Source organism: Sorangium sp. So ce145 (genome assembly GCF_051525985.1).
In the GTDB taxonomy this organism is placed as follows: domain Bacteria; phylum Myxococcota_A; class Polyangia; order Polyangiales; family Polyangiaceae; genus Sorangium; species Sorangium cellulosum_B.
Window position 1 is genome coordinate 9,915,084 of record NZ_CP150315.1, and the last position, 113,999, is coordinate 10,029,082.

Annotated in this window: 92 protein-coding genes and 1 pseudogene (2 of these 93 cut by a window edge); 51 read left to right on the forward strand and 42 right to left on the reverse strand. The window is 71.0% G+C overall.

What is annotated here, in order from left to right; all coding sequences use genetic code 11:
- The 5 genes from WMF34_RS36670 to WMF34_RS36690 all read right to left on the reverse strand — a co-directional run.
- Nucleotides 1-471 carry the 5' portion of a sigma-70 family RNA polymerase sigma factor gene (locus tag WMF34_RS36670; protein ID WP_012239829.1) on the reverse strand. The gene continues 330 nt to the left of window position 1, outside the view, so only the first 471 of its 801 coding nucleotides appear in the window; it begins with the start codon at nucleotides 469-471; its stop codon lies beyond the left edge, outside the window.
- Nucleotides 472-584: 113 nt separating this feature from the next.
- A complete protein-coding gene (locus WMF34_RS36675) occupies nucleotides 585-1,733 on the reverse strand; it encodes a S1C family serine protease (RefSeq protein ID WP_012239830.1) in 1,149 nt (382 codons plus the stop codon).
- The gene (locus WMF34_RS36680; protein WP_012239831.1) at nucleotides 1,730-2,032 is read right to left on the reverse strand and encodes a DUF1844 domain-containing protein; all 303 of its coding nucleotides are present in this window, start codon (nucleotides 2,030-2,032) and stop codon (nucleotides 1,730-1,732) included. Before WMF34_RS36680 ends, WMF34_RS36675 begins: the two co-directional genes overlap by 4 nt.
- Nucleotides 2,029-2,259, reverse strand: a complete 231-nt coding sequence (locus WMF34_RS36685; RefSeq protein ID WP_012239832.1) for a hypothetical protein — start codon at nucleotides 2,257-2,259, stop codon at nucleotides 2,029-2,031. The genes WMF34_RS36680 and WMF34_RS36685 overlap by 4 nt, the downstream gene beginning before the upstream one ends.
- A gap of 40 nt (nucleotides 2,260-2,299) precedes the next feature.
- Entirely contained in the window at nucleotides 2,300-2,971 is a 672-nt protein-coding gene (locus tag WMF34_RS36690; protein WP_231864444.1) for an FKBP-type peptidyl-prolyl cis-trans isomerase, read from the reverse strand.
- Nucleotides 2,972-2,987: 16 nt separating this feature from the next.
- Between WMF34_RS36690 and WMF34_RS36695 the strand changes: the two genes are divergently transcribed.
- From WMF34_RS36695 to WMF34_RS36710, 4 genes are read left to right on the forward strand one after another with little or no spacing between them, the layout of a single operon-like run.
- On the forward strand, nucleotides 2,988-4,442 hold the full coding sequence (locus WMF34_RS36695; RefSeq protein WP_437990734.1) for an efflux RND transporter periplasmic adaptor subunit: 1,455 nt from the start codon (nucleotides 2,988-2,990) through the stop codon (nucleotides 4,440-4,442).
- Nucleotides 4,443-4,448: 6 nt separating this feature from the next.
- The gene (locus WMF34_RS36700) at nucleotides 4,449-5,246 is read left to right on the forward strand and encodes an ABC transporter ATP-binding protein (RefSeq protein WP_044969915.1); all 798 of its coding nucleotides are present in this window, start codon (nucleotides 4,449-4,451) and stop codon (nucleotides 5,244-5,246) included.
- On the forward strand, nucleotides 5,243-6,463 hold the full coding sequence (locus tag WMF34_RS36705) for an ABC transporter permease (RefSeq protein ID WP_437990735.1): 1,221 nt from the start codon (nucleotides 5,243-5,245) through the stop codon (nucleotides 6,461-6,463). The genes WMF34_RS36700 and WMF34_RS36705 overlap by 4 nt, the downstream gene beginning before the upstream one ends.
- Nucleotides 6,460-7,692, forward strand: a complete 1,233-nt coding sequence (locus tag WMF34_RS36710; RefSeq protein WP_012239837.1) for an ABC transporter permease — start codon at nucleotides 6,460-6,462, stop codon at nucleotides 7,690-7,692. The genes WMF34_RS36705 and WMF34_RS36710 overlap by 4 nt, the downstream gene beginning before the upstream one ends.
- Nucleotides 7,693-7,777: 85 nt before the next feature.
- On the opposite strand, the gene WMF34_RS36715 is transcribed toward WMF34_RS36710, so the two are convergent.
- From WMF34_RS36715 to WMF34_RS36725, 3 genes are all read right to left on the reverse strand, one after another.
- On the reverse strand, nucleotides 7,778-9,829 hold the full coding sequence (locus tag WMF34_RS36715; protein WP_437990736.1) for a S1 RNA-binding domain-containing protein: 2,052 nt from the start codon (nucleotides 9,827-9,829) through the stop codon (nucleotides 7,778-7,780).
- A gap of 127 nt (nucleotides 9,830-9,956) precedes the next feature.
- Nucleotides 9,957-11,057: an Mrp/NBP35 family ATP-binding protein gene (locus WMF34_RS36720; RefSeq protein WP_012239839.1), complete on the reverse strand. Its 1,101-nt coding sequence runs from the start codon at nucleotides 11,055-11,057 to the stop codon at nucleotides 9,957-9,959.
- A gap of 126 nt (nucleotides 11,058-11,183) precedes the next feature.
- Nucleotides 11,184-12,422: a hypothetical protein gene (locus WMF34_RS36725; protein ID WP_157907168.1), complete on the reverse strand. Its 1,239-nt coding sequence runs from the start codon at nucleotides 12,420-12,422 to the stop codon at nucleotides 11,184-11,186.
- 236 nt (nucleotides 12,423-12,658) lie between these two features.
- Here WMF34_RS36725 and WMF34_RS36730 point away from each other — a divergent pair, with 236 nt between their 5' ends.
- From WMF34_RS36730 to WMF34_RS36740, 3 genes are all read left to right on the forward strand, one after another.
- Nucleotides 12,659-13,354: a TlpA disulfide reductase family protein gene (locus WMF34_RS36730; protein ID WP_231864446.1), complete on the forward strand. Its 696-nt coding sequence runs from the start codon at nucleotides 12,659-12,661 to the stop codon at nucleotides 13,352-13,354.
- Between the two features lie 145 nt (nucleotides 13,355-13,499).
- Nucleotides 13,500-14,024 (forward strand): TlpA disulfide reductase family protein, encoded by a 525-nt coding sequence (locus tag WMF34_RS36735; protein WP_157907169.1) that lies wholly within the window; start codon nucleotides 13,500-13,502, stop codon nucleotides 14,022-14,024.
- Nucleotides 14,025-14,112: 88 nt separating this feature from the next.
- Nucleotides 14,113-16,125, forward strand: coding sequence for a hypothetical protein (locus WMF34_RS36740; protein WP_437990737.1), 2,013 nt, complete (start codon nucleotides 14,113-14,115; stop codon nucleotides 16,123-16,125).
- A 36-nt stretch (nucleotides 16,126-16,161) separates the two neighbouring features.
- On the opposite strand, the gene WMF34_RS36745 is transcribed toward WMF34_RS36740, so the two are convergent.
- Nucleotides 16,162-17,484 carry a hypothetical protein gene (locus WMF34_RS36745; protein WP_437990738.1) on the reverse strand — a complete coding sequence of 441 codons (1,323 nt, stop codon included), beginning with the start codon at nucleotides 17,482-17,484 and terminating at the stop codon, nucleotides 16,162-16,164.
- Nucleotides 17,485-17,579: 95 nt separating this feature from the next.
- Between WMF34_RS36745 and WMF34_RS36750 the strand changes: the two genes are divergently transcribed.
- Complete coding sequence (locus tag WMF34_RS36750) at nucleotides 17,580-18,569, forward strand: diacylglycerol kinase family protein (RefSeq protein WP_012239845.1); 990 nt, start codon at nucleotides 17,580-17,582, stop codon at nucleotides 18,567-18,569.
- A gap of 208 nt (nucleotides 18,570-18,777) precedes the next feature.
- Nucleotides 18,778-19,662: an acyl-CoA desaturase gene (locus WMF34_RS36755; protein ID WP_044966691.1), complete on the forward strand. Its 885-nt coding sequence runs from the start codon at nucleotides 18,778-18,780 to the stop codon at nucleotides 19,660-19,662.
- Between the two features lie 291 nt (nucleotides 19,663-19,953).
- On the opposite strand, the gene WMF34_RS36760 is transcribed toward WMF34_RS36755, so the two are convergent.
- On the reverse strand, nucleotides 19,954-21,639 hold the full coding sequence (locus WMF34_RS36760; protein WP_012239847.1) for a CTP synthase: 1,686 nt from the start codon (nucleotides 21,637-21,639) through the stop codon (nucleotides 19,954-19,956).
- A 475-nt stretch (nucleotides 21,640-22,114) separates the two neighbouring features.
- Here WMF34_RS36760 and WMF34_RS36765 point away from each other — a divergent pair, with 475 nt between their 5' ends.
- Nucleotides 22,115-22,999: a fumarylacetoacetate hydrolase family protein gene (locus WMF34_RS36765; RefSeq protein ID WP_437990739.1), complete on the forward strand. Its 885-nt coding sequence runs from the start codon at nucleotides 22,115-22,117 to the stop codon at nucleotides 22,997-22,999.
- Nucleotides 23,000-23,036: 37 nt separating this feature from the next.
- Here WMF34_RS36765 and WMF34_RS36770 read toward each other — a convergent pair whose 3' ends face one another.
- Both WMF34_RS36770 and WMF34_RS36775 read right to left on the reverse strand, forming a co-directional pair.
- Nucleotides 23,037-23,519 carry a hypothetical protein gene (locus WMF34_RS36770; RefSeq protein ID WP_437990740.1) on the reverse strand — a complete coding sequence of 161 codons (483 nt, stop codon included), beginning with the start codon at nucleotides 23,517-23,519 and terminating at the stop codon, nucleotides 23,037-23,039.
- The gene (locus WMF34_RS36775) at nucleotides 23,516-24,049 is read right to left on the reverse strand and encodes a hypothetical protein (protein ID WP_157907170.1); all 534 of its coding nucleotides are present in this window, start codon (nucleotides 24,047-24,049) and stop codon (nucleotides 23,516-23,518) included. The genes WMF34_RS36770 and WMF34_RS36775 overlap by 4 nt, the downstream gene beginning before the upstream one ends.
- A gap of 177 nt (nucleotides 24,050-24,226) precedes the next feature.
- Here WMF34_RS36775 and dacB point away from each other — a divergent pair, with 177 nt between their 5' ends.
- A complete protein-coding gene (gene dacB / locus WMF34_RS36780) occupies nucleotides 24,227-25,801 on the forward strand; it encodes a D-alanyl-D-alanine carboxypeptidase/D-alanyl-D-alanine endopeptidase (RefSeq protein ID WP_437990741.1) in 1,575 nt (524 codons plus the stop codon).
- A gap of 163 nt (nucleotides 25,802-25,964) precedes the next feature.
- On the opposite strand, the gene WMF34_RS36785 is transcribed toward dacB, so the two are convergent.
- From WMF34_RS36785 to WMF34_RS36800, 4 genes are all read right to left on the reverse strand, one after another.
- Nucleotides 25,965-27,833: a sigma-70 family RNA polymerase sigma factor gene (locus tag WMF34_RS36785; protein ID WP_437990742.1), complete on the reverse strand. Its 1,869-nt coding sequence runs from the start codon at nucleotides 27,831-27,833 to the stop codon at nucleotides 25,965-25,967.
- Nucleotides 27,834-28,869: 1,036 nt separating this feature from the next.
- Nucleotides 28,870-29,229, reverse strand: a complete 360-nt coding sequence (rplT, locus tag WMF34_RS36790; RefSeq protein WP_012239853.1) for a 50S ribosomal protein L20 — start codon at nucleotides 29,227-29,229, stop codon at nucleotides 28,870-28,872.
- A 26-nt stretch (nucleotides 29,230-29,255) separates the two neighbouring features.
- Nucleotides 29,256-29,453, reverse strand: a complete 198-nt coding sequence (gene rpmI / locus WMF34_RS36795) for a 50S ribosomal protein L35 (protein ID WP_012239854.1) — start codon at nucleotides 29,451-29,453, stop codon at nucleotides 29,256-29,258.
- 205 nt (nucleotides 29,454-29,658) lie between these two features.
- On the reverse strand, nucleotides 29,659-33,462 hold the full coding sequence (locus WMF34_RS36800; RefSeq protein WP_437990743.1) for a DUF3857 domain-containing protein: 3,804 nt from the start codon (nucleotides 33,460-33,462) through the stop codon (nucleotides 29,659-29,661).
- 749 nt (nucleotides 33,463-34,211) lie between these two features.
- Here WMF34_RS36800 and WMF34_RS36805 point away from each other — a divergent pair.
- The 6 genes from WMF34_RS36805 (at nucleotide 34,212) to rimI (ending at nucleotide 39,440) form a co-directional block, all read left to right on the forward strand.
- Nucleotides 34,212-34,694 (forward strand): roadblock/LC7 domain-containing protein, encoded by a 483-nt coding sequence (locus WMF34_RS36805; protein WP_012239856.1) that lies wholly within the window; start codon nucleotides 34,212-34,214, stop codon nucleotides 34,692-34,694.
- An 11-nt stretch (nucleotides 34,695-34,705) separates the two neighbouring features.
- Nucleotides 34,706-35,296 (forward strand): GTP-binding protein, encoded by a 591-nt coding sequence (locus WMF34_RS36810; protein WP_012239857.1) that lies wholly within the window; start codon nucleotides 34,706-34,708, stop codon nucleotides 35,294-35,296.
- 384 nt (nucleotides 35,297-35,680) lie between these two features.
- Nucleotides 35,681-36,268, forward strand: a complete 588-nt coding sequence (locus tag WMF34_RS36815; protein ID WP_437990744.1) for a hypothetical protein — start codon at nucleotides 35,681-35,683, stop codon at nucleotides 36,266-36,268.
- Nucleotides 36,269-36,367: 99 nt separating this feature from the next.
- Nucleotides 36,368-37,648, forward strand: a complete 1,281-nt coding sequence (gene alr / locus WMF34_RS36820; protein ID WP_231864449.1) for an alanine racemase — start codon at nucleotides 36,368-36,370, stop codon at nucleotides 37,646-37,648.
- A gap of 62 nt (nucleotides 37,649-37,710) precedes the next feature.
- Nucleotides 37,711-38,919: a vWA domain-containing protein gene (locus WMF34_RS36825; protein ID WP_437990745.1), complete on the forward strand. Its 1,209-nt coding sequence runs from the start codon at nucleotides 37,711-37,713 to the stop codon at nucleotides 38,917-38,919.
- Entirely contained in the window at nucleotides 38,916-39,440 is a 525-nt protein-coding gene (gene rimI, locus WMF34_RS36830; RefSeq protein WP_437990746.1) for a ribosomal protein S18-alanine N-acetyltransferase, read from the forward strand. Before WMF34_RS36825 ends, rimI begins: the two co-directional genes overlap by 4 nt.
- 15 nt (nucleotides 39,441-39,455) lie before the next feature.
- Here rimI and tssM read toward each other — a convergent pair whose 3' ends face one another.
- Complete coding sequence (gene tssM, locus WMF34_RS36835) at nucleotides 39,456-42,368, reverse strand: type VI secretion system membrane subunit TssM (RefSeq protein WP_437990747.1); 2,913 nt, start codon at nucleotides 42,366-42,368, stop codon at nucleotides 39,456-39,458.
- A 93-nt stretch (nucleotides 42,369-42,461) separates the two neighbouring features.
- Nucleotides 42,462-43,163 carry a hypothetical protein gene (locus tag WMF34_RS36840; protein ID WP_437990748.1) on the reverse strand — a complete coding sequence of 234 codons (702 nt, stop codon included), beginning with the start codon at nucleotides 43,161-43,163 and terminating at the stop codon, nucleotides 42,462-42,464.
- Nucleotides 43,164-43,536: 373 nt separating this feature from the next.
- On the opposite strand from WMF34_RS36840, the gene WMF34_RS36845 reads away from it, so the two are divergent.
- On the forward strand, nucleotides 43,537-44,274 hold the full coding sequence (locus tag WMF34_RS36845; protein WP_012239864.1) for a metallophosphoesterase family protein: 738 nt from the start codon (nucleotides 43,537-43,539) through the stop codon (nucleotides 44,272-44,274).
- Nucleotides 44,275-44,430: 156 nt separating this feature from the next.
- Here the strand turns inward: WMF34_RS36845 and WMF34_RS36850 are convergent, their stop codons facing one another.
- Both WMF34_RS36850 and rpoZ read right to left on the reverse strand, forming a co-directional pair.
- Nucleotides 44,431-45,309, reverse strand: coding sequence for a class I SAM-dependent methyltransferase (locus WMF34_RS36850; protein ID WP_157907172.1), 879 nt, complete (start codon nucleotides 45,307-45,309; stop codon nucleotides 44,431-44,433).
- 117 nt (nucleotides 45,310-45,426) lie between these two features.
- The gene (gene rpoZ / locus WMF34_RS36855) at nucleotides 45,427-45,669 is read right to left on the reverse strand and encodes a DNA-directed RNA polymerase subunit omega (protein ID WP_044966694.1); all 243 of its coding nucleotides are present in this window, start codon (nucleotides 45,667-45,669) and stop codon (nucleotides 45,427-45,429) included.
- Nucleotides 45,670-45,912: 243 nt separating this feature from the next.
- On the opposite strand from rpoZ, the gene pyrH reads away from it, so the two are divergent.
- The 3 genes from pyrH to WMF34_RS36870 all read left to right on the forward strand — a co-directional run bounded on the left by pyrH (nucleotide 45,913) and on the right by WMF34_RS36870 (nucleotide 49,090).
- Nucleotides 45,913-46,674, forward strand: a complete 762-nt coding sequence (pyrH, locus tag WMF34_RS36860) for a UMP kinase (protein ID WP_080599110.1) — start codon at nucleotides 45,913-45,915, stop codon at nucleotides 46,672-46,674.
- Nucleotides 46,675-46,806: 132 nt separating this feature from the next.
- Nucleotides 46,807-47,868, forward strand: a complete 1,062-nt coding sequence (locus WMF34_RS36865; RefSeq protein ID WP_437990749.1) for a peptidylprolyl isomerase — start codon at nucleotides 46,807-46,809, stop codon at nucleotides 47,866-47,868.
- Nucleotides 47,855-49,090, forward strand: a complete 1,236-nt coding sequence (locus WMF34_RS36870) for a KamA family radical SAM protein (protein WP_012239869.1) — start codon at nucleotides 47,855-47,857, stop codon at nucleotides 49,088-49,090. Before WMF34_RS36865 ends, WMF34_RS36870 begins: the two co-directional genes overlap by 14 nt.
- A 9-nt stretch (nucleotides 49,091-49,099) precedes the next feature.
- Here WMF34_RS36870 and WMF34_RS36875 read toward each other — a convergent pair whose 3' ends face one another.
- On the reverse strand, nucleotides 49,100-51,760 hold the full coding sequence (locus WMF34_RS36875) for a protein kinase domain-containing protein (RefSeq protein ID WP_437990750.1): 2,661 nt from the start codon (nucleotides 51,758-51,760) through the stop codon (nucleotides 49,100-49,102).
- A gap of 751 nt (nucleotides 51,761-52,511) precedes the next feature.
- Between WMF34_RS36875 and WMF34_RS36880 the strand changes: the two are divergent.
- The 8 genes and pseudogenes from WMF34_RS36880 to nusB all read left to right on the forward strand — a co-directional run.
- Nucleotides 52,512-53,191 (forward strand): annotated as a pseudogene (locus WMF34_RS36880) (carboxyl transferase domain-containing protein); the annotation flags it as partial.
- A gap of 318 nt (nucleotides 53,192-53,509) precedes the next feature.
- Nucleotides 53,510-54,055, forward strand: coding sequence for a hypothetical protein (locus tag WMF34_RS36885; protein ID WP_437990751.1), 546 nt, complete (start codon nucleotides 53,510-53,512; stop codon nucleotides 54,053-54,055).
- 541 nt (nucleotides 54,056-54,596) lie between these two features.
- Entirely contained in the window at nucleotides 54,597-57,290 is a 2,694-nt protein-coding gene (locus tag WMF34_RS36890) for an Rne/Rng family ribonuclease (RefSeq protein WP_437990752.1), read from the forward strand.
- Between the two features lie 6 nt (nucleotides 57,291-57,296).
- Complete coding sequence (locus WMF34_RS36895; protein WP_012239873.1) at nucleotides 57,297-57,659, forward strand: PilZ domain-containing protein; 363 nt, start codon at nucleotides 57,297-57,299, stop codon at nucleotides 57,657-57,659.
- Between the two features lie 17 nt (nucleotides 57,660-57,676).
- Nucleotides 57,677-58,420 (forward strand): riboflavin synthase, encoded by a 744-nt coding sequence (locus WMF34_RS36900; RefSeq protein WP_012239874.1) that lies wholly within the window; start codon nucleotides 57,677-57,679, stop codon nucleotides 58,418-58,420.
- 58 nt (nucleotides 58,421-58,478) lie between these two features.
- Nucleotides 58,479-59,648: a 3,4-dihydroxy-2-butanone-4-phosphate synthase gene (ribB, locus tag WMF34_RS36905; RefSeq protein ID WP_437990753.1), complete on the forward strand. Its 1,170-nt coding sequence runs from the start codon at nucleotides 58,479-58,481 to the stop codon at nucleotides 59,646-59,648.
- A gap of 96 nt (nucleotides 59,649-59,744) precedes the next feature.
- Nucleotides 59,745-60,254 carry a 6,7-dimethyl-8-ribityllumazine synthase gene (gene ribH / locus WMF34_RS36910; RefSeq protein ID WP_044966696.1) on the forward strand — a complete coding sequence of 170 codons (510 nt, stop codon included), beginning with the start codon at nucleotides 59,745-59,747 and terminating at the stop codon, nucleotides 60,252-60,254.
- Between the two features lie 16 nt (nucleotides 60,255-60,270).
- Nucleotides 60,271-60,693: a transcription antitermination factor NusB gene (gene nusB, locus WMF34_RS36915; RefSeq protein WP_012239877.1), complete on the forward strand. Its 423-nt coding sequence runs from the start codon at nucleotides 60,271-60,273 to the stop codon at nucleotides 60,691-60,693.
- Nucleotides 60,694-60,730: 37 nt separating this feature from the next.
- Here nusB and WMF34_RS36920 read toward each other — a convergent pair whose 3' ends face one another.
- From WMF34_RS36920 to WMF34_RS36935, 4 genes are all read right to left on the reverse strand, one after another.
- Entirely contained in the window at nucleotides 60,731-63,190 is a 2,460-nt protein-coding gene (locus WMF34_RS36920) for an endonuclease MutS2 (RefSeq protein ID WP_044966698.1), read from the reverse strand.
- Nucleotides 63,190-65,136: a sigma 54-interacting transcriptional regulator gene (locus WMF34_RS36925; protein WP_437990754.1), complete on the reverse strand. Its 1,947-nt coding sequence runs from the start codon at nucleotides 65,134-65,136 to the stop codon at nucleotides 63,190-63,192. The genes WMF34_RS36920 and WMF34_RS36925 overlap by 1 nt, the downstream gene beginning before the upstream one ends.
- A 50-nt stretch (nucleotides 65,137-65,186) precedes the next feature.
- The gene (locus tag WMF34_RS36930; RefSeq protein ID WP_437990755.1) at nucleotides 65,187-66,269 is read right to left on the reverse strand and encodes a hypothetical protein; all 1,083 of its coding nucleotides are present in this window, start codon (nucleotides 66,267-66,269) and stop codon (nucleotides 65,187-65,189) included.
- 82 nt (nucleotides 66,270-66,351) lie between these two features.
- Nucleotides 66,352-67,350, reverse strand: a complete 999-nt coding sequence (locus WMF34_RS36935; RefSeq protein ID WP_012239881.1) for an NAD(P)H-dependent glycerol-3-phosphate dehydrogenase — start codon at nucleotides 67,348-67,350, stop codon at nucleotides 66,352-66,354.
- 113 nt (nucleotides 67,351-67,463) lie between these two features.
- Here WMF34_RS36935 and WMF34_RS36940 point away from each other — a divergent pair, with 113 nt between their 5' ends.
- The 3 genes from WMF34_RS36940 (at nucleotide 67,464) to WMF34_RS36950 (ending at nucleotide 71,710) form a co-directional block, all read left to right on the forward strand.
- Complete coding sequence (locus tag WMF34_RS36940; RefSeq protein ID WP_012239882.1) at nucleotides 67,464-68,537, forward strand: hypothetical protein; 1,074 nt, start codon at nucleotides 67,464-67,466, stop codon at nucleotides 68,535-68,537.
- Nucleotides 68,538-68,790: 253 nt separating this feature from the next.
- A complete protein-coding gene (gene lepB / locus WMF34_RS36945) occupies nucleotides 68,791-70,251 on the forward strand; it encodes a signal peptidase I (protein ID WP_437990756.1) in 1,461 nt (486 codons plus the stop codon).
- 289 nt (nucleotides 70,252-70,540) lie between these two features.
- Entirely contained in the window at nucleotides 70,541-71,710 is a 1,170-nt protein-coding gene (locus tag WMF34_RS36950; protein ID WP_437990757.1) for a zinc-binding dehydrogenase, read from the forward strand.
- Nucleotides 71,711-71,715: 5 nt separating this feature from the next.
- Here WMF34_RS36950 and kbl read toward each other — a convergent pair whose 3' ends face one another.
- Nucleotides 71,716-72,906 carry a glycine C-acetyltransferase gene (kbl, locus tag WMF34_RS36955; protein ID WP_044966702.1) on the reverse strand — a complete coding sequence of 397 codons (1,191 nt, stop codon included), beginning with the start codon at nucleotides 72,904-72,906 and terminating at the stop codon, nucleotides 71,716-71,718.
- Nucleotides 72,907-73,191: 285 nt separating this feature from the next.
- Here kbl and WMF34_RS36960 point away from each other — a divergent pair, with 285 nt between their 5' ends.
- A complete protein-coding gene (locus tag WMF34_RS36960) occupies nucleotides 73,192-74,256 on the forward strand; it encodes a hypothetical protein (RefSeq protein WP_437990758.1) in 1,065 nt (354 codons plus the stop codon).
- Nucleotides 74,257-74,288: 32 nt separating this feature from the next.
- Nucleotides 74,289-75,701, forward strand: coding sequence for a DUF4331 domain-containing protein (locus tag WMF34_RS36965; protein ID WP_437990759.1), 1,413 nt, complete (start codon nucleotides 74,289-74,291; stop codon nucleotides 75,699-75,701).
- Between the two features lie 36 nt (nucleotides 75,702-75,737).
- On the opposite strand, the gene WMF34_RS36970 is transcribed toward WMF34_RS36965, so the two are convergent.
- A complete protein-coding gene (locus tag WMF34_RS36970; RefSeq protein WP_437990760.1) occupies nucleotides 75,738-76,823 on the reverse strand; it encodes a hypothetical protein in 1,086 nt (361 codons plus the stop codon).
- 178 nt (nucleotides 76,824-77,001) lie between these two features.
- Between WMF34_RS36970 and WMF34_RS36975 the strand changes: the two genes are divergently transcribed.
- Nucleotides 77,002-78,363, forward strand: a complete 1,362-nt coding sequence (locus WMF34_RS36975; RefSeq protein ID WP_437990761.1) for a tetratricopeptide repeat protein — start codon at nucleotides 77,002-77,004, stop codon at nucleotides 78,361-78,363.
- A gap of 103 nt (nucleotides 78,364-78,466) precedes the next feature.
- On the opposite strand, the gene WMF34_RS36980 is transcribed toward WMF34_RS36975, so the two are convergent.
- The gene (locus tag WMF34_RS36980; RefSeq protein ID WP_437990762.1) at nucleotides 78,467-78,925 is read right to left on the reverse strand and encodes a hypothetical protein; all 459 of its coding nucleotides are present in this window, start codon (nucleotides 78,923-78,925) and stop codon (nucleotides 78,467-78,469) included.
- Between the two features lie 14 nt (nucleotides 78,926-78,939).
- Here WMF34_RS36980 and WMF34_RS36985 point away from each other — a divergent pair, with 14 nt between their 5' ends.
- Nucleotides 78,940-80,004, forward strand: coding sequence for an endonuclease/exonuclease/phosphatase family protein (locus tag WMF34_RS36985; RefSeq protein WP_437990763.1), 1,065 nt, complete (start codon nucleotides 78,940-78,942; stop codon nucleotides 80,002-80,004).
- A 30-nt stretch (nucleotides 80,005-80,034) separates the two neighbouring features.
- Here the strand turns inward: WMF34_RS36985 and WMF34_RS36990 are convergent, their stop codons facing one another.
- From WMF34_RS36990 to WMF34_RS37000, 3 genes are all read right to left on the reverse strand, one after another.
- The gene (locus WMF34_RS36990) at nucleotides 80,035-80,748 is read right to left on the reverse strand and encodes a hypothetical protein (protein WP_437990764.1); all 714 of its coding nucleotides are present in this window, start codon (nucleotides 80,746-80,748) and stop codon (nucleotides 80,035-80,037) included.
- Between the two features lie 189 nt (nucleotides 80,749-80,937).
- Complete coding sequence (locus WMF34_RS36995) at nucleotides 80,938-81,942, reverse strand: polysaccharide deacetylase family protein (RefSeq protein ID WP_437990765.1); 1,005 nt, start codon at nucleotides 81,940-81,942, stop codon at nucleotides 80,938-80,940.
- A 1,044-nt stretch (nucleotides 81,943-82,986) separates the two neighbouring features.
- Nucleotides 82,987-83,727, reverse strand: a complete 741-nt coding sequence (locus WMF34_RS37000; RefSeq protein ID WP_012239896.1) for a ComF family protein — start codon at nucleotides 83,725-83,727, stop codon at nucleotides 82,987-82,989.
- 153 nt (nucleotides 83,728-83,880) lie between these two features.
- Here WMF34_RS37000 and WMF34_RS37005 point away from each other — a divergent pair, with 153 nt between their 5' ends.
- The 3 genes from WMF34_RS37005 (at nucleotide 83,881) to WMF34_RS37015 (ending at nucleotide 89,343) form a co-directional block, all read left to right on the forward strand.
- Nucleotides 83,881-86,820, forward strand: a complete 2,940-nt coding sequence (locus WMF34_RS37005) for a GYF domain-containing protein (protein WP_437990766.1) — start codon at nucleotides 83,881-83,883, stop codon at nucleotides 86,818-86,820.
- Nucleotides 86,811-87,659 (forward strand): hypothetical protein, encoded by an 849-nt coding sequence (locus tag WMF34_RS37010; RefSeq protein WP_012239898.1) that lies wholly within the window; start codon nucleotides 86,811-86,813, stop codon nucleotides 87,657-87,659. The genes WMF34_RS37005 and WMF34_RS37010 overlap by 10 nt, the downstream gene beginning before the upstream one ends.
- A 214-nt stretch (nucleotides 87,660-87,873) precedes the next feature.
- A complete protein-coding gene (locus tag WMF34_RS37015; RefSeq protein WP_437990767.1) occupies nucleotides 87,874-89,343 on the forward strand; it encodes an alginate export family protein in 1,470 nt (489 codons plus the stop codon).
- A gap of 148 nt (nucleotides 89,344-89,491) precedes the next feature.
- On the opposite strand, the gene ftsH is transcribed toward WMF34_RS37015, so the two are convergent.
- The 7 genes from ftsH to mnmA all read right to left on the reverse strand — a co-directional run bounded on the left by ftsH (nucleotide 89,492) and on the right by mnmA (nucleotide 98,647).
- Nucleotides 89,492-91,438, reverse strand: coding sequence for an ATP-dependent zinc metalloprotease FtsH (gene ftsH, locus WMF34_RS37020; RefSeq protein ID WP_012239900.1), 1,947 nt, complete (start codon nucleotides 91,436-91,438; stop codon nucleotides 89,492-89,494).
- Between the two features lie 163 nt (nucleotides 91,439-91,601).
- Nucleotides 91,602-92,627, reverse strand: a complete 1,026-nt coding sequence (gene tilS, locus WMF34_RS37025; RefSeq protein WP_437990768.1) for a tRNA lysidine(34) synthetase TilS — start codon at nucleotides 92,625-92,627, stop codon at nucleotides 91,602-91,604.
- Nucleotides 92,624-92,860, reverse strand: a complete 237-nt coding sequence (locus tag WMF34_RS37030) for a hypothetical protein (protein ID WP_044966709.1) — start codon at nucleotides 92,858-92,860, stop codon at nucleotides 92,624-92,626. The genes tilS and WMF34_RS37030 overlap by 4 nt, the downstream gene beginning before the upstream one ends.
- 118 nt (nucleotides 92,861-92,978) lie before the next feature.
- Entirely contained in the window at nucleotides 92,979-94,376 is a 1,398-nt protein-coding gene (locus tag WMF34_RS37035) for a class I SAM-dependent RNA methyltransferase (protein WP_012239902.1), read from the reverse strand.
- Nucleotides 94,373-96,649, reverse strand: a complete 2,277-nt coding sequence (locus tag WMF34_RS37040; RefSeq protein ID WP_012239903.1) for a serine/threonine-protein kinase — start codon at nucleotides 96,647-96,649, stop codon at nucleotides 94,373-94,375. Before WMF34_RS37040 ends, WMF34_RS37035 begins: the two co-directional genes overlap by 4 nt.
- 190 nt (nucleotides 96,650-96,839) lie before the next feature.
- Nucleotides 96,840-97,493 carry a hypothetical protein gene (locus WMF34_RS37045; RefSeq protein ID WP_012239904.1) on the reverse strand — a complete coding sequence of 218 codons (654 nt, stop codon included), beginning with the start codon at nucleotides 97,491-97,493 and terminating at the stop codon, nucleotides 96,840-96,842.
- A complete protein-coding gene (mnmA, locus tag WMF34_RS37050; protein ID WP_012239905.1) occupies nucleotides 97,490-98,647 on the reverse strand; it encodes a tRNA 2-thiouridine(34) synthase MnmA in 1,158 nt (385 codons plus the stop codon). The genes WMF34_RS37045 and mnmA overlap by 4 nt, the downstream gene beginning before the upstream one ends.
- A 181-nt stretch (nucleotides 98,648-98,828) precedes the next feature.
- Here mnmA and WMF34_RS37055 point away from each other — a divergent pair, with 181 nt between their 5' ends.
- Nucleotides 98,829-100,121, forward strand: a complete 1,293-nt coding sequence (locus tag WMF34_RS37055; protein WP_437990769.1) for a response regulator — start codon at nucleotides 98,829-98,831, stop codon at nucleotides 100,119-100,121.
- A 42-nt stretch (nucleotides 100,122-100,163) separates the two neighbouring features.
- Here WMF34_RS37055 and WMF34_RS37060 read toward each other — a convergent pair whose 3' ends face one another.
- Complete coding sequence (locus tag WMF34_RS37060; RefSeq protein ID WP_012239907.1) at nucleotides 100,164-100,772, reverse strand: CPBP family intramembrane glutamic endopeptidase; 609 nt, start codon at nucleotides 100,770-100,772, stop codon at nucleotides 100,164-100,166.
- An 8-nt stretch (nucleotides 100,773-100,780) separates the two neighbouring features.
- Between WMF34_RS37060 and WMF34_RS37065 the strand changes: the two genes are divergently transcribed.
- From WMF34_RS37065 to WMF34_RS37075, 3 genes are all read left to right on the forward strand, one after another.
- The gene (locus tag WMF34_RS37065; RefSeq protein ID WP_012239908.1) at nucleotides 100,781-101,722 is read left to right on the forward strand and encodes a zinc ribbon domain-containing protein; all 942 of its coding nucleotides are present in this window, start codon (nucleotides 100,781-100,783) and stop codon (nucleotides 101,720-101,722) included.
- A complete protein-coding gene (locus tag WMF34_RS37070) occupies nucleotides 101,700-103,001 on the forward strand; it encodes a DNA methyltransferase (RefSeq protein WP_012239909.1) in 1,302 nt (433 codons plus the stop codon). The genes WMF34_RS37065 and WMF34_RS37070 overlap by 23 nt, the downstream gene beginning before the upstream one ends.
- Before the next feature lie 188 nt (nucleotides 103,002-103,189).
- A complete protein-coding gene (locus WMF34_RS37075; protein ID WP_437990770.1) occupies nucleotides 103,190-103,531 on the forward strand; it encodes a hypothetical protein in 342 nt (113 codons plus the stop codon).
- Between the two features lie 67 nt (nucleotides 103,532-103,598).
- Here the strand turns inward: WMF34_RS37075 and WMF34_RS37080 are convergent, their stop codons facing one another.
- Nucleotides 103,599-104,888 (reverse strand): NAD(P)/FAD-dependent oxidoreductase, encoded by a 1,290-nt coding sequence (locus WMF34_RS37080; protein WP_437990771.1) that lies wholly within the window; start codon nucleotides 104,886-104,888, stop codon nucleotides 103,599-103,601.
- 81 nt (nucleotides 104,889-104,969) lie between these two features.
- On the opposite strand from WMF34_RS37080, the gene WMF34_RS37085 reads away from it, so the two are divergent.
- The 5 genes from WMF34_RS37085 to WMF34_RS37105 all read left to right on the forward strand — a co-directional run bounded on the left by WMF34_RS37085 (nucleotide 104,970) and on the right by WMF34_RS37105 (nucleotide 109,060).
- Nucleotides 104,970-105,281 (forward strand): 2Fe-2S iron-sulfur cluster-binding protein, encoded by a 312-nt coding sequence (locus WMF34_RS37085; protein WP_437990772.1) that lies wholly within the window; start codon nucleotides 104,970-104,972, stop codon nucleotides 105,279-105,281.
- 333 nt (nucleotides 105,282-105,614) lie between these two features.
- Nucleotides 105,615-107,279: an isocitrate lyase/phosphoenolpyruvate mutase family protein gene (locus tag WMF34_RS37090; protein ID WP_437990773.1), complete on the forward strand. Its 1,665-nt coding sequence runs from the start codon at nucleotides 105,615-105,617 to the stop codon at nucleotides 107,277-107,279.
- 4 nt (nucleotides 107,280-107,283) lie between these two features.
- Nucleotides 107,284-107,796, forward strand: coding sequence for a thiamine pyrophosphate-binding protein (locus WMF34_RS37095; RefSeq protein ID WP_012239914.1), 513 nt, complete (start codon nucleotides 107,284-107,286; stop codon nucleotides 107,794-107,796).
- Nucleotides 107,793-108,356 carry a thiamine pyrophosphate-dependent enzyme gene (locus WMF34_RS37100; RefSeq protein WP_012239915.1) on the forward strand — a complete coding sequence of 188 codons (564 nt, stop codon included), beginning with the start codon at nucleotides 107,793-107,795 and terminating at the stop codon, nucleotides 108,354-108,356. The genes WMF34_RS37095 and WMF34_RS37100 overlap by 4 nt, the downstream gene beginning before the upstream one ends.
- On the forward strand, nucleotides 108,353-109,060 hold the full coding sequence (locus WMF34_RS37105; protein WP_437990774.1) for an NTP transferase domain-containing protein: 708 nt from the start codon (nucleotides 108,353-108,355) through the stop codon (nucleotides 109,058-109,060). The genes WMF34_RS37100 and WMF34_RS37105 overlap by 4 nt, the downstream gene beginning before the upstream one ends.
- Before the next feature lie 57 nt (nucleotides 109,061-109,117).
- Here the strand turns inward: WMF34_RS37105 and WMF34_RS37110 are convergent, their stop codons facing one another.
- Nucleotides 109,118-110,071 (reverse strand): CDP-alcohol phosphatidyltransferase family protein, encoded by a 954-nt coding sequence (locus tag WMF34_RS37110; RefSeq protein ID WP_012239917.1) that lies wholly within the window; start codon nucleotides 110,069-110,071, stop codon nucleotides 109,118-109,120.
- A 408-nt stretch (nucleotides 110,072-110,479) separates the two neighbouring features.
- On the opposite strand from WMF34_RS37110, the gene WMF34_RS37115 reads away from it, so the two are divergent.
- Nucleotides 110,480-110,848: a PDZ domain-containing protein gene (locus WMF34_RS37115; protein WP_231864455.1), complete on the forward strand. Its 369-nt coding sequence runs from the start codon at nucleotides 110,480-110,482 to the stop codon at nucleotides 110,846-110,848.
- Nucleotides 110,849-110,866: 18 nt separating this feature from the next.
- Here the strand turns inward: WMF34_RS37115 and WMF34_RS37120 are convergent, their stop codons facing one another.
- Nucleotides 110,867-111,262, reverse strand: a complete 396-nt coding sequence (locus WMF34_RS37120; RefSeq protein WP_231864456.1) for a YbjN domain-containing protein — start codon at nucleotides 111,260-111,262, stop codon at nucleotides 110,867-110,869.
- 255 nt (nucleotides 111,263-111,517) lie between these two features.
- Between WMF34_RS37120 and metK the strand changes: the two genes are divergently transcribed.
- Together metK and WMF34_RS37130 are read left to right on the forward strand one after the other, a co-directional pair.
- Nucleotides 111,518-112,786, forward strand: coding sequence for a methionine adenosyltransferase (metK, locus tag WMF34_RS37125; protein WP_437990775.1), 1,269 nt, complete (start codon nucleotides 111,518-111,520; stop codon nucleotides 112,784-112,786).
- Between the two features lie 321 nt (nucleotides 112,787-113,107).
- Nucleotides 113,108-113,999: the 5' portion of a putative metal-binding motif-containing protein gene (locus tag WMF34_RS37130; protein WP_012239921.1), read on the forward strand. The gene runs 410 nt beyond the window's last position; only the first 892 of its 1,302 coding nucleotides appear in the window; the start codon lies at nucleotides 113,108-113,110; its stop codon lies off the right edge, out of view.

Genomic DNA, 113,999 nt, shown 5'->3' on the forward strand with positions numbered 1-113,999 from the left:
CTGGAGCTCGAGGTCGCGGCGTCCCGGCTTCCGCATGAGGTCGATCGCCAGGTTCGTGACGATCCTGTAGAGCCAGGTGAAGAACGAGGAGCCCCCCTGAAAGGAGCCGAGGCCCTTGTAGACCCGGAGGAAGGCGTCCTGCACGAGCTCGCGCGCGTCGTTCTCGTCGCGGACGAGCCCCATCGCGATCGCGAACGCCCTGCGCTGGTGCCGTTCCACGAGCGAGCGGAAAGCCGCCTGATCCCCCTTCTGCGCTCGCTCGATGAGCTCACGATCTTCCTCCGCTTCCCGCCGTCGCGCCTCGCGATTGGACGCACGGGCGGAAGCGCTATTCAGGCGCGGGTGGAGCTGCTTCGTTTCGGGGTGGTCGCCCTCCGCGGACAGGTCGTCGCCTTCCGCATCGCCCTCGCCGGGATCACCGGGAGGTGCGACCGGCTCGAGCTCGTCCGGGTGAGAAGGTGCAATGGCCACGGGGTCAGCTTACCTGAGGAGGCTGGGGGACGAGGGAGGTCACGGAGCAGGCGGCCGCGCACGGCGCGCGGTAGCCGGCGGACGTGCCGGGCGGCAGACAGCGGCCGTCCGGCTCACGGCTCATCGGCCTCGTCGCTGAGCTCGGGCAGCTCGCCCAGCGTGAGGCGGACATCGAAGACCCGCTCCAGCCGCGCGACGCGGAGCGTAACGACCTTGTTCACCCCGGCGATGCTCGCCATCCACCGGAGCTCGTTCGGGTCGGAAATCGTCTTTCCTTCGAAGCCGATGATCACATCGTCCGGCGCGATGCCTGCCCGGTCCGCGGGTCCCCCCGCCACCACGGTCTTCACCCACGCCCCCTTTCGATCGGGGCGCTTGAGCCGCCCCGCCTCGATCGAGTTGAGGACGTCGACGATCACCCCGACCTGGCTCCGCCGGATCTTGCCGTCGCGCAGCAGCATCGGAAGCAGCTGCCGGACCATGTTGATCGGGATCGCAAACCCGATGTTGTTCGCGTTGGCGCGCACGGCCGCGTTGATGCCGACCACCTCGCCCTTGAGGTTCAGGAGCGGGCCGCCGGAGTTGCCGGGGTTGATGCTCGCGTCCGTCTGGAGAAAGTTGAAGTAGCCGCTCGGGTCGAGCCCCTTCACGTCGTCCCGGGTGCGGCCCTTGGCGGAGAGGATGCCCGCCGAGACCGTGTGGGAAAGGCCGAAGGGGTTGCCGATCGCGACCACCCAGTCGCCGACCTCGGTGGTATCCGAGTCGCCCAGGGGGAGCGACGGGAGCCCCTTCTCGTCGACCTTCAGCACGGCGACGTCCGTGTGCTTGTCGCGGCCGATGACGGTCGCCTTGATGTCGCGGCCGTCGACGAAGCTCACGAGGATGTCGGTCGCCCCCTCGATCACGTGGTTGTTCGTCAGCAGGAAGCCCTCTGGATCATAGACGAAGGCGGTCCCGAGCCCCTCGGCGACCGTGCGACGGCGGCCGCCCGGCTGCTGTTGCCGCTCGACGCGCGCCTTGACCGTCGCGACCGCTGGATCGGCCCTGCGCGCGAGCGGCGCGAAGGAGCCGGGCATGCCCTCGGAGCGGACGATCGGAGGAGGAGGCGGCGCGGACGGAGGCGGCGCGATCGCCACCGGCACGGCGCCCGAGGGGACGGTGGAGCTGCTTGCGCTGGAAGAGTGGCCAGGAGAGGCCTTGCTGCACGAGGCGACCAGCGAGGCGAGGAGGACCCACAGGAGAGCCCTGGCGCCAACGGTCACGATCGTTTCGAGACCTCGAGGTAGCGCATCCGCAGATCGTAGAGCGCCTGCTCGAGCAACCTCTCCTCGTCGCCCGAGAGGTTCCCCTTCGTCTTCTCCTGGAGGAGCGACAGCAAATCGATGTCCTGATGCGCGAGGATCAGGTTCTGCTCTTCCCTGCCGTCGGGGCTGGGCGCGTCGCCGAGGTGCACGTACGCGGAGCCGATGATCGACAGCACGAAGGTCGAGAAGTCGAGCGTCGGCAGCTCCGGGGGGCTCCCTGGCGGAGGGAGCTCTTCCCGATTCTTCGCGTCGCTCACTCTGCCCCTTCGTCGTCGAGCTCGGGCTCGATCCGCGACCCCTGCGCTGACGCGCCGAGCGCCGGCTGATCGACGGCGATCCCCTCGGCGTGCTCCTCCAGGTCCGGCAAGCCCGCGAGGTGCGCCTCGATGGTCCCGGCGCTGAGCGTCCCGCTCGCCAGGAGGCGCTCGCGCACCCGGCGATCGAGCTGCAGCTCCGTCAGCTTGCCCTTCTCACCTACGGTCATGATGTGATCTCCTCGGACAACCCACCAGTTCGCGGTGGGCTTATGACGACTTCTTCGAGAGCGTCACGAGCACCCCCCCATCCCCGTGCTCGTGATGGTGGCTGTGATCGTGGTCATGGTCGTGGTCGTGACCGCAGCAGCCCTCGCCCTCGGAATCCTCGATGCGCTCCTCCAGCTCGGCCTGAGCCTGCGCGATCTCCTCCTCGCTGGCGGCGCGCACGTCCTTGACCTGAACCTGAAAGCGCACCTTCTGGCCTGCCAGGGGGTGATTCGTATCCACCCGGAAGCCCTCGGGGAGGATCTCGATGACCCGGAGCGCGATCGGCGAACCGTCCGGGCCCTGGGCGACGAACTCGTCGCCGACCTCGACAGCGCCCCCATCGGGGAAATCCGCCTTGTCCACCTCGAAGATGCCGGCGTCATCGCGCTCGCCGAACGCATCTTCCGCCTCGACGGTGATCTCGCGCTGCTCGCCGGCGCGCAGCCCTTCCAGCGCGCGCTCCAGCCCGGGCACGATCTGAGCATAGCCGTGCGTGTAGACGAGCGGCTCCGCGGTCGATGCCTCATCCACCGTCTCTCCGCTTTCGTTGAAGAGGACGTAGGACAGCGTGACGACCGTATCCGTTGCGATGGGCAGCGACTCCATGGGGCGGCGGTTGGTCTGCCACGGCGGTTCCGCGGTTTCAAGCGAGGCGCGCTCGCGCGGCAGCATGCTATGAGGACGTCCGATGGCCGACTCCATGGCTCGGGCGACCGGTCGCGACCCCCTCGACGCGTCGCCCCCTGCTGCGCAGGCCACCACGGAAACGGAGCGCCTCCGTCCCGGAGAGGCGGCGCCTGGCGAGACGCGACCGGCCTCGACCGCGCCGGCGCCCCCCGGCGGCGCGGCAGCCAGGGGCCTGCGCGAGGGCGGACCGCGTCCTCGGCGCGGAGGAGAGAGCCTGGAGCAGGAGCTCTCCCGGGTAGGCACGAAGCGCTGGCTCGCTCGCCTCGGCGTCCTCGCGACGATCGCGGCGCTCGTCGCGGGGATCGTCGTCTGGAGGATCCGGACGAGGCCCCCGCCGCCGCCGCGCTACGTCACGGGCGACATCACCACGGGCGACGTGCTCGAAGTGGTCCAGTCGACAGGGCAGGTCAAGCCGCTCACCGAGGTGCAGATCGGCGCCCAGGTCTCGGGGCGAATCACCAAGGTCTACGTGGACTTCAACAGCATCGTGAAGGCCGGCGACGTGCTGGCCGAGATCGATCCGACGCTCTTCGGGGCGCAGATCGACTCGAACCAGGCGCAGATCGCGGCGGCCAACGCGAGCGTCGTGCGCTCGGAGGCGTCGTTGGGGACCGCCAAGCAGCGGCTCGAGCGCGCGAGGAAGATGGTCGCGGAGGGGGTGGGCTCGCAGGCCGATCTGGACACGGCCCAGGGCGCCTACGACGTCGCGCTCGCCGACCTCGCGGCCTCGAAGGCGCAGGTGGCGCAGCTCAGGGCGGTGCTCCGCTCCTCCACGACGAACCTCCAGTACACGCGCATCTTCTCGCCCATCGACGGGGTCGTCATCAGCCGCGCGATCGACCCCGGGCAGACGGTGGCGGCGAGCTTCCAGGCGCCGACCCTCTTCGTGATCGCCCAGGATCTCCGCAAGATGCGCGTGCTCGCCGACATCGACGAGGCGGACGTCGGGCGGCTCCGCGAGGGCATGACGGCGGACGTGAGCGTCGATGCGTTCCCGGGCGAGACGTTCCGAGGGACGGTGAGCCAGGTGCGCTACAGCCCGTTGAGCCAGTCCGGCGTCGTGACGTACGCGGCGGTCGTCGAGGTCGACAACCCCGACGTCAAGCTCCGGCCGGGGATGACGGCGACGGTGAGCGTCCGGTCCGCCGAGGCCAAGGGGGTGCGGCGGCTGCCGAACGCGGCGCTCCGGTTCAAGCCCGCCCCGGCGCGGGACAAGGACGGCAAGGAGATCAAGGCGCCGCCCCTCGAGCCGCTCCCGCCGAAGAAGGGCCGGATCTACGTGCTGACCGACGCGACGCCCGGGGCGGAGAAGATCGAGCCGCGCGTCGTCGACGTCGGGATCACCGACGGCATCTTCACCGCGCTCGGGTCCGATCTCGGGCCGCTCAAGGTCGTCACCGACGAGAACGACGATCCGTCAGCGAGCGGCAGGGGGCGCGGCCCTCGGCTGTTCTGAGGCGTGATGCTGCCCCAGAGCCAAGACGTCGCCGCGGCGCCCCGAGACGAACCGCTCATCGAGCTCTCGAGCGTCCGCAAGGACTACACGACCGAGGCCGTCATCGTGAGGGCGCTCCGGCACGTGGATCTGACCATCCAGCACGGCGATTTCGTCGCGATCGTCGGGCAGAGCGGCTCGGGCAAGAGCACCCTGATGAACATCATCGGGTGCCTGGACCGGCCGACGCACGGCACGTACCGGCTCGACGGCCTCGACGTCACCCGGCGCAGCAACGACGCGCGCGCGATCGTCAGGAACCGCCTTATCGGGTTCGTCTTCCAGGGCTTCAACCTGCTGCCGCGCACCACGGCGCTCGAGAACGTCGAGCTGCCGCTGGTCTACCGGGGCGTCGGCGCGGCGGAGCGGCGCAAGCGGGCGCTCGACGCGCTCGGCGCGGTGGGGCTGGCCGAGCGCCTGCACCACACGCCGAACCAGCTCTCGGGCGGGCAGCAGCAGCGCGTCGCCATCGCGCGGGCGCTCGTCACCTCACCGCCGCTGCTCCTCGCCGACGAGCCCACGGGCAACCTCGACACGCGCACGAGCTACGAGGTGCTCGGGCTGCTGCAGAGGCTCAACCGGGGCGGGATCACGATCGTCCTCGTGACGCACGAGCCGGACATCGCCGCCTGCGCGAGCCGCGTGATCACGATGCGCGACGGCGAGATCCGCAGCGATCTCAGGAACGATCGCCCCGTCGACGCGGCCGCGGCGCTCGCCGCGCTGCCGCTCTCCGCGGCGGAGCGCGACGAGCTCTCGCCATGAGCGGCTACCTCGCCGCCGTCCGGATCGCGCTGCGCGCCATCGTCCGCTCGAAGCTCCGCGCCGCCCTGACGGTGCTCGGCATCCTGATCGGGGTCTCGGCCGTGGTGATCGTCGTGGCGCTCGGGACGGGCGTGCGCAACCGCGTCCTGGGCGAGATCTCGGGCATGGGGGCGAGCTCGATCTACATCTTCCCGCAGTCGACGCAGGCGTCGGGGCTGAAGCGCCGCGAGAACGCGAGGATGTCGGAGGCCGACGGGATCGCGATCCTGAAGGAGTCGACGAGCGTGGCCGCGCTGAGCCCGTTCAGCTCGACGTCGACGCAGGTCGTGGCCGGAGAGGCCAACGTCGCGACCCAGGTCATGGGCGTGACCCGGAGCTACCTCTCGATCCTCTCGTACAGCGTCGGGGTGGGCGAGGGCTGGACCGAGGCCGACGAGCAGCTCAAGGCGAAGGTCTGCCTGATCGGCGAGACCGTCCGGGAGAACCTGTTCGGCTCGGGCGAGGCCGTGGGCCGGTACATCCGGATCGGCAAGCACCCGTTCCGGGTGATCGGGGTGCTCGCGAAGAAGGGGCAATCGCCCTTCGGCGAGGACCAGGATGACCGGCTGCTCATGCCGATCGGCAGCTTCCGGTCGCGGATCTTGCCGAGCGCGCCGGGCAGGGTGCAGATGCTCGTCGCCGCCGCCACGAGCGAGCGGACCGTCGATCGCGCGGTGGAGCAGATCGACAGGATCCTCCGGCAGCGCCACGAGATCGCGCCGGACGACGAGCCGAACTTCGTGATCCGCACGCAGGCGGAGTTCCGCGCTTCCCAGGAGCGGATCCTGGACACCTTGACGATGCTCCTGTCCTCGATCGCCGCTGTGTCGCTCCTCGTCGGCGGGATCGGCGTCATGAACATCATGCTGGTCAGCGTCACCGAGCGGACGCGCGAGATCGGCATCCGCATGGCGATCGGCGCCTCCGAGGGAGACATCCTCGTCCAGTTCCTCGTCGAGGCCATCACCCTGTCGCTCATCGGGGGCGTGCTCGGGCTCGGCGCGGGGCTCGGCGTCATCAAGGCCCTCGCCGCGACGCTCGGCTGGAACATGACGTTGCCGGCCAGCGCGGTCGTCGTCGCGGTGGGGACGAGCGCGACGATCGGGATCGTCTTCGGGTTCTTCCCGGCCCGCCGCGCGGCCCGTCAGGATCCCATCGCCGCCCTGAGGCACGAATGAGCGCCACGCTCACCCGGGTGTTCTCGGCGGTCGTGATCGCGCTGCGCGCCGTCCGCCGGAACAAGCTCCGCGCCGGGCTCACGATCCTGGGGATCACGATCGGCGTCGCGGCCGTCGTCACCGTCACCGCGCTGGCGAGCGGCGCGCGCGCCAACGTCAACGCGCAGATCTCGAACCTCGGCTCCAACTCGCTCATCGTCTTCGCCCGCTCCGCCCGCGCTTCGGGCGTCCGCAGCACCGCGGGCGCCAGGCTCTCGGAGCTCGACGGCCAGGCGCTCGCGCGCGAGTCGACGAGCATCCGGCTCGTGGCGCCGTTCCTCAGGTCGAGCGCCCAGGTCATCCACGAGGGCCAGAACGCGAGCCCGACGCTCGTCGGGACGCGCCTGAACTACTTCGAGATCCGGAGCTGGAAGGTCGCGCAGGGAGAGCCGTGGAGCCCCGCCTCGGAGAACCTCTCCGAGAAGGTCGTCGTGATCGGGGCCCAGACCGCGCGCGATCTGTTCGGATCGCTCGATCCGGTCGGCCGGATGGTGCGGATCGGCCGCCAGATGTACCGCGTGCTCGGCGTGCTGGAGGAGAAGGGGGCGTCGCCCTTCGGGCAGAGCCAGGACGAGATCGTGCTGATGCCCATCACCACGATGCGATCGCACGTCATGGCCACGCGACCCGGGGAGGTTCACGCCATCTTGCTGAGCTCGACGTCGGCCGAGACGTCGGAGCGCGCCAGGCAGCAGGCCGAGGCGATCCTCCGCCAGCGGCACCGCATCGGCGAGAACGACGAGGACGACTTCGCCGTCCGGAGCCAGGCGGAGTTCCAGGCCATGCAGGACGCGATCTTCGCGGCCCTCTCGGCGCTGCTCGTCAGCATCGCGGCGGTGTCGCTCGTCGTGGGCGGCATCGGCGTCATGAACATCATGCTGGTCAGCGTCACCGAGCGCACCCGGGAGATCGGCATCCGGATGGCCATCGGCGCCCGGGAGATCGACATCCTGCTGCAGTTCCTGCTCGAGGCGCTCGTGCTCGCCACGCTGGGCGGCGTCGTCGGCAGCGCGCTCGGGTACGGCGTCATCTTCGGCTTTTCGCGCGCGTTCGGCTGGCCGATGAGGCTGGAGCCGGCCGCGCTCGCGGTCGCGCTCGGGGTGAGCACGGCGATCGGGATCGTCTTCGGGTTCTTCCCGGCGCGGCGGGCCGCGCGCATGGATCCCGTGAACGCGCTGGGGCGCGAGTAGCGCGAAGCGCGCCGGACCGCGGGCGGTGGCTGGTGGAGGAGGGAGGCGGAGGCGCCGCCGCACGGGCGGCGCGCGCCTCCCGGGATCAGCTCTTCTTCATCAGGTCGGCGAACGTGCCGAACTTGGCCTCGCGCGCGACCCCCGCGCGGTACTGCTGGTAGGCCTGCTTCTCAGCGTCCTCCTTGAGGGCGCGGATCGACAGCTTGGCCTCGCCCCGGCGCGGATCCACCTCGATGATCTTCGCGTCGAGCTGGGTCCCGATGGGGAACTCCTTCCGGAGGTCGGTGCCGCGCTGCGTACCGGTGTGGCCGGCCGGGATGAAGCCGCGAGCCGCTCGCCCCGTGGTGCCGAGCACCCGGACGACGAGCCCCCCTTCGGTCACCTGCGTGACAGCCACCTTCACCGCCTTGCCCTGCTGAACGCGCTGGCGCGGCTCGCTCTCCTCGCCCTCGGGCGGAGCAGGGTGGAGCCCGATGCGCCGGCCCGCGGCGTCGCAGGTCGCGACGACAACGTCGACATCGTCGCCGACCTTCACGACCTCGTTCGGGTGCTGGATCGGCTTCATCGAGAGGTCGGCCGTGTGGATGAGCCCATCGATGCCCGGCTCGAGCTCGATGAACGCGCCGAACGGCTGCAGGCGAGCGACCTTGCCCTTGTGGCGCGTGCCGACCGCGTACTTCTCCTTCACCGCGTCCCACGGGTCGACCGTGGCGGCCTTGCGGCTCAGCCAGAGCTTGCCCTTGTCGTCGACGCGGAGGACCTTCACGTCGATCTCCGCGCCCGGCTTGAACAGGTCGGCCAGCTTGGCGCCGCGGTCGTGGCTCGCCTCGCTCATGTGCACCAGCCCCTCGACGCCGCCGGCGTCGGGGAGCGCGACGAACACGCCCCACGCGACGACCTTGCGCACGATGCCCTTGTGCAGCGAGCCGGGCTCGATCGACGTGAGCGCCTCGGTGCGCGCCTTCCGGCTCTCCTCTTCGAGCATCTTGCGGCGGGACACGACGATGTCGCGCCCCTTCTTCGCGAACTGGGTCACGCCGAAGTCGAGCCGCTGGCCCACGAGGTAGTTGAGGTCGGCGCCGTGGCGCAGATCGACGTGCGACGCCGGCGCGAAGGCGCGGAGGCCGCCGAGATCGACCTCGAGCCCGCCCTTCACCGCCCCGGTCACGAACCCCTCGATCGACTCGCCGCTCTGGAGCGCAGCCTCGGCGCGCGCGCGCGCCTGATCGAGCTGCACCGGCGCCCTCGACAGGAGGAGCATGCCTCCGCGCACGCCGGTGCTCGCCACCGTCGCGATGAACTGATCCCCCTCGACGGGCGGCTCTTCCTCGAGGATCTCGCGACGGTCGAACAGCCCCGTCGCCTTCCCGGCGATGTCGATCCAGATGGCGTGGTCGGTGATTTTGCTGACCTTGCCGAACACTTCCTCGCCGATGCTGAAGGCCGGGCGCTCGCGCGGCGGCGGCGCGCCCTGCCCCTTGCGCCGCTTGCGCTTCTCGCCACCAGGCTGCGGCTGCCCGCCCGCCTCGTCGGCCGCCTGCTCCTCCTCGCCCTCCTCTTCTTCTGCCGCGTCGGCCGCCTCCGCGCCGCTGGCCTCGGCCGCCTCAGCCGCCTCGCCCTCGGGCTGGCCGGCCTCCTCCGCGCCCTTGCGGCGACGGCGGCGGCGGCGCTTCTTTCCAGCGCCCCCCTCGGTCTGCGCGGCCGCACCGGCCTCTCCGGCCGGCGCGGGCTTCGCGGCAGGCGCGGGCTTCGCGGCCGGCGCGGGCTTCGCGGCCGCCGGAGGGGTCCGCCTGCCGGGCGAGAACCCCGGCTTGCGGTTGCCGATATCATCCCGCGGCAGGCCTGGAACGCGGTTGCCGATGTCATCGCCCGGCTGCTCTTCCCACTCGTCGTCGGCGTCATTCGCCGGGGCGGCGCTCGCCGCCGCGGCCGGTGTCGCCTCGGACTGGGCCGAGCTCGCCTCCGACGACGCTTCTCCGCCGGGCTCGTGGCTCGCTTCGGTCGGGGGGGTGGACCCCCCTTCATGGGCTTGGGCTGCTTGCTCGGGCGCAGCGTTCGACGACTCGAGCGGGCCGCCCTGGTCGGCCGGAGCTCCCGGCGCGTCCGCCGGCGTGGTGGTATTTTCGTGGGTATTCATCCGCGCCTCGCGCGACAACGCATGCCGATGGGGGGCGAAACGTGCTCGCGTTCTCTCCAGCGGCCCCCTCGGTTGAATGGGGGAAGGGGCCGGAACCATATCGTACCCGGGACGTTTACGCGAGAGCCTACCGCATGATGGGCAGGTGCTTGTTGGTCCCCCCGCTCCGATCGATGCGGAGGCCGCCCCCGCTCGCGAGGTTGTGGGCGCTGACCTGGCCGGCCAGCCGCTCCGCCACATCCACGAAAGCGCGCGCGATCGGGCTGCTCGGGGCAGCCTGTACGACCGGCGTGCCGGCGTCGCCCCATTCCCGGATGGCCGGATCCATCGGGATCTGGCCGAGCAGCGGCGCCTCGGCGAACTCCGCGATCTTCTGCCCGCCGCCGGCCCCGAAGAGCTCGTGCCGCTTGCTGCACCCGTCGCACACGAAGTAGCTCTCGTTCTCGACCACGCCGAGCAGGGCGATCCCGACTTTCTGGGCCATCGAGACCGATTTGTACACGTCCTGGAGGGCCACCTCCTGCGGCGTTGTCACGACGATCGCGCCCGTGGTCCTCATCTTCTGGGAAATCGTCAGCGCGATGTCGCCGGTACCGGGCGGAAGATCCAGCACGAGGTAGTCGAGCTCACCCCACTCCACGTCGCGCATGAACTGGATCAGGGCGTTCTGGAGCATCGGCCCGCGCCAGACGACCGCCGATCTCGGATCTTCCAGCAGGAAGCCGATCGACATGAGCTTCACGCCGAAGCGCTCGAGCGGCAGGAATTTCTGCCCATCGGCCGACGTCGGGCGGCCCATCACGCCGAGCATGGTCGGGACGCTCGGCCCGTACATGTCCGCGTCGAGGAGGCCGACCTTGGCCCCCTCGCGGCTGAGCGCCAGGGTGAGGTTCGCGGCGACCGTGCTCTTGCCGACGCCGCCCTTGCCGCTCATCACGAGGATGATGTTCCGCACGCCCGGGGACGGGTCGTCCTGAAGGATGGTGCGCGCGGGGATGCCGACGTCCCACGCGATCCGGACGCCCTTCGCGCCGGCGCCCTTCAGAGCCGCCTCGATGTCCGCCGCGAGCCGCTGCTTGAAGTAGCTGGTCAGCTCGACGGTGAGCGAGACGGCCTCGCCCTCGACCGAGAGCTCCCGGACGCGACCGAGGTCGGTGATGGGGCGCTGGAGGTCCGGCGCGATGACCTTTGCCAGCGCGGCGAGCGCGGCGTCCTTCGTGATGGGCATGGGGCGAAGGAGTTAGGACTGCTCGGGATTCCCGTCAACCGGCGAGCGCGGCGTCGCCGCGGGCGCTCGCTCTGGCCTGGCCGGGCGCGGCGCGACACAGGCCGTTCCTGCGCCCGGCCGGCGCCGTTACCAGCAGGTGGCGACCTTGGAATCGGGGTCGCCTCGATCGAGCTGGCGCGACGGCAGGTAGCACCGCGAGTCCACGCAGTCCCCGCTCGAGTTCTGCTCGACGCACACGCACGCGCCGACGAGCCCGCTGGGCGACTTCGGGCAGACCTCAGCCGCGTTCTCCGCGGTGCACCGGATGGGGAGCGCCGCGTCCAGGCACGCCCGCTCGCCGCGCAGCGTGGTGGTGCACTCCATCGTGGAGTCCGCGTCGCCGCAATCGGTGTCGTTGCGGCACGGCTCGCAGAAGTTGCCCTTGCCGGTGCAGGCGCCGAACCGCGGGATGCACGCGCCCTCGTCGCACCGGTAGTCCAGGTCGCAGTCGGAGTCCGCGCTGCAGGACCTGGCGCACCGGCGCTCGCCGTCGATCGCGACGCAGCGCTGCTCTGCAGCGAACGAGCAGTCGAAATCGGTGCTGCACGGCGCGCACTGGGCGCGCTTGACGCAGGTGCTGCGCAGCAGGCACACCGGGCCCTCGACATAGGTGTTGCCGTCCCCGAACGTGGAAGGGTCGATGCACTCCTCGTCGGTCTCACCGCAGAAGCCGTCATCCCCCTTGTCCGTACCGCAGATCGCGTGAGGATCGCGGGACACGGCGCACTCGAAGCCGCCGGGGCAGTCCGCGTCGCTCATGCAGTGCGGCATCGTGCAGTAGGCCTCGGCGTCGCCCTGCCCCTTGCCAAGGCACTCCAGGCCGAGCGAGGTGCACTGGTCGGGAGAGCAGGCCGGGACGACGCAGGCGCTGCCGTCGCTGCTGCACTTGCCGGCGGAGCAGGCGGGGTCGTCGCCGCACCGCTCCGTGTCGCGCTCGCACTCGCCTGGGTTCCCGTTGCATTGGGTCGGGTCGCACGGCGTCTCGTCGGGGCAGCGCCCGAACTGGCCGCACTCGGTGCCGAATGGACAGGGCGCACCGAAGCCCACCATCTTCTCCTTCTGCGTGCAGACCAGGATCTCGGCCTTCGTGTCGTCCTCCGCGGCCGGCGCGCAGTCCTGGATGCCTGGAATACATTCGCGGTGGCTGCTGCACCTGAGCACGCAGCGGTTGCCGACGCAGGTGTTGCCCTCCAGGCAGAGCTCTGGCTTGCATTTGCCCTCGCAGACGCCGTCCACGATGACCCCCCCGAAGCATTTGTCCTGTGGCGTACCCGACGAGCATGCGCCGCTCGCGATGGCCGCCCCGCTCGCCAGGCAGCACAGCATCAGGAAGGCGTGGATACTACGGAGACGGGGCCGACGGGCGCTGTGAGAAGCGACAACCTGCTGCATAGGACCTCAGCGCGGGAAACACCCGCGGATCGGGGCAGGCACGGCGGGCCTGGCCGGAGATTGCGGAAACGCGCTCCCGAGCGAAGCGGCGACGCCAAGGTTGCCCTTGACGCCCCCCGTGCCGCCCAGAAGAATGAGCACTCCTACACCATACTTCAGGCGGTGGCATCATGCGAATCGACGCGGTTCTCGGTGGGATGGGCCTTTTCGTCGTGGCGGCTCTAGGGCTCGTCGGCTGCGCAGAGGATCCCATTCCTGCTCCTCCTTTTCCCGAGGGGACGGGTCAAGCTGCGAACGCGCGATATCCGGCTGGGCCGTATGGGGTGAGCCTCCACCGGGTGATCGCGAACTATCAGTTCGTCGGGTACGCCAACGCCGCCGAACACAACGACACGATGCAGCCGATTCAGCTCGCCGATTTCTACAACCCGACCGGGACGGAGGTCTTTCCGGAAGGCTCGCTTTACGGCGCGGGAGAGCCGAAGCCGAAGGTGCTGCTGATCGACGTCTCGTCCGTATGGTGCGGCCCCTGCAAAATCGAGGCAGAGTCCGTCCTGCCCGAGCTCTACAAGAAGTATCAACCCCAGGGCGGCGAGTTCCTTGTTCAGCTCGCAGACGGAAGGACCCCGGGCGAGGCGGCGGTCCCGAACGACCTGTACCGCTGGACGACCCGGTACGACGTGCAGTACCCGTCGGCGATCGACCCTTCGTACAAGCTCGGCGCGCTTTTCCAGGCCGACGCGTTCCCGGCAAACATGATCGTCAGGACGCAGGACATGACGATCATGGAGATCGTCGCTGGCGTGCCCGAGGCAAACAGCAATTTCTGGCGAACCTTTGAGAAGATCATGAACGGCGAGCTCTGAGCGAGCTTCGCCGTGGGCGCGTCGTCGAACCACCGGTCGGCGCGCGTGTAGGGAGAATTTGCCAGGGCGCCGCAGAGGGCGCCCGCGACGTTGAGCCCTCATGCCGGTCGGCCGCTCAGGCCGGCCCCTTCGCGACGGAAACCCAATGAACCGAAAAACCCGCTGCGCGCTCTCGCTGGCGTCCATTGTCCTCGGCCTCGCCGCCGCCTCGTGCGGAGCGGCCTCAGGCGGCTCATCGGCGAGCCCGGCCCCGGATTTCTCGCTCCCCGCCCTCGACGGCAAGACGGTCAGGCTCTCGGACTATGCCGGCAAGAGCGTGGTGCTCATCGACTTCTGGTCGACCACCTGCGATCCGTGCCTGGCGGAGATGCCCCACCTCGTCGAGCTCTACAAGAAGCACAGGGACAAGGGGTTCGTCGTGCTCGCCGTGTCGCTCGACGGACCGGAGTCGCGGGCGCAGGTGAGCAGCACGGTCCACGACAGGGAGATGATCTTCCCTGTGCTCCTCGACGAGGAGACGACCGTGGCCGCCAGGTACAATCCGAAGCGCGAGCTTCCGTTCTCCGTGCTCATCGGCCGAGACGGCTCGATTCTTCACAAGCGCGGCGGGTACCAGCCCGGCGACGAGGCGGCGCTCACCGAGCAGGTCGAGAAGGCGCTTGGCCTGTAGCGCCGGGGCGGCCGTCCGGCGCGCCTTCTCGGCGCGATCGACGGCTCGCCCGCTCCACGGCGGCGAGGTCCATGGTAGAGATCGGGCGGTGCGCAGCCCGCTCCGCCTCGTCCGTTCCTGCCTGACAGCGACGCTCCTCCTCGCGGCCTCGCCGGCGGCGGCGGCCGATCTCCCGAACGTCGGCGGCGAACCGATCTCGCTCGATGTCGTGAACACCGCGGCCGTCAGCTACCACTTCGACAATCGCAACGACGATCGCCGCTATCCCTCGACCCATCTCGACGACAACTACGGAGAGATCGTCGATCGGCTCGACGCCCAGCTCAACTGGTGGCGCCTGCAGCTGGGTATGCGGCTCAACGGCTCTTTCTACGTGCCCAGGCCCTCGGCGACCGACATCGATCTGCAGCGGAAGGTCCTGAACAAGGAGGTCTCGTTCAAGCTGGACGACGCCGCGCGGGAGCTCCACTCCCGCTATTTGACGACGGTCTACCCGGCGAAGCTCTGGCTCACCTACACGCAACCGGGCATCGAGGCCACGGTCGGCGACTTCTACGCACAGCTCGGGCGCGGCCTCGTCTTCAGCGTGCGGAAGATGGACGAGCTGGCCATCGACACGACCGTGAGGGGCGGCAGGCTCGTGCTCGACAAGGATTTCCAGCTATTCAGGCTGGAGGCCACCGCCTTCGCCGGGCAGATGAACCCTCTGCGCGTCGACGACGCGAGCGGCAGGCGGCTCCACGGGGACGGGTCGCCGCTCTTCTTCGCCTTCCCTGGCGCGAGCGACCTGGCCACAATCGACTTCGACAAAAGCAACCGGCCTTACAACGCAATCGAGGGGGCCCGGGCGAACTACCTGGAGGACACCGTGCTCGGCGGACGCCTGGAGGCAAGCGTGAAGGGCGTCGAGCTCGCAGCGAACGGCGCGCTGTTGCTGCGCAAGTCAACCACCGAGGAGTTCAACCGATGCATGGCCGCGGCCCAGCTCATTGAGGACATCGATGTGCGCAGGGGGCAGGGACGCCTGTGCGCCGGTGAGTTCCCGGAGTTCGTCAACAACGCCCCCGAGCGGCAGCGCAACACGATCCGCACCTTCAGCGGCTCGGTGAGCATTCCGGCCATCGCGGAGCGCGGGGACGTCTACGTCGAGGTGGCCGGTCAGCAGCTCCGCAGCGGTCGCCCCGACCGGGATGGCGAGCCGGCAAAGGACCTATCCGGTTATGCGGTTTACCTGGCAGCGAACGGGCGCGGAGGTCCGCTCGCCGTCGCCCTCGAAGGGAAGCACTACCGTCGATTCTTCCCGCTCTCGGCCAACATCGACGTCTCTCCGCTGTCGAACCCGGGGTTCAATGCGCCGGAGTTCGCAGGCGTGGCGTACAACCAGCCTCCGACGGCGGAGCCCATCTACGTCGAGCCGATCGGGAGCCCCAATGTCTGCGTGACCGGCGGTCGCGCCCGCGTCGACTACCGCTTCAACCGGAGCGCGGCGATCTATGCCTGGCTCGGCCGCTATGTGAGCTTCTCCGAGCGCAAGGCGAATGAAGGGTGCGAGACGGACGACTCTTTCAGGACCGACACCTGGGATACCGCGGCAGGCACCGAGGTCGACTTCGACGGCCGCCGCTCGCACGTGCGCGCCTGGGCTGGAGTTCGGCAATCCGATGCGGCCGACACCGGCGACGTGTTCTACAGCGAAGGCTACGTCCGGTACGACATCGTGAAGCACCTCGCCGGCGCGTTCTCCCTCCAGGCACAGGGCAACAGCCGCCGCCGTTACAGGCCAGAGAACTTCGAATCGTCCTGGGTCGAAGGGGACAACTACGTCGCGCTCCAGTGGTCCCCCCATCTCGCTGTGATCTTCGGCTACGAGTACACGAATGCGCTTGGGTGTGCGCCGGGCAAGAGCGGCGAGCTCTGCCATTACTTCAACGGGGGACTTCAGTGGAAAGCCGGGTCGAGGGAGACAGTGCTCGACCAGGTCGTCGACACGGTGCAGCTCTTCGTCGGGCAGCGGCGCGCGGGCCTGCGCTGCGTTTCGGGCGTGTGCCGGAACTTCCCTCCGTTCGAGGGGGCGCGGCTCGAGCTCGTCTCCAGGTTCTGAGCGACCGGGCCACCTCGGGCGCCGCCTCGGCAACGCTCAGAACGCCTCGAGGATGGCGCAGGCCACCGACGTCCTGACCTGGGGCTCGGCGTCGGCGAGGAGCGATGCGGCGCGCGGGATCTCGCCGAGCGCGACCAAGCCCGCCCCCGCCGCCTCGCGCACCGGGATCTCGCGGGATCGGACGTCGCGCTCCAGCAGCGGCACGACCGCGCGGATCCCTGCACGTGCGAGGACTCCCCGCGCGAGCACCGCGCGCGTCGACGTCCCCGCGGCGAGCTTCATCAGCCAAGCGACGGCCGCGGAGCGCTCGCGCGCCGTGACGTCCCGCGGCGCGGCGTCGGCGTGGCGGCTATGGACGGCGAAGACCACGGCCTCATCCGGATCGCCCTGCGCCTCGATGAGCGCAGATCGCACCGCCGGGTCCTGGAGCGGCGCGGAGAGGATGGCGTAGACGCGATCCCGGCTCTGGCTGGAGTGGATGGAGCCGATGAGGACGGAGATCGCTTCGCCGGCGCCCTCGCCTCCCGCGCGGACCAGCGCGCGCGCGGCGGCGATCGCGGGCGCGCCGCGCTGGGTGGAGATCGCCCAGCGCAGCTGCGCGCGTCCGCCGCCGTCCAGCGCGCGCGGCGTCGCCCACGCCTCGGCGATCGCCTCGCGCCCGGGTTCATCCGAGAGGGTCCAGACGTCGCGCAGCGCCAGCACGATGTCCTGACCGCCGAGCGCCCCGGCGGCGCGGATCGCGAGCGTCCGCGCGAGCGGGTAAGGATCGAGCCGCGCCGCCTCGAGCAGCGCTTCCCGATCGCTCGGGTCTGCGGCGGCGGCGGCGGCGCGAAGCGCCGAGACGCGGACCTCCTGATCTCCGTCGAGCATCCGCGAGCGGCGCACCGCGCCGTCCTCGGCTGTGACGAGCGCCCGCGCCTCCAGCGCGCGGAGCGCCGTGTCCTTGCCGGGGTATCGCCCCGCCGCCGCGTCGCTTGCGTACCGCTTCACGCTCTCCGGGTCGGTGAGCCCCGCCTCGAGGAGGATCATCGCCGCGGCGGTCGCGATCGCGTCCGAGCCCGCGGCGCGCTCGGCGAGCGCGTCCTCCAGCGCGCGCGCGCATGTCCGGAGCTCGCGCAGCCGATCGGCCCCCGATGGCGGCGTCGCGCGCGCGATCTCCCCCTGCGCGACCGCGCGGGCGATCGCTCGTGCGTCGTCGCTGTCCAGCGTGCCGCGGCGAAGCTCGTCGCTCAACGTGCGGCGCAGCTCGTCGAACCTGCCCGCCTCGGCTGCGCGTAGGGAGGCCGAGCTCGCGCAGCCGGTGACGGCTGCGAACGAGAGGAGGCCGGCGAGGATCGACCGTGAGAGCACGCGGCGCATGACGCGCCTCTTACCGCGCCGAAGTTCGCGTTCGAAGCCCCTTCGGCTCGACCACCCGGGGAATCCGTTTTATAGGGCGGTCACGCTCCGGCACCATGCGTATCGACGTCATCGTCAACACCACGGCGCGCCGGTACCGGGCGAGGCCGTCGCTCATCGACGCCATGGCGGCCGCGTGCGCTGGCGCGGCGGAGCTCCACCCGACCTCGAACATCGCGGAGCTCGCGGAGGTCTGCGAGCGGCTCGCCCAGCGAGGCACGGATCTCGTCGCGCTCTCGGGCGGCGACGGCAGCTTCATGGCCGGCGTCACGGCCCTCGCGCGCGCCTTCGGCGAGCGCTCGCTGCCGCCGCTTGTCCTGCTGCCAGGCGGCACCGTGGCGACCGTCGCGCGGAACTGGGGCATGACCGGCGATCCGGCTGCGCTCCTCGCGCGGACGGTCAGCGAGGTTCGCGGCCTCCCGAGCGGCGCGGCCATCCCGAGCGCCGTCCGCCGGCCCACCTTGCGCGTCTGTGCGACGACCCGCAGCGGCGTCGAGGAGCGCATCGGCTTCATCTTCGGCACCGGGCTCGTGGCCAGCTTCTTCGATGTCTACTACGAGCGCGGAGGCGACGGCTACGGCGCCGCCGCGCGCATCGTGGCGCGGGTGTTCGTCGAGTCCTTCTACGGCGGCGCCTACGCGCGCCGCGTCCTCGACCCGCTGCCCTGCACGATCGACGTCGAGGGGCGGCGGCTCGCCCCACGCGCCTGGTCGCTCATCTGCTCGTCTGCAGTGCGTGACCTCGGGATCCACATGCTGGTCACCTACCGGGCAGGGGAGGATCTCGATCGCCCTCACCTCGTCGCCAGCGCCCTGCCTCCTCGAGAGCTCGGGCCGCGCGCTCCGCTCGTCCTCGCGGGCCGCCGGATCGGCGGCACGGACCACTTCGACGACCTCGTCCAAGACTTCACGGTCCGGTTCGGCGCCGAGGCCAGCGCGACCTCGCTCGGGGACGGCCCCTACATCCTCGACGGCGATCCCCTTCGAGCCAGCGAGATCCGGGTCTCCGCCGGGCCAGCCATCGACGTCCTCTCCCTGCTCCCCTGAGATCGCGCGCTCGCCGACGCCCTGCGCCGATCGGTCGGCGAGCCGGCTGCTGCATCGCATGACGGAATCATGACCGGCGTCGTGAGCCCCAGTGACGGGCGTGCTCGATGCTCCATCCACCTTGGAACCCATGACGCAAGCGCCTGCATCGAGCCCTACACGGGTCGTCGTACCGAAACCTGGCCCCAGCCTCAGCCAGATCTTCAACGTGCTGGGGATCGCTGCGATCCACGTCGGCACCGTGGTCGCCATCGTCCGAGGTGCGACATGGAAGCTCGCGGCGCTCGCCGCGGCGACCTACCTCGTCCGGATGTTCGCGATCACGGCGGTCTACCACCGGTACTTCTCGCACCGTAGCTACAAGACCAGCCGCGGCCTGCAATTCCTGCTCGCGCTGCTCGGCACCACGGCGACGCAGAAGGGCCCGCTGTGGTGGGGGGGGACGCACCGCGTCCACCACAAGTACTCGGACACCGAGCGCGACGTCCACAGCCCGCTCCGCAAGGGGTTCTGGTACGCGCACATGGGTTGGTGGCTCGGCCGCGAGCACGAGGAGCTGGACCTGAAGCGCATCCCTGACTTCGCGGGTTTCCCTGAGCTCCGCTGGCTGGACCGCTACCACGCGGTCGGGCCGATCGGCATGATCGCGCTGCTCTTGGCGGTGGGCGGCTACGACGCGTTCCTGTGGGGCTATGTCGTGTCGACGTGCGCGCTCATGCACGGCACGTTCACGATCAACTCCCTCGCGCACGTGTTTGGCTCGCGGCGCTACGCGACGACCGACACGAGCCGCAACAACTTCTGGCTCGCGCTGATCACCCTCGGCGAGGGCTGGCACAACAACCACCACCACTACATGAGCAGCGCGAACCAGGGCTTCTTCTGGTGGGAGATCGACGTCAGCTTCTACATCCTGCGCGCGATGGAGAAGCTCGGCCTGATCTGGGAGCTCAGGACCGCGCCGGCGCACGTGCTGCAGCGGAACCTGATCAAGGAGGTGGGCGAGCGTTCGCCGCTCCTCGCCCCTCAGGCCACGAACGCCGAGCCCCTCGATGCCCCGCCGCTGGGCCGGCCGAGCCTCGGCGACGTCTGATCGCGCGCGGCGTTCGTCATCGATGATCTGCGGACGGAGGCTGCAGGGCCGCCTTCGCCCGCAAGAGCTCGCGACAAAACCCTCGACGACCATCGCAGCGCCGCCCGTCTCGCCGTCGATGCGGCGGCCAGAGCCCCTCGGGAGCTCTGGCATGGACCGCTAGAGCGCGGGCGCCTCTTCGGCGTGCTGCGCGCTCATCCGCGTCGTTCGGCTCGTTGCGGCGCAGCTTCGTACGCCTCACTCGCCTGCCTAGCGACTGAGCCCGTGGCGCACGAACCTGTGCACCCCGCTCTAGTTGACGGACGAGGCAGCTTGCTGGGTGTGGGCGGCGGCAGAATCGCCGGGCTTCGGCTTCTCGGCCTTGTTGCGCTCGCGTTGGCGCTCCAGACCGGCGCGCACGAAGCGCGCGAAGAGCGGGTGCGCGCCATGGGGGCGGCTCTTGAACTCGGGATGGAACTGACAGCCCACGAAGTACGGGTGCTCGCGCAGCTCGATCATCTCGACGAGGCGCTGGTCGGGCGACGTCCCGGAGAGCACGAGCCCCTTCTGCACCATCGCCTCGCGGTACTTGTTCGACACCTCGTACCGATGCCGGTGCCGCTCGCTGATGCTCGTCTGCCCGTACGCCTCCGCGGCGATCGAGCCCTTGTCCAGGACGCACGGGTACGCGCCGAGGCGCATCGTCCCGCCCTTCTCGACGACCCCCTTCTGGTCGGGCATCAGATCGATCACCGGGTCGGCCGCGTTGCGATCGAACTCCACGGAGTTGGCTCCCGTCATGCCGCAGACGTGGCGCGCGTACTCGACGACCGCGAGCTGCATGCCGAGACAGATCCCGAAGAACGGGATCTTCTCCTCGCGCGCGTAACGGATGGCTTCGATCTTCCCCTCGGTCCCGCGATCGCCGAAGCCGCCGGGCACGAGGATGGCGTCCAGGTTCGACAGCAGCTCGGCCGCGCCGCGCGCCTCGATCTGTTCGGAGTCGATGTACTCGAGCTCGACCCGCACGTCGTTGTGGAGCCCGCCGTGGACGAGCGCCTCGTGCAGCGACTTGTAGGAGTCGCGCAGGTGCACGTACTTGCCGACGACGCCGATCTTCACGATGCCGCGGGACGGCTTCTTGAATCGCTCGACGATGCGCTGCCACGGCGACAGGTCCGGCTGCCTCGCCCAGATGTTGAGCAGCTCCGTGATCTTCTCGTCGATCCCCTCGGCGTGGAGCACGAGGGGGAGCTCGTAGATGCAGTCGACGTCGACGGCCGCGATCACGCAGTCGACGGCGACGTTCGAGAAGAGGGAGATCTTCTCCTTCATGCTGCGCGGGAGCGGCCGATCGCAGCGGCAGAGGAGGATGTCCGGCTGAATGCCGATCTCGCGCATCTCCTTCACCGAGTGCTGGGTGGGCTTCGTCTTCAGCTCGCCCGCCGTCGCGATGAACGGCACCAGCGTGACGTGCACCGAGATCGCGTTCTGCGCGCCCGACTCCACCTTGAGCTGGCGGATCGCCTCGATGAACGGAAGCGACTCGATGTCACCCACGGTACCGCCGACCTCGACAATCGCGACGTCAGCCCCATCCGCAGCAGAACGGATGCGCAGCTTGATCTCGTCCGTGACGTGCGGGATCACCTGCACCGTCGCCCCGAGGTACTCGCCGCGGCGCTCCTTCGAGATGACCGCCTCGTAGACGCGGCCGGTGGTGAAGTTGTTCTGGCGGCTCATCCGGGCGAGCGTGAAGCGCTCGTAGTGCCCGAGATCGAGATCGGTCTCCGCTCCATCGTCTGTGACGAAGACCTCGCCGTGCTGGTAGGGGGACATCGTGCCGGGATCGACATTGATGTACGGGTCCAGCTTGAGGTGGGTGACCTTCAACCCACGGGACTCCATCAGCGCCCCGATCGAGGCCGCAGCCAGTCCCTTGCCGATCGACGATACGACTCCGCCTGTGACGAAGACGAATTTGGTCCGCTTGCTCATGACCCATCGCTCCGCTGCGCCGTGTGCGCGCCTGTAACCAGTCCCTCGAGCGGCGCTCCAAGGTGAGCGCCGCCAAGGGTCGGCTGTCCACGGCAAATACCTTGCCCGGCTTACAAGCCGCACGGCCCCGTCAGCAGGACCGAAGCCGGAGGAAACCCCGCGACGGGGAACCCCGTGCCGGCAACAGAACCTGACCTGCCGTACGAGCCCATCTGCAACCGGCAGGGACCCACGGCAAGCCTGCGCGACGTGATGCCGCTCTGAATCCGCCGGCATTCTAGGCCGCTCTCCCAGCGCGTCAATGCAAAGGACAATCCGATGTCCCAAGAAGGCTCGAGTCCCTCGGGATCGGACGCCGACCGCCGGCCGCAGGCGCAGGCGCTGGGGGCTCCGCCGGCCTGAGAGCGTCGGCGGACCGGGATGGTACGCTCCGCCGGCGCCCGGCGGGCCTGGTCACGCCATGAGAATCGCGCACGTGCTCCAGCTCGCGACGTCCACCCCGATCGTAGCGCTCGAACGGGACGGAGCGCTCTACGACGTCGCGGAGCTAGATCGCCACTTCGGGACGAAGCTCGCGGACATCCGCGGCGTGTCGGACTTTCACACGCGCGTGGTGGCGCTCCGTTGCGCCGGTCTTCACGCGCTGGATGATCGGCTGCTCAGCGGAGATCGTCCCGCGTCGGCGCACCTGCACCCAGCCACGATCGTGTGGCTGCCTCCCTGCGCCACCGACCGCGCGGCGTACATCCAGCTCGGCCCCTACGCGCACGGCGCCGAGCGCCCCTGGTACCGGTTCGGCAACAGCCGCGCGCTGCTTGGACACGCTGCCGAGATCCCCTTCCCCCCGCTCGAGGACGAGCCCGACTACGAGCTGAACCTCGCGGTGGTCCTCGGCGAGGATCTGCGGCGCGCCACCCCGGAGGAGGTGGAGCGCGCGATCGCCGGCTACACCGTGCTGAACGACTGGACCGCGCGCAGCCTGGAGGCGCGGTCGCTGGAGCGCGGGCTCCCACCGTCGGAGGCGAAGGACTTTGCAACGCAGCTCGGCCCGGTGCTCGTCACGCCCGACGAGCTCGGCACGGTCGAGGCGCTGCGGACCCAGGTCCGCGTCGACGCCGTGGCGCGTTCCTGTTCGCGCGTTGGCGAGTGGACCTTCTCGCTGGCGGAGTCCGTCGCGTACATCAGCAACCACGTCGAGCTGCGCGCGGGCGACGTGATCGGCGCGGGCCGCGTCCTCGGCGGGAGCGCTGCTCAGCGCGTACCGTACGGCGCCAGCGTCGAGCTGATGATCGAGCGCATCGGACGGATGACCGGCAAGCCCGTCTGCGGCCCCGCGCTGTTGCCATGGCGCCGCCGGTGAGCGGGCGTCGGCGCATCACCGCGCGGTTCTCGGTAGCTCAGAACGTGCCGACGACGCCGATGCCCATGCCGGTCGCGGTGATCACCGGGGTCGGCCGCACCGTCAGCGCCGCAGGGGTCGAAGGCTGCGCCGAGCGCGCCTCCGTGGTCATGAAGATCCCTTCGCCGACGAGACCCAGACCGGCGAGCTGCGCGAGCCCACCGATGGCGGTGAGCGCCCCGCGAACGTACAGCGTCGCTCCGCAGTCCGGATCGTCCGCGGCGCAGCCGTTCTTGGCGAGCGCGAGCCATGGACCAGCGATCGGGATCTTCAGCTCGCTCGCCCCAGGGACCTCTGGCCATGACGATGCAGCGAGGAACGCCGCGCCGTAGGCGAGCGCCGTCACGGCCACCCCGCCGACGATGACCTTCACGCGCGCCGAGGACGGCGGGTACCGCGGAGGCGCCGCCGGCTCCTCCGCGCCGGCGGAGGCAGCGGCCAACCCCAGCGCGGCGACGACGGCGATCGAGGCGAACTTCATGGCGTCTTCGTTCCGGAAGCTCCCGCGCCCGACTTCTTGGACGGCAGCTTCACGGTGTACGGGACCTCGAGCGGATCACCCTCGAACGGCAGCACGATCTCTCCGACGAAGGCGCGCTTCACGCAGGATTCGGCGGGCGTCCCTGCGAAGGGCGGCCCGACCAACACGTCGGTCACGCGTCCCTTCTGGCCGTCGAACACGACCTTGACCTCTCCCTCGCCCGTCGGCGCGTTGGGCACGACCTCGGCGCAGTTCGCCGCCTTGTCCCCTCCGCGTCGCAGGGCGATCTCCATCTGTTTCTTCTGATCGGGGTTGAGCCCGCCTCCGCTGTCCGCCGACGCGCCCGCCTCGGAGCCGGAGCTCCCCGCCTCAGCGCCGGAGCTCCCCGTCTCGGCGGGCGCGGCAACATCGGACGGTGCCTGATCGAAGTTGTAGTCTTCCCCTGCCTGCTTGGGCTTGGCGCCGGAGCATGCTGCAGCCGCGAGGATGATGAGCGGCAAGAGCGCGCGGGTCGAATGCTGCTGGGACACGGTGTCCTCCCTTCGAACAGAGCGTGAAGGAGCGTCTGCGCGCACCCTAGCAAGCTCTCCTTTCCGAGGACAACCCCGAGCGCACACGCGCGCACCGATGAGCGAAGCCGGGCTGCGACGACCGGTCGACCGGAGGAGGCGTCCGCGGTGGAGGCGGTGTAGAGGCGGAGACGTCTCATGCCTCGACATCCCCGCCGTACAGTCTCCGCGGTCGCGCTCGTGCTCTCGTCGCTCCTCGCCCGCCCCGGCGGCTCCCAGCCGCTCGACAACGGCGCCGCTCCCGCTGACCGCTCGACCCCCACGGCGAGGCCGACCCAGGGAGCCCCCGTCTCGCCGAGCGCGCCCCCAGCGCCCCTCGCGTCGCACGGACCTCGAAAAATCGACCCTGAGCGCGCTCGAGCGCAGGTCGAGACGCTCGTTACCGACGTGCGCCGCCTGGGCGGACGGGTCGGCGTGCTCGCCCTCGACGTCGCCAGCGGCGCGACGCTCGCGGCCTTCGATCAGCGCGGCCTGTACAACCCTGCATCCAACGCGAAGCTCTTCACGGCGGCCGCCGCGCTTCGCCTGCTCGGGCCGAGCTACCGCTACCTGACCGGCCTCTACGGGGACGCGTCGAACGGGACCGTCGCCGAGCTCGTGCTCCGGGGTTCGGGCGATCCCTCCCTCAGGACGCGTGATCTCTGGGAGATGGCGCGCGCCCTGAGGGCGTCCGGCGTCCGGAAGGTCGCGGCGATCGCGATCGACCAGGGCTACTTTGACACGCGCTACGTGCCTCCGGCCTTCGAACAGCAGCCGGAGGAATGGGCGGCCTTTCGCGCCCCGGTCGCGGCAGCCTCGCTGAACGCGAACGCCTTGCTCTTCACGGTGCGCCCGTCGAAGCCTGGGCAGGCTGCCTCCGTCGCGATCGATCCCCCGGGCTTCGCGGTGCTCCAGGGCACGGTGACCACCGCGAGGCGCGGCGCACCAGAGAAGCTCGGGGTCCGGCTCGAACCGAACGGCCAGCGCCTCGTCGCGCACCTCAGCGGGCACATCCCGGAGGGCGGCCGCGCGGTGAGCCTGGCGAGGCGCGTCGACGATCCCCGCCTGGTCGTAGCGTATGCGCTCAAGGAGATGCTGCTGGAGGTGGGCGTCGACGTCTCCGGCGAGCTGCGGCTCGGCGGTGAGCGCCAGAAGCGGCTCCTCGTGGCCCACCGCTCGGCGCCTCTCGGCGAGCTCCTCTCCGCCCTCGGGAAGGACAGCGACAACTTCTACGCGGAGACGATCTTCAAGACGCTCGCCGCAGAGAAGCGCGGGCGCCCCGGCACAGCCGAGGGTGCCGCGGAGGTGGTCGGCGAGACCCTCAGGGAGCTCGATGCGTTCGGACAAGACGTCGTCTTGAGGAACGGCTCGGGCTTGTTCGACGCCGCTCGCGCATCGCCGGAGGCCATCGTCCGGCTGCTGCGCGCCGCGCTTCTCGATCCGGCGCTCGGCGCAGATTTCACCGCGCAGCTCGCGATCGGCGGTGTCGACGGCACCTTGCGCAGCCGCTTCCGCGGGTGGTCGAAGGAGCGCGCCATCCGCGCCAAGACGGGAACGCTCGCCTCGGTAGTGGCCTTGTCTGGCTACATCCTCGCGCCCCCTGGTCGTCCCCCGATCGCCTTCGCCGTGCTCGCCTCCGACGTCCCAGGGAAGATCGACCCCGCACGAAGGGCCATCGACCACTTCGTCGAGTCGCTCGCCGACGAGCTCTGGAAGGACGCACGCACGCCGTGAGAGCGCGGTCCGTCTCGTGTCGGCCCGCTGGGCCGCGGTGAGCTCCGGCCCCGCTCGCCTCCGCGCGCCCCCCACGCAGCTGCGTGTTCGGGCGGCTCACGCAAAGCGGCCGCGCAGCATGACGCCGCGCGGCCGCTTCACCAACTCGTGCTGAGCTCGTCGCTCAGTAGTCGCGCATCTGCTTGCGGATCTTCCCGAGCGCCTGCTCCTGGAGCTGACGGATGCGCTCGCGCGACAGGTTGTACTTGTCGCCGATCTCCTTGAGCGTGAGCTCGTCCTCGTCGTCGAGGCCGAAGCGCCAGCGGATGATCCGCGACTCGATCGGCGTGAGCGTGGTCAGGAGACGCCGGACCTCGTCGCTCCACTTCCTGTTGGCCAGGTGATCGAACGGCGACAGCGCGTTCTCCTCCTGGAGGAAGTCGATGAACTTGCGTCCATCCTCGTCACCGACCGGACGATCGAGCGAGAAGGGCGTCTCCGCGTAGAAGTCCTTCACCTTGTCGAGCTTCTCGCGCGGAACCCCCGTCTCCTTCTCGAGCTCCTCGATGGTCGGCTCATGCCCCGTGCGCGCGATGATCGCCTGCGTCGCCCGCGCCACGCGGTTGTACGTATCGAGCATGTGGACCGGGATGCGGACAGCGCGGCCCTTGTCGGCCAAGGCGCGGCTGATCGCATGCCTGATCCACCACGATGCGTACGTCGAGAAGCGGTAGCCACGGCTGTGGTCGAAGCGCTCCACCGCCTTCATCAGGCCGATGTTGCCTTCCTGGATCAGATCGATGAGCGGCAGGCGCCCGCGGTTGTAGCGCCGCGCGATCGACACGACGAGCCGCAGGTTGGCCTTCACGAAGCGGTTCTTCGCGTCGTGCTGCGCCTGGAAGGATCGCTCGACCCGATCGAGGTAACGGCGGTAGGAGCCAGACATCGGGAGCCTCGGCCGCGTGGGGCGGGTCTCCTCGGGATCGCTCACATCGTCCTCGAAGTCGGGCTCGCGCACGAGATCGCGCGCGATGCCGAAGGCACGCGCCATCCAGAGGCGATCCGAGTCAGGCAGGCGGACAGCCGCAGCGAGCTCCTCGGAGAGCTGGGTCCACGGCTTCTCCTGCTCGGCGAGCAGCTTTCCCTTCTGCTTCTTCGCCAGGCGAACGAGCTTCTGCATCTCCGCGATCTGCGGAGCCTTCACCTCGTCCTCACCCGCCTTGGCGACATCCTCCTCGAGCGCGGTGAGGATGTACTCGGCCGCAGGCAGGTAGGAGAGCAGAGCCACCCAGTGCTCCACCTCCGTGCGCTCGACCGCCCGCGCGGTATCGAGCTCCTCGTCCGGCCCCATGACGGGGTGGAGCGCCATGTCGCGGAAATAGCGGGCGAGCATCGAGTCACCGCCCCCGTCCTCGACATCCTTCAGCTCCCGATCCTGGTTCCTCGCGCGCTCGGGCTGAGGCAGCCGATCGAGCGGCCCGAGGTCCAAATCGATGAAGTCGGCCGTCCGCTCCTCATCGAGGATCTCGGCCGGGCGGGGTCGCACAACCGTCTCCTCCGTCTGGTCGTCTTCCAGAAGGCCGAGCGCTGCGATTTCCGGCGTGGCCGTCCCACCCTGAGCGAGCGGGTCGCCCTTCACTACAGTGGCGTTGCTCTTGGTCGACCTCATGGCGGCTCCCTCCACGGTGGTAGCTCCTTGAAAGTGCGAGCGCGGCGACTGGTTGTCCCCGAAATCTTCGACCTCGGAGACCTCCAACTCGGTGGTCTGCGATGCCCCCCGCCGGGGAGCCGATGCGGTCTCGGCCCCCTGCGAGCTCTTGGATGCCGCGAGCCGCGCAGAGGCACCTACAGCAGAGGACTTGGCGTTTCTCCGCGCAGTTTCTGGACGGCGGGCGGTCGACGTGCTCATCTTGGTCTTTGTGTCGGCGTTCACTTCTAAACGGCTGACCTTGCGAGATTGAAATGTCTCGCCACCTTTTGACGGCAGGCGAGACGATTTCGTGCCAAACAGAGGGGAGGAGCTGACCGAAGGAGCCCCTGTTGAAACTGGCAACCGCTGGTGCTTTCTTTTGATTCCGGTCGAACTCTTCTCACCTGAGGCAGGTCTGCTCTTGCAGAACGATGCTCCTGCGCCAGTCCCCGGTAGCAGCCCAGCTCCAGAAGCAAAAACAGTGCCTTTTTTAGCGTGCGTTCCCGCTTCTCCTGTTTGAGAGCTCGGCCGGGGTGCGCTATGTAGAGCGGAAGGCGCTATCCATGTCCTGTCGAGCGAGACGTTTCGCTGCGACCGAGCCGAGCTGCATGGCTGGGTACGCTTTCGGGGACGCAACAACATCGGCAACCTGTTCTCCTTGGGGACACCTCGAGCTCGCCAGCGTTCCGCGGTTCGGTGGGTCCGCCCTCGCAGCACAGGCAAGGGAATTTCGCTGTCTTTTCCAGCGTGTAGGAACCCGCGCCTAGCCGCTGAGGCCGTTCTCTCAGTGAGCTTCGATGTTTCCTGAACCTGGGCCTCCCGATGGCAATGTCGAGCCCTCACCCGACGGACGAAGGCGGAGAAGGTTATTTTTCGCGACAGACCGCCTGGAAAGTTAGAAATTCCGGCCAACTGTTCAGTTTCAGCGGAATTCGTCGCTAAGTCTGTCCCCCGGGAGGGGACCGGGAGCACGCCTTAGGCCGGTCAGCCCTCGGCTGGGGATGCAGAGCCCCTTGAGAAACAACGAACGGTCGGCCAGCCGCCAACGGACTGAGCTGGGTCGGACTTTACCCTGATCGCACGATCATAGGGTGCCATCGGCGGTGCATAGCAGGTGCGCACGAAATGCACGCTGCGCATTTGCTCGGTGCCTAATTGCCTCACACTGCTGACGCTGATCAGCGTCAGCGACGTCAGCCGCACGTCCCTGCCCGAGGGATGCACCCGAGCTCTACGTCTGCGATGCAACCCAAGGGAGCGTTCGCAGCGGAGACGCGTCAAATATACGAAATATTAGGATAATCGGGCACTTGCGACGAGAGGGAGGCGTCCTTGGCCAATTTCGACCGCTCCGCATCGGGGTGGTCGAGCGGCGGGCTCAAGACCACCCCGCGGGCCGTTACTTCGCCGCGGCGGGCGAAGCGAGCTTCGCCACAGCGCCGAACGACGCAGGATCGTGGATCGCGATCTCCGAGAGGATCTTCCGATCGAGGGCGATGCCTGCCTTCTTGAGCCCACTGACGAGGCGGGAGTAAGTCGTACCGTTGAGGCGCGCGGCAGCGTTGATCCTGGTGATCCAGAGGCGACGGAAATCCCGCTTCTTGAGCTTACGGCTGATGTAGCCGTACTCCCAGGCGTGGCGGAGAACCTCGACCGCCTGGCGGAAGCGGTTCTTTCGGCCGAGGAAGTAGCCCTCGGTCTGGTTGAGGACACGGTTGCGACGGCGACGGGCCTTGAAGCCTCTCTTTACACGCGGCATCGGTAATTTACCTCACTGCTCCAGGGTCAGCCGTAGGGAAGAAGCAGCTTGACGCGCTTCTCCATCGCCGAATCGACCATGTCGTTCTTGCGGAGACGACGCAGCCGCTTCTTGCTCTTCTCCTGCATGCAGTGGTTGAGCCCGCCCTTGCTGCGGCGAATGCGGCCGGAGCCGGTCACCTTGAAGCGCTTGGCCGCGGCGCGGTTGGTCTTCATCTTCGGCATGATGCCCTCGATCCGAATGCCTATCGCTCCCGGCGGCCACCGCTCCGAACCACCGGAGAGGCTGTTCTGCGCCGCAGGGATGCGTAGAGGGGGCGCTTTATGGCGATCCGGCGTGGGGTTGTCAAGTGTCCAGGCGGCGGCTAGGGGCCGGTCGGCGCGCCGGAGGGCCGGGGGGGGTCAGGGCGTCGCTCCGTCGCTCCGTCGCTCACTTTCCGAACACCACCCGCTGACCGAAGACGCGGTCCGCCGTCTCGCAGAACGTTCGGAAGGCCATGTACTCGGACGGCTTGATCCGGGACTTCGTGAGGGAGATCTGACTGCGGACGACGATCTTCCCCGCGGACTGCTCGACCGAGAGCGAGAACTTGCCGAAGGGGGTGTCCACGTCCTGGGGCAGCGGCGCCCTGGTGACACGCCACCCGGCAGGGATCCGGATGGTCCATTCATCCCGGCGCGTGGTGAGCGCGGGGATGAGCACGTCGCGGGTGCGCGTCGAGAGGGAGGCGAACTCGGTGGCGAGACGCTGCGTGGGGACAGCCGGGACCGACAGGCTGTCGCCCTCCCTTCGAGCGAGCGCGACGGCTCTTCCTCGAGCCCGCAGCTTCGCCGGCTGCTCGATGTCCTCGAGATCGTTGACCTCGACCCCGGCCTTCCCAGGGGCCAGCTCGACCGCGCCGAAATCCGTGGCGAGGTCACGAGCTGCTCGGTCGCGGCGCGTCCCCTCCGCCATGTAGCGGGTCCGCCACTCCGGCGCGGACGCACCGGCCACCTGGATGTCGACCCCGAGCTGAGCCGATCCGTCAGCGCTGACCGCGATGTCGACGGTCCGGTGCACGACCGAGGCCTCGGGAGCAGGCTCCGGAAGGCGAACGAGCTTCGGCTTGCCCTCGTTGATCTGAAGCGCCATCGCTCCGCGATCCATGATCGGAAGCTCCGTCGAGCCCGAGTGCTCCGCCGTTCCATCGAGGTAAAGGTCGAGCGACGGCACGTAGGCGATCGCGTGGTCGAACGGAGCAAGGCTCGCGGGCTCCGGCCCGATGTCGCCTCGCATGCGGGTGCGCACGAGCACGATCGTCGCTGGGATGCCGATCTCGCGGAGCATCGTGACGATCAGCGTCGCCTTGTCCTTGCAGTCGCCCCACCCACGAGCGAGCGTCTGCGCACACCTCCTCGGGCGAATCCCCTCGATGCCGAACTCGAGCGCCACGTAGCGCGTCTCGGTCGCGTACTTGTAAATCGCGCGGACCTTGCTCCGATCGTCGGCAAGGTTCTTGGTGATCTCGCGCACCCGCTTGCGCACCTCATCATCCACGTCGAACTGCTCACGCGCGAGGCCCCAGTACCAGGAGCCGACCTCGTCCCAGCTCTTGAAGGTCGAGACGTGGACGTGCGCGAGGATCTCGGACCACGCGGGCATCGCCGGCTCGGGCGCCACCGGCGGCACCGAGGCGGCAGAGAAGCGGAAGATGCGCCGCTCGGCGTCCTCCTTGGTCTCGCGCACGAGGCCAGGGAGGTCGGACGCGAAGAGGTGGAACTGCCTCGTCTTCGGGGTGATCAGCACGTACTCGCTGCTGGCGATCGGCTCATCCCCCTGGAGGAACTCGATCTCGCCGAAGTGATCGGCGATCTCGTTGCGAGGGCTGACGTCATCGACGCGGTAGCGCAGCTCGACGACGTCGCCGGCGTTGAGCCGCGGGAAGCTGACGTAGAACGTGCGCGCCGATGTGTACATCGCGAGCGCCGGGTTGTTCGCCCCCGATTCCCCGCTCTCGATCGCCCCGTCGACCTTGCCGTCTGCTCGGTAGACCTTCGCGGCACGGAGGCTCACGGTCTGGCGATCGGCCTGGTACTCGAACGCGTACTGCCGGGCGCTCGCCGCAGCCTCGTCCGTCAGCGGCTGGAAGACGACCTGCCGGAACCGGCTCGCCAGGCCGTTCGGGAAGACGGTGGTGACCGTCAGGTTGCGCAGGGTGCGCTTCGGATACTGGCGGTCAGCGTTGCGCCGCATCGGGAGGAAGCGGTCGGGCGCCCAGGCGTACGCCTCGTCAGCGCGCGGCTTCGGCGGCTCGATGTGCTCGATGTACTCGCGCACGTCCTTCGCCTGAGGGCTGATCGCCAGGATCTGCTGCAGCATCTCCAGCTGCGCTTCTCGGTTCCCCTCCTCGCCGTAGAGGTCCGAGAGCGCGCGCAGCGTTCCGATGTCTTCGGGCGCCATGGCGAGCGCGCGCTGATGGGCCGCGAGGGCGCGGTCGCCCTGGCCGAGCGCGCGGTACGTGCGCGCCGCGACCGTGCGAGCCCAGACGGAGTCAGGCTCGCTGCGGAGGAAGCGCTCGATCCAGCGCTCCGCGCCGGCAGGGTCGCGGCGCGCCACCGCGAGCTCGACCTGCTGGTGAAGGAAGCTCGAGTCGTCGAACCGCAGCGCGGCGTAGCGCGCCTCCATCTCGGCGGCCTCCGTGTCGCGCCCGAGCGCGCGCAGCTGTGCCGCCGAGGCGCGGAGGAGCGAGACGCTGCTCGGCTGGCGCGCGAGCGCCCGCTCCAGCGTGGCGAGCGCGGTGCGCTTCAGCCCAGCCTCCACGTAGAGGTCCACGAGCCCGAGGACGGCCGCGACATGATCGGGATCGGAGGCCAGGATGCGCTCGTAGATCGGAGCCGCCTCGCGCCAGTTCGGGCTCGTCTGCGCGAGCCGAGCCTGCGAGAGCAGGACGTCGGTGTCCTCACGACCGCCCGCGAGCGCGGCGGCGCGCTCGATCCACGCGCGCTGCTGGTTCCTGTCCTCGGAGAGCTGTCCCGCGAGCAGGTAGCGACGCACGCTCGGCGCGGCCTCGGCGGAGCGCCGCGCGAGATCGCGCGCTCTGTGCTCCCCCTCGGCGTCGCCGCCGGTGAGCATGAGGTACCGCGCGAACGCCTCCAGCACGGCGGGCGAAGGCCGAGCGGCGCCCGCGGCTCGCTCGAACGCCTGCATCGGCCCCTCGATGGCAGCCGCGCGCGCGGCGAGCTTCGCGCCGGAGGTTGGCCCTTCGGCCCGCGCCCCGCCCGCGCGCCTCGCCTCAGCGGCTTCCCCCTGAGGCGCCGTGACCTGGGTTCCGATGTCCGAGGTCACATCCAGATCGAGATCCGGCGCTCCCTTCTCGTTGCCGATGCGCAGCGCGAATTTGGGCGCCGACGCACCTCCGCAGACCTTGATCGTCAAGCGGTTGTAGCCGGGTCGCAGCGTCACCGGCGCGGCGAACCGATCGATGTCGAGCTCGCGGTACCCGGGATCGGCCAGGACCTTCGCGCCGTTCCAGAACAGCTTGAACGCCCCGTCTGCCCCGACCCAGATCGAGATCGGCCGAGGAGCGCGCGTCCCGGCCTTCGCGCGAACGAACGTCGTCGCGTAGCCGCAGACGCTCTCCACCGGACGAATGAAGTCGCCGAAATCAAACCACCCATACTGCGGCGCCTCGGGGGGCACGCGCCAGCGGACCGCGCGCGCCTTGCCGTCGTACGTCCTGCCCGCAGCCACCGGCTGCTCGAGATCCTCCTCGGGTCCGAACGCCCGCTCGAAGCCCCCCTTGTTCTCGTTGTCGAACGGTCCGATCGTCGCCCAGCGGCCGATGAACCCGAGCTTTTGGATCCTCGCGACCGCTCCGTCGAGATCACCTCGACGCCTGCGCGCGTACGCCGAGAGGAGCTCCGCATAGACCTGGGTGGGCGCGCTGGTCGCGCCGGCCTCAGCGATCGACGCGATCGCCTCCTCGACCTGGGTGGGATCAGCGCGGTCCCACGTGCGCCAGAGCTCACGTAACGCGCCGTAGACCTCGGGGCCCCTCGCCGCGCGGACAGCCGCGTGCGCGGAGAGCACCTCAGGGTGAACCGCGCCGAGCTCCGCGCGCGCGTCGGCGCCGAGCGACATGGCGCACGCCAAGGCCGCCGTCCCCACGGTGAGCGCGCAGAAGGAGCGCCCCCTCGTCGTCCCCGGGTTGAGCTCGATCTCACGGGGCTCGGCCCGGCTGAGCACGTCACGCATCCGAGGCGCTATCCCGTGGCCGAAGCCATCGGTCAAGCACAAGCCAGGGCTGCAGGCGCGTCGCGCCGGCCGAGGTCAAGGGGGTGCTGCCCACGAGCCGGCGGAACGCACGCCGGCAGGAGGTCGTCCCCCAGGCCGCGTTCATCGGGCCGCTTCATGAGCTCGCCGCGCCGCGCGCGCCGTTCCCGCGAATTTCGTCGATCTTCGGCCGGGTACAGCGCGATGACACGCAGCGCGCCCCACACCAGCGCCCTCGGAGGGTGGAGCGTCGTCCGACCGCATTCAACGAAGAAAATATAAGCAATTTTCGATATTTATCATGCATGCCTTCTGGGCGGCCGGGGCGGACAGGCGCCTGGAAAAGGTCCGGAACCAAGCCTCCCCTGGGGGCAGGGGGAGCGAGCTCCGTCGGGGTCCGGCAAGGCCCGGCGAGGTCCGGCCGTGCGATCCTCCAACTTCCAGAAAGGGCCGCCTTGCTCCGCCGCACCTGCTTCGGATAGAAACGTCCCAAGATGTACGGGTGCACGGTCGAGGAGCAGCCGCACTGCGCGCTGCGAACCAGCCATGCAAGTCCCAAGGCAGCGAGCGGCACGCCGCGAACGTGGTACCGGTGGTAAGGCAAGCCCGCGCAGCGGGAAGCCAGTTGGATGACGATGGTCGGGGACCGCACGTGCGGCGCCCGGTGATGACAAGGGCGACAGAGCCCGCAATGCCCAGGGCCCCATCGCGAGAGCGCTGGCGGAGGAACGATGGTCAACCCTCAGATGGTGATGTACGAGGAGGAATTCAATCAGATCCAGAGCGTGGTGGATCGCCTCGTCAAGGACGCCAATGCGAAGGTCGTCTTCATCGTTGACAAAAACGGGCAACTGATCGCCGCGAGCGGAGACGTCGACAACCTCGACACCACGTCGCTCGCCTCGCTGACGGCGGGGAACATCGCCGCCACGGGCGGGATGGCGAAGCTCCTCAAGGAGAACGAGTTCGCCACTCAGTTCCACGAGGGTGAAAAGGCGAACATCCACATCCAGCTGGTCGGGAACCGCGTCATCCTCGTGGTGATCTTCGACTCAAAGTCGAGCCTCGGGTTGGTGAGGCTCCGGGTGCGAAAGGCGAGCGAGGAGCTCAACCACATCTTCGAGGCGCTGCTCAAGAAGGTGCAGGAGCCGGGCGCCGACTCGCCGTTCGCCGAGATCACCGACGAGGACATCGACAACCTCTTCAACGACTAGGAGCGCGGTCGATGAGCTTCATCAATTACATGGCGCGCGAGATCAACTGCAAGATCGTCTATTACGGCCCGGGTCTCTGCGGCAAGACGACGAACCTGCAGTACATCTATGAGCGCACCAACCCGGACGCGAAGGGGAAGATGATCTCCCTCGCCACCGAGACCGACCGGACACTCTTCTTCGACTTCCTCCCGCTCGCGCTGGGCGAGATCCGCGGCTTCAAGACGCGGTTCCACCTGTACACGGTGCCGGGGCAGGTCTTCTACGACGCGAGCCGCAAGCTCATCCTGAAAGGCGTCGACGGCGTGGTCTTCGTGGCAGACTCGCAGCTCGGCCGCATCGAGGCGAACCAGGAGTCGGTGGAGAACCTCCGCACGAACCTGGCCGAGCAGGGCTACTCGCTGGACAAGATCCCGTACGTCATCCAGTACAACAAGCGGGATCTGCCGGAGATCGGCACCGTCGAGGAGCTCCGCTCGCTGCTCAACCCGACGAACGTCCCCGATTTCGAGGGGGTCGCGCGGACCGGCGTCGGGGTGTTCGACACGCTCAAGGCGGTCGCCAAGCTGGTGCTAACCGAGCTGAAGAAGGGCGGCCCCTAGGTTCCAGGGGCCGGCCCCAAAGTCGGATCGAAGAACGCGCAGCGAGCGAGGCCGTGGACTCGCTCGCGCTCGGTGCAATGATCAGGCGCGCTGGTAGATGCGGTTGCGCCGGTTGCGGTTCTTCGCCTTCAGCTTGGACCGGTGGCGCTTCGACTTGGAGCGCGTGGTCTTCCGAGGACCTTTCGACAGCATGAGGAACATGAACAGGCTCCGTTGAGGCGCCCGGCGCGGAGGCGTCGTGCCGCCGCCGCCGGTGCGAAGGGGCGGGAACGTACGGCATCACAGCCCAAAGTTCAACCGGAGAGCACCTCGACCGGGCGACCGGCAGGTTCCCGCGGCGGATAGGACGGGCCCTGGCACCGGGGCCGAGCTTTTCTGCTATCGGTGTTCTACGACGTGCGGTTCAGGACCATCCTCTGCCTAGCCGCCGCCTCGGTGACCGCATGCGGCGCGAGCATCAACGCGGTCTACGAGGGGGACGTACGCTTCGAGCACTGCATGGCGCTTGACTCGCTGGCCGACGTCAAGCCGACCCTGCGGCGCGCGTGCTGGGACGAGTGGCTTCAGTTCTGTACGTTCGGCCAGACGCGCGACCGTGTGGAGTACGCCACGCTGCGGGCCAGGCAGCTCAGCCACGCCAGTGATTTCGACGAAGGCGAGTGGACTCCGCCGAGCAGCCGAGCCCCTGCCGTGCCTGAGCCGACCAGCGCGCTCGCTCCGCCGCCCAGGCTCCTGACCGCCGACGTGGCCGCGCCGGCGGCAACGGGAGAGGCCCACGCAGACCCAGCCGCGAACGACGGCGGCGCTGCGGCCTCGGCGTCGAACACCGCGGAGGAGGTTGCACCGCCGGGAGCGAAGTGCAGCGCGTCGTGCCAGACGGACTGGAAGGAATGCCAGGACGACTGCAAATCCGCCGCCTGCGAAAAAGGATGCTCCGGCAAGTACACGCGGTGCATGCGTCGCTGCTTCTGATCGACGTCGTCTGCTCCTCGCGCAGATGCCTCACCTTGTCACACCAAGATGGCCTGGAATCTTGACCCGCGATCGAGCGTAGAGCTATCGGCGTACACGATGTCCGCTTCGCACGCGCCCAAAGAGCTCAGCAGCACGACTCCTGATCGCAACGGCACGGCGTCGCCCCTCGAGGGGCTCGGTGCGAGCGCAGGCCCCATGCGGGTGCTGCGGCCGCGGCGAGCGGCGCCCGCGGACGCCGTGCGGCCGACCCGCGCCGAGGTGAACCTCGCGCACCTGCGGCACAACCTGCGCGTCCTCGAGCGAGGGCTGACCGGCGCGACGAAGCCGCAGATCTGGGGCGTGCTCAAGGCCGATGCGTACGGCCACGGCGCGCCAGCGGTCGCACGGACGCTCGAGCGCGCAGGGATCCCCGGCCTGTGCGTCGCGTTGCTCGAGGAGGCCATCGAGCTGCGAGACGCCGGCATCCGGCTGCCCATCCTCGTCATGGGCGGCTACTACGGCCCGCGGCGCGACGGGTTCGAGGAGATCATCGCGCGCGATCTCGTGCCCGTCGTCTACGACGCCGGCCAGATCGAGCGCCTCGCGAGCGTGGTGCGGCTCGAGCAGCGCGGTCGCGTGGGCGTCCATCTCAAGGTCGACACCGGCATGGGACGGCTCGGGGCCGCGAGCTCGGAGATTGAGGCAGTGCTCGCGACGCTCGCCAAGCACCCGGAGGTGAAGCTCGACGGGCTCATGACCCACCTCGCCTGCGCGGACGCCGACGATCTCGGCGTGACGATCGAGCAGATGCGCCTCTTCGGGGAGATCGAGCAGCGAGCGAAGAGCTTCGGCCTCACGCCGCGGGTGCGGCACGCCTCGAACAGCGCGGCGATGCTGCGACTCCCTGCGGCGCTGCTCGACATCGTCCGTCCGGGGGTCGCGCTGTTCGGAATATCGCCGTGCGCGGGGCTCGCGCCCGACCTCAAGCCGGTCATCCGGGTGCGCAGCGAGATCGTCGCGCTGCGCACGATCGCGAAGGGCGACAGGATCGGCTACGGCCACACCTGGCAAGCTTCCCGGGAGAGCGTCGTGGCCACCGTGCCGATGGGGTACGCCGACGGCCTGAGCCGCCAGCTCTCGAACCGTGGGGCCGCCCTCGTGCGCGGTCAACGCGCGCCGATCGCGGGCGCCGTGTCGATGGATCTCACGATGCTCGACGTGACGGATGTACCGGGAGCACGCCTGGGGGATGAGGTGGTGTTCCTCGGAACGCAGGACGGGCCGCTCGGGCGCGGCACGATCAGCGCTGAAGAGATCGCGGGGCTCACGGGGACGATCGCCTGGGAGGTGCTGACCAGCATCTCGCGCCGCGTGCCCAGGTTCTACCGCGAGCCCTGAGCGCGCGCGGCGGCGCCAGCGCTGGCGCTGCCGGCGCGAACGGGCGTGATACGCTGCTCGCCATGAAGACGGCCGTGAAGCAGCGAGCCGGCGCCTGCGGCATGTTCCTCTGCGTCGGAGCCGCGCTCGCGCTCGGCGGCGCGGCGATGACCGCATGCGAGGACGAGGTCACGAAGCAGCGCCCACGCAGCGGCGCCGGTCAGGGGACGCAAGAGCCGGGGGAGGGGTTCGATCCGGACACCGAAGACCCGAGCGGACCACCGGCCGCGGATGCGGGAGGGCTCTGCGGCAACCGGATCCACCAGGTCGAGATCGCCGAAGCGCCGAACATCTACTTCGTCCTCGATGCGTCGGGCAGCATGCTCAGCCCCGCCTCCTCGAGCTCGAACGCGACCCGATACGACCGGGTCCATGACGCCGCGGTCGATCTCGTGCGCAACCTGGGCCCGCTGATCAACGTCGGCGCCGCCGTGTTCCCCCTGGACGCGACCGACGAGGCGCCGTGCAGGCCGGGCGGCGAGGTGTTCGCTGTCACGCCGGGGGCTCCCTTCGCAGGGGGACAGGAGGGCTCGACGACGACATCGCGGTTCCGCGCGGCGACGCGGGCCGCGCCCCTGGGCGGCACGCCTACCGCGGCGACCCTCGCGGCGCTGACGCCGAAGCTCGTCGATCTCCCCGGCAAGACCATCGTCGTGCTCGCGACCGACGGCGGTCCGAACTGCAACAGCTCGGCGAGCTGCGAGGCCGACGGGTGCATCGCCAACATCGAACAGCAGTGCCCCGACCCCGAGGAGAACTGCTGCTCGCCCTTGGGCCCCTCGGGCCCCGAAGGGTGCCTCGATCGCGACGATACGGTCGCCGCGATCGAGCGGCTCGCGGCGAGCGGGATCGAGGTCTACGTCGTCGGCATCCCGGGGAGCGAGTTCTACGGCGATGTCCTCGACCAGATGGCGCTCGCCGGCGGCGCGGCGCAGTTCGTGAGCCCGTTCTACTTCAAGGTGGACGACCTCGACACGCTGGGGAACGTCCTCTCGAAGATCGCCAGCATCGTCGTCTCCTGCGAGTTCGACCTGGTCGACCCGCCTCCCGAGGCGGGACAGACGAACGTCTACCTGGACGACGAGCTGGTCGCCTACGATCCGGAGAACGGCTGGCGCTGGAAGTCGCCCGCGGTCGTCGAGCTCCTCGGGGAAGCCTGCACGAAGCTCAAGAGCGGGCGGGTGGGGCAAGTCCAGATCGTCTCCGGCTGTCCCACGGAGGTGGCGAGGTGAAACGCGACGCGACGAGGCCGTCGGTCTCGCTGAGCCAGCTGACGGCCGACGCTGCGGACGACGCTGCGCTCGACGAGATCGACGCCGTCGCGTCCGCGGCCTTCGACGTGCCGCAGTTCTCCGCGCGAGAAGAGCTGCGTCGCCCCTGGACGCGCTGCTGGGTCGCGCGCGAAGAGCGGCGCGCGCTCGCCTTCCTCATCGCGTGGCACGTCGCCGACGAGCTCCACGTGCTGAACGTGGCCACCTGCCCGGTCGCGCGGCGGCGCGGGCTCGCGACGGCGTTGATGAATCGATCGCTCGAGTATGCGCAGCAGCAGCAAGTGCGGCTGATCCTGCTCGAGGTGCGCCGCTCGAACCGGGCAGCGATCCGGCTCTACCGGAAGCTCGGCTTCACCGCGATGGGGGTGCGCCCTCGGTACTACAGCGACAACGGCGAGGATGCGGTCGAGATGGTGCTCACGCTCGATCCTGCGACCGGCGCGGTGCAGCCAGGCCGCGACGAGATCCGCATCGAGATCTGAACCGCGCCGCGCGGCTCAGCGCGAGCCCGCAGCAGGCGCCGCGGGAAAGCGAGACACCGCGGCGAGCGGCGGCAGCCGCGCCGCCACCACCTGCATCGGGGTGAGCAACAGCGGCCGGAGCAGCGTCTTGGCCCGCTCGTCGAAGGGCTGGAGGAGCGCGTCGGCCTGTCGCGTCGCCTCGACCAACCGATCGGCCATGAGGCGCGCGTCGACGTTGGGGTTCAGATCCTCGAGGCGCTGGATCTCGTCTCGAAGAGCGCTGAGCAACGAGATGTACCTCGCCAGGGGCGTGTCCGTGATCGGCGCCGAGCCGCTCGGCGCGGACGGCACGCCGAACTCGACGGTCCGCTTGAACTCATCCGGCACCGAGCTCGGCCGGTTTCTTATGAGCTTCACGTTGACGGGGATCTTCAGCCTCGTCTTCTGCTCGATCTTTCGATCGAAGTACTCCTTCCCCCGCTTGGCCAGGGCCGAGTCCTCGATCGCGCTGCGATCCCGCTTCCACTGCGTGTTGTCCTCGAGAGCGCGGAGGACGCGGAGGTAGGGGTAATCCGCCTGGGTGAGCGCCTGGTACGTCTCCTTCGCCTCCTTCAGGTTGGCCGGGACCCGCACGGTGAGGTCCGCCATCCAGTCGGTCCACTGCGCGATGTAGCTGACGTCGTAGTCGGCCGCGAGGCCGTCCAGGTTCTTGTTGATCGAGGCTTCCTCGCCGGGCGCGAGGTCCACGACCCACCGCTCGGCCATCAAGCTGTCGGCGCCGCTCTCGAGCCTCTCGAGCACCGCGAAGTGCCCCCTCTCGGTGTACGGACCGTCCACCTCCTTCCAGCGCTTCTCCTTCGCGTACAGCTTGCTGCCGATGATCTTCAGCACGGCGGGACGGTCGGCGAACATGTCGCCGAGCGTGTGCGGAGGGTACTTGCGGTTGGCGCGGCTGTTGTCACCCGTCTCGTCGTACTTCTCCTCGATGATCGCGTTGACGAAGAAGTCGTAGTACCGCTTCCGCGGCGGCACGGCCTGGAGCGTCGCGCGCACGCTCGCGACCAGATCCTCCTTGCGCGCGATCGGCGTGACCCGCTTCTCCTTGATGAGCGTCAGGTAGTACTCGACGTGCCGCTCGAGCTGCTTCTTCAGCTCGGTCTCGGTGAGGTTCGAGGTCGCCCGCAGCACCTCGGCCCAGAGCGAGGTGAACCTGTCCTTCGCCCACGCGACGTCGAGGTGCTCGACGTCGCTCAGCATCAGGTACAGCTTGAGGTCGTTCCGCTCGCGGAGGTAGTGGTCGCCCTTCGCGAGCTTGAGGCGATCCTCGAGCCGCTGCTTGCACGGGATCACGAAGCCGTTCTGGAGGCTGGCGACGTAGACGTGCACGAGCGGCGGGTACACCGTCTCGCCCTGGAACATCGTCCACCCCATCCCGTCCGGCGGCCCCTCCTCGCGCGCCTTGTCGATCTCCTTCAGCCGATCCAGCGCAGGCCGCAGCGCGGCGAGCTTCTCCGAGAGCGGTCGCGTGTCCTCCCACCGGAGCGCGCTGACGGTGCGCGCGTCCGCCTCCACGTCGCGCAGGAACGCGCGGTTGTTGGCGAACGACACCACGCTGGGGATCGCGAGGATGACCCCGAGCGCCGCGGCCGCCGCGCTGATCGCCCCGCGAACGAGCCGCTGGCGCCGGATCTCGCTCGCGCTCCTCGCGGCGATGTCCCCGTCCGGGAAGACGACGTTCATGAAGACGTCGTGGAGGAAGTAGCTCTTCGACTCCACGTTCTGCTGCGCCGCGGCCTCGTGCGTGCGGATCCCCATCGCCTGGCCCATGCGCTGGAGGACCCGGTCGAGCGGCCTGCCCTCCTGCGTGCCGCTCGTGAAGTAGAAGCCGCGAAAGATGGGCGTCCCCTGGAACGCGTTGACCATGAAGACGGTCGAGACCAGATCGGAGAGGTTCCGCCGGATACCCGAGAACTCGAGCGGGAACTGGTAGACGCGCTCGCGCGCCTCGCGGCTGCGCTCCATCACGAGCCGCTTCAGCGAGCGGCCGTGGATCTGCTTCGCCAGGGCGTCGAACTCCGCGTCGAACAGCCTCCCTGGGTCGGCCTTGTCCGCGCTCAGCTTGAGCGTCGCTCCCCACGCCTGCGCGCGGTCGCTCTTGCGCATGTCGCCGAAGAACTCCGAGAAGCCCGCGATGAGGTCGCACTTCGTGAACAGGAGGTAGACGGGCAGCACCATGTGGAGCTGCGTCATCACCTCGTCGATGCGCGCCCGGAGCTTCTTCCCCATCAGCTCGACTTGCTGCTCGCTCGCGTCGATGAGATCCGCCACGCTCACGGCGACCAGGATGCCGTTGAGCGGGCGGCGAGCGCGGTGCTTGAGGAGCATCTGCAGGAACGCGATCCACTCCTCGTGGTCGTCCTGCTCCGTCGTGTAGCGCCCCGCGGTGTCGAGGAGGATCGCCTCGTTGGTGAACCACCAGTCGCAGTTGCGCGTGCCGCCGACGCCGCGCACGCCGCCGCCGTTGCTCGGGTGCGCGTACGGGAAGACGAGGCCGGAGTGCTTCAACGCCGTCGTCTTCCCCGCCCCGGGCGGGCCGATGATGACGTACCAGGGCAGCGAGTAGAGCGCGGCGTTGCCGTGCTCCTTCCCCTTGCCGAGCTTCGAGCTCTTCAGGGCGCTGATGCCGCCCTGGACCTGCCGCTGGAGCTCCTGGATCTCGGCGCGGCGCTCGGGCCGCGCGTTGAGCGCTTGCTGCGCTCCCTGCTGGACGATGGCCCGCTCAAGCGCAGACGCGGCGCGGCGCGCGTTGATCCGGCGGTACACGAAGAGCGCGATCGCGGCGAGCGCGATGACGACGCTCGTCGCGATCGGGATCGCGGTGGGCAGGTCGAACGTGAAGAACGCCGCCCACGAGATGAGGAACAACAGCCCGAAGAGGACCCACAACACGGAAGCGACGATACCACCGGTCGCCGCTTCCGGAGCACGTCCGCGCGGCCCCGCCGAGCGAGCGTGGGCCGACCGCGCGCCGCGATACGCGCGTCAGTCGCCGCCGCGCTCGTAGTCGCCCGGCTCGAGCGCGGCGTCGGTATCCTCGCCGGCCTCGAGCCGACGCGAACGGATCGCGTCCACGGCGATGTCGATCACCTCGAGCCGCGTCGAGGGCGCGTAGTACTCGTTTTCCGAGACCGACGGCAGCTCCGCGAGCCTGGCCGCGACCGCCTCGCGATCGTCTTCCTCCAGCTCCAGCGCCGCCGGATCGCCGCTCAGGGAGTCCTCTGCGAGGTCGAGCGAGGCGTCGGCCCGATGTCCGCGCGTGAGCGCCTCGCGCACGAAGAGGACGGGGCTGAACGCGAGGTAAACCGAGCCGAACTGCACCTGCCAGTAGGTCGGATCTTCGCCATCCAGGCGCCACCACGACGCGTGCCGGCGCCGGATCACCTCGCCGAAGTAAGCGCCTGCCATGTGCGCGATCATCGGCAACGCTTCGACCCGCTCCGACGTCGCGCCACGCGCCTGCTCGAGGTAGTGGTCGAGCACGGGCAAGGTCTCCGGCCGATAGTCAAGCCGTACGCCGAGGGCGCGCTCCACAAACCGCACGCACCCCTCGGCGAGATCCTCCACGGTGGACGGCGGCGGCGCGCAAGGCGCGACAGCTTCGACAGCTGCAGCGGACAGCGCAGACTCGGCCGGCCGCTCCGCAGAAATCGGAGACGTCCCTGCACCGTTCTGTTTGGTATTCATGGGCTCCACGCTATTCTTCTCCGGTGCGGGTGGCCGCTCGTCAACGTGGTCGTGCTTGGAGCGCCTCGGCAAGCTCCGCAAGGACTGTGTCCGGCCCTCGACCGTCCTCTGCAGATCCCCGGGCGCAGCGGAAGCACGCTCCGTCGGAGCCGACAAAGCTGACAAGAACGACGGAGCCGACGGAACCGACGGGCCCGATGGTTCCGCCGGAGCCAGCGGAACCGCCGGAGCGAGCGGAACCAACGGGCCAGCCGACACAACGCCAACGAGCCGACGAAGCTCGGTGCCGGTCCTACCGGCCCATCCGTGGATCCAGGTTTGAATTCCTAACGGAAGTCGAGGCCTTCGTGCTAAGCTCCGCCCTCGCGTCGAAATGAGACTCGGGATTTTCAGCGATACGCACGCCAACTACGAGGCGCTCAGCGCTGTGCTCGAGTCCTACCGCCACGAACGTATCGACGTTTACTACTGCCTCGGGGATACGGTCGGCTACGGCGGTTCGCCGAACGAGTGCGCCGATCTCGTCCGCAAGGTGGCCAAGAAGACGATCCTCGGCAACCACGACGCGGCCGTCGCGGGTCGGATGGATTACTCGTATTACTACGAGGCCGCCCGGCAGGCGCTGGACACCCACGCAGCGATGCTGTCCTCCGAGAACGCGGCCTGGCTCCGGAGCCTGACGTACCAGGAGAAGTTGACGGACATCAACGTCGACCTCTGCCATGGCTCGCCCGTCCGGCTCGAAGAGTTCGAGTACATCTTCGCCCCCGAGCAGGCGCGCGAGTGCCTCCCGATGTGGAACGAGCTCGGTCACATCACGCTGATCGGCCACTCCCACCTCTGCAAGGTGTTCGCGCTCACACCGAACAGCGTCGAGGAGCTCCCTGCGGTGGACTTCCAGCTGGAGCAGGGTCGCAAGTACATCGTGAGCGTCGGCTCGGTGGGGCAGCCGCGGGACTACGACAACCGCGCGAGCTACACGGTCTACGACAGCGACACGAAGCGCTTCGAGTTCAAGCGCGTCGAGTACGATATCGAGACAGCGGCGGAGAAGGTGCTGCGCGCCAAGCTCGAGCGCAACTTCGCCCACCGCCTCTACATCGGGGTCTGAGACTCCGGGCAACGGCGGCACCTGGCGCACGCCCGGTGCGGCAGGACCCAGGGGCATGCGCGCGCTCGTGCGCGGACACCTCGCGCATGGCCTGAGGCCTCAGGGCGGCGCGAGGCGCAGCCGGGCCAGGCGTTTGCGCGCCGGTGCCGCGCCCCTTCAGCGGCTCCCGTCATGTCCAGGGCGGCGAGCCCTGGCAGAACGGCGTGGCCGGCAATGATAGAGCAGCATGCTCGTCTGGTTGTCGGGCGGCTCCGCGGAAAAATCGCTGCGGAGCTCCGTGAGCTCGAAGCCGTTGTAGTGGAGCAAGGCTTCGAGCTCCTGCGGGTAGAACTGACGATGGGCGAGCGGCGTCATCCAGCGCTCACCGCCGTCGACGGGCGAGAACTCCATGGACACGAACAGGATCTGTCGGACCTTGTCGTAGTCGAACCGCTCCGTGTACCGGACGAACTCGCCAGGGCCATCCTTCGTGGGGTACCGGAACCGCGGCGTGGCATAGGCGCGATCCGGATCTCGCGCGAGCTCTGCCGGCTCGGGCATGGAAACGTCGAAGACGAGCTCGCCCTTCGGCGTCAGATGCTCGCGCGCTCGCGCGAGGAACCGCTCCACATCCACGCGCGTGTACAGGTGCAAGAAGGCGTTGAACGGGCAGATCACGAGCGGAAAGCGGCGCCCTAGCCGCAGCGCCCGCATGTCGCCCCGCCGGAGGCTCACGCGCGAGGAGACACCGCGCGGCTCGCGCCCCAGCTGCGCGCGCAGATCGCCGAGCATCGGCGCGGACAGGTCCACGCCGGTGATCTGGACCCCCGCCCTCGCGACAGGCAGCGTGATCCGCCCGTTACCGCAGCCGTACTCGAGCACCGGCCCCGCAGACGCGACGGCGAGGTCGACGTAGTAGCGGACGTCATCCTTCCGGCGCGCGTACGTCTTCGCGTAGTACGCCGGATCCTCGTAGTGGGCCGACGTCCCTGCTTCGAGCTCCGGATCGCGACGCTGGCCGGAAGCCGAAACGCGCGCCGGCCGCCCTGTGGCCATCCCGCTCATGCGAGGCAACAGATCAAGCGCAGCGCTGGCACGGTGACGGGAGCGAGCTGCGGAACGGAGCCCCAACGGAGGCGCGCATCACCGGACGCGCGCCCTTCCGATGCGGCATCAGCGCTGGCCGCCAGCGTTCATCTGCTGGAGCCACTCGGATACGACCTCGTGGGAGCTCCGGTGGAAGTGCACCTTGCCCGCCGCGATCTCTCGGAGGCTGGTCACGGCAGGCTTGTTCTTCGTCTTCACGAGAGCGTCCGAGCCCTTCATGAGCTGCCGCGTCCGGTTGGCCGCGAGCACGACGAGAGCGAAACGGTTTTCCTCGCGCTCGAGGCAGTCTTCCACAGTCACACGCGCCATAGGGGAGCCGAGACTAGCTCCCCGCCCCGGCAAGCGCAAGGTACATGCCGCCCCGGCGGGTCTACCTGCTCTGCCGCGTCTGTTTCCTCTGCTTCCTCTGCTTCCTCTGCGTCCTCAGCTTCCTCTGCTTCCTCTGCTGCTTCTGGTTCTTCCTCCTTTTGCGGCGCGCGCTGCCGATTCGCCCGAGCGATGGTTCACGTTGTTCGTTGCCCTCCACGCAGGTCCCGGCTACGAGGTCGCACCGTGGCCGCTGACCAGGACTCTCTCCTTCCCCCTCCCCCTCGTCCGGCCCCCGGGCTGAAGTATCGCCGCATCGTCCTCAAGCTGAGCGGCGAAGCGCTCTGCGGCGAGGAAGGGGGGTTCGGCATCCGTCCCGAGACGCTCCACCACGTGGCCGGCGAGGTCGCCGAGCTCCAGCGGATGGGGGTGCAGATCGGGGTCGTCGTGGGCGGCGGCAACATCTTCCGCGGGCTGAAGGGCGCGAGCGCGGGGATGGACCGCTCCCAGAGCGACTACATGGGCATGCTCGCCACCGTCATCAACGCGCTCGCCCTCCAGGACGCGCTCGAGAAGACGGGCGTGCCGACGCGCGTGATGACCGCGATCGAGATCCGGCAGGTCGCCGAGCCGTACATCCGCCGCAGGGCGATGCGGCACCTGGAGAAGGGCAGCATCGTCATCTTCGCCGCGGGCACGGGCAACCCGTTCTTCTCGACCGACACCGCGGCAGCGCTGCGGGCCATGGAGATCCAGGCGCAGGCGCTGTTCAAGGCGACCAAGGTCGAAGGCATCTACGACCGCGATCCCGTGCGCCACGAAGGCGCGCAGATGTTCGCGCACCTGAGCTACGACCGTTTCCTCGCCGACAGGATCGGGGTCATGGACTCGACGGCGGTCACGCTCTGCCGCGAGAACAAGATGCCCATCCGGGTGTTCAAGCTCATGACCCGCGGCAACATCCTCCGCGTCTGCAGGGGCGAAGAGATCGGCACGATCGTCGACTGAGCGCGCGTTCGAGCGCTCAGCGCGCGCGACGATCCGAGGCGTCCGCCGACGCGCCAGCCCGAACGAGGCGCTGCGACCTCGAGCCACGCGGAAACCGTGCTAGACACCGAGCCAGCAATGACCCGAGCTCCGGTGCGCCGACCCCTGCTCGCCATCTCGCTCGTCGCGCTCGTCGCGGGCTGCGACGAGCCCGCCCTCCAGGTCCCCTCGGACGCGGGAGATCCGGTCTTCGGCCTCACCGCCGAGCAGTCGGCGCGCGTGCTCGCGAAGGTCGGGGACAGGGTGATCACGCTGGGCGACTTCGGCAGGACGCTGGAGCGAATGGACCAGTTCGATCGGCTCCGGTACCAGACGAAGGAGCGGCGCCGCGAGCTGCTCAGCGAGCTCATCGACGCGGAGCTGCTCGCGCTGGAAGCCCGGCGCCGAGGCCTCGACAAGGACCCCGCGGTCGAGGACACGATCCGGCAGATCCTCCGCGAGGCGATGATCGCCCGGGCGCGAAAGGGCCTGCCCGCGCCGGCCGACATCCCGGCGTCCGAGGTGCGCGCGTACTACGAGGCGAACGCCGACAAGTTCAGCGAGCCCGAGCGCAGGCGCGTAGCCGCCATCGTCGTCGGCGACCGAGCGCTCGGGGAGAAGGTCCTCAAGGAGGCGCAGAAGGCCGGGAGCAGCAGCGCGTGGGGTGAGCTCTTTTTCAAGCACTCGCTCACGGCGCCGAAGGACAAGAGCGCGGCCCCCCCGCTCGATCTCGCCGGAGAGCTCGGCATCGTCAGCCCGCCCGGCGATCCGCGCGGCGCCCACCCCCGCGTCCCAGAGCCGGTCCGCGCGGCCGCCTTTCGCATCGGCGGCGTGGGCGCGGTCGGCGAGGAGCTCGTCGAGGCCGACGGACGGTTCTTCATCGTCCGCCTGAACGGGCTCACCGGCGGCCACCGGCGCGAGTTCGCGGAGGCCGAACGCTCGATCCGGGTCGCGCTCCTGCAGCAGAAGATGCAGGACCAGGAGCGCGCTCTCGAGGACGAGCTGCGGAAGAAGTTCCCCGTCGAGATCAACGAGGCGGCGCTCTCCTCGGTCAAGCTGCCGGCGCAGCTCATGGGGACCGGGAGCGCGGCGCAGCCCGATCCCGCGAAGCCCCTCACGCCACAGCCGGAGCGGTCCGGCGCTGCCGCGGCGCCGTCGAGCGATGCGGGCAAGTAGCGAGCTCGTCGCCGCCGCGCGGCTCGCCCGGCGACCCGGCGAGGAAGGCGCGAACACCCGCGCCGCCGCGCTGCCGGAGCGACCGGGGCCGCTCGCCGCGAGCGCGCAGCAGGGAGCGCAACCGGCCCGCGTGAAGACGCGGAAGAGCGACTGGACTTGGCAGCTGCGTCACGCGCTCTCGAGCGCCGATGAGCTCCACGGGGCCCTGTCGCTGACGCCGGAGGAGCTCGCTGGCGCCAGGCGCGCCGAAAAGGCGGGGCTGCCCATCCGCGTCACCCCCTATTACCTGAGCCTCTGCGACAACGCCGATCCGGCGTGCCCGATCCGCCGGCAGTGCGTGCCGCTCGCCGACGAGTCCGCCGAGGTGCCCGGCGATCTGGTCGACCCCCTCGGCGAGGTCGCGCACGAGGTCGCCCCCCACCTCGTGCAGCGGTACCCGGATCGCGCGCTGCTCCTCGCGACCGACCGCTGCGCCGTCTACTGCCGCTTCTGCACCCGATCACGCATGGTCGGCGACGGCGGCGGCGCGGTGGCGCTCGAGCGCCTTGCGCCGGCGATGGCGTACCTCGAGGCGCACCCGGAAGTGCGCGATGTCATCGTGAGCGGCGGTGATCCGCTCGCCGTCTCGACGGACCGCGTCGTGCGGCTCATCGCTCGGCTGCGGCAGATCCAGAGCGTGGAGACGATCCGACTCGCCACGCGCGTGCCGGTCACGCTGCCGCAGCGGATCACCGCGGAGCTCGTGCGCGCGCTCAAGCCGTATCACCCGCTCTGGGTGATGACGCACTTCAACCACCCGAAGGAGCTCACGCCCGCCGCCGAGCGCGCGTGCAAGCGCCTCGCGGATCACGGCTTCCCCGTCATGAACCAGACCGTGCTGCTGCGCGGCATCAACGACGACGCGACGACGCTGGCCACGCTCTTCCGGGGTCTCGTGCGCTGGCGGGTGCGCCCCTATTACCTGCTCCAGATGGACCCCGTGCGCGGCACGGCGCACCTGCGCACGCCGCTCGCGACCGGCGTCTCCCTCATGGAGCAGCTCCAGGGCCGGCTCACCGGCATCGCGCTGCCGAAGCTGATCGTGGATACGCCCGGCGGGATGGGCAAGGTGCCCATCGGGCCCGAGTACGTCGTCGACCGTCGGCCGGGGCGCACCGTCCTCCGCACGCACCGCGGCGTCGAGGTCGAGTACGTCGACCCCCCGGCGGGGTCTGGCGGCTGAGCCGCCCGCTCAGCGACCCGGGCCCCGCGAGAGCGGCTTCGCGACCCGGAACGACAGGTTCAGCGCCCGCGCGATCCCGAAGAAGCGGGTGCGCGACGCGCTCCTGCACTGCTGCGAGTCCGCGGCCCAGCTCCCGGAGCGGGCGATGCGCCACGGCGGCGCGTCCCCGCCAGCGTCGGCGACCGATTCGAGCTCGCCCGACGTCTCCGCCCACGATCTCTCGCCGTTCACGTCGGCGACCCACTCGCGCACGCCGCCCGCCATGTCGCGCACGCCGTAGGGCGAGGTGTCGATGGGAAAGGTCCCTACCGGCTCTGGCTGCGCCAGGAACGGCCGCGACGAGCGCATCAGGCAGAACGTCGGGTCGAAGTGATCTCCCCACGGGTAGAACCGGCCGTCGGTTCCGCGCGCCGCCTTCTCCCACTCCAGCTCGGTGGGCAGTCGGATCTCGATCCCGTCGCGCTCGCTCCGGAAACGGCAGTAGGCCACGGCGTCGAACCAGTCGATGAGGATGACCGGCAGGTTCCAGAGGTGCCCTTCCTCCGCCGGGAACCGCTTCTGCGCGTCGCCCTCGACCACGCTGGGCAACGGCTCCCAGCCGCCGCTGCTGGCGGGCCGCGCGACGTAGCCCTCGGAGCCGCGCGTCCCGTGCGGCGCGCGCTTGAGGGCGAGATCGAGATCGCGCGTCTCGAGCTCGTTCAGGAACTCGCAATACTCGCGGAAGGTGACGGGGAACTTCGCGATCGCGACGTCGGGGACGTGGAGCTCGGCGCGGCGGAGCGGATCGTCGGCCTGCGCGTCGCCGCCGGCGATGAAGGTCCCCCCCGGGATGTACACGAACCCCTCGCCGATCTCCGCGTCGGTGTAGAGGTTCACCTCGACGCGGTGGTGGGTGCCGCGCTTGAGCAGCAGCGGGTAGCGCACGTCCCGGCAGCCGGCGCGCTTCAGGATGAAGAGGTAGCTGCCCGGCTTGAGGTGCACCTCGCGGAGCGGGGTGCGGCCGAGCGCGCGCTCGTCGCTCGCCACGAGGATGCGATCCTTCTCGACGTATCGGTACGCGACGACGCTCGCGCCGGGCGGCGACGAGTCGAACGAGAGGACCGAATCGGCGGTGAGCAGCGCGGCGTAGCGGCCCACGTCGAACTCCGCCACGAGCGCCTCGTGGTAGATGCGCGCCGCGTGCTGGTGCTCCTGGTCCGCCCGCACCGCGCGCGACCAGTAGAGGTCCGCGAGCCCTGCGCGCGCCTCGACCAGGTCCGGATCGTACGCCAGCGCCTTCGTGTAGAGATCGATCGCCTCCGCCGCGGCGCGCGCCTGCTCGCGCTCGACCCCGGCGGCCCTGTCCTCGAGCTGCCACCCCGCCCGCTTGCGCTCGATCGCCTCGTACTCCTTCACGTCCTTGAGCAGCCGCCGCGCCTCCTCGACGAGCCGCTCGCGCTCGCCGTCGAGCCGCCGGTCACGCTCGAGCGGGGCCTTGGCGAGCTCACAGAGCTTGATGGCCTCCTCGCGGCGGCGCATCCGCTCCTTGGCGCCCTCGAGGAACGCCTCCGCCTCCGCCGCGACGCGGTCGGCGGTCGGCGGGCGCTGATCGGGATCCTTCGCGAGCATCGCCAGGCAGAGGTCCTCGAGCAGCAGCGGGCAGCTCGGCGCGATCGAGCGCGGCGGCCTGGGGTCGCGCGTCTGCGTCGCGAGGATCACGGCGAGGACGGTCGGCGCGTCGAACGGGTGCTCGCCGGTGAGGATCTCGTAGAGCACCACGCCGAGCGCGAAGATGTCCGCGCGGTGATCGATCCGCGCGTGGTCCCCTCGGATCTGCTCGGGCGCGATGTAGCCGGGCGTGCCCGAGAGCGCGCTCGCGATCGCCTCGTGCCGCCTGCGGCCGAAGTCCTGCCCGCTCGGATCGACGGAGATCGGCTCGCTCACCTCCGCCCTCGCGAGCAGCTTCGCGTTGCCCCAGTCGCCCAGGTAGACCTCGCCGTAGTCGCCGAGCAGCACGTTCTCCGGCTTGATGTCGCGGTGGGCGACGCCTCGCCGGTGCGCGTAGGCCAGCGCCCGGGAGATCTGCACGAACGCGCCGATGAGCCGGACGAGCGGCCATTGCCTGCGGAGCTCGGGGTTCGTCAGCACGTTCTGCAGGCTCTGCCGCTTGACGACCCGCATGGAGTAGTACGGCTGACCGTTCGGCAGCGTGCCGAGGTCATAGACCGGGATGATGTTCGGGTGCTCGAGCTGGGCCGTGATCCGCGCCTCGGTCCGGAAGCGGTTGCCTACCGCGGAGTCCTCCTCGGCCCCCGGCTTCAAGGTCTTCAGCGCGACCACGCGCCCGATCTCCCGGTCGCGCGCCTTCACCACCTTCCCGGCGCCGCCGGCCCCGAGCGCCTCGCCCACCTCGTACCGGGTGCCGCCGGAGTTCACGGCGCGCGTGGCGGAGGTCGCGAGCGTCGGGAAATCGGCCCCGACGTCCTCTCCGGGCAGGTCGATCTCCCGCTGCGTGTCGAAGCGCAGCGCGTCCTGGTCCTCGCTCTGCGGCGAGGGGGCGCGCGCGGCGGGCGGGCTGCGGCCCTCCTGCGCGAGCAGCTCCGGCAGCGCCGCCAGCTGCTCGGGCGTGAGGATCCCCTCGAAGAGCTCCTGGGGCGTCGACGCGCCGCCGAGGGTCCATCGGCAAGCCATATCCCAAAGGGCGTTGGGCTCGATGAGCCCTCGCGCCACGGCGGCGACGGCCAGGGCACGAGCCTCACGAGTCTGAGCGAGCTTCACTCGAGCGACCTCTCGTCCGAAACGATCTCACCCCGCGACGCGAGGCGGAAGGCCACGCTGAGGCCGTCGAGCGCAAGGCGCCGCGAGCCAGGAGCGCGTGGCGCTCCCGCGAACGATCGAGGGCTGCCGGTGACGCTGTTCCGCGCGCATCTCACGAGGCGCCGCACGTCAGTTGCCGTGGCACGCGACCGCTCTGCTGCCACGCCGGCCCGAGCTGCCCCGTTCGAAGTCGCGGCGCGGCGGGTCCGCAGCGGCGATGGCGGCCCCCGCGTCCCGGTCTTCAGATGGTCTACGTATCGGGAATTCCTGCATTTACCATCGGCAGCTGAGCGCCGCTCAGCGTACGTGGTGTCCCCTCGCCCATGCAAGAGAGTAGGGCGGAGCCGCTCAAGGACCGCGGTCATTTTTCGTCGCAGGTCCCGCGCGCCTCGCACGTCCCCACGTCTCCAGGTCGCGCGCGTTTCGCATGTTTCGCATGTTTCGCACGGTTCGCATGTTTCGCGCGCCTCGCACGGTTCGCACGGTTCGCACGGTTCGCACGGTTCGCACGTTTCCACCGGCCTCGCTCCCTTGTCGTACAGGCTGCAAGAGGTGGTCGCCCTGCCATGGCGTCGCGCGGTCGCGCGCGGCGGGATTTCGATCCCTCCGGGGGCCATGGTGGGGCGCCGTGGCCGACGACGGCCGCCGCCTCGAGATCCACGAGCGCTTTGCGCAGAACATCGTGGTCGGGTTCGCCCGGATCGGGGCGCGCCCATCGGGGTGGTCGCGAACCAGCCCCAGGTGCTCGCCGGCTGCCTCGACATCGAGGCGAGCATCAAGGCGGCGCGCTTCGTCCGCTCCTGCGACTGCTTCACTGTCCCGCTCGTCACGCTCGTCGACGTGCCCGGCGTCCTCCCGGGGCTCGACCAGGAATAGGGCGGGATTCATCGCTCACGGAGCGAAGCTCCTCTATGCGTTCGCCGGAGCCACCGTGCCCGAGGCGACGGTGATCACCCGCAAGGCCCACGGCGGCGCTTACGACGTCATCGCCTCCAAGCACATCGGGGTCGATTACAACCTCGCGTTCCCGACGGCCGAGCTCGCGGTCATGGTCCCGCAAGGCGCGGTGAGCATCGTGTATCGCAGCGAGATCCAGCGAGCGGACGACCCGGCCGCCGCCCGCGCACGCTTCGTCGGCGACGACAAGGCGAAATTCGCCACCCCGTGCAAGGCGGCCGAGCTCGGCTTCATAGACGAGGTGATCTACCCGCGCATGCTCCGCACTCGACTGGCTCGGCCCTCGACCTCCTGCGCGACAAGCGGGACAAGAACCCACCGAAGAAGCACGGAAACATCCCGCTTTAGCAGAATTTTGCGGCAGCTGGGAGCCCGCGAGAGCCGTGCTCCGGGAGAGATCAGCGAGCAAACCGCTTAGAGCGCCACGGCAGGTGGGTGCTGGGGCGAGCGACGCCGTTGCGCGGCCGATCCCGAGCGTGTAGAAACGACTTGCGTGGCTGTTTTTCTTTGAACTCCACGCGCGATGCTTCTCTCTGACCGACGATCTGCACAGGTGCACCCGGGGGCCGGTCGCAGGAAACGGGTGGTTTGGCAGGCATGCCGAGCGTTGGGGGGGCGCCGAGTACACGAATGAAGAGTCGGTTGGGTTCTGTGGAGGTATTGAGCATGAAATCTTGGGTATTCGCTGCGATTTTGATCTCCGGCTGCGCCCTCGTGGCTTGCGGTGACGACGGCAACACGTCGTCGAGCTCCAGCACCACCAGCAGCAGCAGCGGGAGCAGCAGCTCTGGCGGCGGCAACGGCGGCAACGGCGGCAACGGCGGCAACGGCGGCAATGGCGCCAGCGGCGGCGGCGGCGCCGGCGGAGAAGGAGGCGCGAGCGCCACGAGCACTTCCTCGACGGGTACCCCGACCTGTGATGACACCGAGGACACGTGCGGCCGCGACACGAATACGGCCTGCTACAAGTGCGCCGCCGATGGGCCGTGCAAAGAGGTCCACCAGGGCTGCGTGGACAGCGAGGATTGTATTGACGTGGTGGTGTGTATCGCTGACTGCGCCGCGGAGGAAGACCCGGCCACGTGCATCGAGACGTGCCGCACGGACAACGCGGCCGGGGTCCAGGCCTACGACGCCCTCATCACGTGCACTGTTTGCGAGGAGTGCGCCGAGAGCTGCGATGCCGCCGGAGAGCCGGTATGTGGCCTGTGAGCTCCTGACAACAGCAGCGCATCTCCGAAGGGGGCGCCAGATGGCCGCCCCCTTCGGCCTTTATGCGGGCCGAACCGCGACGCACGGCTCGCCCGCGCCAGCCGTCGCGGCGCGGCAGCCGGCGCAGGGCGGCGCGGGGCACGACACCGGCGGCTCCGGAGCAGCACGGAAGCGGCGGCGTGCCAGCGGGGGCAAGGGAACGGGGCGGTTCGGGTCCCGAGCGAGGGCGGGGAGCGCCTCCTGAGGGAGGTCGCCCCAGCGCGCGCCCTCGCCGCCGTGCGGGCGCCTCGACCCGGCGCTCCCGACCAGGGCCTTGGCCCAGCGGCAGGCGCCGCCGGTCCGCGGGCCAGGCCTCGGCGCCGCCGGGCGCCGCCGAGGCAGAGCGGCGGAGACGCGAGGTAGCTCACGCGCTGGCGGCCGGCCTGCCTCGGCGACCTCCGGTCCCGGGCCCCCAATCGCGCAGCATACTCCGGGTTGCGCCTTCATGGGCCGGGCAACCCGTGGTAACGCTTGGCGGCGCCGCCGATGTGCGGCATCCGACATGGGAAAGAACCTTCTCGTCATCAATGTGGACATCCGCGAGACACGCGTCGCGCTGATCGAAAACGGGATCATCGCTGAGCTGCATCTCGAGCGGGAGAGCTCCAAGGGGACGCTCGGAAACATCTACCTCGGCAAAGTCAGCCGCGTTTTGCCCGGAATGCAGGCCGCGTTCATCGACGTGGGGCTCGAGCGAGCAGCCTTCCTGCACGTCGAGGACCTCATCCGGCCCGACGATTTCGAGGCGTACCTGGCCGGGCACCGCCGGACTGTCGAGGAAGAGCGCGCCTCCTCGCGAGGCCGCGCCGCGCGTGGCAGCGAGGCGCCTAGACCTGACGAAAGCGAGGTGCATGAGCTATCGGGCGCAGAAGCCGCGCCCGAGAGCCCCGACCTGACGCCCGGACGACACGAGCTCCGGGAAGGAGCGGACTTCGGGGCGGAAGAAGGGTTCGATGCCGGCGGCTCCGTCGATGCCGGCGGCTCGCTCGACGAAGGGAGCGACGTGCCGATCGAGCTGCCCACGGCGCTCGATGTGCTCGGAAGCCCCTCCGGCCAGGCGTTCGCCGGCGTGGGGACGATGGTGGCGCTCGACGAGGCCGACGACTCGGAGCCGGAGATCGACGACGGGCACGAGCACGACGGCGCGGACGACGACGACGAGGAGCTGGTCGCGCCAGGAGGAGGCAGCGACGCCGACGAGGCCAGCGACGAGGAATCCGGCCCCGACGAGGCGAGCATCGAGGACGACGACGAGCTCGACGCGCCCGGCTACGACGTCGAGCCTGCCTCCCCGCCTCCGGAGGATGCCGCGGACGCGTGGAGCGCGGCCGAGGAGCATCCGGAAGCGCTGAGCAACACCGCGGACAGCGGCGAGACGGGAGCGCAGGAGGCGAGCGCACCGGATGAGCCCGCCGCGCACGGCGCCGCCGGCGACTGGCCGGCCGGAGAGGAGGCGAGCGCGCCGCCGGTCCCGGAGGCCGCGGCAGCGGCCTCCGGCGATGACGTCCCGCCGGCAGCGCGGGCGCGCAGCGGGCGCGCGCGCGGACGGCGCGAGGCGCGCGTGCGCCGATCGGGACGGACGCGCGACCGGCGCGCCAACCTCGAGGGCGGCGCCGCGCTCGCGGAGGCTGCCCCCGCGGAAGCGCGCGAAGGCCGCGAGGCGCCGCGCGAAGGCCGCGAGGCGCCGCGCGAAGGCCGCGAGGCGCCGCGCGAAGGACGCCAGGCCCCGCGCGAAGGCCGCGAGGCGCCGCGCGAGGGGCGCCAGGCCCCGCGCGAAGGGCGCGAGGCGCCGCGCGAAGGGCGCGACCGGGGCGGCAAAGGACAGCAGGGCGGACGCGAGGGGCGCGATCGCGAGCAACGCGGGCGCGAGCAGCGGACGCGAGAGCGCGGGCGCGAGCAGTCGCGGGACGGCAAGGGCAAGAGCGCGGCGCGGGGCCAGCAGAGCTCACGCAGCTGGCAGAACGAGCCGCCGCGGATCTCGAAGTCGACGCCGATCCGCGAGGTCGTCCGCGAAGGGCAGGAGGTCATCGTCCAGGTCTCGAAGGAGCCGATCGGGACGAAGGGCGCCCGGGTCACGAGCCACATCTCGCTGCCCGGCCGCTATGTCGTGTACCTGCCGACGGTCGATCACATCGGGATCTCCAAGCGCATCGGCTCGGAAAAGGAGCGATCCCGGCTGCGGGACGCCATCGAGGCGATGAAGCCTCCGCAGGGCGGGCTCATCGTGCGCACGCTCGCCGAGGGCCTCACGAAGAAGCAGCTCAAGGCCGACGTCGGCTACCTCGTGCGCCTCTGGGGCGAGGTGGCGAAGAAGCGGGAGAGCGGCGTGAGGGCGCCCGCGGTGCTCTACACCGAGCTCGACCTCGTGCTGAAGACCGCCCGCGACCTCTTCACCGACGACATCGAGAAGATCGTGATCGACGACCGCGAGGAGTACATCCGGCTGCGGCGCTTCGTCGAGATGTTCATGCCCGAGCGCGCCGACGCGGTGGAGCTCTACGAGGGGACGGAGCCGATCTTCGACGCGTACGGGATCGAGGACGAGATCCAGCGCGCGCTGTCGCGGAAGGTCCCGCTGCCCTCGGGCGGGCACCTGATCATCGACCAGGCCGAGGCGCTCACCGCGATCGACGTGAACACAGGGCGGTTCGTCGGCAAGGGGTCGAAGGATCTCGAGGAGACGATCCTGACGACGAACCTGGAGGCGGTCGAAGAGATCGCCTACCAGCTCCGGTTCCGCAACATCGGCGGGCTCATCATCCTCGACCTCATCGACATGGAGCGCGCCCAGAACCGGGAAAAGGTGCGGCGCCGCCTCGAGGAGCTGCTCTCCAGGGACAAGGCGAAGACCACGCTGAACCGGATCTCCGATCTGGGCCTCATCGAGATGACCCGGAAGCGGACGCGCGAGAGCCTCGGGCGGACGATCCTCGAGCCGTGCTTCTACTGCGACGGGACGGGCCAGCTGCAATCCAAGCAGACCGTCGCTTACGAGATCCTGCGGCAGATACGGCGCGAGCGGATGAACCTGCCCGGCTACTCGGTCGTGGTCAACGCGCACCCGGCCGTGATCGACCTACTGAAGAACGACGAGCGCATCGCCGTGCAAGAGGCGGAGCGGCTGTTCCAGCGCCGGATCGATCTCGTGCCCCGGAAGGAGTACCACCTCGAGCAGTTCGATCTGCAAGGCAGGTAAGGCGTCATGGTGGACGATCAGGGTTCTCCGGAGAGCAGCGACGCGAAGACGGGGCGCAAGGAAGAGCGCGTCACCATCAACAAGGAGTTCGAGTCCTACGACGCGTTCATCAACGAGTACGTGACGAACATCTCGCGGACCGGCGTGTTCGTGCGCTCGAAGACGCCGCTCGCCGTCGGGACGAAGGTGAACCTGCGGTTCACCGTGATCATGGACGACATCGAGACGATCGAGGGCGTCGGCGAGGTCGTGCGCGTGCACGACGATCCGCAGGGGATGGGCGTCGTCTTCACCGAGCTGTCGGGCTACTCGCAGGGGCTCATCGACAAGCTCCTGACCAGCCAGGGGCACCGCACCTCGAAGGGCTAGGCAGAGGGGCGTCGGCGATGTTCACCGGGCTTGTCGAGACGATCGGGGTCCTCCGCCGCCGGAGCGGCGGCGCCGTGGCCCGCGCGCTCGTCGAGGCGAGCCTCGGGCCGCTGACGCTCGGCGAGTCGGTGAGCGTGAACGGCGCCTGCCTCACGGTCGATCGCATCGCGCCCGGCGGCTTCGAGTGCGACATGTCCGCCGAGACCCTCGGCCGCACCACGCTCGGCGCGCTGCCGGTGGGCGCGCGCGTCCACCTCGAGCGCGCGACGCCGCTCGGCGCGCGGATGGGGGGGCACGTGGTGCTGGGCCACGTCGACGGGCTCGGCCGCGTCGTCGAGCACGCGCGGGCCGGCGACGCGATCCGCCTCCGGGTGAGCGCCCCGCACGAGCTCGCGCCGTACCTCGCTCCCAAGGGCTCGATCGCCGTCGACGGCGCGAGCCTCACGCTCAACGCCGTGTCCACGCCGGGCGCCGCCGAGATCTGGTTCGAGGTGATGCTGGTGCCGCACACCATCGGCCGGACTCTCCTCGGAGAGCTCCGCCCCGGCGCGGCCGTCAACCTTGAAGTTGACGTGCTCGCGCGCTACGTGGCGCGGGCGCTCGAGGTCGCGTCGCTCGCCAGCGCGAAGGGCCGCACGAGCCAAGACGCGCTCGGCGGCGATACCTCCGCCGAGCGCGACGAAGAGCGTGGAAATACGGGAGAGCATGCGGATCACGACGAACGACTCCTCGCAAAGCTGCGCGCGGGGGGATTCTGGTGAGGCTGTGTCAGCCGCCTCGAGCGGCAGGCTCGACCAGGACATGACCTCCGGGGGCCCGATGCCTCATCGGCTGACCATCGACAAAGCGGTCCTCGACCGGGTGAACACCGCGCTCGATCACATCCGCGCGGGCAAGATGGTGATCCTCGTCGACGACGAGGATCGCGAGAACGAGGGGGATCTCTGCATGGCCGCGGAGGCGGTCACCCCCGAGGCGATCAACTTCATGGCGATGCACGGGCGCGGGCTCATCTGCCTCGCCCTCGACGAGGAGCAGGTCGCGCGCCTCGAGCTGCCGATGATGTCCGCGCCAGGGCGGAGCGGACCGCCGCTCGGCACCGCCTTCACCGTCAGCATCGAGGCGCGCGCCGGGGTGACGACGGGGATCAGCGCCGCCGATCGCGCGCACACGATCCGGGTCGCGATCGCGCGCGACGCCGCGCCCGAGGACCTCGTCACGCCGGGGCACGTGTTTCCGCTGAAGGCGCGCCGCGGGGGCGTGCTCGTGCGGACGGGGCAGACCGAGGGGTCCGTGGATCTCGCGCGCCTCGCCGGGCTCCGGCCGGCGGGCGTGATCTGCGAGATCATGAACGACGACGGCAGCATGGCCCGCATGCGGGATCTCGAGGTGTTCGCCGCGAAGCACGGCCTGCTGATCGTGACGGTGGCGGACCTCATCCAGTACCGGCTCCAGACCGAGCGGCTGGTCCGCTGCGTGGGCGAGCGGACGCTGCGGCTCGACCTGACGGGCACCGAGTGGACCGTGTACGTCTACGAGGTGATCAACGAGCAGCGGCAGTTCCTCGCGCTGACCAAGGGCGCGGTGGCGACGCCGGACCCCATCCTGTGCCGCGTGCACTCCGGGTCGACCATCGCGGACCTCTTCAGCTCGACGCCCCTCGACGGCGGCTCGAACCTGCGCGAGGCGCTCCTCGCGATCGAGAGCGCCGGCGTCGGGGTGGTCGTCTACATCCCGTCGCGCGGGGACCTGGGCCGCGAGCTGGAGCTGCTGAAGGGCTCGGGCTCCGACGAGGTGCTCCCCGTCGTGAAGACGCAGCAGCCGTGGACGCTGCGGGAGTTTGGCCTCGGCGCGCAGGTCCTCGCGGACCTCGGGGTGCACCAGATCCGGCTCCTCACGAACAGCCAGCCGAAGATCGCAGGGATCACCGGGTACGGGCTCACCGTGATCGAGCGGGTGCCGCTCGTCTCGATGAAGGGCGAAGCCTGACAGACGGGCGCGCTCGTTCGCTGGTAAAAGGACGCTCGGACAGGATCGCGATCGCGGCGATCGCGCATCCCGCGCTGCAGGAGAGAGGAACGGCGGATGGCAGAGCAAGCGGTCGGGCAGGCACAGGCGAGGGTGATCGAAGGGAACCTGGTGGTCCCGCCGGGGGCGCGCTTCGCGCTCGTGGCGAGCCGCTTCAACCACTTCATCGTCGACCGCCTGGTCGAGGGCGCGCTCGACGCCATCGCCCGGCACGGCGGCGCGCTCGGTCGGACGTCGATCGTGCGCGTCCCGGGCGCGTGGGAGATGCCCACCGTCGTGGGGAGGCTCGCGCACAAGAAGAGCGTCGACGCGATCATCACGCTGGGCGCGGTGATCCGGGGCTCGACGCCGCATTTCGACTACGTGGCGGCCGAGGTCACGAAGGGGATCGCGACCGTGTCGCTCCAGACCGGGGTGCCGGTCACGTTCGGGGTGCTCACGACCGACTCGATCGAGCAAGCGGTCGAGCGGGCAGGCACGAAGCATGGCAATAAGGGGTGGGAGGCCGCCGTCAGCGCGATCGAGATGCTCGCGCTCGGCGCCGCGCTGGACACCGCTGGCCTGTAAACGAAGGTTCTGAGAGATGGGTGCGCGCTCTACCGGCCGCGAAGCGGCCTTGCAGATGCTGTTCGCGGTGGAAGCCGGTGGGAGCTCGGCGCCCCGCGTCGTCGCGACCTTCTGGCGCGAGACGCCGGGCGATCCCGAGGGACGCGCCTACGCGGACGAGGTGGTGGTCGGGGTCGCCGAGGATCTCGCGGCCGTGGACGAGGCGATCCGGAAGGCGAGCACGAACTGGCGCCTCGAGCGGATGGCGCGCGTCGATCGGAACGTCCTCCGGCTCGGCGCGTGGGAGCTCATGAACCGCCCGGAGGTGCCGCGCGCGGTCATCCTCGACGAGGCGGTCGAGCTCGCCAAGCGCTACGGCAGCGAGGAGAGCGGCGCCTTCGTGAACGGCGTGCTCGACCGGATCGCCGAGAACCTCGGCCGCGTCGACCGGGATCGCTGAGCGTCACGGCGCGCCGTCGCTCGGGCGCGCGCCTCGCTCACCACTTCAGCCAGGCGACCGTCACGCCGTCGCCGCCCTCGCTCGGGCCGCCCGGGCGGAGGCGCGCCACGTAAGGGCTCCCGCGCAGCGCCTCGCGGACGGCGTCGCGCAGGGCGCCCGTGCCGTGCCCGTGGACGAAGAACGTGACCTTGCGGCCCGCGCCGAGCGAGCGGTCGAGGAACTGCTCGGCCATGGCGACCGCCTCGTGCGCGCGCAGGCCGCGGAGATCCACGGTGTTGTCCGCCGTCTGGATCGGGACGTCGGGGTCGGCGGCGGCGTCCAGATCGACGCGGCGCTGCGGGGGCGCCGCGGCGGCCGGCGGCGCGCCGGTGCCGCGCAGCTCGGCGATCGAGGTCGTGAGCTTGAGCGAGCCGGCGGTGACCCGCAGCTGGCCGCCCGAGAGGACCTCCACCACCTCGGCCTCGGCCCGCAAGCGAGGCACGTAGACGCGGGCGCCGACGCGGATGGCGGCCGGATCGATCGCCGGCCGCGCCTGCGGCTCGTCCTTCGGGCGCAGCTCGAGCTCGCCGCCGATCGACGTCTTCTGCCCCACCGCGTCCATGGCGCGAGCGGCCGCGCGCACGTCCTCCTCGGTGGGCTTGCCGCGCAGGCGCGCCTGCGCCGCCTTGAGGTCCTCGCGCGCGCGCCGCAGGCTGGCGAGCAGCGCCTCCCCCTCCCGCGTGATCACGCCGCGCTCCTTGTCCCGGAGCCGCTCGATCTCCGCCTCGAGCTCCCGCCGCTTCGCGCGGGAGGCGGCCGCCTCCCGCGCGGCGTCCTCGCGCGCGAGCTCGAGCGCGCGGCGCTCGGCGGAGAGCTTCTCGACCATCTGCTCGAAGGTGACCGCCTCCTTCGTGAGGAAGCGCTCGGCCCGCTCGAGCACGGCGCCCGGGATGCCGAACCGCCGCGCGACCGCGAGCGCGCTCGAGGCGCCGGGCACGCCGACGACGAGCCGGAAGGTCGGGCTCATGGTGGCGAGATCGAAGCCGACCGAGGCGTTCTCGAAGCGCTGGTCCCCGAGCGCGAGCGCCTTGAGGCCCTCGTAATGCGTGGTGCTGGCGACGGTGCCCCCGCGCGCGCACAGCGCGTCGAGCACGGCCGCGGCGAGCGCCTCGCCCTCGCGCGGATCGGTGCCGCCGGCGAGCTCGTCGAGCAGGACGAGCGCGCCGGGGCGCGTCTCGCCGAGGATCAGCCCCAGGTTCTTCACGTGGGCGCTGAAGGTCGACAGGTTCTTGTGGAGGTTCTGCTCGTCGCCGACGTCGGTCAGCACGACGTCGAAGAGCGCGACGCGAGAGCCCTCCCTGGCCGCGACCGGCAGGCCCGCGCGCACCATCAGCGCCGCGAGCCCGAGCGTCTTCAGGGCCACGGTCTTGCCGCCGGCGTTCGGTCCGGAGACGATCATCGCGCGCCCCGCGCTCATCGCGAGGTCGCTCGCGACGACCTTCACGCCGTCGAGCGCGAGGAGCGGATGGCGGCCGCCGTTGAGGGCGATGGAGGTCGGCCTCGATCCGCCCTCCGAGGCGCCCCGCCCGGCCCCGAAGGCGTCCTCCGGGACGTCCGGGAAGGTGAGGTCGAGGTCCTCCGCGAGCCGCGCCGCCGCGGCCCGCACGTCGGCGTGGGCCAGCGCGCGGGCGGCGGCCGCGACGCTCTCGACGTCCTCGGCCACGCGGGCGGTGAGCGCCGCGTAGATCGCCAGCTCCTCCCGCGCGACCTCGGCGTCGACCATCTTCATCCGGTTGCCCGTCTCGACGAGCACCCGGGGCTCCACGAACACGGTGGCGCCGCTCGCGCTCGTCGCGTGGACGATGCCGGGGAAGCGCTCGTGCGCGTCGGATCGCACCGGCAGCACGTAGCGCCCGTCGCGCTCCGTCCAGTAGCGGTCCTGGAGGATGTCCTCGTGCTTCTGGATGAGGTCCTCGAGGCGCCGGACGAGCCGCTCGCGCACCGCGCGCCGCTCCGCGCGCAGCGCCTCCAGGCGAGGCGACGCGCGATCGGCGAGCGTGCCGTCCGGATCGAACGCCGCCGCGAGCTCGCGCGCGACGGCGTCGAGCTCGGGGTTGGTCGCGCACGCGGCGTGGAGCGCGGGCGCGATCTGGCGCCGGCTCTGCAGGTACTGCCGCGACGTCCGCGCGGCCTCGAGGAGGCCGAGCACGGCGCGCAGCTCCTCGTTCGCGAGCGCCGCGCCGATGCGGGCCCGATCGAGCGCGTCCTCGAGCTCCGCGACGTCGCGCGACGGCACCGGCTCCCCGGCCCGGGCGAGCTCCACCGCCTCGCGCACCTCCGCGAGCGCGGTCAGGGCCTCGGCGCGCGTCGACGCGAACGGCAGGGCCCGGGCCAGCCGCTTCCCGCCCCGGGACGCGCATCGCTCCGCGAGCGCCTCGAGGACGCGATCCCACTCCAGGTCGGCGCGGGTCTTGGTGGGACAGGGATCTGCGAAGGGCCCTTCGGGGTTGTAGTCCATCACGCTTCGGTCGGATCGCGGGCCACGCCGCCGGCCCCGCTCGGCATCGGGTTCTGCTCCTTCTCGAGGTAGCGGAAGATGGTGCGCGGGTCGACGCCGAGGTCGCGTGCCGTCTGCGTGCGGTTGCCGTTGTTGCGCTCGAGCGCCTCCAGCACGTACCGCCGCTGGAACTCCTCCTTGGCCTTCTCCAGCGGCATGATGGCCGTCTCGGCGCCCGGGCCGAGATCGAGGTCCTCCACGGCGAGGAGCGCCTGGTCGCAGAGGACGAGCGCCTTCTTGATGCGGTTCTCGAGCTGCCGGATGTTGCCCGGCCAGGGGTACTTCTTGATCGCGGAGAGCGCGGCCGGGCTGAAGCCTCGCACGGCGCTGCCGAGCTCGTCGGCGTACTTCGAGAGCAGGACCTTGGCGATGATGAGCACGTCGTCGCCGCGCTCGCGGAGCGGCGGGAGCCACAGGTTCACGACGTTGAGCCGGTAGTAGAGATCCTCCCGGAAATTGCCGGCGCGGATCTCCTCCTCGAGGTTCCTGTTCGTGGCGGCGACGATGCGGATGTCGACCTTCTCGGGCTTCGAGTCGCCGACGCGGAAGACGACCCGCTCCTGGAGCGCGCGGAGGAGCTTCACCTGGAGGTTCAGCGGCAGCTCGCCGATCTCGTCGAGGAACAGCGTGCCCTTGTCGGCGATCTGGAACTTGCCCGGGCGGCTGGCGATGGCGCCGGTGAAGGCGCCCTTCACGTGGCCGAAGAGCTCGCTCTCGATGAGGTTCTCGGGGATCGCGCCGCAGTTGATGGTGACGAAGGGGCCGCCGTCGCGCGGGCTGCGCCGGTGCAGCTCCCGCGCGATGAGCTCCTTCCCGGTGCCCGTCTCGCCCGTGATGAGCACGCTGATGTCCGTCGCCGCGACCTTCTGCAGCTTGCGGAACACCTCGAGCATCGACGGGCAGGCGCCGATGATCTCGCCGAACTTCTTGTCGTGCAGCTCGGCGACGAGCTTGGCCTTGTCGGCCCTGAGGGCGTTCAGGAGCATCGCGTTCTGGAGGATGAGCGAGGCCTGGGACGCGAAGATGCTGAGCAGGTCGAGCTGGGCGCGGTCGAAGAGGTGCTTGATCTTGTCGTTGCCGACGTAGAGCGCGCCGATGATCTGGCCCTGCGACAGGAGCGGCGCGCACATCACGCTGGAGAGCTTCATCGCGATGACGCTGTCGCTCCGGCCGAACTGCGTGTCGGCGAGCGCGTCGGAGACGATCACCGGGCGGCCCGAGACGATGACCTGACGCACGATGCTGTCCGAGATCCCCCCGGCCGCGTCGGTGATGGCCTCCTTGCGGATGTTGCGCGACGCGCGCACCGCCAGCTTGCGGTCGCCGCCAGCGGCCGGCGCGGCCGGAGCGCCGCCGTTGACCGCCGTGTCGGCCGCCGCCTCCGCCCCCTCGAGGAGCAGGAGGAAGCCCTTGTCGGCGTGCGTTAGCTCGATGACGTCGTCGAGCATCGCCTCGAGGAGCTCGTCGACGCTGCGCCGGTTGATGAGCTTCTCGCTGAAGGCGAACAGCTTGCGGACGCCGGCGAGCTCCGACGAGCCCTGCAGCGGCGCGAGCCGCTCGGCCCCGCCGTCGCACGCCGGGAGCCGCTCCTGGACGGTCGGCGCCTCGGCGAACATCGAGAAGCCGACCTCGACCGTGCCGAGCTGGAGGCGGTCGCCGTGCACCAGGCGGGCGCGCCGCTTCTTCTTGCCGTTGATCGCGATCTCCCCGTCGCGCTCGCACTCCTCCAGCACGAAATCGCGTCCGTCGAACACGATCTGCGCGTGATGGTCCAGCACCCCTGACCCCGCGACCGCGACGTCGTTTCCGAGCGCCTTGCCGATCGTCGTGACCGGCTTGTGGACGCTGTAGAGGCGTGGCGCGCCCTCGGAGGCGAAATACTTCAGGGTCGGCATCGAGGGCAGCATAGCAGGCGTGCCGCGGCCTCATGCAGCCGTGTTGGACGGCACACCGCGGCTTACCAGAGCTCTCCGACGACGACGGCGCCGAGCCCGCCTCGATAAGGCGTGAGGCTGCCGCCGAGCACGCGCGCGAACGGGGGACGGCCACGATCTTCCTGGTCGTCCAGGGCGACGGAGGCGCTCGAGTCCGGCCTCCCGAGGAACAAGGCGCCCGCGACGAGGCCGAGGGTGCCCGCCGCGCCCTGGGCGATGAGGCCGCGGCGGGGGTCATGATCGCTCCCGATGTACGCGAGGTAGATGGGCAACGACACCACCGTGCCGATGCCGAGCCCGCCCCACATCCACGCGAGCTGGTTCCACGAGGGCGTCCACGCGACGGACAGGCCGACGGCGCCCGCGGTCGCGACGTTGAACCCGATGAGGCCCCCGAGCGAGATGCTGTCGTTCGACTCGCTCCAGTCGCCGTTGCTGGCGGCGGCCCCGAACGCGCTGCCGATGAGCGAGCCCCACACCGCGCCCGAGGCGACGAGCATGTTGGTCTGCGGCTTGGGCCGGAGGAGATAGTAGAAACCCCAGCCCGCCGCGCCGCCGACGGTGGAGCCGATCACCTCGGCGGTCGCGAGCCCGAGGAAGCCCCACTCCTTGCCCTTCCGCGCGCTGACGTACTGGTAGGACGCGATGCCGAGCCCCTCGCCCGCGCCGATCACCATGCCCGTGGCGATCGCGGACGGCATGCCGCGCGGCATCGGCGGCGAGTCGAGGAAGTAGACGCCGACCGGCGCCGCGACGCCGAGGAGCGCCGGCGCGATGAACTGCGCGCCGGGATCGTCGATTCCGGCGAGCGCGTCGATCCAGATGCCGGTCCCCACGCCGTAGGCCACGGAGGTGGCGTAGAGGTAGCCGACCTCGAGCGGCGTCGATTTGGGCTCGCTCTTCTTCTGCGGGGCGTACCCGTAGCCGCCGTACTGGCCTCCGTACCCGCCGCCGTACTGGCCTCCGTACTGACCGCCGTACTGACCGCCGTACCCGCCGCCCTGCTGACCACCGTAGGGCGGCGCGCCGTACTGGGCAGCGGCCGTCGAGCTGACGCTGGACAGGAGGAGCGCGGAGAGGAGACTCACGAGAGGTCGCGTGTGCATCGCGCCGCCACTTTACACGCTCGCGAGAGGCGAGGCGCGCGGCAGCGCGAGAAAGCGCCTTCCCGCGAGCCGGCCCCGCGTCTCACTCTCTCGTGAGAGCGCGGGTCATGAGGTCCACGACGGCCCGCTGCGGCGGCTTCCCCTCGTACAGCATCCGGTACACCTCGACCGTAATCGGCGCGCTCACGCCCAGCTTGTCCGCGAGGTCGTGCGCGCTCTTTGCGGTCTTCACGCCCTCGGCGACGTGGCCGAGGCCGGCGAGGATCTCGTCGAGCTTCCGTCCCCTGCCCATCTCGATCCCGACGGTGCGGTTGCGCGACAGCTCGCCCGTGCACGTGAGCACCAGGTCGCCCATCCCGGAGAGGCCGGCGAGCGTGAGCGGGTTCGCCCCCTTCGCCGCCGCCACGCGGCCGATCTCCGCGAGGCCGCGCGTGACGAGGCCGGCGCGCGCGTTGTGGCCGAAGCCGAGGCCGTCGCAGATGCCGGCGGCGATGGCGATGACGTTCTTGAGGGCGCCACCGACCTCGACGCCCACGACGTCATCGGACGAGTAGACCCGGAACCTGTCGGTCGCGAACATGCGCTGCACCGCGTGCGTCTCCCGCTCGCTCCTGCCAGCGACCACGACCGTGGTCGGCTGGCCGGCCGCGACCTCGCGCGCGAAGCTCGGGCCCGACAGGTACGAGAGCCGCGGCTCGGCCTCGCGCCCGAGCTCGTCGACCAGCACCTCGCTCATCAGCATCAGCGAGTCGTTCTCGATGCCCTTCGTCGCGCTGCACACGAGCGCGTCGCGGGGGATGTGGCGCCCTGCCTCCCGGACGACCTCGCGCAGCGCGTGCGACGGGACGACCACGACGGCGAGCTCCGCGCCGCGGAGCGCGTCCTCGAGATCGCCCGTCGCCCGCAGGCTCGCGGGCAGCTCCACGCCCGGCAGGTACCGGTCGTTCTGGCGCTCGCGGCCGATGCGCTCGGCGAGCTCGCCGTGGTGCGCCCAGAGCGCGGTGGGGTTGCCCTTGTCCGCCAGCAACTTCGCCAGCGCCGTCCCCCACGCGCCGGCCCCGATGACTGCGACGTTCGCCATGGCAGTGACCCTACCACCACCCGCGCGCGGGGGCCGACGGCGGCGCGCCTCACGGCGCGCGGGGGCCGACGGCGCGCCGCTCGACCCGCCGGTGTTTCGACTATGCTGCGCCCATGCTCTTCCGCACCGCCGCGCTGCGCGCGCTCGGCCTCGCGCTCTGTCTCTCGCTGCTCGGAACGGTGTGCGGCGCGTGCGGCCAAGGCGCGCTCGGCGTGATGCCCGGCGTCGTGAACGATCCGGGAAACCTGTCTCTCCGCAGGGCCATCCTCGCCTTCGCGACGAGCCAGCTCTGCACCGAGATGCGGAAGCGGAGCGTGCCGCTGCGCCTCCGCGACGAGGATCCGGTGACGGGCCGGTTCTACCCGGGCTCGTGCGTCGCCCAGGAGCTCGCGAACGGGCACCTGCTCCTCCAGTTCGGGGGGAGCGGCGTCGTCTGGACGAACCTGACGAAGCGCATGAGCTTCGATGCGAGCGCGGCCGTCGAGTACGACCACGACTTCCTGATGGATGGCGACACGATGTACGTCTACTTCCGCCAGCGCTCGACGACGGCGGCGAGCTTCACGACCAAGCTCATCGAGCAGCCCGCCGCGATCTCGCTCGGCGGCGTGTCGCTCGCCCAGGGCAGCGCGTACGCGAACGCGCTCGGCGCCCAGCTCCTGAAGACCGAGATCGCCCGGGGGTTCACCGTCATCCGCGACGACGACGGCGCCGTGCAGTTCGGGCTCGGCATCATCGAGAAGGGGAAGCGGCCCGACGCTCCGTACGAGCGCCGCAACAACGGCAAGCTGCTCCTGGCAAACGAGCGCACCGAGGTGCACCAGGAGCAGCGCGATATGATCGGCCCGCTGGAGATCGCGGGCAGCGGCGAGGCCCTGACGCTCACGATCGCCGTCGAGGGCGCGCCCGGCGTGGACGTCATCCTCGTGCCTCGAGGCACCGGGGAGCCGTGGCTCCAGGCGTACCTGACGCAGCCCGCGCCGGCGCCCCTGACAGCGGCGGCCCTGCTCGACGAGCCGGTGTACTCCGGCGCCCCCTGGCGGCGAACGGTGCCGCTGCCCAAGGGGCAATACTACCTGGTCATCGACAACACGAGCGCCGCGGGGCGGACGCAGCCAACGACGTACGCCCGCGACGACCGCGCGGCCCTCGTGAGCTACGCCGTCGAGGTCGGAGACGCGCCCTGACCGGGGCGAACGAGGGGCGAACGAGGGGCGAACGAGGGGCGAACGAGGGGCGAACAAGGGCAACGAGGGCGAACGAGGACACGCGGGCGACGACGCCGACGGACCACGCGTCGCCCGCCACGCCTGCGCACTTGCCGCGGCGAGGGCCGGCGTATACATAAGCTCTCTCTTGCCGCCGCGCCCCGATGATCAACCCCAGAGCGTCCCGTCGGTCGCGGCCAACCGGCCCGCAAGCTCGGAGTTCAGACCCTCGATGAGGGGAAGCGCGAGCTCGGAGCCCCGCGCCAGCGCGGCCAAGGCGACAGGCGGCGCAGACCCGCGCTCGACTGGCAGCTCTCCTCCGCCAGGGGGCAGGGACGGCCGGGCGCCGCTGCGCTTCCTGTTCCACCTCGTGTGGATCTGCATCGTTCCCTTCGCGCTGGCGGTCCTGAACGTCTGGCTGCTCACCCCGCCGGCCCAGGGAGGGAGCTCCCAGCCGCTCCGGGTCTTCGTCGGCGAGCAGCAGATCCCGGCGGGCATCGTGCTCTTCACGATCTTCGCGATGATCCTCTGGCGGTTCCGCCACGAGCTGCCGTTCGCGTCGGCGATCGGCGTCGGCGGCCGCCGGGACATCCCGCCGAAGGCGCGCGCTCGCTTCGAGGACGCCGCGGCGCTCCTCGAGGAGGCCCACCGGATCCTGCGCAGCCGCAAGCGCGACGTCGAGCGCGAGCTGACGAGCGGCGAGCGCGAGCAGGTGACGCAGGCGATCGCGGCGCTCGAGCGCGCGATGAGCGCCGAGACGTTCGACGCGGACGAGTTCGACGCCGCCCACAGCCGCGCCGATCGCGCGGTCGGCGAGCACCTCGGCCGCTGGCGCAAGGGCGAGATGCGCGAGTACGCGGAGTCGATCGGCATCGCCGTCGCCGTCGCGCTCCTCCTGCGCGCCTTCGTCGTCGAGGCGTTCAAGATCCCGAGCGGCTCGATGATCCCGACCCTGATGGTCGGCGACCACATCTTCGTCAACAAGTTCACCTACGGCCCGCTCATCCCCTGGACCGACCAGCGCCTCTTCCCTCGCCTGCCGCCGTCGCGCGGGGACGTGATGGTGTTCAAGTTCCCCGAGAACAAGGAGCAGGACTTCATCAAGCGGACGATCGCCATCCCCGGCGACACGCTGGAGGCGATCAACGGCCGCCCCGTCATCAACGGCTGGCTCGTCCCCCACTGTCACGTCGGCCCCTACCACTACGAGGGCCGGCAAGCGGAGCTGTTCGTCGAGTACCTCGGAGACAAGTCGTACTTCACGCTCTACGAGAAGAACCCCGACGGCATGATGTGCGTGGAGAGCGACGACTGCACGCCGGGCTCCACGTGCCGGGGCGGCGTCTGCGGCGATCTCCAAGGCCCCTTCAAGGTGGCCGCCGAAGAGGCGTGGGTGATGGGCGACAACCGCAACAACAGCCACGACTCGCGCAGCTGGCGCGGGGGGCTCGGCGCGGGCGTGCCCTTCGATCACATCAAGGGGCGCGCGATGTTCGTGTGGATGAGCTTCGGCCCCGGCGGCGGCATCGCGCAGGATCGCCTCTTCGTGAACGTCATGGGGCGCCCGAAGCTCCCCGGCGCCCACGAGGCGACCCTGCACGACGGCCTCGAGAAATGCCTCCGCGAGCGGCCCCCCGTCTCCGAGACGACCCCGCCGCCCCCGCCCGCGCGCCCTCAGTCGAAGCGCCGCTGAAGCCGCGCCGGCAGCGCGTGGGAGCGCAGTCTCCCCGACAGCGCGCAGGCGGTCTTTGTGCGCTCGCGGTCGACGCGGCGAGTCATCCGGTCCAGGGCGACGGAGCCGCCGGTGCGCCCGGGGCGCCGCGGGATCGAGCCGAAGAGGCCGAGGGGAGACGCCGGAGACGTGGGCAGCCCGAGCGCAATTTTCTGATGGGCGCTCGGTCGTTCGCGCGCCACGCTTCACCTGCCCGAGGCGCCCGTGCGCCAGCTGCGTGCGCCTCGAACCCCGAACAGGAGCCAGGTGCATGAGCGACGCGATGTGGGCGCTGACGTACAACCGCGAGAAGCAGCCGTGGGAGTCCACCGTCGGGCTGGCCAAGGATCAGGTCGAGCGCCCGGCGATCGACGAGGCCAGGGACTACCACGACCGCGCGAGCGTCCTCGTCAAGCCGATCATGACGGGCTTCTGCGGCTCGGATCGCGGCATCTGGTTCCGCAGCGCCTTCAAGGACATGATCCTCTCGTCGCTCGAGCGCGATCGGAAGGCGACGCGCACGATCGGCCACGAGCTGCTCGGCCGCGTGGTCGACCTCGGGACCGACGCGCGCCGGTCCTTCGGGCTTCAGATCGGCGACATCGTGTCGACCGAGAGCCACATCGCCTGCGGCGCTTGCTACCAGTGCCGCGTCGGCGACACCCACGTGTGCGCGGACGACAAGATCATCGGGATCAGCGAGGATGGCTGCTTCGCCGAGCTCGTCAAGCTGCCCGCGAAGAACCTCTGGCGCACCGACATCGCGAGGATCCGGCCCGAGGTCGCCGCGGTGCAGGAGCCGTTCGGCAACGCCGTGCACGCGTGCACCAAGGTGAACCTCCGCGGCAAGCGCGTGGCCATCTTCGGCTGCGGCACCATCGGCCTGTTCGCGATCGCGATCGCCCGCGCGATGGGGGCGATCTACGTCATCGGCGTGGAGCCGGCGGAGCGGAACGCCGAGATGGCCCGCCGCCTGGGCGCCGACGCGATCCTGCGCCCGCACCGGGCGAGCCCCGAGCGGCCCCACGCGAGCGATCCCGAGCTGACGGAGCGGGTCCGGAAGCTCACGGACGGCGTCGGCGTCGACGTCGTGCTCGAGATGAGCGGCGTGAACAGCAGCGTCAACAACGCCATCCACGCGGCGAGGCGCGGGGGCGACGTGATCCTCTTCGGCCTGAAGAGCGGTGACGCGGTGATCGAGAACTTCGACCGCCTCATCGTGGACGGCATCAGCCTCCACAGCGTGATCGGCCGGCGCATCTTCGAGACGTGGCACATCACGCGCCACCTGCTCGAGTCGCGCGATCCGAACATCCACGACCTCATCTGGGAGGTCATCCTGAACCGGGGCGAGGGGACGGTGTTCGACTTCGAGGACTACGACGCGGCGGCCTTCCAGGAGGCGATCTCGAGCCACCCGAAGGTGATCCTCCGCTACTGAGCCGCTCAGGCGACGACGCCGAGGCGCCGGCCGACCCGCAGGAAGGCGTCGATCGCCTGATCGACGTGCTCGGGCTCGTGCGCGGCGGAGAGCTGCACCCGGATGCGGGCCTCGCCCTTCGGCACGACGGGGTACGAGAAGCCGATGACATAGATGCCCTCGGCGAGCAGCGCCCTCGCCATCTCGTTCGCGAGCCGCGCCTCGCCCAGCATGATGGGCACGATCGGGTGGGCGCCGGGCTTGATGGTGAAGCCGGCCTGCGTCATCCCCTGCCGGAACCGGCGCGCGTTCTCCATCACCCGAAGGCGCAGCGAGGGCTCCGCGTCGATGAGGTCGAACACGGCGATCGAGGCGCCGGCGATCGCCGGGGCGAGCGTGTTCGAGAACAGGTACGGGCGCGATCGCTGCCGCAGCAGGTCGACGATCGGCTGCCGGCCGGTCGTGAAGCCGCCGCTCGCCCCGCCGAGCGCCTTGCCCAGCGTGGAGGTGATCACGTCGACGCGGTGCATGACGCCGCAGAGCTCCGCTGTCCCGCGCCCCGTCGGCCCGATGAACCCGGTCGCGTGCGAGTCGTCGACCATCACCATCGCGCGGTACTTGTCGGCGAGATCGCAGATGGTATCGAGCTTCGCCAGGTACCCGTCCATCGAGAACACGCCGTCGGTGGCGATGAGCCGGAGCCGCTTGCCGGCCGTCGCGCGGAGGATGTCCTCGAGGGCGGCCATGTCCCCGTTCGGGTAGCGGTGCCGCTCGGCCTTGCAGAGGCGGATACCGTCGATGATCGACGCGTGGTTCAGCGCGTCCGAGATGACGGCGTCCTCCTCGCCGAGGAGCGTCTCGAAGAGGCCGCCGTTCGCGTCGAAGCACGACGAGTAGAGGATGGCGTCCTCGGTGCCGAAGAAGCGGGCGATCCTGGACTCGAGCCGCCGGTGGAGGTCCTGCGTGCCGCAGATGAAGCGCACGCTGGAGAGGCCGAAGCCGTGCGTGTCGATGGCCTCCTTCGCCGCCGCGATGACCGCCGGGTGCGACGACAGGCCAAGGTAGTTGTTCGCGCAGAAGTTGAGGACCCCGGCGCCGCCCTCGGTCCGGATCACCGGCCCCTGCGGCGTCGCGAGGATCCGCTCTTCCTTGTAGAGACCCGCCGCACGGATGTCCTCCAACGCCCGTACGTACAGTGACCGAGCGACATCGAACATGACGTCGTTATAAAACGGGGCTGTCGGCCGGTCGACGGGGGAACGCCGTCCGGACCCCCAGGGCGGCGCTGCTCATGGGCCTGAGCGCCAGCAGGCGACCCCGGACCCGAGAGGCAGGGTGCACGCGGCTTTGTCGCGCGCCGCGCGGCCGCGGCCTACTCGATCCGGGAGGCCCGTGGCAAGACGGGCGGCGTCCAGCGCCGCGCGATCGCCGTGCGGCTCGCGTCGCGTGCGCCAGCGCGCCGCGCGCCGAGCGCACGAACGGCGCCCTCGGGAGGAGCAGGCATGACGGAAGCCAGGGGGGACTTCCGGCGAAGCGCCGGTGTGCTGTGCGCTGTCGCGTCGCTCGCGGCCGCCGCGAGCAACCCGGGCTGCAGCCGCGCGGAGGATCCGCCCGGACGGACCAGCGCGGGCTCCACCGGCGGAGCGCCAGGCACGACCGCGGCGAGCGGAACGGGAGGCGGAGGCGGCGCGGGGGGGGATGCTCCTTATGCGGCATTGCCGCTCGTCCCGGCGATCGCGTTCGACGCGACGCCGGACGTCGCCGGGGCTTACGTGTACTTCACCGCTCTTGGCGCGGACGGCAGGGCCGGTGTCTTCAGGATCGGCGCGCAAGGCGGCGGGGGCGCCGCCGAGATCGCGGCCGGTCCGCCGCTCGTCGCGCCGCTCGGGATCGCGACGAGCGCGGACGGCGGTCGCGTCTTCGTGGCCGACCCAGGCGCGGGCGACCCGGCGCTCGACGACGCGGGCGCGCTCTTCGCGATCGACCTGCCGGGCGGCGCCGTCGCCCCGATCGACGGCGGCGCGGGGCTGCGCGCGGGCGGCCTCGAGGTCGCCCGCGGCGCGGACAACGAGGAGCGGATCATCTTCTCGGGGCGCGATCGCGACGATGGCCAGCCCGGCGTGTTCTCGCTGCCGGCGCGCGGCGGCGAGGTGTCGGCGCTCGCCAAGGGGAGCCCGCTCGTCGACCCGAGCGGGATCGCGGTCGCCGGCCGGGGCGACGTCTTCGTGTGCGACGCCCTCGCGAGCCCCGACAAGACGGCGACCATCTTCAGGATCGAGGACGGCTTCGTGAGCCCGTTCGCGACCGGGCTCCACGTCGGTACTCCTTGCGGCATCGCGCTGACGCGCGACGACGCGGCGCTGCTCGTGCTCACGCGCGACCCGACCCGAGGCGCCGACGAGGTCGTGTGGATCGAGGTGGCGTCCGGAGCGCGCTCGGCGACGGCCGCTGGCGCGCCTGGCCACGACGAGCCCGGGGGGCTGCACCGGGCGAGGGGCGCCGACGTCTTCGCGTTCGTCGATCACAGGGCCCAGGAGCGAGGCTCGGTGTTCCTGCTCAGGCGATGAGCCGCAGAGGAGCGATGGAAGGACCCGCACGCATGATCCACCGACCGTCGCGCGCCGTCGCCGTCTTCGCGGCGTCCGTCGCGCTCAGCGCGCCCAGCCTCGCCGCCGCGTCGAGCCACCGCGAGGCGCCGGCCATCGCGAGGGATCCGGCCGCCGACAACACCGACCTGTACGCGTGGGTGGAAGGCGGCAACCTCGTGATCCTCGCGAGCTACATTCCGCTCGAGGAGCCCTCCAGCGGGCCGAACTTCCACGGCTTCTCGGACGACGTGCTCTACGAGGTGCACATCGCGCGCGGGCCGTCGAGCCTCGAGGACGCGCTGACCTATCAGTTCCGGTTCTCGACCAGGCCGTACGTGGCGGCGGATCCAGCGGGGCTCACGCCGGCGCCGAGCGGCGGCAACGAGTTCTTCTCGCAGCTCGCCGGCGGGGAGCAGACGTACACCGTGACGAAGATCGAGGGCGGCGCGTCGACCGTGCTCCTGAGGGACGCCCCGGTCGCGCCGCCGAACATCGGGAGGAGGACGAACCAGCTCGCCTACCGGATCACCGGCGGCGGTTACCCGGCATTCGCGACGTCCTCGAAGTTCCTCAAGCAGATGGCGGGCGGCGCGGGGCGCGCCTGGGCCGGGCCGCGCGACGACGGGTTCTACGCGGATCTCGGCCGCGCGTCCGATCTGGCGGGGCTGTGCCCGCTCCTCGCGGCGCCGAACCCGTCGTGCACCCCGCGCGACAACCTCGCCGGCTTCAACGTCCACACGCTCGCGCTCGAGCTCCCGCTCGCCGCGGTCAACGGCGGCGCGGAGCCGACGCCGGGGCCGAGCGACCGGCAGACGCTCGGCGTCTGGGCCTCCGCGAGCCGCCGCAAGGTGCGGATCCTGCGCGCGAACGGCAAGGAAGATGGCCTCGGTCCCTGGGTCCAGGTGTCGCGCGTCGGCCTGCCGCTGATCAACACCTGGATCATCGGCCTGCAGGACAAGGACAAGTACAACCGCGCGCACCCGCGCGACGATCTCGCCAACTTCGGAGCCTACTTCCTGAACCCGATCCTGGTGCGGGACGCCGAGTTCGCCGGGCTCTACCAGGCAGGCCAGCCGCTCGCGGCGTTCGATCCCGAAGCGCTGAAGCAGAGCCGGACCGACCTCATCGACGCCTTCAACCTGAAGCCCGCGAGCCTCGGAGGGCACAGCCTGGAGACCGTCGGCGACGTGCTCCGGATCGATCTGGGCATGCCGTCGGGCTTCCCGAACGGCCGCGCGCTGGTCCCCGGCGCGGATCACGAGCAGACCGACGTCACCGACGCGCTGCTCACGCTCGTCCTGACCGGCGCGCTCGGCGCGACGGCGGGCGACGGCGTGGGCGCGAACGACGCGCGGTTCCTCCCGGCCTTCCCTTACCTCGCGACGGCCTGGGAGGGCGCGACCCAGGGCCACTTCCGGCCCTGAGCCGCCCGGCGTGGCGCAGCGCGCGCGGCTCGCCTGTCACGGCGCAGCGCACCGCATCCCGCACACGCCGCCCGCGGCGCCCCCGCGCGCTCGTCGAACACACGCGGCGCGGCACTCGCCGTCGCGCGCGCAGGCCTCGCCCTCGGCCTTCGGCGCCGCGCAGCGCCCGTCCACGCAGCGCGCGCCGGCCGCGCAGAGCCCGCCGAGGCAGGCGGCGCCGGCGGGGGGCAGCGCCGCCTCGCTGCAGCGCGCGTCGACGCAGCGGCGGCCCCTCCCGCAGGCCGCGTGGGCCTCGCAGCGGCCGCCGAGCGGGACGTCGTCCGTGCACGCGCGCCCGGCGCAGTGGCCGCGGCACTCGGGGTGCGCCTCGGCGTAGCGCGTCTGCCGGGTGACCGCGGCCAGCGCGTCGACCGAGAGGCCGCAGGGCCCCGCGGCGCGCGGGGCGCGGCAGGTGCCCGCGTCGGTGGGGCCGGCGCCGTCGCAGCGCAGCCCGCCCGCGCACTCGAGCGACGACCGGCACCGGGCCCCCTTGTCGAGCGCGCCCCGCACGATCCCCTCGCACGCGGGCGGGACCGGGGCGGCGAGCGGAGAGACCCAGTCGCATCCATCGAGCGACCGTTCCATCGCCTCGACGCAGCGGCCCACCTCGTCGGTCGATAGCGTCACCGCGCGCGCGCGCACCGCGACGCTCAGCGCGCGCGCGCACTCGGCGGCGGCCTGGAAGCCCGCGGCGCCGCCGCAGCACGCCGCCTTGCGCCGTGCGGGCAACGCGTGAAGCGCGTCGCACAGCCGGGCCGCGAGCGGCTCCGGCGCGCCCTCGGCCTTCCCGTAGACGGGGGTGATCTCGTCGCCCGCCGGATTCTCCGCGGGCCCTGCCAGCGAGGGCGCCGCGGCCGCATCGGCCTCCGGCGAGGGCGCCGCGGCCGCATCGGCCTCCGGCGAGGGCGCCGCGGCCGCATCGGCCTCCGGCGAGGGCGCCGCGGCCGCATCGGCCTCCGGCGAGGGCGCCGCGGTCGCGCCCGCCTCCGGCGAGGTGCGGCGAGCACACGCGGCGCAGAGGTGCACGATCAGCGCCGCGGCGCAGAGCCGCTGCAGGCGGCGGCCATCCGTCTGGACAGGCAATGCGATCTCCTCCGCGCTGCGCGCCGCTGGTCGATCGAACGATGCGCTGGAGCGGCGAGCTTGCCGGCGCAGGCCGGCAAGGCAAGCTCTTTCGCGATCGGCTCCAGCCTGTGACACCGCAGGTGAGCCGCGGCGCGCCCAGGGCGGAGCTCCAGCGCGAGGGGAGGTCAGCGCTCCGATGCTGCGACGAACGGGTTGCCTCTTCGCCTGCGCTGCCCTGAGCGGAAGCCTCGGTTGCACCGAGCGCCCGCGCGCAGAGGCCGTCCCGGCCGCGACGGTATCGACCGGGCGCGCCGCCGAGGCGCCGGCGCCCTCGAGCCTCGACGCGGCGCGCGCGCTCGCGCTCGCGGCCCCGGCGGGCGCGAGCGCCGTCGATCGCGAGATCGAGGCGCTGTCCCGACGTATCGCGAAGGCGCCCGGCGGCGCGGATCTCTGGAGCGCGCTCGGCCACGCGTGGCTCCGAAAGGCGCGCGCCTCGGGCGATCCGTCGCTCTACGGCCGAGCTCACGCGTGCGCGGAGGTCGGGCTCGCGCTGGCCGCAGAGGATCGCGCGTCGCTCAACCTGCTCGGCCTCGTGCTGATCCACGAGCGCAGGTTCACCGAGGCGCGCGACGCGGCGGAGCGGGTCCTCTCGCGGGACGAAGGCGACGCGCTCGCGCTCGGGACGCTCAGCGACGCCGCCCTCGCGCTCGGCGCCTTCCAGGTCGCGGCGCACGCGGCGCAGCGGATGGTCGACCAGCGGCCTGGCCTGCCGTCCTACGCGCGGGCCGCACACCTGCGGTGGCTCCAGGGCGACGCGGCGACGGCGAAGCGGATCATCCGCCTCGCGATCGACGCCGGCGACCCGGGCGAACCCGAGGCGCTCGCGTGGACCCTGACCCAGGCGGCCATGATGTTCTGGCACGAGGGCGACAACGAGAGCGCCGACCTGGGCTTCGAGCGGGCGCTCGCCGCGCAGGCCGGGTATCTGCCGGCGCTCGCCGGCAGGGCGCGCGTCGCGCTGGCCCGCGGCGCGTGGGGCCGCGCCGTCGAGCTCCTCGAGCGGGCCCACCAGCAGAGCCCGGACGCGGAGATCGCGTGGCTGCTCGGCGACGCCAGGATGGCTGCAGGCGACCACGCCGGCGCAGCGCGGGCTTACGCCGGCGCGGTCGACGCGGGGCAGCGGTCGGACCGCCGGACCCTCGCGCTGTACTACGCGACCAAGGGCCTGGAGCGCGACGAGGCGCTCCGCCTCGCCGCCGCGGAGCGCGCCGTCCGCGCGGACATCTACACCGAGGACACCCACGCCTGGGCGCTGTACCGCGCGGGCAAGCTGGCCGAAGCGCGCGCGGCCAGCGACAGGGCGCTGGCGCTCGGCACGAGGGACGCGCGCTTGCTCTACCACGCCGGGGCGATCCGGATCGCCCTGGGGGACGTGGCGCGAGGCGAGCGGCTCGTGCGGGACGCGCTCGATCTGAACCCCAGGTTCGACATGACAGGGGCCGCCGAGGCCGAGCAGCTCCTCGCGCGTCGCAAGGCCCCCCGCGGCCCGCCGCGCTGACGGCTCTGCGGAGGAGCAGCGCGCGAGGCGCGCTGAGGGCGAGCACGCGAGGCGTGCCCTTGGTGGTGAGAGCTCGCGAGTCCGGCCGAGCGGGGACTGGACCTCAGGTGTCGTATTTCACTGTCGACGGGACCACCATCGGTGGAGGAGCGATCGCGGGTTGTGACGGCGCAGGGGCGGGCTCATCGGTGGGGTGCGAGCCTGGCTGGCTCTTGGGTGCCTGGCCATGGAGCTCCCGCAGCCGAGCGGGCGCGGGCTCGATCGCCGTCGGGGCCTCATCTCCTCCTGTTTCGCCCTCCGCGACGGGGGGCACGCTCACCGCGGGCGGCGGCGGGACGAACATCCTCGGCACCTGGATCGAGCGGGCGATCGACGCGACCTCCGGAAAGCTCGTGGCCATCCGCTCGACAAACGCCGCACGGGCCGCATCATCGGGGGCGCTCGCCGAGGCCTTCGCGACCCGCAGCGCCGACCAGAGCTCGTAATACCAGGCGGAGAGGGAGGCATGCGCTTCCAGCAGGTCACGAATGGTATCCTCGGAAACGATGATGTTCTTGCCCATGGGCGAGAGGATACATGACCGAGCGACGCCTCCCACCTCGTTCGAGCGGCCCAACACCGGCGGAGCGGGTACCGGACCCGACGTCGACGCGCGCGGCGCCCGGCGCTCTCCTCGGCCCCGGGACACCGCGCGACGACGCCACGTCGCTCAGGATCGTCTCCTATAACGTCCGCTACTTCGGGCACGGGACGCGGGGCATCGCCTCGACCAGCGCCGCCATCACCCGGATCGCGACGACGCTCGCGCGGATGTCCCCGCTGCCCGATCTCGTGTGCCTCCAGGAGGTCGAGACCCAGTCGCTGAGGTCCTCGACGATGAACCCGCGCTGGCACCCGGAGGAGACCCAGCTCGATCGCCTGATGACCGAGCTGCACGCGGCGCTGGCGCAGGCAGAGCGGCGCGAGCGCTACGTCGCCTACTACTTCCCCGCGCACACCTACAGGCTTACCTCGCGGACGAACATCTACACGACCGGGCTCGCGGTGCTCGCGCGCGACACATTCCACATCGGACACCACAACGCGGAGCGCCCGCATGACATCACCCATCGGCGGGGGGTCAAGAGCCTGAAGCAGACGCGCATCTGCGCGCACGTGTCGTTCGAGCACGAGAGCGGGCAGAGCTTCGATGTGTTCAACACCCACCTCAGCCTGCCGAGCGTGTTCTCGCGGGAGTTCTGGACAGGCGAGGCGCGGATGGGGTTCGGGCCCAATCAGATCGAGGAGGCGAGGGTGCTCGCCGATTTCGTCCGCCGCGAGCGCCGGAGCGACAACTTCGTGGTGGTCGGCGACTTCAACTCGCTGCCAGGCTCGCCGGTCGATCGGTTCCTGCGCGAGGAGATCGGCTTCGTGGACGCGTTCGCCAAGGTCCGCTGCTTCTCCGAGACCGAGGCGCGCGCCTTCCCGACGGCCGGCTTCATGAACCTCCGCATGCACCTCGACCACGTCTACTCGTCCGAGCGCCTCCAGTGGCTGGACTTCACGGGCACGCACCCGTTCGGGCACAAGGGCGCGTTCGCAGGGCTGTCCGATCATGTCCCCCTGATCGCGCGCTGCCGCCTGCCGGGCGCCGCCGGCTGACCGCCGCCCTGGGCGCGGCGCGGCGGCCGCTCACCCCGGCAGCCAGAGCAGGTCGTCCATGATGGGCTCGAGGCACGCCGAGATCTGGGGGCCGAGATCGCCGCCGCACGCGAGCTTGCCGAAGCAGGCGCGGACCTCGTGCCGGCCGCGGCTGTTCATCGCGCCGATCGCTCGCTCGAGCTGCGGGCCGAGGCCGTCCTCCAGGCTCTGCCGGCAGGTGTCGTAGTCGAGGTCTCCGCACCCCGCGAGGCGGCCGCAGAGGACGGCCATGTACGGCGCCAGGTCGGCGCGCGGGAGCGTGGTGGCCGTCATGGCCTCGGAGCCGCAGCGGCTCACCTCCTCCGCATAGGCGGCGGTGAAGGGATCGCCCTCGAAGCGCCGCAGCGCTGCCAGCGAGCACTCCGAGGTCGCGCGGAGCATCTTCGGCGAGGCCATCGTCGTCATCTGCGTGCACTGCTCGAACTTCGGCCAGCCCTTCGCCTGCTCGGTGGCCCGCTGGTAGAGCGCCTCGAGGTACACGCACCAGGAGCGCTGGGCCTCGCGCTGCTCGCGCTGCTCGACGCTCGCCCCCTGCGCGCCCTGCCCGTCGGGCGATGCCTGCGCGGGCCGCGCGGGCGCCTTCGCGGAGGCGGCGGGCGCCGGCGCGCCGCCGCATCCCGACGCGAGGGCCGCGGAGATCAGCGAGGCCGCGCCGAGCATGGAGACGGCGGCGCGGAAGCCGCGTTCATGGATTGTGCCTTTCACGGGAGCCCCCCTTCGTCGAACAGGCTGCGCAGCAGCTTTGCTGGCCCATCGAGGCCACGCGCGTGCAGAACCGGCCCAGCGACGTGCACGTGCACAGCCCAGGCCACACGCGCGCCGGCCGAGGCGGCGTCGGGCGAGCGGAGGCGCTCGGGGCGCGCGGCGGCGGAGCGGCGCGCGGTCTTTGCTCGATCAGCGGCCGGACCGAGAGCCGGGCCGCTGGCCGATGAGCAGCTTGAGCTTGAAGAGCGCGCCGATTTGCCCGCGGTCCATGGCGATGCGCGGGAAATTCAGGGGGTCGAAGGACGAGAGCATGCAAAGGCCGGAGTTGTTGGTGAAGCCGATCTCGAAGCCGGCCTCCCTCACGGCGCGATGGAAGGCGCCGCACAGGCTGTATCCGACGGGGTACGCGACCGCGTGCACGGCCTCGTTCAGGGCGTCGGAGAGCACGCGGCGGGAGCGCGCAAGATCGCGAGTCGCCTCTTCGGGCGAGAGCGTCTGGAGGACACGATGGCTGTGCGAGTGCGACTGCACGTCCATGCCCGCCCGGCGCAGCGCCCCGATGTGGTTCCAGTCCATGATCGTCCTGGTCGCGAGCGCGCGCTCCTCGCCGTGGTCGATCGACACCCCCGTGGCGCGCTCGATCTCGTCCCAGAGGCGCCCGATGTCGACCCCGGAGGTGTGCTTGATGGTCTGGCAGACGAGCGTCGCCGCGGCGATCGGGTCGCGCAGCGGCTCGAGCACGAGCGTCGCAGGGTAGGCGATCTCGACGCGCGCCCGCCGGCACCGGTGCATGAGGAGCGCGACGCGATCCCACCAGAAGAGGCGGCCCCTGTCGGGGTACCCGGTGGCGATGAAGAACGTGGCCGTGACCCCCGCGCGCTCGAGGAGGGGCAACGCGACGTCGTGGTTGTCACGGTAGCCGTCGTCGAACGCGACCATGACGGGGTTCGGCGGGAGCTTCCGCCCCTTCGCGAGCAGCCGCACGTCCCGGAGGGACACCACGGTGCCGTGCGTCTTGATGACCGCGAGCTGCTCCTCGAACTCGCGCGCGCTCACCTCGGCGACCCCCGGATCGAGCTCGTCCACCTCCGAGACGTCCGCGATGCGGTGGTAGGTGAACACGGAGAGCACGGGCAGCCGAAGCTTCGCGCGCAGCCAGAGGAAGCGATCCAGGAGCCCGAGGGTGTCGAGCACCCCGGCAGCCAGCACACGACGACCGCGCGGCAACCTCCTGCGGATCCACGTCAGTGGATGTGCGACGACGTACACGAATGTATTCCAGCACACATTCGACGTTCGTGCTTGCTCTCGAGACCGGCTCCGACGGCGAAGCTCCTGCGCTTCCGGCGGGTGGGCCGCCGACCGGGGAATCCGGCGCGACAGCGATCCCGCTAAAGTGGCGCCCGATGTTCTCGACGGACGCGGACGCTCCCTCGGACGGCCCCCAACCTGGGTCGGATGTACCTCAACCTGGGTCGACGGGCGTGGACGTACCTCAACCTGGGTCGGACGATGGCCCCCCGTTGGACGTACCTCAACCTGGGTCGGACGATGGCCCCCCGTCGAAGCCGCCCTCGCACCAACCTGGTTCGGCTTCGCCTCAACCTGAGTCAGTCGCGGCGCCTCTGTCGAAGCCGCTCTCGCCGCTCGGCACCGCCGGAGTTGCGCTGGCGACAGCAACCATCCTGTTTGCGCTGGGGGTGTACACCCTCGAGACGAGCCTGCCCGAACTGGCGACGCGCAGCCGAGCGCCTCGACCGGCGATCGTGACCACCGGCGATCCTGTAAGCATCACCGCTGTGGCTTCAAAGCAAGCAGCCGCCCCCGTGCAGCTGGCGAGCGCGACCGACGCCACGGCACAGCCGACGCCGGCCGCATCCCCGACGCCACGTGCTGAGGTTGCACCACCGCCAGTACTGCCAAGCACCGAGGCCGCGGCACCTCCTGCACCACCAGCCACCGAGGCCGCGGCACCTCCAGCACCACCAGCCACCGAGACGGCAGCCCTTCAACAACAGACATCCGTCGACGCTGCAGCGACGACTCTGCCGACGCCGCGAAAGGGCCACGGCCTGCTCAAGCTCAACTCCTCCCGGAATGCGACCGTCTACGTGACGGGCGTGCCGGTGGGGCCCAGCGAGCGACCCGTCGAGGTGCGTTGCGGGCGCTTTTTCGTTCGACTCGGCGAGCCGACGCGCGACGGCACGCGATGGCTCACCGAGGGCAGGACCGTCCGCGTCAAGTGCGGTGTGCTGACGGAGGTGAGCTTCTGAGCTCGTCCGCCCCGCTCTCGGCGGTCGCGACGACGAGGTAGGTCACCGAAGCTGCGCCCGCGCCGAGGAGCGCATCTCGACACGCCGCGAGCGTGGCCCCCGTGGTCGCCACGTCATCGATGAGCGCGACCCTCCGGCGCTGGACGCGCTCGGGCGCGTGCGCGCGAAACGCACCTGCCACGTTCTGCAGGCGGAGATCGCGCGGGAGCTGCGCCTGCTGCGCCGTGGGACGGACACGGCGGAGGGCCCGTGGCGCGAAGGACACCGCGAGTCCGTCTGCGACGTGCGCGGCCAGCAGGGCGGCCTGGTTGTACCCGCGCTCGGCGAGACGGCGCGGATGAAGCGGCACCGGGACAACGAGGTCGACGCGCAGCTCCGCATCGCGCGCCGCGCAGAGCATCAACCGGCCGAGCGGGCGCGCGAGATCCGGACGATCTCCGTACTTGAAGCGCCGGATACCCTCCGCAACCGCCCCTCCAAACGGAGCGAACGCGACGAGAGGTGCTCCCGCCGCGGCGCGCGTGCCCGCTCCTCCTCGCGGCGCCCCCTCTGCGTACGGCACGGAGGTCCGCGCGCAATCGGCGCAGAACACCGAGGCATCGGCGATCGGGGTGTCACAGCCCGCACAGGCCGGCGGGCTGAGCGTGCGCGCAGCGGCGGCGACCAACGAGCGGACTGCGGCGGCGAGGGCGCTGGAAAGGCTCATGAGCTACCAGCGCGATCTTCGTCGTGAGTGGACGTGCGGTTGCGTGGGCGCACGAAAGAAGATCTCTTTGCAAACGACGCGCGGTACGATCGCGATCGTCGTGGTTCACGTCCTGAAATTCCGGCGCTCTACCAGCTCGCGGAGGGGCCCCCGTTGAGCGCGTGGAGATGGACGGACGAGCGTGGCGTCCAGCGGAGCCTGAGCACCGCCGAGCTGCGCAGCGCGCTGGCTGCCGGGATCATTCCAGGCTCCACGCTCGTCTGGCGCAAGGGCATGGACGCCTGGGCGCCCGCGTCCAGGCAGCCGGAGCTCGCCGACGCCGCCCAGCTCCGGCGCAAGCCCGAGGCGCGCACCGCTGCGCCCGAGGGGCCGGCCGCCGGCGTTGAAGAGGCCGCTCGCGAGGACGGCGCGGCGCTGGAGATCGAGCTCATCGAGGATCTGGGTCCGGCGCCCGCCCGCAGCGGTCAGTCCACCGGCCCTGCGCCCGCGGGGAGGTCCTCGAACGGGCGGAGGCCCGCGGCGCCGAACGCGAGCCGGGCGACCGCGCGACCGCAGCCGCCTCCCCTGCCGCCGCGCAAGCGGGAGTCCATGAGGACGCTCACGGGCGTCGAAGCGCCGGCAGACGCGCCGGCCAGCGGACAGAACGCGCCGATCGTCGTACCAGCCGCGGGTGGAACGTTCGATGCGGGGGTCGCCCGCGCGATCACCCAGCTCCCCCGTTACGACGGCCCCTCGCCGGGCGACCAGGGGACGACCGAGATCCCGCGCGCGCCGAAGCTCCCCTCGGGGGCGGAGGAACCCGAGGAGACCTCCGCGGGTCAGCGCCCCGTCGCAGACACAGGCAGCGCCGCGGGCGGCGCCAGCGCGACGACGGACGGCGATGAGCCGGCGCCGCCGAGGCGCGCGGCGGGCGCGGCCGCGCCCAGCAGCCCGGGAACAGCGCCGAGAGCCGCTGGCGGCACGACGTCGCGCGCGGAGGCGAGGCCACCCCGGCCGCCGCCTCTCCCCGTCGGTCGCGACGCGGCGCCGGCGGGTGCCGCACCGCAGAACGATGGGCGCGGCGGAGCGACGACCGGCGCGGATCAGGGCGCCGGCACGCCGCTCGCGGCGACGCCGCCGGCGTCGTCGAGCCCCGGCCGCGCCACGAGGCGCCCCGCGTTCACGGGGAAGCGCTCCGTGCCGCCACCTCCAGTTCCGGTCCGGTTCCCCGCGGTCGCCGCGAAGCGGCCCGTAGGCCCGCGCGCGCCTGACGCGTCGGATCGGACGGCGGCCGGCGCAAAGGCCCTCGTCCGTCTCGGAGCGCTCCCCGCGCCGCCGCCGCGCCCCCCCGCGGACGCGCCCCGCGCCACGCCCTTGATGGCAGCGCCCCCCGCGCCGTCGGCCCCGCTGGCGGCGCCGACCTTGCCCCTCGCTGCGCCGGCCCCGCCGGCCGAAGCGGCGCCTGTCACGGGCGCCGCCCCCACGGCCACGGCGTCGCCTGGCTCTCGCCCTGCGAGCCCAGCGACGTCCACCGACGGTCCCTCGCCCCGCAGCGCCGAGGACACGCCGGCCGCCGACGGCCGCGATCCCGCGGCGAGCCGCGATCGCAGCGACGCCCCGGAGCCCTCCACCACGGTGATGCGCCGCGAGAGCCCGGAGCTCCCCACGCCGCCCGTGCCCAGCGAGACGAAGCGCTCTCCTCTTGCCGCCGAGGCGCCGATGGGGCGCCGCGAGTACGCGACGATCCCGTCGGTCGGCGTCGGATCGAGCGCGTCGCAGGGGCACCCGGCGATGCGCTCGTGGCCGGGGCTGCCGAACCCGCAGCGCGGCGCGACGGCTGCCGACGCGCTCCAGGCCTCGGGCCACCGCTCGGATCGGGGCTCCGTCCCCGGATCGGGCAACGGCCCGCCAGCGCTCAACCCGCGCGCGCTCGCGGCGCGACGCGGCGACGGCAAGGGGCTCTCTGCAGCGGTGACCGTGCCGGTCTCGTCGCTCGTCGGCCTCTGCGGGGCGGCGTTGCTCATGAGCGTGGTCGCCTTCTTCGCGGGCCGCCGCTCCGTCACGACCGCGCGCCAGTCGCCGGTCGGGACGGCGCGCACGACGCTCGGCGCAGCGCAGGACGTCGCGCGCTCGGCGATCCCCGTCCCGCCGAAGCCTTGCTGGGTGGCGCGTCAGCCCCAGCCATGGGCGCCGCTCGTCGCGAAGAGCATCCCCTTCGAGGTCACGGCGACGAAGGGCGGCAAGCTCGTGGTGGGGTACGCGAAGAGCCCCATGGAGGCCGTCGGCCTCGAGATCGATCCCGCGACCGGGGAGCGGCGCGAGCGGTTCTCGAACCGAGAGGCCGCCGACATCGTGAGCATCTCGCCGGTCGGGGAGCGCTTCACCGTCCTCACGGCGGCGCAGCAGGCCATCCGCTCTCCCGTCAGCGTGCCAGGGCCGAGGTCGTTCGTCGTCGGTCTGGCGGACGGCGCCCTGGTGGCGGCCGATTCTCCCGACGCCGCCCCCTCCCCGCTCTGGCCGGTCCAGGGTGATGAGCCGCTCGAGGCGCCGCGCGCGCTCGCGGCCGGCGCCGGCGGCTACGCCGTCGCGTTCCGCCGCGAGAAGGCCGTGTGGGCAGGCTGGCTCGACGCCGAGCGCAAGCCCGTCGGCGAGCTCACCCGGGTGACCGGCTCCGGAGGCTCGATCGGCAAGCCATCGCTCGGATGGAACGAGCGCGCGCTCGCCGTCGTCTTTGCCGATCGGCCAACGGACGGGCGATGGGAGATCCGCGCCGGGCAGGCCGCTCCGGGGTCCATCCCCGGGTCGACCCAGGTGATCCCGCTCCCTTCCGGCGGCCCCGGGGGAGACGCCTTCGCGCCGGACATCGCGGGGCTCGGCGATGGACGCTGGCTCCTCGTGTGGACCGAGGGCCCTCCGGGGAGCCGCGCCATGCGCGCGCAGACCCTGGCCGCCAACTTCTCCCCCATCGGGGATCCGATCGCGCTCTCGCCGCCCGCCGGGAACTTCGGGCAAGGCGTGCTCGGCGTATCGCGCTCGGGTTACGTGGGCGTGGTGTTCCTCTCGAAGCCTGCCGCGAGCTACGAGCTCTGGGGGGTCATCCTCCAATGTGGGTGACGAGGCCGCCGGACCGCGCGAGCCGGCTCCGGGTGGCGGCGCTCGCGCTGCTGCTGGTCGCGCCGCACGCACCCGTGCTCGCCGCGTGCACCGCGCAGGTCTCGCTGCTCGATCAGGGACAGGCCCTGCGCACGGGCAAGCAGCCCTACGACGAGTTCTTCGAGGCCACCCGGGCGCTCCGCGACGAGTCGCTGAGGGCCGAGGAGCTCTCGAGCGCGGCGCCGGCCGAGCTGTCGCGCGCGCTGGGGCTCGATCCGAGATCGGACGGCAAGGCGGCGCTCGAAGCGGCGCGCGCGCGCGCCGCGGAGCTCCGCGCGGCGGGCGTTTTGCTCCAGGTCGAGCTCGTGCCAGAGGCGCGGATCGTGAGCGCCCGAGGTGGACGCTCGCTGGACGCGGAGGACAGGAACACCATCGCGGCGTTCGAGGCGTCCTTGAAGAGCTCCCTCGCGACGTCGAAGCAGCTCGGCGAGCTGTCGAGCCGCGCCGCGGAGCTCGAGAAGAAGCGGGCGTCGCTTTCGGCCGCGTGGGCAGAGGCGCTCGCGGACGATCCGCAGCGTCGCGAGGTGAAGCACGAGCTCGAGGCGGCCGAGCGCGTGATCGCGGAGGCGGGCGCGGCCGCGGATCGACACGCCGGCAGGGCGTCGAAGCTCGCGCTCGATCTGGTGCTCGCCGTCGATTCGGGCGACGCTCCGGCGCGGCGGGGCGCGGCCAGCCGACCGCCGACGAGGCGACCCGCCCCGAGCGTGAAGTCGCCGCCGCGGCGCGGGAGCAGCACGGGGGCCGCCCCGAAGCCGCCGAAGCCACCGACGTCGCACGGCGAGGACGATTTCGATCCCTGACGTCGTCCACACGCCGCACGGCGCGCGGCGCGCGAGCTGGCGCCGCCGGACGCCGGGGTCGCCGGGGAGGAGCGGAGCCGCTTCCCCACTTGTCCGACGCGCATCGGGACGCCTATCCTCGCGCGAGCGATCCAGGAGCGCGGCCCGCCTGAACGGCGCGGTCCTGGCCGCCCATCTGCAGTTCGACGCCCCCGCGCTCCGGCCCTCCTCGCTGATGATCCGATCCCTGCCGTTCGCCTCCATCGCTCTGGGATCGGCGCTCCTCGCGCTCACGTTTGCGCCCAGGAGGGCGGCGGCGCAGGCGTCGCCGCAGTCGGAGGGCCTGGCCGTCGGCGGGTTCACGTTCCGCCCCTCGGTGGAGCTCCGGCTCCGCGGAGAGCTCCGCCGGTACCCGGTCGACACGGGCGGCGACGTCTACAGCTCGAACGCGGTGCTCGCCGAGGGCTTCGGAGGCGCGCTGCCGCCGCTCAGCGACACGGGCAACGTCGTCGAGACGCAGTGGTTCTTCGCCCAGCGCGCGCGCCTCGGGCTGACCGTCGAGCGCGGCCCCGTCACGGGCGTCGTCACGCTGCAGGACGCGCGGCTCTGGGGGAACGACGACGCGATCTTCGTCGGGCCGGGCGAGCCGGCCCTCCCGGTGACGGCGCCGTACGAGGCGTACATCGATCTGCGCACGCGCTCGGGACGCCGCGCCTTCATCCGGCTGGGCCGGCAGCGGATCGCGTGGGGGGATGGCCGCCTCGTCGGAGCGGACGACGAGACGCTCACCGGGCGCTCGCTCGATGCGGTGCGCGCAGGGCTGCAGCTCGGCAACGTCGACCTCGAGGCGATGGCCGTGCTCCTCGCCGCGCCGGGAGGCGCTCCGCCCGAGGTGGCGGGGACGCGCAAGCCCATCGCCGCCGGGACAGGGTCCCAGCTCTACGGCCTGAACGCGATCTGGCGGCTCGCCCCCCTGCTCCACCTCGAGGCCACGGCGCTCGCGCGCATCACCCGGGAGCCGCGCCCGACCTGGCTCACGCCCGGCGACACCGTCGTCCTCGACGCGCGCGTCTCCGGCGACCGCCGGGGCTTTCGCTACGCGATCGAGGGGGCGTACGAGCTCGGTCGTGTGGCCACGTTCGCGGCCGACCGCGCTCTCGGCGCGTTCGCGGCCGCAGCGCGGGCAGAGCTCGAGACAGCGCTCCCCGCCCACCTCACCTTCAGCGCCCGCGGCGCTTACGCGACGGGCGACGATGGCGCGCTCGCGGTGGGCGAGACGCAGCGCCGCTTCGATCCGATCCTGCCCGACGCGCAGAACAACCACGGCCCCATGGGGCTCTACGCGTGGTCCAACGTGATCGAGGGGGGCGGAAGCGTCCGCGCCTCACCCTTCGACCCGCTGACCGTCTCCGCCGGATACACGTTCGTCGGCCTCGCCTCTCCAACAGGCAGGTGGGTGACAGCACGCCTCCTCCCTGTCGGCGCCGCCAGCGACAACGAGAGCCGGACGCTGGGCCACGAGATCGACGTCTCGCTCGCCTTGCAGCCGTGGGAGCCGCTGCGCCTCGCGCTCGGCTACGGCCTGTTCCTCTTCGGTGACGGCGCCCAGGCGATCTTCACGAAGGCGAACCGCGCGCACGACGACGGCCGCCCGGCGGATCTGCAGCAGTGGGCGTTCCTGCAGGCAACGCTGACCGCCCCCTGAGGCGATCCGGGGAGCGCGCCGGCTGCGCGCGCCGCTTTTCTGATGGGGAAGGGAATCGAGGGGGCTCGGGGCGCCGCGCCGTCCCGCGTGGCGCCGCAGGTGCGCGGGGGGCCGCCCGAGGCATCGGGCGCCGCCCCGCGCTTCGGGATCAGGTGCTCGGGGCGGGCTTCGGGGTGCCGAAGATGCTGGCCGCGCGGCGCTTCTCCTTGGCGGCGCGATCGCGATCGCTGTAGCTCGGGATCACGACGCGCTGGCGCTGCGGCAGCTCGCGGCCCCCGACGATGGCGTCGACCTCCTCGGCGTCCAGCGTCTCGCGCTCGAGGAGCGCCGTGGCGAGCCGCTCGAGGATCTCGCGGTTGTCCGTGAGGAGCTGCCGCGCCTCGGCGTGGGCGTCGAGGATGAACCGCCGCACCTCGTCGTCGATCTGGTTGGCGATCGTCTCCGAGTAGTCGCGGCGCCGGCTCGTGAAATCGCGCCCGAGGAACACGCTCTCCTCGTCCGCGCCGTACGAGATCGGCCCGATCACGTCGCTCATGCCGAACTCGGTCACCATGCGCCGCGCGAGGTTCGACGCCTGCTTGATGTCGTTGCCCGCGCCCGTCGTGAACTGGCCGAACACGATCTCCTCCGCCACGCGGCCGCCCATCAGCACCGACAGCCGCGCCTTGGCGAAGTCGCGCGACATGCTGAGCCGGTCCTCCTTGGGCAGCTGCTGCGTGAGGCCGAGCGCCGGGCCGCGCGGGATGATCGTCACCTTGTGGACCGGATCCGAGAACTTCTCCAGGAGCTTGGCGACGAGCGCGTGCCCGGCCTCGTGGTAGGCCGTGGTCCGCTTCTCCTCGTCGCTGATGACCATGCTGCGGCGCTCGGCGCCCATCAGCACCTTGTCCTTGGCCATCTCGAAGTCGACCATCGAGACGACGTCCTTGTCCTGACGCGCCGCGAGGAGGGCCGCCTCGTTGACCAGGTTCTCGATGTCGGCGCCGACGAACCCGGGCGTGCCCCGCGCCAGGATCTCCATGTCGACGTCCGGACCGAGCGGGACCTTCTTCGTGTGGACCCGGAGGATGCCCTCGCGGCCGCGCACGTCGGGGCGGTTCACGACGATGCGCCGGTCGAAGCGGCCAGGCCGCAGGATCGCAGGGTCGAGGACGTCGGGGCGGTTCGTCGCGGCGACGATGATCACGCCCTCGTTCGACTCGAAGCCGTCCATCTCGACGAGCAGCTGGTTCAACGTCTGCTCGCGCTCGTCATGACCGCCGCCGAGCCCCGCGCCGCGGTGGCGGCCGACCGCGTCGATCTCATCGATGAAGATGATGCACGGCGCGTGCTTCTTGCCCTGCTCGAACAGGTCGCGCACCCGGCTCGCGCCGACGCCGACGAACATCTCGACGAAATCCGAGCCGGAGATCGAGAAGAACGGCACCCCCGCCTCGCCGGCGATCGCGCGTGCGAGCAGCGTCTTGCCCGTCCCGGGGGGGCCCATCATCAGGACGCCCTTCGGGATCCGGCCGCCGAGCTTCTGGAACTTCTTCGGGTCCTTGAGGAACGCGATGATCTCCTCGAGCTCGTCCTTCGCCTCGTCGATGCCCGCGACGTCGGCGAACGTCACCTTGTTCTGCGCCTCGCTGAGCAACCGGGCGCGCGACTTGCCGAAGCTCATCGCCTTGCCGCCGCCGGCCTGGAGCTGGCGCATGAACAGATAGAACATCACGAGCAGGAAGACCGTCGGCAGGAGGTACATGATCGCCCCCGGCCAGAACGGCGACGTGTCTTCCTTCTCGAAGAACACCGCGACCTTGTTGTCGACGATCGTCTTCGTGATCTCGTCGGCGTTGTCAGGCCCGATCGTGACCTTCTTCGTCTTCGTCCCGCTCTTCGGGTCCTTGACCCAGAAGGTGTACTCGCGGTCCTTGATCGTGACCGACTCGACGTGCGGATCCTTGTCCTTGGCCTCGACCTGGACCTGGGCCATGAACTCGCTGAACGCGACTTGTGTGGCGGGCCGGGAATCCGGGCTCAAGAACTGCCAGATCGCCAAGAACATCATGATCAGCAGAACCCAGAGCAGCAGCGTCTTGTGCGATTGCTTCACGAGGACCCTCTAAGCTCGCGCGGCGAGCCGGCGTGTACTGAAATTGTACGCGTGTTCCAGTCAGCATGCCACCCGTCAGCTCGGTCGTCGACCGCGGGTCTCCACCGTGGTGACACGGCGAAAAAAGGGGACTCGACAGGGGCCGCGGGTGGGGTGCATGCGGTCAGGTCCCGCGACGCGCAGACCCGTCCTCGATAAGCACGCTGGACTCCTCTGGAAAGCCCACGGCGATCTCTTCGCCGCCGCGAACCCGGACGCGCAGCGGCCGCCCCAGCTTGCGAGCCCGCTCGATCGCGAATCGCTGCGCCCGACCGAGCGGAATCGACAGCGGAATCGACAGCGGAATCGACAGCGGCTCGCTGCCGTCGAGGACGTCTGGATCGCCGCCAGGCGGCCGCTCTCGCCCGGCGACGAGCATGTCCGAGAGCGCGCAGAGGTGCTCGACGATCGCCGGCGACAGGTCCTCGAGGAGCGGCAGGAGCTCGCGGCGGACGCGGACGCGGGTGAAACGGGGATCGCGGTTGCTGGGATCCTCGGCGAACGCCAGTCGATGTCGGCCGAGGTGGGCCAGGACGTCGGCGCGGCGGGCCTGGAGCAAGGGGCGGATGAGCTCGATGCTCGCCGCCGAGCCCGGCTCCACGCCGCCACACGCCGCGCCGGCGACGCCGGACGGGAGCGGGGCGCGCGGCGGCAGCACGGCGAGCCCACGCGGCCCCGCGCCCCGCAGCAGGCGCAAGAGCACCGTCTCGGCCCGGTCGTCCGCGGTATGGCCGGTCGCGATCGCGCGGGCGCCGTGCGCCGCCGCCGCGGCCGCCAGCGCGGCAAACCGGGCGGCGCGCGCCCTGGCCTGGAGGTTCGCGCCGGGCGCCACGTCCACGCGGGTCTCGGTGTAAGGGACCCCGAGCTGCTCGGACAGGTCGCGCGCGATCGCGAGCTCGGCCGCGGCCGCGGCGCGGAGGCCGTGGTCGACGCCGTGCGCGACCACCTCGTGGCCGATCCGCCGCCGGAGCAGCGAAAGGACGTGCAGCAGGGCGGTCGAGTCGGGGCCTCCGGAGCAGGCGCAGAGCACGACGTCGCCGCGAGCGAGCAGCCGCTCGTCCCGGATCAGCCGCTCGGCGAGGCGGATCAGCGACGGGGGGTGCGACCGGCCCCGCCTGGGCGGCGGGGGAGGTCCAGCAGGAGGGCTCATCGCAGCTCGAACGCTTTGCAGAAGATGATCTCGTCGCGATCCTCGAGCGACGTGCTCAGGTGCGGCGCGACCGGGTAGCCAAGAGAGCAACGAGGCCCGCGGTCAGGCGGCCCGGCGCCCCCGTCGTCGGGATCGGGGGCAACCGGCTCGAACGAGGCGCAATCGGGGCAGGCGAACACGAGACGATAGCGCCGCGCCTCTTCGCGGAGGCGATCGTCGAGGTGGTGAATCATCCCTGGCAGCGTAGCGCAAGCCGCCGGGCGACGGCGCCACGCGGCCGCGCGCGGCCCTCCGGCCGAGCTCGGCGGAGCAACGCTCGGCGCGGCGAGCAAGCCGGCGTGCCCGCGCGGATCAGCGCGGGGATCTGCGGGCGCGGGAGAGCCGCACGATCGACTCGATATGGCTCGTCTGGGGAAAGAGCTCGACCGCCTCGATGTCCGTGATCTCGAAGCCGCCGCGGAGGATCTCGCCGAGATCGCGCGCGAGGGTGGCCGGATCGCAGGAGACGTAGACGACCACGCGCGCGCTCGAGGCGGCGATCGCGCGCGCCGCGCCGGGAGCCCCGCTGCGCGGCGGATCCAGCACCACGACGTCGGTGCGGGCCGGGATCGGGTACTGATCGGCGTCCGCCTCGATCGCCTTGCCGGCGAGGCCCCGAGCGGCGAGGTTCTGCCGCAGGCAAGCGACCGCTCCGGACGAGAGCTCGACGGCCGTGAAGGACGCGGGCCCCGGGGGGCCGGAGGCCACGGCCCCGCCGGGCTCGGCGCCCGGAGAGGGTCGCAGCGCGCCGCGCGCGAGCAGCACGGAGAGCGTCCCGCTCCCGGCGAACAGCTCCAGGACGTGCGGCGGGCGGGTGGAGTCGAGGTGGGCAAGCTCGGCGGCGCGGCGGGCGAGGACGGCTGCCCCCTCCTCGGACGGCTGCCCGAACCCGCCCGGCGCGAGGAGCAGCGGCAGGCCGTCCGCTCCCAGGATCGCGGGCCGCGGATCGCCGAACGACGCGGCCTCGCGCGCGCCGTCGAGCGTGACGCGGGCGCCGGCCCACCCGCCGCGCGCCGTGCGCTCGTCCAGCCGCTGCCACACGGCCGGCGGCAGCTGGCCACGCCACAGGACCTCGACCACCGGGCGGCTCGAGGCGCCCAGCGAGATCAGGACATCGCCCTCCCCCACGGCCCCATGGAGGACGCCGGGCAGCTCGCCGGCGAGCGGCGCGATCGCGTCGACAAGCACCACGCAGCGATCGACCGCCGCCACGGCGTGCGTCCTCGGCGCGCGATACCCCACGCGCACCTCGCCGCGCTCCGCGCGCGCGAACAACCTCGCCCGCGATCGGTAGCCGAGCGGAAGGGGGGCCGGATGGACGCGGATCGGCGGCAGATCGGCCTCGGCGAGCGACGTCGCCCGCGCGATGGCTTGCCGGACGATCCGCTCGTGCGCGGCCTGCTGCGCCTCGATACGGACGTGCATCCAGTCGCAGCCGCCGCAGGCGTCAGCGAAGCGGCACGGCGGAGCGACGCGGTCGGCGCTCGGCTCGACGACATCGAGGAGCCTGCCCCTCGCCGGGCGTGCGCTCCTGTCGAGCTCGACGTCGACAAGATCACCCGGCGCGGTCCCAGGGACGAAGACGACCTCGCCCGCGAGCCGACCGACCCCCGCGCCTCCGGCGGCCAGCGCCTCGATACGCAGCTGAGCTCGCTCGCCGGGGCGGTGCCGCGCCCTGGCACCGTTCGAGCGGCGGTGGACAGACTTCATCCCTTCATCGTAAGGCGCTGCTGGCGGATCGGGTCGGGGTGGATGACGGACGCTCGGCCGCGGACAGCGAGGCCGCGCCTGTGCCCGTCCCCCGCGGAGCCCCCGGGTACGCAGGAGCTCGACTGGCCCGTGGTGGTCGCGTCCGTCGAGGCGGGCGACGCAGGGACAGCGTCCACGCCCCTGGAAGGCGAGGACTGCGCGGCGCTCGTCTTCATGTAGATCAGCGCGCCGATACCGAGCACGCACAGCACGGTGAGGGTGATGACGGCGACGAGCACGAGCGTGTTCCTGCCGTTCCCCTTGGACGCCGCGTCCTGCGTGGCGGCCCAGATGGCCGCCGGATCCGGGCGCGGCAGGGAGAGCGCCGTCTCGATCTGCGACTGTGGAGGCTGCGCTGTCGCCGCGGACGCGAACAGCTGGGCCTGCCCCACGGTCATCGGCGGCGGTGCCGCCTGCACCGGCGAGCCGACAGCGGGCGCATGGGCCGGGGCATGACCCTGGCCATTGAACGGGAGCGCGTACGGGACCGCAGCGTGCGCCGGCGACGGCGCGGCGACGGCAGGGGTCCTGGTCATCCGGGCGTGACGCGCAGGCTCGCTCGCGCTCTGCAAAACCGGCGGTGGATCCTGCGACGGGAGCGCGAGCGTGGACGCGAGCGGGTTGCCCAGATCGCTGTCCAGGAGGCCTCCCTTGGGGAGGGGCGCGAGCTCGCCGGTGTCGAAGTCGCGCGGAGGGTACGGGCTCGAGGAGAGCGGAGGCGGAGCAGGATCGTGGCCGCCGGGCACGCGCGGTGGGCTCGGGTAGGACGGCGAAAAGCCGGGGCGCGCCGTCGACATGCCAGGGCGCACCGTGGCAATGCCGGACTGGACGCCGGCCTGGCGAGGCTGCGCTGGCGCCGGCTCGGGCACCATGCCTGCCGCCGGGCGCACCATCGGGCGCTCCCCATGAGGAAGGGAGCGCACCGGCTCGGCTTGCTCGCGCGTCGCGACCGTCGTCGGGACATCCTCATCGTCATCCATCAGCGATGAGGCCACCATCTGCCGGTCGTCCGCGTCCCTCGGCGGCGGGCGCCCGACCGGCGCGATCCCGCTCGCCGGCGGAGCGTTGTGCCGCAGGATCTGCGGCGGCGTGAGGCGCTGCTGCGGCTCAGGCTCTCGACCTCGGCTGCGCAGCCCGACGCTGTCCGTGGCCGTCGTCGAGCTGCGCGCGCGCACCTGCTCGACGTTGATGGTGGACGTCACCTCGGCGGCCCACGCGAGGTGCGCCTCACGCTTCTGGATGCGATCGACGAACACCTGCTGCACGAACTGCGCGACCTCTTCGGAGCCAACGAAGACCCCGCTCCTCATCAGGAAATTCTGCAGGGCTCGCGAGAACTCACGCGCGGTCTGGAAGCGGTCTTGCTTGTGCTTGGCGAGCGCCTTCATGACCACGCTCTCCAGCTCGATCGGATAGTCGGGCACGATCGTGGACGGCGGCGGGACCACGCAGGCCTGCACCTTCTCGAGCGTGTCGAGATCCGTATCCATCCGGAAGAGGCGCTGGTTCGTCGTGAGCTCCCAGAGGACGACCCCGAGCGCGAACACGTCGGTCGTGCGATCGATCTCGTTGCCGCGCACCTGCTCGGGAGACATGTAGGCCAACTTGCCTTTCAGCGTTCCCGCGCGGGTGGACGACAGCCGGTCGGCCACCTTGGCGATCCCGAAATCCACGACCTTGGTGTAGCCGTCGTAGGTGAGGAACAGGTTGTGCGGCGTGACGTCTCGGTGCACAAGGCCGAGCAGCTGGCCGTTCTTTCCGCGCAGCTCGTGAGCGGCGTGAAGCCCCTCTGCGGCATCGGAGCAGATGCGCGCAGCGAGCTCGGGTGAGATGCGCAACCGGCGCTCCTCCGCGCGGCGCATCACCTCCCGGAGCGGCTCGCCGTGGAGGTACTCCATGGCGATCCAGTAGGTGTTGTCGTCCTTCCCGAGATCGAAGACCTGCGCGACGTTGGCGTGGTTGATGCCAGCCGCGATGCGCGCCTCATCCAGGAACATGTCGACGAACTGATCGTCCTCGACCAGATGAGGGTGGATCCGCTTGATCGCGACCCACTTTTGGAAGCCGCCCGGGCCATCCATGCGAGCCAGGTGAACGCTCGCCATTCCGCCCACCCCGATCTCGTCGACCACACGGTAACGGCCCAGGAAGTAGGTCCCCTGCTGCTTCTCGGACTCCTTCGCGCGCGCTTCGAGCGATGAATTGGTCGACCCGGGGCTTGGAGGTCCGCCCATTCGCGATGCGGGTCGAGGCGGGGGTTGGGGCATGAGCGGTCACTACTTTACCGCGAGTTCGCGGCGCTTTGCCATGTCGTCTCGGCCAGGACACCTTCCAGATGGTCAGCTTCAATCCACCGGGACGCTGAAGGCGCCTGTCCCGACAGGTAGGACACCACCTGAAACCCAGGACGGAGTCGTGACGGGCTCAGGGGAACGGTTGCCCAGGTTGACCCCGCTCGAAGTAGAAGCGGAACCCCCCGGTGACCCGCGAGAGGAGCTCCCGAGGGATGGCGTCGGCCGGATTACCGAGCCCTGCGTCGCGCGGATCGCCGACCCAGACGTCGAACGTCGCGTCGGTGTACTTGTCGACCGCGTCCGTCTCGTTGGGATCGCCGCTGAACAGCGCCTGGAACTTGATGGTCCCATCGACGGCGTAGAGCACGATGTTCTGGTTGTGGCAGGACCGCTGGAGGTAAAGCGCCATGTGCACGAGCGGCGCGAGCCCCTCCGGCTTCGGGGTCGGTGGAGGCGAGCCCGGCAGCTGGACGCCGGGCGGGAGCCCGACGCTCAGGTCGACGTCGAGCTTGTTCACGGTCCCGTCCCCGCGGATGAGGTCGACGTCATCGATCAGGACCGCGAGCCCGTCCGAGATCTCCTGCAGGTCGCTCCCCCGCTGCACCCGGACCTGCAATGTGGAGCGGTAGGGGACCGCAGCGAAGAAGTCCGGGTTCATGTCGTAGCTGTCGTCCCAGCAGCCGGCCGCGCGCAGCCGTTCGCTGACGACCTCGCCTTCCCCCTGCCCGAGCGAGCACCCGAGCGAGAGCGCGCAGGCGAGGGGCGCGAGCGCACGGGCCCTCATGACGCCGCCTGCGAGCGAAGGGCCGCCTTGATGCGGCCTCCCCCGAGGACACGATCGCCCCGGTAGACCACGGCCATCTGCCCGGGGGAGACCGACCGCACCGGGCTCGCGAACCGCGCCACGAAGCTCTCCGCGCCCGTCGCGGGGTCGCGGCGCCGCTCGATGATGCCAGGCGCCGCCTCGTGCCGCGCGCGCACCCGCACCTCGGCCTCCAGGGGGAAGACCGCGTCGTCGCACCACACCGCGTCGGCGATCTCGGCGCCCGCGGCGTACAGATCGCCCTCGTCGCCGAGGTGCACCGCGCCGGACGCGGCGTCGAGGCCCACGACGAACGCGGGCCGGCCGAGCGAGACGCCGATGCCCTTGCGCTGGCCCACCGTGAAGCCGTGCACCCCGCCGTGCGACCCGACAACGCGGCCGTCCCGATCGACGATGGGGCCGGGCCGGAGCCTGTCCGCGGCGCGGTCGGCCACGAACGGCGCGTAACGGCCGGACGGGATGAAGCAGAGCTCCTGGCTCTCCCCCTTCTCGGCGCCCGGGAGCCCGCGGGCGATCGCCTCGGCGCGCACCTCGTCCTTGGTCGAGTCGCCGAGCGGGAAGAGGAGCCGCGACAGCTCGTCCGACCGGAGCATGTGCAGGAAATAGCTCTGATCCTTGTGCCGATCGCGGCCGCGGTAGAGGCGAGCGCCGCCCTCCTCCAGGACGACCCGCGCATAGTGGCCCGTCGCGACCCACGAGACCCCGAGCCGCTCCGCCAGCGGGAACAGCTCCCGGAGCTTGACGGAACGGTTGCAGGCCACGCACGGGCTCGGCGTCTCACCCGCGAGGTAGGCCTCGACGAAGGGGTCGACGACGTGCTCGCGGAACAGGGCGCGGCGGTCGAACGTGTAGTGCGGGATCCCGAGGTGGTCGGCGACCCGGCGGGCGTCGTGCTGATCCTCGGGCGCGCAGCAGCGGCTCTTGACGCTGCCGTCGTCGGGGTAGTCCCAGAGGTGCAGCGTCACGCCGACGACCTCGTATCCAGCGTCGCAGAGGCGCGCCGCCGCGACGGACGAGTCGACTCCGCCGCTCATCGCGATGAAGACGCGTGCCCCCGACGAGGGCCGCTCGCCGGGCCGCGCCGTACCGTCGGCCTCTCGGACCAGAGTTGCCATTTCCGTTCTTATAGCGTGGATTCCTCGCCGCGGCCGGACGCCGCGGGCGAACCCGCGCGGGATGCCGCGGCGAGCTCGCGCGAGGAGCCGGGACGGCGGCGCGCCGGCGAATGAACGATCAGGCTGGCTCTCCGCCATTCACCCTTGGCCACCCCCGCAGGGCGCGTGTACCGTCTGCCAGATGCCGAGCGGGGTCGTGCTCGTGATCGAGGACGAGGAGTACATCGCGGACCTGCTCGCCACCGCGATCCGGGAGGCAGGTTACGAGGTCATCTTCTGCGCCACCGCGGAGGCCGGGCTCTCCACCGCCTGCACCCTGGAGCCCGAGTGCATCGTCTGCGACATCGGCCTGCCCGACCACGACGGCTACTGGGTCGCGCGCAACGTGCGCACCCAGCCGTCCCGGGTATCGGTCACCCCGTTCCTGTTCCTCTCCGCGCTCGACGACCAGGAGGCCCGCCTCGAAGGGTTCCACGTGGGCGCCGACGTCTACATGACCAAGCCGTTCCGGGTCGGCGAGGTCGTCGCGCAGATCGGGGCGCTCGTGCAGATGGCGTCGCGCCTGCGCCAGCGGCGGGACAGCCTCATGTCCATCCCGACCTCCGTCGATCAGACCGCGATCGAGGGCGATCTCAGCCAGATGTCCATCGCGACCGTCCTCACGGTCCTCGAGATGGAGCGGCGGTCGGGCGTGTTCGAGGTGAGCAGCAAGAAACGTCGGGCACAGCTGGACATCGCCGAAGGGTGCATCGTCGAGGGGACGGTGGGAGGCACGCGCGCCTCGGCGCTCGCCGCGCTCCGGACCATGCTCAGCTGGAAGGTCGGACGGTTCGCGTTCGTGCCAGGCGTCCGCCCCTTGCCCGCGCAGCGGACATCCATCGCTGCGTACCTGCTCGAGGCGACCCGGCTCGAGGACGAGAGCGCCCGCGTCGAGCTTCCGCTCCCGCCGTCGCGACGCCGTCCGGAGCCCCGGAGCGCGACGACGGCGCTCGGCGGGCCGTCGTCCATTCTGGACGACGTCGCGCCGCCGTCGTCGCGCGTCGTGTCCGAGGAGCGCCTGCGCCGCGGGCCCACCCCTGCGCCGCCGAAGGGCTCCGACCCCGGCGTGGCGATCTCCGATGGGCCGCCGTCGCTCGAGCTGAACTTCGAGTTCGAGCTGGCGACCCCGGCGGCGCCGCCGACGCTGCCCTCGCTGGCCCGCAGGACGGCGAGGCCGTCGAGCCAGCGCGGCGTGCGCGTGGAGGAGAGCGAGCCTCCGACGCTCCCGCGAGGCGGGAGCCGACCGCCCCCCTCGCGACCGTCCTCGCCAGGGCGCGAGCGGCAGAGCACCGTGGACACGGGCGAGCTCTCCCGCGGGACCCTCGCTCCCCCAGAGACCCAGCCGGCAAGCCACGAAGGCCCGCAGCGCGCGACCCCGATCCCCCCGAGACCGGCGCCGGCCAGGCCTCCCCGCCCCGACGCGAAGAAGCGCTGACGGCGGGCAACGGGTACAACAAGAAGAAGCGGAAGCGCCTATCTAGAGCGTCGGCTGCTGCTCCACCGCGCCCGGATCGTGATCGCGCAGGTAGCTCAGATTGACCGCGTTCACGACGGCGTGCGCCAGGACCGGCCCGACGAGCGACCCGGTCGCCGCGAAGATGGCGCCGAGCCCCGCGCCCACGCCCACCGCCCAGCCGATCCACACCCAGCGGCTCGGACCGCGCATCTGGTGCATCAGACCGAAGAGGATCGCGCTCAGCAGCACGCCGAGGAGCGGCGTGAGGAGCCCGCGGAAGAGCAGCTCCTCCCCCAGGCTCGAGAGGCCCGCGAGGAGCAGGATCTGGCCGAGCGAGAAGTCGCGCGCGACCGGGCGGAGCTCCGCGTGCAGGCGCCGGGCCCAGCTGAACCGGGCCACGGCGACGCGCGTCGTCGCGATGACGCCGGCCGCCAGCGTGAGGCCGAGCAAGGCGCTCATCAGCAGCGCGGCCAGCGGCGGCAGCGCGAGCCACGGGCTCGGATGGATCCACGGCCATCCATCCCGCAGCACCAGGCCCAGCGAGATCGCCAGCGCCGCGAGGACGAGATAGCCGGACGCCGCCTGCACCGTCGCGTCGGTTCGACCGGTCCGCGCCCATCGCGACGCCATGTCCCATCATGGCACGCCCAAAGAAGCCGGTGAAGCCGCGCGCGCCGTCAGGACCCCTGGCCGAGCGCCGGCAACCGGAGTACGTCGACGGCCATGCACGCGACCGTGGTCATCGCCCGCTCGGCCCCATCCGCGAGCGCGCCGTGAGCGACGCATCGCCCGGCGCCGCCCGCTGCCGCGTGTGCGACGCGGCGCTCGCGCCGGAGGGCGATCGCTGCCCGCAGTGCGGCGCGGCCGCGCGCGCCGAGGCCTGCCCGCACTGCGGCGGCGTGACCGGCGCCTCGGCGCACCCCGAGCTGCGCTTCGCGTGCGACGCCTGCGGAGGCCCGCGCGTCCCCGTCGCCGACGACCGCGTCGAGCGATCCGGCCGCGAGGTGCCGCTGCTCCAGAAGGCGCGCGCGGCGGCCTCGGCGCGCTCGGTCTGGCGCGCCGCGGGCGTCGCGGCCAGCGCGCTGCTCGGCTTCGAGCTGTTCCTGTTCGCCGTGCTGCTGCTCGTCCTCGGCGCGAGCGTCGGGCTCTTCACCGCCGGCCTCCTCACCATGGCGCCCGTCGGCGCCTTCGCCCTCTGGGCGCTCCGGCGGGCGAAGTCGCGGAGCCGGGACATCGCGCCCGCGCTCGACGCCGCCTGGGTCTCCGTCGCCTCCGACGTCGCCCGCCAAGCCGAGGGCCCGCTCACCGCCGGCGGGCTCGCCTCGACCCTCCGCATCGCCGAGTCCCAGGCCGAGGAGCTCCTCGCCCTGCTGGAGGTCAACGACGTCGTGCGCGGCGCGGTGAGCCCCGCGGGCGAGTTCGGCTATGCGCCGAAGCTGCGCGTCGGCGCGGCGCGCGGCGAAGACCAGGGCGAGGCGGGGGCCGAGAGCGTGGCGCACGCCCTCGCCGCCGAAGAGGAAGCCTTCGCCGCCGAGCCCCTGACGCAACGGACCGCCCATGTCGACCCCGCGAAGCGCTGATCCCAAGCCGAAGCCAGGCCCGCAGCAGCAGAAGGCCCGCGCGAGCCGGCCCGCGCCCCAGGAGCGCCGCGCCCTGACCCACATCGGCGGCGCGACGGTGCTCGAGGGCGACCCCGAAAGCGCCGCGAAGCTCGCCCACGCGCTCGACGTGGCCAGCTCGAGCACGGCGGAGGAAGCGGCGCGCGCGCACGTGCACGGGTTCCACAGCTACCCGGCCCGGATGCACCCGGACACCGCCCGCCGGCTGATCGAGGGCCTCTCGAGGCCGGGCGAGCGGGTGCTCGACCCCTTCTGCGGCAGCGGCACCGTCCTCGTCGAGGCCCGGCTCGCGGGCCGGGCGGCGATCGGCGTCGACGCGAACCCGCTGGCCGTGCGCCTCGCCCGCCTCAAGGTGCAGGGCAGCACCCCCGGCGAGCGCGAGCGGCTCGTCGCCGCCGCCCGCGAGGTCGCGGCCGCGGCCGATGAGCGCCGCAAGGCGCGCGCCGGTCCGAGCCGCCGGTACGGCCCCGAGGACGTCGCCCTGTTCGAGCCGCACGTGCTCCTCGAGCTCGACGGGCTCCGCGTCGGCCTCGACCGCATCGCGGGCCACGGCGCCGACGCGCTCCGCGCCGATCTCGAGCTCGTCCTCTCCGCCATCCTGACGAAGCTCAGCCGCCGCACGTCCGACACGTCGGAGCACGAGCTGCCGCGGCGGATCGCCGCCGGCTATCCGGCGCGGCTCTTCATCCGCAAGGCGGAGGAGCTCGCCCAGCGCCTCGCCGAGGTCGCCGCGCCGCTCGAAGCGAGCCCCCCCGCGCTCGTCGAGGAGGGAGACGCGCGCGTGCTCCGCGGCGTCGAGGCCGGCTCCGTCCACCTCGCGATCACGTCGCCGCCCTACCCGGGCGTGTACGACTACCTCGCCCACCACGAGGCGAGGCTGCGCTGGCTCCGGCTCCGCAGCGCCCGCTTCGAGCAGGACGAGATCGGGGCCCGCCGGCACCTCGACCCGCTCGGCCCCGAGGCGGGCCGCGCGCGCTGGCGCGACGAGCTCGGCGGCGTGCTCGCCGCGCTCGCGCGCGTCCTCCGGAGCGGCGCGCCGCTCGTGCTGCTGATCGCCGACAGCGTGGTCGCCGGCGCGCCGGTCTACGCGGTCGACGTCGTCAAGGCCGCCGCGTCCGGCGCGCGCTTCGCGGTCCGCGCGGTCGCGTCGCAGCCGCGCCCCCACTTCCACCGCCCCACGGCGCGCGCCTTCCAGCGCCGCCCGCGCCACGAGCACGCCATCCTGCTGATCCGCGCCTGACCCGCCGAGCTCCCCCCGCGGCGCAGGCTCGAGCTCCCCCCGCGGCGCAGGCTCATGCCAGGGCGCGCCTGAGCCACCGAAAATTGCCCCGCGGCGCGGGCTCATGGCAGGGTGCGCCGGCGTGGGGCAGCGCGCGAGGCGGCCAGCACCGGCCTCCTGCGGCGCGCGGCGCTCCGGCGCGCGCGACGATGGCGAGAGCTCACCTGGCACTTCTCCTCTGCGGCACCTTCACCCTCGGCTGCGGCAAGGCAGGCGGCGATCCGGGGAAGGTCGAGCTCGACAGCACGGGTGTCGACGCATGCGACAGCTACCTGGCCACGATGGCCACCTGCGCCAGCAAGCTGCCCGCGGAGACCAGGAAGAGCCACGAGGCCGCGATCCGGATCGCGCGCGACGTGCTCGAGGCCAGGGCGGAGGCCGACGACGACGCGCTGAAGGGCGCCGCGAGGGCGGAGGCGCGCGTCGCGCTCGCGGCCGCCTGCAAGCAGATGAGCGACGCGGTCCTCGACCGCGAAGCGTGCGGCCGCTGAGCGCCGGACGGCCGAGCGCCCGGGCGAGCGCGCGCGACGAGGCACACGCTCGGCCGCCCGCCGCCCTTCACGCGAAGGCGGGCACCTCCGCCGGATAGTGCTGCCGGAGGAACGAGGCCCACTGCGGCCGCCGCTCGGCGTGGAACACGTCGCCCGCGAGCATGCTGGTGATGAGCTTGCGCATCGTGGTCCGCTGGTTCGGCTCGAACAGCGTCTCCCGGAACTGGCCTTTGTAAAAGCCCTGAACGACCCCCAGGAAGAGATCGACGGCGTAGCGGATCTCCGCCTCGTAGGCCGCGAACGCGGCGCGCGAGGTGTCCCCGGCGTCGAGCGCGCGGTCGATGGCCGTGGCGGCCAGATCGGCGCCCTTGATGGCGAGGTGCGCGCCCGTCGAGAAGAGCGGGTCGAGGAACCCGCCCGCGTCGCCCACGAAGAGCCATCCATCTCCGGCGAGCTGGTCGATCCGGTACGAGAAATCGGCGAGCGCCCCCACCGGCCTGACGCGCCGCGCGCTCGCGAGGAACTCCCGCGCCCAGCCGCTCTGCGCGACGGTGCGATCGAAGAGCTCGTCGAGCCGCTCCCCCTTCGCCCGGCTCCGGATCCAGCTCGACGACACCACCGCGCCCACGCTCGTCACCTCGCCGCGGAACGGGATGAACCAGAACCACCCGTGCTCGAAAAGGACAATCTGGATGTCGCCCTGGTGGATCCCCTCCTCGCGGGGCACGCCCTCGTAGTGGGTGAACAGCGCGGTCTTGTCGAGCTCGGCCAGCTGCGCCTTCCGCCGCATCCTCGACGCGAGCAGCGTGTCCCGCCCCGTCGCGTCCACGATCACCGGCGCCCGGAGCTCGACGGCGTCGCTCGATCCGGCGCGCGCGGCCGCGGCCTCCTCCGGCCCGGCGCCGTCGGGTCGAGCGCGGGGCCGCGCGCGCACCCCGACGGCGCGGGGGCCCTCGAACACCACCTCGACGGCCTCCCACGACTCGCGCACCTCCGCCCCGAGCTCCGCGGCGTGGCGGAGCAGCAGCTGGTCGAACGCGTCGCGCTGCACCTGGTAGGCGAACTCGAACCTCGGATCGAACGCGTCGGCGAAGCTGTACGTCCGCGTCCGCCCCGTCGACGAGCACAGGAACCGGGCGCCGTATTTGCGGAGGAAGCGCGCGTCCAGCTCCTCGTCCAGCCCGAGCCGCTCGAAGACCTCGCGGGACAGCGGCAGCAGCGACTCGCCGATGTGAAAGCGAGGGAACCTCTCGCGCTCGAGCACGAGGGCCCGGCGGCCGAGGCGGGCCAGCGATGCGGCGAGCGTCGACCCACCCGGCCCTCCGCCGAGGATGATTGCGTCCCAGCGATCCGTCATCGCTCGTCGTATAGTGCGAGCCGACGCCCGCGAAAATGCGCTCTCGGCGTCGCGCGCCGGGCAGGTGAGGAGGAATCGGCGGTGCCCACGGTCGTGTTCGAGGACGGCGCGCTCGGCCCCGCCGTCACCGCGGAGGCGGGAGCCGGCAGGCTCATCGATGTCTGCGATGACGCGCGCGCTCCGATCGTGTTCTCGTGCCGCGACGCGCGCTGCGCCACGTGCCGCGTCGAGGTCGTCGAAGGGGAGCAGCTCCTCGAACCGCCCGCGCGCGGCGAGCGCGATCTGCTCGAGCGCCTCGGCGCCCCGCCGCAGCTCCGGCTCGCGTGCCAGGCGGTGCTCCGCGCGGGCCCCGGGCTGATCCGATTGCGCGGGGTCGTCGGCCGCGAGGGCTGAGCGGCAGGGGGCCCGCGGCGAGCATCGCGCGCGCCCGCCATCGGGCACCGCCGCAGCGCGCACGTCCCCACGCGGCGGAGCGCGCTCCGCCGCCCTCGCGATCGTCTGCTGCGGTCGTGCCCTGGCATTGGCGGCACAGGCGAACGGTGTTAAGGCAGGCCCCGTTCTGAGGCCCGGCTCCTCGGGGAGGAGAGCGAGATCAGGCGCACCCCGGAGCTGCCCGCGCGCGGTGACGACGGGACGCCGCTCGCCTGGGACGCGCACCGCGGCACCTAGAGCCGCGGTCGCCCGTCGGGCGGAGATGGCAACACCGCGCGGAGGAGTGGACGAGACGTGACCAAAGCCAGGAAGCTGCGCGAACTCATGGCCCGCCCCGGGCCGATCGTCATCATCGGCGCGCACAACGGGCTCTCTGCAAAGATCGGCGAAGAGGCAGGGTTCGACGGGCTCTGGGCTTCCGGCTTCGAGATCTCCGCGAGCTACGCGGTGCCGGACGCGAACATCCTCACGATGGCGGAGAACCTCCAGGCCGCCAAGATGATGAACAACACGTCGCTCCCGGTCGTCGCGGACTGCGACAACGGCTACGGCAACGCCGTCAACGTCGTCCGCTGCGTCGAGGAGTACGAGGCGGCGGGCATCGCGGCGATCTGCATGGAAGACAACATCTTCCCGAAGCGCTGCAGCTTCTACGCCGGCGTGAAGCGCGAGCTCGCGGACGTCGAGGAGCACGCGCTCAAGGTCCGCGCGGCGAAGGCGACGCAGAAGGATCGCGACTTCGTGGTCATCGCGCGGACCGAGGCGCTCATCGCCGGCTGGGGGATGGAGGAGGCGCTCCGCCGCGGCCGCGCGTACGCGGACGCGGGCGCCGACATGGTCCTCATCCACTCGAAGAGCAAGGACCCGGACGAGGTGCTCTCCTTCGCCCGCGCGTGGGACCGCCCGAACACGCCGCTCGTCTGCGTGCCGACCATCTACCGCACGACGAGCGTCGACACGCTGCACAAGGCCGGCTTCAAGCTGATCATCTTCGCGAACCACGCGATCCGCTCGTCGATCAAGGCGATGACGGAGACGCTCCAGACGCTGAAGCGCGAGATGTACACCGGCAGCGTCGACGACAAGGTCGTGCCGCTCGAGCGCGTCTACCAGCTCGTGGGCGTCGACAAGATGAAGCAGGAGGAGTCGAGCTTCCTGCCCTCCGGCAGCCCGGGCGTCACCGCCGTCATCCTCGCGGCCGGCCAGAGCCAGGGGCTCCTGCCGCTCACGGAGGAGCTGCCGAAGCCGATGCTCGACCTGAAGGGCAAGAGCATCCTCGAGCGGCAGATCGACGTGCTCAACGCGTGCGGCGTCAAGGACGTCGCCGTCGTGCGCGGGTACAAGAAGGAGGCGATCAAGGTCCCGAACGCCCGCTTCTACGACAACGACGAGTACGCGACGACGAACGAGGTGGTCTCGCTCTTCCGCGCCTCCAAGGAGCTGAGCGGGCCGTTCCTCTTCCTCTACGGCGACATCGTGTTCGAGCGCGGCCACCTCGAGAAGCTCCTCAAGAGCCCGGCGGACATCTCGATCGTCATCGACCGCGCGTACGCCGAGGGCCAGCGGCCCAAGGACGCGCGCGGCGTGCCCGACCTCGTGGCCCTGAAGGACGCGCAGGAGGCCGGCTACCGCTTCGTCGGCGCCGAGGCGCCGCACCGGGTGGCCCGCGTCGGCCGGGCGATCCCGGCGGGCGAGGCGCACGGCGAGTTCGTGGGCATGGCCATGTTCACCGCGAAGGGCGCGCGCCTGCTCACCGACTGCTACCACCAGCTGCAGGAGAGCCGCACGAAGGGCGGCTTCCACGAGGCCGAGTCGCTCCGCAACGCGACCTTCACCGACCTGCTCCAGGAGCTCATCGACCGCGGCGCGGACGTGCAGGCGATCGACGTTTACAAGGGGTGGCTCGAGATCGACACGTTCGAGGACTACCGTCGCGCCTGGGCGCTCATCAAGGAGTGAGGCGATGTCCCACGGTTCAGGCAAATCGTATGCGCCCGAGTTCGTCGCCGCGCTCAAGGAGGCGGGGTTCGACTTCTTCGCGGGCGTGCCCTGCTCGCTGTTGAAGGGCCTGGTCTCGCTGCTCGACGCCGACGCGAGCGCCCGTTACATCTCCGCGACCCGCGAGGACAGCGCCATCGGGATGGCCTTCGGCGCCTGGCTCGGCGGCAGGCTGCCGATGGTCCTGATGCAGAACTCCGGGCTCGGCGTCTCCGTGAACGCGCTGGCCTCGCTCAGCACGATGTACGAGGTGCCCGCGCTGCTCGTCATCTCCTGGCGCGGCGAGGGCGGCAACGACGCCCCGGAGCACATCATGATGGGCGAGATCATGCTCCCCATCCTCGATCTGATGAAGATCCAGCACCGCGTCCTCCGCGCCGCCGAGCCGATGGGCCCCCAGGTGCAGTGGGCGAAGGACGTCATGCTCTCCACCAGGCAGCCGGCGGCGCTCATCGTGCCCGCGGGGGTGCTCGAATGAACAAGCTCGAAGCGCTGAAGGTGTTCACGGCGGCGGTCGGCAAGGACGACCTCGTGGTCTGCTGCAACGGCATGATCGGCCGCGAGCTCTACACGACGCAGGACCGGCCCTCGAACTTCTACATGATCGGCTCGATGGGGCTCGGCCTGTCGATCGGCCTGGGGCTCTCGCTCGCGCAGCCTCGCAAGCGGATCTTCGTGCTCGACGGCGACGGCAACGTCCTCATGGGCATGAACGCCCTCGCCAGCGTCGGCAGCGAGCGGCCGGCGAACCTCGTGCACGTCGTCCTCGACAACCGCTCCCACGCCTCGACGGGCGGGCAGCGGACGATCTCGGGCGACGTGAAGCTCGAGTCGGTCGCCAGCGCGGTCGGCTACCGCGCCACGCACCGCGCCGACTCCGTCGAGTCCTTCGAGGCGTCGCTGCGCGTCGCGCTCGTGCAGCCGGGCCCGGTCATGGTCCTCGCCCTCGTCGACGGCGGCACCGTGAAGGGCATCGGCCGCGTCGCGGAGACCCCGCAGGAGCTCGCCTCCCGCTTCGCGGCCGAGGCGCGCCGATGAGGGCGATCCTGCTCGCCGCCGGCCGCGGCCGGCGAATCGGCCGGGACGCGCCCAAGTGCCTCATCTCGATCGAGGGCAAGACGCTGCTCGAGCGCCACCTCGTGAACCTCACCGAGAGCGGCGTCACCGATCTGACGATCGTCGTCGGCTTCCGGCACGAGATGATCGAGGAGGCGCTCGCCTCGCTCCGCCCTTCGCTGAAGGTCGAGCTCGTCAAGAACCCGCGGTTCATCCACGGCAGCATCGTCTCGCTCCACGTGGCGGCCGATCGGCTGTCAGGCGGCGGGCTGTGGATGGACGCCGACGTGCTGTACCCCGCCGCGCTGCTGCGGCGCCTCGTGAGCTCGCCCCACGAGAACTGCCTGCTGGTCGACGCGAGCTCGGAGGAGAGCGGCGAAGAGATGATGGTCGGCGTCCGCGCCGGCCGCGTGCTCAAGATCGCGCGCCGCGTCGGCAAGGACTGGGACATCGCCGGCGAGACCGTCGGCTTCGCCAAGGTCGGCCCGCAGGGCGGTCGCACGATGCAGCGCCTCCTCGAGGAGGAGGTCTCTGCCGGCCGCCTCGACCAGGAGTACGAGGCCGCGATGGACCGCGCTTTCCAGGAGGTACCGTTCGGAATCGAGCGCGTCGACGACCTGCCCTGGACCGAGATCGACTTCGAAGAAGACGTGGAGAAAGCCCGCCGCCTGGCAAACGCTCTCTAGGAGCGGGCCCTGAGGGGGACTACGCGGATCTGAGCTCGGCGGCGCAGGGCGCCGAGCTCAGGCGACGGCCAGCTTCGCGCGGCGGGATGCGCCGCGGAGGAACCAGCCGTTCAGCCAGATGACCGCGACGATCCAGACGACCCCGCCCGTCGCGAAGAAGACCTGACCCAGCCAGAGCTGGTTCACGAGGAGCGTCAGCACCACCATCGACAGGAACGCGTCGCCGTTCGATATCGCCCAGAGCGCGCCGATGAGGCGCGTGAGCGGCGACGCCTCCTCCCGGATCAGCTGCTTTACCTGATCCGCGCTGGTCGAGGACCGGCTCCGCCGCGGGTCGAACCACTCGTGCTCGAACGCGAGGTGCCCCATGCGCCCGATGAAGACATCGAAATGGGCAAAGAACGAGGAGGAGGGGCCGAGCGCCTGGATCTTCCGGCGCAGCACGTCCGCCGTCTCGTCGGTGCCCGTCTCGAAGATCGAGCAGTACTTGAGCTTGAAGTAGTCCGCGGAGAAAGAGCGCAGCGCCCCCTGGAGCAACGCGATGAGCAGGAGCGCGTTCGTGGACACGGTCGCGCTCCACGGGCCCTCCGGCGGCGGGTGAAGGTGAAGGTGCCAGAAGATGCCGGTATAAAGAAAGACGACGCCCAGCCAGTCGGCCAGGCCGTCAATGGCGTGCCCGGCGGGGCTCACCATCCTCTTCGCCCGCGCCAGCGCGCCGTCCACGCAGTCCAGGATGGAGCGGAGCTCGAACACGAGCGCCCCGGCGATGAGGTGCCTCGGATCATCGAACGTCACCAGGTAACCGGCCAGCGCGGCGAAGAGCGGCTGAACCAGCGTCACCTGGTTCGGCGTGACCGGCGTCCTCATCAGCGCCCGCACGATCCAGCGGGCGATCGGGTACCGATAGTAGCGATTGAGCGGGTCCTCCATCCGCATCTTCCAGCCGCCGGGCACACCGCCGGACTGGGCGGCAGGTGTCGAGCTCTCGGCAGCAGCGCGCGGTTCAGGCATCGGCGATCCCGGCCCGGACTCTAGGGCAGCCGCCCCCGGGGACCAACTGGATTGCGACCTCTCGATGGACATGGCGTGACAGTTCGTTGCAAGCCCGCGTCCCGGCGCCACGCCGCGCTTTCCAGGGTGTATCCCGCGCCTCCAGCGACCAGCCGCGTAGTGTTGTTTGCGCTCCTCAAGCCCCACCGAGAACCGGGCTTCGCACCTCGCGTGCGGGCGCGACAGGCACACTCGGGCGCTCCCTTCCTGTAAAATCACATTCTCTCGCCTGCGGGGCTGCGACATTCGACGAGCGCGCGCGTCCGCTGGAGCCGGTCTGACGCGGCGGCCGCGCCCCGCCGCGCGCTCCGGGGGGGCGCCCTGCGAGAATGGCGGCGCGCCGGGGCTCCCCGGCGCTATGGTGCCGCGGTGGCAAACAGGTCCTGGAGCGCGGCGCTCCTGCTCGTGGCCGCAGGGTGCACCGCGAGCGTGGGATCCATCGGGGCTGTCCTTGGGCGAGATAACGAGTCGCTGGCGCTCTACGTGCGCGACGTGCCGCCGGGCCTCGCCGCCGAGCGAGCGGGGCTGATCCCGGGCGACGAGATCATGATGATTGATGGCGTGTATGTCCGGGATCTCTCGTCGGCAGCGGTGCGCGATCGGCTCCGCGGCGCCGTCGGGAGCGCCGTCGAGCTCACGGTCGTCCGCGGGCGCGACGTGCGGCGCGTCCGGGTCGTGCGCACCGAGCTAAGGGCGCACGAGGGGCTCAAGCCCAGAGAGGAGCAGATCCTGCCTTGAAGCGGGGCCGGTGACCGCTCATTGCGCGGCGAGCGCCACGAGCTCGGCATAGTGCTTGTTCGCGTAGAAGGAGAGCACATCGACGGCGTCGCGCACCTCGCTCGGATCGAGGTCCTGGAGGCGGTACTCGACGCTGAGAATCACGTCGCCCTCCTCGTCGGCCGAGAGCTTGGCCATGTTGATTTCGCGGTTCAGCTGGAGCAGGCGCCGCACGATCGCGTCGCCCTCCTCGAGCTCCATCGGGAGCCGCACGAACGGGATCACCGCGAAGACGACGAAGGGGGGCGAGAGCCGCACGAACAGCGGGAAGAGCCGCTCGGCCCCCTGGAAGTCGCTGCGCATGGTGTCGTTGGATACGACCTCCACGGCCCAGCCCTCGCGCTCGAGGCACGCCTTGATCTCGTCGAACGTCATGCACGGCATCATAACCTCTGGCGGCGCGGCGCACTCGGGGCGAGCGCGCCGGATCGACGGCCCGACGCCCCCCGCTCGTCCGGTCTCGCGGGCGATCCCGCCGGCGAGCTCCCCGCAGGCAGCGCAGCTCCTTCACCGGAGGCAGCTCGTCCGGCCGGCGCTTTTGTCCGCGGAAGGCCGCGGCTCGCGTTGACGGTGCCCCGCGCTCGAACTATGCGTAGAGGTCCGATTTCGAGTCCGCCGAAGGAGCGATTCATGCGCCGTTACCAGTTCACATCCGAGTCCGTCACCGAAGGACACCCCGACAAGGTGTGCGACCAGATCTCCGACGCCATTCTCGACGGGATCCTCGAGAAGGATCCGACGGCCCGCGTCGCGTGCGAGACCCTGGTGAAGACGGGGATGGCCGTCGTGGCCGGCGAGATCACCACCTCGGCGTGGGTCGACATGCCGGTCGTCGTGCGCAACACCATCAAGGACATCGGCTACACCGACGCCGCGATGGGCTTCGACTACGAGACGTGCGCGGTGCTCACGGCGATCGAGAAGCAGTCGCCCGACATCTCCCGCGGCGTCACCGAGGGCGAGGGCCTCTTCAAGGAGCAGGGGGCCGGCGACCAGGGGCTCATGTTCGGTTATGCGACGGACGAGACGTCGGAGCTGATGCCCTCCCCCATCAGCTACGCCCACCGCCTCGCCCGGAAGCTCGCCGATCTCCGCAAATCCAAGAAGCTCGACTGGCTGCGCCCCGACGGCAAGACCCAGGTCACGATCGAGTACGAAGATCAGACGCCCGTGCGCGTGAGCGCCGTCGTCGTGTCGACGCAGCACAGCCCCGAGGTCAAGCACAAGACGATCGTCGACGCGGTGCGGAGCCTGATCATCGAGAAGTGCATCCCGGCCAAGCTGATGGATAAGAGCACGAAGATCTACGTGAACCCCACCGGCCGCTTCGTGGTCGGCGGTCCCTTCGGCGACGCCGGCCTCACCGGCCGCAAGATCATCGTCGACACCTACGGCGGCATGGGCCGGCACGGCGGCGGCGCCTTCAGCGGCAAGGACCCGACGAAGGTCGACCGCTCCGCCTGCTACTACGCGCGCTACGTGGCGAAGAACGTCGTCGCGTCCAAGCTCGCGGCGCGCTGCGAGGTGCAGATCGCCTACGCCATCGGCGTCGCCCAGCCGGTCGGCGTCCACGTGAACACCTTCGGCACGGGCCGCGTAGGTGAGGACGTGCTCGAGAAGTACATCATGCAGAACTTCGACATGCGGCCGAAGGCGATCATCGAGCAGCTCGATCTGCTGAAGCCCATCTACCGAAAGACGGCCGCGTACGGCCACTTCGGGCGTGACGAGTTCACCTGGGAGAAGACGGACCGCGCGGCCAAGCTGGCCGAGGACCTGCTGCGCCCGACGCTCGCCGCGGTCCCCGCGAGCACGAACGGCGCCGGGAGCAAGAACGGCTCCGGAAGCAAGAAGGAGCCGAAGCGCAAGGGCAAGAAGGAAACGGGCGCCCAGGCCTGATCGTTCAGAGCGCTCCGCCCGCTGCGCGGGAGCGGGGCGAACCGTGGACGGCCCCTCCGAGGGGCCGAGAGCGCCGGCGCTGTCGAAGCGCCGGCGCTCTGCGTTTTGTCGCCACGCCCCGGTCTCCTGGAACGCTCGTGGCCGTGGCGCCTGGGTCGGATGCGGGTGCCACGATGTGGGCACTCACCTCACAAAAAAGCACTGGCCTTTGCCGGGATGGGCTGACTGCTGCGGCCGCTTCTGCTGATAAAATCATCGACGACTCCCGTATCGCCGGATCGACCGAACCTCCCTGGTTCCATGCGACCTCGAGGAGCACCGATGAAACCTTGGTTGAATTTCTTGAGCTTCATCACCGCGGCAGGGTGTCTGGGCACGGCCTGCACCGGGAACATCGGACCGGTAGGCGGCCTCGATGTCGGAGAGGGCGGCGCCGCGAGCGCCTCCAGCACCGGCGGGATACAGACCACGACAGCCGAAACGACGGCCGACGCGACGACCGTCGCCACGTCCGCGGGGGTGGGCGCGGGGGACGTGGGCTGCAGCGGCTCGCCGGACGCCGACGACGACGGTGACGGCTTCACGGAGCTCGACGGCGACTGCGACGATTGCAACGCGCTGATCAACCCGCGAGCGCTCGAGCTCCCGACGGTCGGTGGAGAAGGGGGAGCCTCGCCGGAGCCCGTGGACGACGACTGCGACGGCATCGCCGACAACGTGCCCGAGCCGTGCGACGACGGGATCCCGCTCGACGACCTGGATCCGCTCAACGCCGCGAGGGCGGTCGAGCTGTGCAAGATGTCGTCCGGGCCCGACGACTGGGGCGTGGTCTCCGCCGCCTGGGTCATGGTCGACGGCGCGCCGCCGCCGCAGCAACCCGAGCTGCTCGCCAACTTCCACCTCGGGCACGGCATCCTCCCCAAGTTCGGGCCCAACGTCCCGCCGAGGGCGGGCACGCGGCTGCTCGCCCTCTCGAGCGGCACGGCGCGGACGGCGGACGACGAGGGGTTCGAGAGCCCGCAAGGCTTCGACAAGAAGTACGAAGGTGATTTCCCCGAGGGCTTTCCGAAGGCCCCTCGCAACTGTGAAGATCTGGTGCTCGCGAAGCCGTCCGACCCGACCGCCGTCGAGATCACCCTCCGGGTCCCGTCGAACGTCCGCGGCTTCGCGTTCAACGTCAATTACGTCACGTTCGACTGGCCAGTCGTTTGCG

What these genes read in the sequence shown, in the direction of transcription:
- WMF34_RS37095 (WP_012239914.1), top strand. Translation starts at nt 107,284, where the DNA reads ATGTCCCACGGTTCAGGCAAATCGTATGCGCCCGAGTTCGTCGCCGCG.
- WMF34_RS36735 (WP_157907169.1), top strand. Translation starts at nt 13,500, where the DNA reads ATGAACCGAAAAACCCGCTGCGCGCTCTCGCTGGCGTCCATTGTCCTC.
- WMF34_RS36720 (WP_012239839.1), bottom strand. Translation starts at nt 11,057, where the DNA reads ATGCCCATCACGAAGGACGCCGCGCTCGCCGCGCTGGCAAAGGTCATC.
- rpmI (WP_012239854.1), bottom strand. Translation starts at nt 29,453, where the DNA reads ATGCCGAAGATGAAGACCAACCGCGCCGCGGCCAAGCGCTTCAAGGTG.
- WMF34_RS37110 (WP_012239917.1), bottom strand. Translation starts at nt 110,071, where the DNA reads ATGCCTGAACCGCGCGCTGCTGCCGAGAGCTCGACACCTGCCGCCCAG.
- WMF34_RS36710 (WP_012239837.1), top strand. Translation starts at nt 6,460, where the DNA reads ATGAGCGCCACGCTCACCCGGGTGTTCTCGGCGGTCGTGATCGCGCTG.
- WMF34_RS36825 (WP_437990745.1), top strand. Translation starts at nt 37,711, where the DNA reads ATGAAGACGGCCGTGAAGCAGCGAGCCGGCGCCTGCGGCATGTTCCTC.
- WMF34_RS37080 (WP_437990771.1), bottom strand. Translation starts at nt 104,888, where the DNA reads ATGACGGATCGCTGGGACGCAATCATCCTCGGCGGAGGGCCGGGTGGG.
- WMF34_RS37015 (WP_437990767.1), top strand. Translation starts at nt 87,874, where the DNA reads ATGATCCGATCCCTGCCGTTCGCCTCCATCGCTCTGGGATCGGCGCTC.
- WMF34_RS37010 (WP_012239898.1), top strand. Translation starts at nt 86,811, where the DNA reads ATGTGGGTGACGAGGCCGCCGGACCGCGCGAGCCGGCTCCGGGTGGCG.
- WMF34_RS36810 (WP_012239857.1), top strand. Translation starts at nt 34,706, where the DNA reads ATGAGCTTCATCAATTACATGGCGCGCGAGATCAACTGCAAGATCGTC.
- WMF34_RS36875 (WP_437990750.1), bottom strand. Translation starts at nt 51,760, where the DNA reads ATGGCTTGCCGATGGACCCTCGGCGGCGCGTCGACGCCCCAGGAGCTC.
- rpoZ (WP_044966694.1), bottom strand. Translation starts at nt 45,669, where the DNA reads ATGGCGCGTGTGACTGTGGAAGACTGCCTCGAGCGCGAGGAAAACCGT.
- WMF34_RS36980 (WP_437990762.1), bottom strand. Translation starts at nt 78,925, where the DNA reads ATGGGCAAGAACATCATCGTTTCCGAGGATACCATTCGTGACCTGCTG.
- WMF34_RS36930 (WP_437990755.1), bottom strand. Translation starts at nt 66,269, where the DNA reads ATGCACACGCGACCTCTCGTGAGTCTCCTCTCCGCGCTCCTCCTGTCC.
- WMF34_RS36850 (WP_157907172.1), bottom strand. Translation starts at nt 45,309, where the DNA reads ATGGCCACAGGGCGGCCGGCGCGCGTTTCGGCTTCCGGCCAGCGTCGC.
- kbl (WP_044966702.1), bottom strand. Translation starts at nt 72,906, where the DNA reads ATGTTCGATGTCGCTCGGTCACTGTACGTACGGGCGTTGGAGGACATC.
- WMF34_RS37060 (WP_012239907.1), bottom strand. Translation starts at nt 100,772, where the DNA reads ATGGCGTCGCGATGGGCGCGGACCGGTCGAACCGACGCGACGGTGCAG.
- rplT (WP_012239853.1), bottom strand. Translation starts at nt 29,229, where the DNA reads ATGCCGCGTGTAAAGAGAGGCTTCAAGGCCCGTCGCCGTCGCAACCGT.
- WMF34_RS36845 (WP_012239864.1), top strand. Translation starts at nt 43,537, where the DNA reads ATGAGACTCGGGATTTTCAGCGATACGCACGCCAACTACGAGGCGCTC.
- WMF34_RS36925 (WP_437990754.1), bottom strand. Translation starts at nt 65,136, where the DNA reads ATGCTGCCCTCGATGCCGACCCTGAAGTATTTCGCCTCCGAGGGCGCG.
- WMF34_RS36760 (WP_012239847.1), bottom strand. Translation starts at nt 21,639, where the DNA reads ATGAGCAAGCGGACCAAATTCGTCTTCGTCACAGGCGGAGTCGTATCG.
- WMF34_RS37045 (WP_012239904.1), bottom strand. Translation starts at nt 97,493, where the DNA reads ATGAGGGCCCGTGCGCTCGCGCCCCTCGCCTGCGCGCTCTCGCTCGGG.
- WMF34_RS36730 (WP_231864446.1), top strand. Translation starts at nt 12,659, where the DNA reads ATGCGAATCGACGCGGTTCTCGGTGGGATGGGCCTTTTCGTCGTGGCG.
- WMF34_RS37120 (WP_231864456.1), bottom strand. Translation starts at nt 111,262, where the DNA reads ATGACGTTCGACGAGATCAAGGCGTGCCTCGAGCGCGAGGGCTGGGCC.
- ribB (WP_437990753.1), top strand. Translation starts at nt 58,479, where the DNA reads ATGCCTCATCGGCTGACCATCGACAAAGCGGTCCTCGACCGGGTGAAC.
- WMF34_RS37035 (WP_012239902.1), bottom strand. Translation starts at nt 94,376, where the DNA reads ATGAAGTCTGTCCACCGCCGCTCGAACGGTGCCAGGGCGCGGCACCGC.
- WMF34_RS36870 (WP_012239869.1), top strand. Translation starts at nt 47,855, where the DNA reads ATGCGGGCAAGTAGCGAGCTCGTCGCCGCCGCGCGGCTCGCCCGGCGA.
- WMF34_RS37075 (WP_437990770.1), top strand. Translation starts at nt 103,190, where the DNA reads ATGGCGAGAGCTCACCTGGCACTTCTCCTCTGCGGCACCTTCACCCTC.
- metK (WP_437990775.1), top strand. Translation starts at nt 111,518, where the DNA reads ATGCGCCGTTACCAGTTCACATCCGAGTCCGTCACCGAAGGACACCCC.
- WMF34_RS36885 (WP_437990751.1), top strand. Translation starts at nt 53,510, where the DNA reads ATGAAATCTTGGGTATTCGCTGCGATTTTGATCTCCGGCTGCGCCCTC.
- ribH (WP_044966696.1), top strand. Translation starts at nt 59,745, where the DNA reads ATGGCAGAGCAAGCGGTCGGGCAGGCACAGGCGAGGGTGATCGAAGGG.
- WMF34_RS36685 (WP_012239832.1), bottom strand. Translation starts at nt 2,259, where the DNA reads ATGACCGTAGGTGAGAAGGGCAAGCTGACGGAGCTGCAGCTCGATCGC.
- WMF34_RS36700 (WP_044969915.1), top strand. Translation starts at nt 4,449, where the DNA reads ATGCTGCCCCAGAGCCAAGACGTCGCCGCGGCGCCCCGAGACGAACCG.
- WMF34_RS36940 (WP_012239882.1), top strand. Translation starts at nt 67,464, where the DNA reads ATGCTCTTCCGCACCGCCGCGCTGCGCGCGCTCGGCCTCGCGCTCTGT.
- tilS (WP_437990768.1), bottom strand. Translation starts at nt 92,627, where the DNA reads ATGAGCCCTCCTGCTGGACCTCCCCCGCCGCCCAGGCGGGGCCGGTCG.
- WMF34_RS37040 (WP_012239903.1), bottom strand. Translation starts at nt 96,649, where the DNA reads ATGGGCGGACCTCCAAGCCCCGGGTCGACCAATTCATCGCTCGAAGCG.
- WMF34_RS36920 (WP_044966698.1), bottom strand. Translation starts at nt 63,190, where the DNA reads ATGGACTACAACCCCGAAGGGCCCTTCGCAGATCCCTGTCCCACCAAG.
- WMF34_RS37065 (WP_012239908.1), top strand. Translation starts at nt 100,781, where the DNA reads ATGGCACGCCCAAAGAAGCCGGTGAAGCCGCGCGCGCCGTCAGGACCC.
- WMF34_RS36840 (WP_437990748.1), bottom strand. Translation starts at nt 43,163, where the DNA reads ATGAATACCAAACAGAACGGTGCAGGGACGTCTCCGATTTCTGCGGAG.
- WMF34_RS37000 (WP_012239896.1), bottom strand. Translation starts at nt 83,727, where the DNA reads ATGAGCCTTTCCAGCGCCCTCGCCGCCGCAGTCCGCTCGTTGGTCGCC.
- WMF34_RS36705 (WP_437990735.1), top strand. Translation starts at nt 5,243, where the DNA reads ATGAGCGGCTACCTCGCCGCCGTCCGGATCGCGCTGCGCGCCATCGTC.
- lepB (WP_437990756.1), top strand. Translation starts at nt 68,791, where the DNA reads ATGAGGGGAAGCGCGAGCTCGGAGCCCCGCGCCAGCGCGGCCAAGGCG.
- WMF34_RS36975 (WP_437990761.1), top strand. Translation starts at nt 77,002, where the DNA reads ATGCTGCGACGAACGGGTTGCCTCTTCGCCTGCGCTGCCCTGAGCGGA.
- WMF34_RS37100 (WP_012239915.1), top strand. Translation starts at nt 107,793, where the DNA reads ATGAACAAGCTCGAAGCGCTGAAGGTGTTCACGGCGGCGGTCGGCAAG.
- WMF34_RS36745 (WP_437990738.1), bottom strand. Translation starts at nt 17,484, where the DNA reads ATGCGCCGCGTGCTCTCACGGTCGATCCTCGCCGGCCTCCTCTCGTTC.
- WMF34_RS37030 (WP_044966709.1), bottom strand. Translation starts at nt 92,860, where the DNA reads ATGATTCACCACCTCGACGATCGCCTCCGCGAAGAGGCGCGGCGCTAT.
- WMF34_RS36750 (WP_012239845.1), top strand. Translation starts at nt 17,580, where the DNA reads ATGCGTATCGACGTCATCGTCAACACCACGGCGCGCCGGTACCGGGCG.
- nusB (WP_012239877.1), top strand. Translation starts at nt 60,271, where the DNA reads ATGGGTGCGCGCTCTACCGGCCGCGAAGCGGCCTTGCAGATGCTGTTC.
- WMF34_RS36800 (WP_437990743.1), bottom strand. Translation starts at nt 33,462, where the DNA reads ATGCGTGACGTGCTCAGCCGGGCCGAGCCCCGTGAGATCGAGCTCAAC.
- WMF34_RS36900 (WP_012239874.1), top strand. Translation starts at nt 57,677, where the DNA reads ATGTTCACCGGGCTTGTCGAGACGATCGGGGTCCTCCGCCGCCGGAGC.
- WMF34_RS36985 (WP_437990763.1), top strand. Translation starts at nt 78,940, where the DNA reads ATGACCGAGCGACGCCTCCCACCTCGTTCGAGCGGCCCAACACCGGCG.
- WMF34_RS36770 (WP_437990740.1), bottom strand. Translation starts at nt 23,519, where the DNA reads ATGAAGTTCGCCTCGATCGCCGTCGTCGCCGCGCTGGGGTTGGCCGCT.
- WMF34_RS36960 (WP_437990758.1), top strand. Translation starts at nt 73,192, where the DNA reads ATGACGGAAGCCAGGGGGGACTTCCGGCGAAGCGCCGGTGTGCTGTGC.
- WMF34_RS36935 (WP_012239881.1), bottom strand. Translation starts at nt 67,350, where the DNA reads ATGGCGAACGTCGCAGTCATCGGGGCCGGCGCGTGGGGGACGGCGCTG.
- WMF34_RS36890 (WP_437990752.1), top strand. Translation starts at nt 54,597, where the DNA reads ATGGGAAAGAACCTTCTCGTCATCAATGTGGACATCCGCGAGACACGC.
- WMF34_RS37070 (WP_012239909.1), top strand. Translation starts at nt 101,700, where the DNA reads ATGTCGACCCCGCGAAGCGCTGATCCCAAGCCGAAGCCAGGCCCGCAG.
- WMF34_RS36895 (WP_012239873.1), top strand. Translation starts at nt 57,297, where the DNA reads ATGGTGGACGATCAGGGTTCTCCGGAGAGCAGCGACGCGAAGACGGGG.
- WMF34_RS37105 (WP_437990774.1), top strand. Translation starts at nt 108,353, where the DNA reads ATGAGGGCGATCCTGCTCGCCGCCGGCCGCGGCCGGCGAATCGGCCGG.
- WMF34_RS37055 (WP_437990769.1), top strand. Translation starts at nt 98,829, where the DNA reads ATGCCGAGCGGGGTCGTGCTCGTGATCGAGGACGAGGAGTACATCGCG.
- WMF34_RS36695 (WP_437990734.1), top strand. Translation starts at nt 2,988, where the DNA reads ATGGCCGACTCCATGGCTCGGGCGACCGGTCGCGACCCCCTCGACGCG.
- dacB (WP_437990741.1), top strand. Translation starts at nt 24,227, where the DNA reads ATGCCTCGACATCCCCGCCGTACAGTCTCCGCGGTCGCGCTCGTGCTC.
- WMF34_RS36725 (WP_157907168.1), bottom strand. Translation starts at nt 12,422, where the DNA reads ATGCTGTGCTGCCTGGCGAGCGGGGCGGCCATCGCGAGCGGCGCATGC.
- WMF34_RS36715 (WP_437990736.1), bottom strand. Translation starts at nt 9,829, where the DNA reads ATGAATACCCACGAAAATACCACCACGCCGGCGGACGCGCCGGGAGCT.
- WMF34_RS36965 (WP_437990759.1), top strand. Translation starts at nt 74,289, where the DNA reads ATGATCCACCGACCGTCGCGCGCCGTCGCCGTCTTCGCGGCGTCCGTC.
- WMF34_RS36805 (WP_012239856.1), top strand. Translation starts at nt 34,212, where the DNA reads ATGGTCAACCCTCAGATGGTGATGTACGAGGAGGAATTCAATCAGATC.
- mnmA (WP_012239905.1), bottom strand. Translation starts at nt 98,647, where the DNA reads ATGGCAACTCTGGTCCGAGAGGCCGACGGTACGGCGCGGCCCGGCGAG.
- WMF34_RS36690 (WP_231864444.1), bottom strand. Translation starts at nt 2,971, where the DNA reads ATGCTGCCGCGCGAGCGCGCCTCGCTTGAAACCGCGGAACCGCCGTGG.
- alr (WP_231864449.1), top strand. Translation starts at nt 36,368, where the DNA reads ATGTCCGCTTCGCACGCGCCCAAAGAGCTCAGCAGCACGACTCCTGAT.
- WMF34_RS36950 (WP_437990757.1), top strand. Translation starts at nt 70,541, where the DNA reads ATGAGCGACGCGATGTGGGCGCTGACGTACAACCGCGAGAAGCAGCCG.